This window comes from Methyloparacoccus sp. NF-16, assembly GCF_056880625.1.
In genome coordinates, this window is sequence record NZ_CP174130.1 from 54,910 (window position 1) to 169,788 (window position 114,879).

General features: G+C 66.5%; 97 protein-coding genes, 3 pseudogenes and 1 other annotated feature (2 of these 101 cut by a window edge). Of the genes and pseudogenes, 36 read left to right on the plus strand and 64 right to left on the minus strand.

Annotation, left to right across the window (positions count from 1 at the left end):
• Window positions 1-399, plus strand: the 3' portion of a protein-coding gene (locus ACH5N8_RS00285; RefSeq protein WP_483282046.1) for a (5-formylfuran-3-yl)methyl phosphate synthase. Its footprint begins 309 nt before the window's first position; the window shows 399 of its 708 coding nt (coding positions 310-708); the start codon falls outside the window, past its left edge; the stop codon is at window positions 397-399.
• A complete protein-coding gene (locus tag ACH5N8_RS00290; RefSeq protein WP_483282047.1) occupies window positions 384-1,403 on the plus strand; it encodes a quinone-dependent dihydroorotate dehydrogenase in 1,020 nt (339 codons plus the stop codon). Before ACH5N8_RS00285 ends, ACH5N8_RS00290 begins: the two co-directional genes overlap by 16 nt.
• 380 nt (window positions 1,404-1,783) lie before the next feature.
• Here ACH5N8_RS00290 and ACH5N8_RS00295 read toward each other — a convergent pair whose 3' ends face one another.
• Complete coding sequence (locus ACH5N8_RS00295; RefSeq protein WP_483282048.1) at window positions 1,784-2,281, minus strand: flavin reductase family protein; 498 nt, start codon at window positions 2,279-2,281, stop codon at window positions 1,784-1,786.
• A 72-nt stretch (window positions 2,282-2,353) separates the two neighbouring features.
• On the opposite strand from ACH5N8_RS00295, the gene moaC reads away from it, so the two are divergent.
• A complete protein-coding gene (gene moaC, locus ACH5N8_RS00300) occupies window positions 2,354-2,845 on the plus strand; it encodes a cyclic pyranopterin monophosphate synthase MoaC (RefSeq protein WP_483282049.1) in 492 nt (163 codons plus the stop codon).
• 49 nt (window positions 2,846-2,894) lie between these two features.
• Here the strand turns inward: moaC and ACH5N8_RS00305 are convergent, their stop codons facing one another.
• The 3 genes from ACH5N8_RS00305 to ACH5N8_RS00315 are packed head-to-tail and all read right to left on the minus strand — an operon-like array spanning window position 2,895 to window position 5,140.
• On the minus strand, window positions 2,895-3,398 hold the full coding sequence (locus ACH5N8_RS00305) for a dihydrofolate reductase (RefSeq protein ID WP_483282050.1): 504 nt from the start codon (window positions 3,396-3,398) through the stop codon (window positions 2,895-2,897).
• A 5-nt stretch (window positions 3,399-3,403) separates the two neighbouring features.
• Window positions 3,404-4,567, minus strand: coding sequence for an alkene reductase (locus ACH5N8_RS00310; RefSeq protein ID WP_483282051.1), 1,164 nt, complete (start codon window positions 4,565-4,567; stop codon window positions 3,404-3,406).
• A gap of 33 nt (window positions 4,568-4,600) precedes the next feature.
• Entirely contained in the window at window positions 4,601-5,140 is a 540-nt protein-coding gene (locus ACH5N8_RS00315) for a DUF2058 domain-containing protein (protein ID WP_483282052.1), read from the minus strand.
• A 281-nt stretch (window positions 5,141-5,421) separates the two neighbouring features.
• Between ACH5N8_RS00315 and lgt the strand changes: the two genes are divergently transcribed.
• The 4 genes from lgt (at window position 5,422) to pbpC (ending at window position 15,168) form a co-directional block, all read left to right on the plus strand.
• The gene (gene lgt / locus ACH5N8_RS00320; protein WP_460027180.1) at window positions 5,422-6,216 is read left to right on the plus strand and encodes a prolipoprotein diacylglyceryl transferase; all 795 of its coding nucleotides are present in this window, start codon (window positions 5,422-5,424) and stop codon (window positions 6,214-6,216) included.
• Window position 6,217: 1 nt separating this feature from the next.
• Complete coding sequence (locus ACH5N8_RS00325) at window positions 6,218-7,114, plus strand: thymidylate synthase (RefSeq protein ID WP_483282053.1); 897 nt, start codon at window positions 6,218-6,220, stop codon at window positions 7,112-7,114.
• A 114-nt stretch (window positions 7,115-7,228) separates the two neighbouring features.
• Window positions 7,229-13,030, plus strand: coding sequence for an alpha-2-macroglobulin family protein (locus tag ACH5N8_RS00330; RefSeq protein WP_483282054.1), 5,802 nt, complete (start codon window positions 7,229-7,231; stop codon window positions 13,028-13,030).
• Window positions 13,027-15,168, plus strand: coding sequence for a penicillin-binding protein 1C (gene pbpC, locus ACH5N8_RS00335; protein ID WP_483282055.1), 2,142 nt, complete (start codon window positions 13,027-13,029; stop codon window positions 15,166-15,168). The genes ACH5N8_RS00330 and pbpC overlap by 4 nt, the downstream gene beginning before the upstream one ends.
• Window positions 15,169-15,195: 27 nt before the next feature.
• On the opposite strand, the gene ACH5N8_RS00340 is transcribed toward pbpC, so the two are convergent.
• The 4 genes from ACH5N8_RS00340 to ACH5N8_RS00355 all read right to left on the minus strand — a co-directional run bounded on the left by ACH5N8_RS00340 (window position 15,196) and on the right by ACH5N8_RS00355 (window position 17,019).
• A complete protein-coding gene (locus ACH5N8_RS00340) occupies window positions 15,196-15,423 on the minus strand; it encodes a hypothetical protein (protein WP_460027184.1) in 228 nt (75 codons plus the stop codon).
• Between the two features lie 60 nt (window positions 15,424-15,483).
• Entirely contained in the window at window positions 15,484-16,017 is a 534-nt protein-coding gene (locus ACH5N8_RS00345; protein WP_483282056.1) for a hypothetical protein, read from the minus strand.
• Window positions 16,018-16,117: 100 nt separating this feature from the next.
• Window positions 16,118-16,486: a hypothetical protein gene (locus ACH5N8_RS00350; protein ID WP_483282057.1), complete on the minus strand. Its 369-nt coding sequence runs from the start codon at window positions 16,484-16,486 to the stop codon at window positions 16,118-16,120.
• A gap of 59 nt (window positions 16,487-16,545) precedes the next feature.
• Window positions 16,546-17,019 carry a hypothetical protein gene (locus ACH5N8_RS00355; RefSeq protein WP_483282058.1) on the minus strand — a complete coding sequence of 158 codons (474 nt, stop codon included), beginning with the start codon at window positions 17,017-17,019 and terminating at the stop codon, window positions 16,546-16,548.
• Between the two features lie 217 nt (window positions 17,020-17,236).
• Here ACH5N8_RS00355 and ACH5N8_RS00360 point away from each other — a divergent pair, with 217 nt between their 5' ends.
• Window positions 17,237-17,695, plus strand: a complete 459-nt coding sequence (locus ACH5N8_RS00360; protein WP_460027188.1) for a BLUF domain-containing protein — start codon at window positions 17,237-17,239, stop codon at window positions 17,693-17,695.
• Between the two features lie 71 nt (window positions 17,696-17,766).
• Window positions 17,767-17,955 carry a hypothetical protein gene (locus tag ACH5N8_RS00365; RefSeq protein ID WP_483282059.1) on the plus strand — a complete coding sequence of 63 codons (189 nt, stop codon included), beginning with the start codon at window positions 17,767-17,769 and terminating at the stop codon, window positions 17,953-17,955.
• Window positions 17,956-18,051: 96 nt separating this feature from the next.
• On the opposite strand, the gene ACH5N8_RS00370 is transcribed toward ACH5N8_RS00365, so the two are convergent.
• From ACH5N8_RS00370 to cysT, 4 genes are all read right to left on the minus strand, one after another.
• Window positions 18,052-18,558, minus strand: a complete 507-nt coding sequence (locus tag ACH5N8_RS00370) for a hypothetical protein (RefSeq protein ID WP_483282060.1) — start codon at window positions 18,556-18,558, stop codon at window positions 18,052-18,054.
• Between the two features lie 187 nt (window positions 18,559-18,745).
• Window positions 18,746-19,819 carry a sulfate/molybdate ABC transporter ATP-binding protein gene (locus tag ACH5N8_RS00375; RefSeq protein ID WP_483282061.1) on the minus strand — a complete coding sequence of 358 codons (1,074 nt, stop codon included), beginning with the start codon at window positions 19,817-19,819 and terminating at the stop codon, window positions 18,746-18,748.
• A gap of 7 nt (window positions 19,820-19,826) precedes the next feature.
• Complete coding sequence (cysW, locus tag ACH5N8_RS00380) at window positions 19,827-20,714, minus strand: sulfate ABC transporter permease subunit CysW (RefSeq protein WP_483282062.1); 888 nt, start codon at window positions 20,712-20,714, stop codon at window positions 19,827-19,829.
• 44 nt (window positions 20,715-20,758) lie between these two features.
• Window positions 20,759-21,589, minus strand: coding sequence for a sulfate ABC transporter permease subunit CysT (cysT, locus tag ACH5N8_RS00385; protein ID WP_483282063.1), 831 nt, complete (start codon window positions 21,587-21,589; stop codon window positions 20,759-20,761).
• A 275-nt stretch (window positions 21,590-21,864) separates the two neighbouring features.
• On the opposite strand from cysT, the gene ACH5N8_RS00390 reads away from it, so the two are divergent.
• The 4 genes from ACH5N8_RS00390 to cysB all read left to right on the plus strand — a co-directional run bounded on the left by ACH5N8_RS00390 (window position 21,865) and on the right by cysB (window position 26,630).
• Window positions 21,865-23,592 (plus strand): porin, encoded by a 1,728-nt coding sequence (locus ACH5N8_RS00390; RefSeq protein WP_483282064.1) that lies wholly within the window; start codon window positions 21,865-21,867, stop codon window positions 23,590-23,592.
• A 118-nt stretch (window positions 23,593-23,710) separates the two neighbouring features.
• A complete protein-coding gene (locus ACH5N8_RS00395; protein WP_483282065.1) occupies window positions 23,711-24,736 on the plus strand; it encodes a sulfate ABC transporter substrate-binding protein in 1,026 nt (341 codons plus the stop codon).
• Window positions 24,737-24,751: 15 nt separating this feature from the next.
• Window positions 24,752-25,603, plus strand: a complete 852-nt coding sequence (locus ACH5N8_RS00400) for an EAL domain-containing protein (RefSeq protein WP_483282066.1) — start codon at window positions 24,752-24,754, stop codon at window positions 25,601-25,603.
• Between the two features lie 52 nt (window positions 25,604-25,655).
• Window positions 25,656-26,630: an HTH-type transcriptional regulator CysB gene (cysB, locus tag ACH5N8_RS00405; RefSeq protein ID WP_460027197.1), complete on the plus strand. Its 975-nt coding sequence runs from the start codon at window positions 25,656-25,658 to the stop codon at window positions 26,628-26,630.
• 39 nt (window positions 26,631-26,669) lie between these two features.
• On the opposite strand, the gene ACH5N8_RS00410 is transcribed toward cysB, so the two are convergent.
• From ACH5N8_RS00410 to ACH5N8_RS00430, 5 genes are all read right to left on the minus strand, one after another.
• On the minus strand, window positions 26,670-27,614 hold the full coding sequence (locus ACH5N8_RS00410) for a sulfite exporter TauE/SafE family protein (RefSeq protein WP_483282067.1): 945 nt from the start codon (window positions 27,612-27,614) through the stop codon (window positions 26,670-26,672).
• A 37-nt stretch (window positions 27,615-27,651) separates the two neighbouring features.
• A complete protein-coding gene (locus tag ACH5N8_RS00415) occupies window positions 27,652-28,359 on the minus strand; it encodes an MBL fold metallo-hydrolase (protein WP_483282068.1) in 708 nt (235 codons plus the stop codon).
• Window positions 28,360-28,423: 64 nt separating this feature from the next.
• A complete protein-coding gene (locus ACH5N8_RS00420) occupies window positions 28,424-28,702 on the minus strand; it encodes a hypothetical protein (RefSeq protein WP_483282069.1) in 279 nt (92 codons plus the stop codon).
• 68 nt (window positions 28,703-28,770) lie between these two features.
• Window positions 28,771-29,358, minus strand: coding sequence for a hypothetical protein (locus ACH5N8_RS00425; RefSeq protein ID WP_460027201.1), 588 nt, complete (start codon window positions 29,356-29,358; stop codon window positions 28,771-28,773).
• Between the two features lie 119 nt (window positions 29,359-29,477).
• Window positions 29,478-30,365 carry a phosphate ABC transporter ATP-binding protein gene (locus tag ACH5N8_RS00430; RefSeq protein ID WP_483282070.1) on the minus strand — a complete coding sequence of 296 codons (888 nt, stop codon included), beginning with the start codon at window positions 30,363-30,365 and terminating at the stop codon, window positions 29,478-29,480.
• Between the two features lie 172 nt (window positions 30,366-30,537).
• Between ACH5N8_RS00430 and ACH5N8_RS00435 the strand changes: the two genes are divergently transcribed.
• Complete coding sequence (locus ACH5N8_RS00435; protein WP_483282071.1) at window positions 30,538-30,675, plus strand: hypothetical protein; 138 nt, start codon at window positions 30,538-30,540, stop codon at window positions 30,673-30,675.
• A gap of 134 nt (window positions 30,676-30,809) precedes the next feature.
• On the opposite strand, the gene ACH5N8_RS00440 is transcribed toward ACH5N8_RS00435, so the two are convergent.
• The 6 genes from ACH5N8_RS00440 to phoB all read right to left on the minus strand — a co-directional run bounded on the left by ACH5N8_RS00440 (window position 30,810) and on the right by phoB (window position 39,201).
• Window positions 30,810-31,871, minus strand: a complete 1,062-nt coding sequence (locus ACH5N8_RS00440; protein ID WP_483282072.1) for a PstS family phosphate ABC transporter substrate-binding protein — start codon at window positions 31,869-31,871, stop codon at window positions 30,810-30,812.
• A 51-nt stretch (window positions 31,872-31,922) separates the two neighbouring features.
• The gene (locus tag ACH5N8_RS00445; protein ID WP_483282073.1) at window positions 31,923-33,008 is read right to left on the minus strand and encodes a substrate-binding domain-containing protein; all 1,086 of its coding nucleotides are present in this window, start codon (window positions 33,006-33,008) and stop codon (window positions 31,923-31,925) included.
• A 98-nt stretch (window positions 33,009-33,106) separates the two neighbouring features.
• On the minus strand, window positions 33,107-34,696 hold the full coding sequence (locus ACH5N8_RS00450; protein WP_483282074.1) for an OprO/OprP family phosphate-selective porin: 1,590 nt from the start codon (window positions 34,694-34,696) through the stop codon (window positions 33,107-33,109).
• Window positions 34,697-34,909: 213 nt separating this feature from the next.
• Window positions 34,910-37,117, minus strand: coding sequence for a cation:dicarboxylate symporter family transporter (locus ACH5N8_RS00455; RefSeq protein WP_483282075.1), 2,208 nt, complete (start codon window positions 37,115-37,117; stop codon window positions 34,910-34,912).
• An 8-nt stretch (window positions 37,118-37,125) separates the two neighbouring features.
• Window positions 37,126-38,412, minus strand: a complete 1,287-nt coding sequence (locus ACH5N8_RS00460; protein WP_483282076.1) for an esterase-like activity of phytase family protein — start codon at window positions 38,410-38,412, stop codon at window positions 37,126-37,128.
• A 102-nt stretch (window positions 38,413-38,514) separates the two neighbouring features.
• Window positions 38,515-39,201 (minus strand): phosphate regulon transcriptional regulator PhoB, encoded by a 687-nt coding sequence (gene phoB, locus ACH5N8_RS00465; RefSeq protein WP_460027209.1) that lies wholly within the window; start codon window positions 39,199-39,201, stop codon window positions 38,515-38,517.
• A 379-nt stretch (window positions 39,202-39,580) separates the two neighbouring features.
• On the opposite strand from phoB, the gene ACH5N8_RS00470 reads away from it, so the two are divergent.
• Together ACH5N8_RS00470 and ACH5N8_RS00475 are read left to right on the plus strand one after the other, a co-directional pair.
• Complete coding sequence (locus ACH5N8_RS00470; protein ID WP_483282077.1) at window positions 39,581-40,030, plus strand: type I restriction endonuclease; 450 nt, start codon at window positions 39,581-39,583, stop codon at window positions 40,028-40,030.
• Between the two features lie 4 nt (window positions 40,031-40,034).
• A pseudogene (locus ACH5N8_RS00475) lies at window positions 40,035-40,169 on the plus strand (IS5/IS1182 family transposase); the annotation flags it as partial.
• Window positions 40,170-40,349: 180 nt separating this feature from the next.
• Here ACH5N8_RS00475 and ACH5N8_RS00480 read toward each other — a convergent pair.
• Window positions 40,350-40,649: pseudogene (locus ACH5N8_RS00480) on the minus strand (IS3 family transposase); the annotation flags it as partial.
• Between the two features lie 16 nt (window positions 40,650-40,665).
• Window positions 40,666-41,748 carry an IS110 family RNA-guided transposase gene (locus ACH5N8_RS00485; protein ID WP_483281294.1) on the minus strand — a complete coding sequence of 361 codons (1,083 nt, stop codon included), beginning with the start codon at window positions 41,746-41,748 and terminating at the stop codon, window positions 40,666-40,668.
• 217 nt (window positions 41,749-41,965) lie between these two features.
• Between ACH5N8_RS00485 and ACH5N8_RS00490 the strand changes: the two genes are divergently transcribed.
• From ACH5N8_RS00490 to ACH5N8_RS00510, 5 genes are all read left to right on the plus strand, one after another.
• Window positions 41,966-42,649: an N-6 DNA methylase gene (locus tag ACH5N8_RS00490; RefSeq protein ID WP_483282078.1), complete on the plus strand. Its 684-nt coding sequence runs from the start codon at window positions 41,966-41,968 to the stop codon at window positions 42,647-42,649.
• Between the two features lie 173 nt (window positions 42,650-42,822).
• A complete protein-coding gene (locus tag ACH5N8_RS00495) occupies window positions 42,823-44,115 on the plus strand; it encodes an InlB B-repeat-containing protein (RefSeq protein ID WP_483282079.1) in 1,293 nt (430 codons plus the stop codon).
• 94 nt (window positions 44,116-44,209) lie between these two features.
• Complete coding sequence (locus tag ACH5N8_RS00500) at window positions 44,210-45,715, plus strand: hypothetical protein (RefSeq protein ID WP_483282080.1); 1,506 nt, start codon at window positions 44,210-44,212, stop codon at window positions 45,713-45,715.
• 158 nt (window positions 45,716-45,873) lie between these two features.
• Window positions 45,874-47,529, plus strand: coding sequence for a ShlB/FhaC/HecB family hemolysin secretion/activation protein (locus tag ACH5N8_RS00505; protein WP_483282081.1), 1,656 nt, complete (start codon window positions 45,874-45,876; stop codon window positions 47,527-47,529).
• A complete protein-coding gene (locus ACH5N8_RS00510; protein ID WP_483282082.1) occupies window positions 47,519-57,634 on the plus strand; it encodes a filamentous haemagglutinin family protein in 10,116 nt (3,371 codons plus the stop codon). The genes ACH5N8_RS00505 and ACH5N8_RS00510 overlap by 11 nt, the downstream gene beginning before the upstream one ends.
• A 129-nt stretch (window positions 57,635-57,763) precedes the next feature.
• Here the strand turns inward: ACH5N8_RS00510 and ACH5N8_RS00515 are convergent, their stop codons facing one another.
• Complete coding sequence (locus tag ACH5N8_RS00515) at window positions 57,764-59,311, minus strand: PKD domain-containing protein (RefSeq protein ID WP_483282083.1); 1,548 nt, start codon at window positions 59,309-59,311, stop codon at window positions 57,764-57,766.
• 12 nt (window positions 59,312-59,323) lie between these two features.
• On the minus strand, window positions 59,324-60,868 hold the full coding sequence (locus ACH5N8_RS00520; protein WP_483282084.1) for a hypothetical protein: 1,545 nt from the start codon (window positions 60,866-60,868) through the stop codon (window positions 59,324-59,326).
• A 359-nt stretch (window positions 60,869-61,227) separates the two neighbouring features.
• Between ACH5N8_RS00520 and modA the strand changes: the two genes are divergently transcribed.
• The 4 genes from modA to cynS all read left to right on the plus strand — a co-directional run bounded on the left by modA (window position 61,228) and on the right by cynS (window position 64,851).
• Complete coding sequence (gene modA / locus ACH5N8_RS00525; RefSeq protein ID WP_483282085.1) at window positions 61,228-61,986, plus strand: molybdate ABC transporter substrate-binding protein; 759 nt, start codon at window positions 61,228-61,230, stop codon at window positions 61,984-61,986.
• 81 nt (window positions 61,987-62,067) lie between these two features.
• Window positions 62,068-63,006: a LysR family transcriptional regulator gene (locus ACH5N8_RS00530; protein ID WP_483282086.1), complete on the plus strand. Its 939-nt coding sequence runs from the start codon at window positions 62,068-62,070 to the stop codon at window positions 63,004-63,006.
• Between the two features lie 113 nt (window positions 63,007-63,119).
• Complete coding sequence (locus tag ACH5N8_RS00535; RefSeq protein ID WP_483282087.1) at window positions 63,120-64,331, plus strand: NAD-dependent formate dehydrogenase; 1,212 nt, start codon at window positions 63,120-63,122, stop codon at window positions 64,329-64,331.
• A gap of 76 nt (window positions 64,332-64,407) precedes the next feature.
• A complete protein-coding gene (gene cynS, locus ACH5N8_RS00540) occupies window positions 64,408-64,851 on the plus strand; it encodes a cyanase (protein WP_483282088.1) in 444 nt (147 codons plus the stop codon).
• Window positions 64,852-64,888: 37 nt separating this feature from the next.
• Here the strand turns inward: cynS and ACH5N8_RS00545 are convergent, their stop codons facing one another.
• The 16 genes and pseudogenes from ACH5N8_RS00545 to ACH5N8_RS00620 form a co-directional block, all read right to left on the minus strand.
• Window positions 64,889-66,418, minus strand: coding sequence for a cryptochrome/photolyase family protein (locus tag ACH5N8_RS00545; protein WP_483282089.1), 1,530 nt, complete (start codon window positions 66,416-66,418; stop codon window positions 64,889-64,891).
• A complete protein-coding gene (locus tag ACH5N8_RS00550; RefSeq protein ID WP_483282090.1) occupies window positions 66,415-66,582 on the minus strand; it encodes a DUF2256 domain-containing protein in 168 nt (55 codons plus the stop codon). The genes ACH5N8_RS00545 and ACH5N8_RS00550 overlap by 4 nt, the downstream gene beginning before the upstream one ends.
• 70 nt (window positions 66,583-66,652) lie before the next feature.
• A complete protein-coding gene (locus ACH5N8_RS00555; protein WP_483282091.1) occupies window positions 66,653-66,913 on the minus strand; it encodes a hypothetical protein in 261 nt (86 codons plus the stop codon).
• A gap of 22 nt (window positions 66,914-66,935) precedes the next feature.
• Window positions 66,936-67,634: a protein-methionine-sulfoxide reductase heme-binding subunit MsrQ gene (locus ACH5N8_RS00560; RefSeq protein WP_460027290.1), complete on the minus strand. Its 699-nt coding sequence runs from the start codon at window positions 67,632-67,634 to the stop codon at window positions 66,936-66,938.
• Entirely contained in the window at window positions 67,634-68,536 is a 903-nt protein-coding gene (locus tag ACH5N8_RS00565; RefSeq protein ID WP_483282092.1) for a sterol desaturase family protein, read from the minus strand. Before ACH5N8_RS00565 ends, ACH5N8_RS00560 begins: the two co-directional genes overlap by 1 nt.
• 118 nt (window positions 68,537-68,654) lie before the next feature.
• A complete protein-coding gene (locus tag ACH5N8_RS00570; protein ID WP_460027288.1) occupies window positions 68,655-69,209 on the minus strand; it encodes a glutathione peroxidase in 555 nt (184 codons plus the stop codon).
• Between the two features lie 70 nt (window positions 69,210-69,279).
• Window positions 69,280-69,456: a hypothetical protein gene (locus ACH5N8_RS00575; RefSeq protein WP_483282093.1), complete on the minus strand. Its 177-nt coding sequence runs from the start codon at window positions 69,454-69,456 to the stop codon at window positions 69,280-69,282.
• Between the two features lie 211 nt (window positions 69,457-69,667).
• Complete coding sequence (locus ACH5N8_RS00580) at window positions 69,668-72,418, minus strand: DEAD/DEAH box helicase (RefSeq protein ID WP_483282094.1); 2,751 nt, start codon at window positions 72,416-72,418, stop codon at window positions 69,668-69,670.
• Window positions 72,415-72,855 carry an ATP-binding protein gene (locus tag ACH5N8_RS00585; protein ID WP_483282095.1) on the minus strand — a complete coding sequence of 147 codons (441 nt, stop codon included), beginning with the start codon at window positions 72,853-72,855 and terminating at the stop codon, window positions 72,415-72,417. The genes ACH5N8_RS00580 and ACH5N8_RS00585 overlap by 4 nt, the downstream gene beginning before the upstream one ends.
• Window positions 72,849-73,658, minus strand: coding sequence for an AlbA family DNA-binding domain-containing protein (locus tag ACH5N8_RS00590; protein WP_483282096.1), 810 nt, complete (start codon window positions 73,656-73,658; stop codon window positions 72,849-72,851). The genes ACH5N8_RS00585 and ACH5N8_RS00590 overlap by 7 nt, the downstream gene beginning before the upstream one ends.
• On the minus strand, window positions 73,655-75,079 hold the full coding sequence (locus ACH5N8_RS00595; protein WP_483283158.1) for a site-specific DNA-methyltransferase: 1,425 nt from the start codon (window positions 75,077-75,079) through the stop codon (window positions 73,655-73,657). The genes ACH5N8_RS00590 and ACH5N8_RS00595 overlap by 4 nt, the downstream gene beginning before the upstream one ends.
• A protein-coding gene (locus tag ACH5N8_RS00600; RefSeq protein ID WP_483281862.1) for an IS3 family transposase occupies window positions 75,064-76,295 on the minus strand; the annotation gives its coding sequence in 2 pieces (ribosomal slippage) (window positions 75,064-76,004 and window positions 76,004-76,295; 1,233 coding nt in all). Before ACH5N8_RS00600 ends, ACH5N8_RS00595 begins: the two co-directional genes overlap by 16 nt.
• Window positions 75,901-76,017, minus strand: a sequence feature (AL1L pseudoknot). (Overlaps the previous gene by 117 nt.)
• 58 nt (window positions 76,296-76,353) lie before the next feature.
• Window positions 76,354-76,686: pseudogene (locus ACH5N8_RS00605) on the minus strand (site-specific DNA-methyltransferase); the annotation flags it as partial.
• A 13-nt stretch (window positions 76,687-76,699) separates the two neighbouring features.
• On the minus strand, window positions 76,700-78,415 hold the full coding sequence (locus ACH5N8_RS00610; protein ID WP_483282097.1) for a DUF262 domain-containing protein: 1,716 nt from the start codon (window positions 78,413-78,415) through the stop codon (window positions 76,700-76,702).
• A 90-nt stretch (window positions 78,416-78,505) separates the two neighbouring features.
• Complete coding sequence (locus tag ACH5N8_RS00615; protein ID WP_483282098.1) at window positions 78,506-78,913, minus strand: hypothetical protein; 408 nt, start codon at window positions 78,911-78,913, stop codon at window positions 78,506-78,508.
• Window positions 78,910-79,449 carry a hypothetical protein gene (locus ACH5N8_RS00620; RefSeq protein ID WP_483282099.1) on the minus strand — a complete coding sequence of 180 codons (540 nt, stop codon included), beginning with the start codon at window positions 79,447-79,449 and terminating at the stop codon, window positions 78,910-78,912. Before ACH5N8_RS00620 ends, ACH5N8_RS00615 begins: the two co-directional genes overlap by 4 nt.
• Window positions 79,450-80,054: 605 nt before the next feature.
• Between ACH5N8_RS00620 and ACH5N8_RS00625 the strand changes: the two genes are divergently transcribed.
• The 5 genes from ACH5N8_RS00625 (at window position 80,055) to ACH5N8_RS00645 (ending at window position 85,665) form a co-directional block, all read left to right on the plus strand.
• On the plus strand, window positions 80,055-81,872 hold the full coding sequence (locus ACH5N8_RS00625; protein WP_483282100.1) for a DUF2341 domain-containing protein: 1,818 nt from the start codon (window positions 80,055-80,057) through the stop codon (window positions 81,870-81,872).
• Window positions 81,873-81,875: 3 nt separating this feature from the next.
• Window positions 81,876-82,280: an ExbD/TolR family protein gene (locus ACH5N8_RS00630; RefSeq protein ID WP_460027281.1), complete on the plus strand. Its 405-nt coding sequence runs from the start codon at window positions 81,876-81,878 to the stop codon at window positions 82,278-82,280.
• A 75-nt stretch (window positions 82,281-82,355) separates the two neighbouring features.
• Window positions 82,356-83,024 carry a TonB family protein gene (locus ACH5N8_RS00635; RefSeq protein WP_483282101.1) on the plus strand — a complete coding sequence of 223 codons (669 nt, stop codon included), beginning with the start codon at window positions 82,356-82,358 and terminating at the stop codon, window positions 83,022-83,024.
• Between the two features lie 49 nt (window positions 83,025-83,073).
• Window positions 83,074-84,894, plus strand: a complete 1,821-nt coding sequence (locus tag ACH5N8_RS00640) for a putative porin (RefSeq protein ID WP_483282102.1) — start codon at window positions 83,074-83,076, stop codon at window positions 84,892-84,894.
• Window positions 84,895-84,906: 12 nt separating this feature from the next.
• Entirely contained in the window at window positions 84,907-85,665 is a 759-nt protein-coding gene (locus ACH5N8_RS00645; RefSeq protein ID WP_483282103.1) for a hypothetical protein, read from the plus strand.
• Between the two features lie 316 nt (window positions 85,666-85,981).
• On the opposite strand, the gene ACH5N8_RS00650 is transcribed toward ACH5N8_RS00645, so the two are convergent.
• Together ACH5N8_RS00650 and ACH5N8_RS00655 are read right to left on the minus strand one after the other, a co-directional pair.
• The gene (locus tag ACH5N8_RS00650) at window positions 85,982-88,231 is read right to left on the minus strand and encodes an esterase-like activity of phytase family protein (RefSeq protein WP_483282104.1); all 2,250 of its coding nucleotides are present in this window, start codon (window positions 88,229-88,231) and stop codon (window positions 85,982-85,984) included.
• 159 nt (window positions 88,232-88,390) lie between these two features.
• A complete protein-coding gene (locus ACH5N8_RS00655) occupies window positions 88,391-90,400 on the minus strand; it encodes a PhoX family protein (RefSeq protein ID WP_483282105.1) in 2,010 nt (669 codons plus the stop codon).
• 285 nt (window positions 90,401-90,685) lie between these two features.
• On the opposite strand from ACH5N8_RS00655, the gene tatA reads away from it, so the two are divergent.
• The gene (gene tatA, locus ACH5N8_RS00660; RefSeq protein WP_460027275.1) at window positions 90,686-90,895 is read left to right on the plus strand and encodes a twin-arginine translocase TatA/TatE family subunit; all 210 of its coding nucleotides are present in this window, start codon (window positions 90,686-90,688) and stop codon (window positions 90,893-90,895) included.
• A 108-nt stretch (window positions 90,896-91,003) separates the two neighbouring features.
• The gene (gene tatC / locus ACH5N8_RS00665) at window positions 91,004-91,804 is read left to right on the plus strand and encodes a twin-arginine translocase subunit TatC (protein WP_460027274.1); all 801 of its coding nucleotides are present in this window, start codon (window positions 91,004-91,006) and stop codon (window positions 91,802-91,804) included.
• A gap of 117 nt (window positions 91,805-91,921) precedes the next feature.
• Here tatC and ACH5N8_RS00670 read toward each other — a convergent pair whose 3' ends face one another.
• From ACH5N8_RS00670 to ACH5N8_RS00680, 3 genes are read right to left on the minus strand one after another with little or no spacing between them, the layout of a single operon-like run.
• Window positions 91,922-93,352, minus strand: coding sequence for a TolC family protein (locus ACH5N8_RS00670; RefSeq protein WP_483282106.1), 1,431 nt, complete (start codon window positions 93,350-93,352; stop codon window positions 91,922-91,924).
• Window positions 93,345-96,527, minus strand: a complete 3,183-nt coding sequence (locus ACH5N8_RS00675) for an efflux RND transporter permease subunit (protein WP_483282107.1) — start codon at window positions 96,525-96,527, stop codon at window positions 93,345-93,347. Before ACH5N8_RS00675 ends, ACH5N8_RS00670 begins: the two co-directional genes overlap by 8 nt.
• 21 nt (window positions 96,528-96,548) lie before the next feature.
• Entirely contained in the window at window positions 96,549-97,646 is a 1,098-nt protein-coding gene (locus tag ACH5N8_RS00680; protein WP_483282108.1) for an efflux RND transporter periplasmic adaptor subunit, read from the minus strand.
• 307 nt (window positions 97,647-97,953) lie between these two features.
• Here ACH5N8_RS00680 and ACH5N8_RS00685 point away from each other — a divergent pair, with 307 nt between their 5' ends.
• The 4 genes from ACH5N8_RS00685 to ACH5N8_RS00700 all read left to right on the plus strand — a co-directional run bounded on the left by ACH5N8_RS00685 (window position 97,954) and on the right by ACH5N8_RS00700 (window position 100,547).
• The gene (locus ACH5N8_RS00685; protein ID WP_483282109.1) at window positions 97,954-98,286 is read left to right on the plus strand and encodes a hypothetical protein; all 333 of its coding nucleotides are present in this window, start codon (window positions 97,954-97,956) and stop codon (window positions 98,284-98,286) included.
• 47 nt (window positions 98,287-98,333) lie between these two features.
• Window positions 98,334-98,606: a hypothetical protein gene (locus tag ACH5N8_RS00690; RefSeq protein ID WP_483282110.1), complete on the plus strand. Its 273-nt coding sequence runs from the start codon at window positions 98,334-98,336 to the stop codon at window positions 98,604-98,606.
• A 206-nt stretch (window positions 98,607-98,812) separates the two neighbouring features.
• Complete coding sequence (locus ACH5N8_RS00695; protein ID WP_483282111.1) at window positions 98,813-99,205, plus strand: hypothetical protein; 393 nt, start codon at window positions 98,813-98,815, stop codon at window positions 99,203-99,205.
• 115 nt (window positions 99,206-99,320) lie between these two features.
• Window positions 99,321-100,547, plus strand: coding sequence for a PP2C family protein-serine/threonine phosphatase (locus ACH5N8_RS00700; protein ID WP_483282112.1), 1,227 nt, complete (start codon window positions 99,321-99,323; stop codon window positions 100,545-100,547).
• Window positions 100,548-100,597: 50 nt separating this feature from the next.
• Here the strand turns inward: ACH5N8_RS00700 and cax are convergent, their stop codons facing one another.
• The 16 genes from cax to ACH5N8_RS00780 form a co-directional block, all read right to left on the minus strand.
• Window positions 100,598-101,695: a calcium/proton exchanger gene (gene cax, locus ACH5N8_RS00705; RefSeq protein WP_483282113.1), complete on the minus strand. Its 1,098-nt coding sequence runs from the start codon at window positions 101,693-101,695 to the stop codon at window positions 100,598-100,600.
• 100 nt (window positions 101,696-101,795) lie between these two features.
• Window positions 101,796-102,977: a methionine adenosyltransferase gene (metK, locus tag ACH5N8_RS00710; protein WP_460028151.1), complete on the minus strand. Its 1,182-nt coding sequence runs from the start codon at window positions 102,975-102,977 to the stop codon at window positions 101,796-101,798.
• Entirely contained in the window at window positions 102,974-106,039 is a 3,066-nt protein-coding gene (locus ACH5N8_RS00715) for a cation-translocating P-type ATPase (protein ID WP_483282114.1), read from the minus strand. The genes metK and ACH5N8_RS00715 overlap by 4 nt, the downstream gene beginning before the upstream one ends.
• Window positions 106,040-106,117: 78 nt before the next feature.
• Window positions 106,118-106,516, minus strand: a complete 399-nt coding sequence (locus ACH5N8_RS00720; protein ID WP_483282115.1) for an HMA2 domain-containing protein — start codon at window positions 106,514-106,516, stop codon at window positions 106,118-106,120.
• A 30-nt stretch (window positions 106,517-106,546) separates the two neighbouring features.
• On the minus strand, window positions 106,547-107,023 hold the full coding sequence (locus ACH5N8_RS00725; protein WP_483282116.1) for an HMA2 domain-containing protein: 477 nt from the start codon (window positions 107,021-107,023) through the stop codon (window positions 106,547-106,549).
• A gap of 5 nt (window positions 107,024-107,028) precedes the next feature.
• Complete coding sequence (locus tag ACH5N8_RS00730) at window positions 107,029-107,367, minus strand: DUF5132 domain-containing protein (RefSeq protein ID WP_460028147.1); 339 nt, start codon at window positions 107,365-107,367, stop codon at window positions 107,029-107,031.
• A 72-nt stretch (window positions 107,368-107,439) separates the two neighbouring features.
• Complete coding sequence (locus ACH5N8_RS00735; RefSeq protein ID WP_483282117.1) at window positions 107,440-108,270, minus strand: EcsC family protein; 831 nt, start codon at window positions 108,268-108,270, stop codon at window positions 107,440-107,442.
• Between the two features lie 156 nt (window positions 108,271-108,426).
• Window positions 108,427-108,804 carry a diacylglycerol kinase gene (locus ACH5N8_RS00740; RefSeq protein WP_483282118.1) on the minus strand — a complete coding sequence of 126 codons (378 nt, stop codon included), beginning with the start codon at window positions 108,802-108,804 and terminating at the stop codon, window positions 108,427-108,429.
• An 89-nt stretch (window positions 108,805-108,893) separates the two neighbouring features.
• On the minus strand, window positions 108,894-109,934 hold the full coding sequence (locus ACH5N8_RS00745) for an MJ1255/VC2487 family glycosyltransferase (protein WP_483282119.1): 1,041 nt from the start codon (window positions 109,932-109,934) through the stop codon (window positions 108,894-108,896).
• A gap of 1 nt (window position 109,935) precedes the next feature.
• Entirely contained in the window at window positions 109,936-110,457 is a 522-nt protein-coding gene (locus tag ACH5N8_RS00750) for a phosphatase PAP2 family protein (RefSeq protein ID WP_483282120.1), read from the minus strand.
• A 123-nt stretch (window positions 110,458-110,580) separates the two neighbouring features.
• On the minus strand, window positions 110,581-111,609 hold the full coding sequence (locus tag ACH5N8_RS00755; protein ID WP_483282121.1) for a glycosyltransferase family 4 protein: 1,029 nt from the start codon (window positions 111,607-111,609) through the stop codon (window positions 110,581-110,583).
• On the minus strand, window positions 111,566-112,375 hold the full coding sequence (locus ACH5N8_RS00760; protein ID WP_483282122.1) for a UDP-2,3-diacylglucosamine diphosphatase: 810 nt from the start codon (window positions 112,373-112,375) through the stop codon (window positions 111,566-111,568). Before ACH5N8_RS00760 ends, ACH5N8_RS00755 begins: the two co-directional genes overlap by 44 nt.
• Window positions 112,376-112,409: 34 nt before the next feature.
• Window positions 112,410-113,231, minus strand: coding sequence for a lysophospholipid acyltransferase family protein (locus tag ACH5N8_RS00765; RefSeq protein ID WP_483282123.1), 822 nt, complete (start codon window positions 113,229-113,231; stop codon window positions 112,410-112,412).
• Complete coding sequence (locus ACH5N8_RS00770) at window positions 113,206-113,997, minus strand: GNAT family N-acetyltransferase (protein ID WP_483282124.1); 792 nt, start codon at window positions 113,995-113,997, stop codon at window positions 113,206-113,208. Before ACH5N8_RS00770 ends, ACH5N8_RS00765 begins: the two co-directional genes overlap by 26 nt.
• A 128-nt stretch (window positions 113,998-114,125) precedes the next feature.
• A complete protein-coding gene (locus ACH5N8_RS00775) occupies window positions 114,126-114,431 on the minus strand; it encodes a hypothetical protein (protein ID WP_483282125.1) in 306 nt (101 codons plus the stop codon).
• Window positions 114,432-114,508: 77 nt separating this feature from the next.
• Window positions 114,509-114,879, minus strand: the 3' end of a protein-coding gene (locus ACH5N8_RS00780) for a hypothetical protein (protein ID WP_483282126.1). It continues 868 nt past the right edge of the window; the window shows 371 of its 1,239 coding nt (coding positions 869-1,239); its start codon lies off the right edge, out of view; it ends in the stop codon at window positions 114,509-114,511.

Below are 114,879 nucleotides of genomic sequence, written 5' to 3' on the forward strand. Positions count from 1 at the left end.
CTGTCCGGCATCCGGCTGATCGGGGTTTTTTTTGCCGACCAGCCGCTGGAACGGCACTGGCTTGACCGTCTGGCGGATGCCGGCTTCACCGGCGCCATGCTGGACACGGCGGACAAGCAGCGCGGTTCGCTGACCCGACTGCGCGACCTGGATTTCCTGCGGGATTTCGTCGACGCCAGCCGGTCCCTAGGGCTTCTCTGTGGTCTGGCCGGTTCCCTGCGGGCGGAGGATATCGAGACCCTGCTTCCCCTGGGGGCTGATTATCTCGGCTTCCGCGGTGCCCTCTGCGGCGGCCGGCGTACCGATGCGCTGGACGCGGCGGCTTTCTCCGCGTTGCGGGACCGCCTGCGGCCCGCCTTTCGAGTACCGTTCGAGGATTTGCCATGCTCTATCGACTGATCCGCCCGGCCCTGTTCCGGCTGGACCCGGAAACCGCCCACGATGTGACTCTCAGGACCCTGGGCGCACTGGATCGGCTGGGGGCGGTGAATCCCCTGCGGTTTGCCGCCGCCGGCTCGCCCCGCACGGTGATGGGTCTGCGTTTTCCCAACCCCGTCGGTCTGGCGGCCGGACTGGACAAGAATGGCGACTGCATCGACGGTCTGGCGGCGCTGGGTTTCGGTTTCATCGAGATCGGCACGGTCACGCCCCGGCCCCAGCCGGGCAATCCCAGGCCACGGCTGTTCCGGTTGCCGGCGGCGGAGGCCATCATCAACCGCATGGGCTTCAACAACGCTGGCGTGGATCGTCTGTTGGCGCGGGTGTCGGCGGCCCGTTACCGGGGCATCCTCGGCATCAACATCGGCAAGAACAAGGACACGCCGGTGGAGAACGCCCTCGACGACTACCGGATCGGTCTGCGCAAGGTTTACCCGGCGGCCAGCTATGTGACCGTCAACATTTCCTCGCCCAATACGCCAGGGTTGCGCAGTCTTCAGTCGGGTGCTCACCTGGATCAGCTGTTGCAGGGCCTGATGGCGGAACGCGGGCGTCTGGCGGGCGAGCACGGGAGAATCGTGCCCTTGGCCGTCAAGATCGCGCCGGATCTGGATGACGCGGAAATCGACGCCATCGCCGAAACCTTGCTGCGGCACGGGGTGGATGCCGTCATCGCCACCAACACCACCTCGTCGCGGCTCGGCGTCGAATCCCTGCCGCATGGCGGGGAGAGTGGCGGGCTCAGCGGCCGACCGGTCTTCGCGGCGTCGACGGCCGTGGTCGGCAAGCTGGCCTACCGCCTGGATGGCAGGGTGCCGATCATCGCCTGTGGCGGCATCCTGGGTCTGGAGGACGCACGCCGGAAGCTGGATGCTGGCGCGACGCTGGTGCAGGTTTACTCCGGCCTCATCTACCGCGGTCCGGCCTTGGTCCGCGAACTGGTGCGGGGCTTGTCCCAGATCTGAAAATCAGGATTTTCTTATCTTCCTCATAAGAAGATTTTTGTTTCTTAAAGCGTAACAAACAAGGTAATACATTTGTCATTGTTTTCGTTTAGAGTACAACCCGTACTTCAAGCAACCAAGAGGACAAGCAAATGGAAATCTTCGTACTGGCCAGCATACTCATCGCCGCGGTGGCGACGGTCGATCTTCCGGATCAACGCGTTGCCAACAAGGTCCGTAACGATGACTGATAACCCACCCGCTCATTTACGGACACAGAGCGTCCTTTTCTGAATGGCCCCGCTTGCGGGGCCTTTTTTTGCCCGCCTCACGGGCCATCCTGAGCGGCCTTCGAACCCTCGCATCAGCCTCGGCGACGGTTTTTTCCTGCCGGCGTCCTGCTATTCGAAATCGTCCGGGAAGATGGCGGCGGCGCCATCCAGATTGCCGGTATCACGATAGATCAGCGGCTCCATCGATGGATCGCGCAGCTCGCCCCACAGTACCCGACCCAGCGTCAGCACATGGTCTCCGGCCGGTAGCTCGGCCGTCACCGAACATTCGAACAGCGCCAGGGCATCATTCAGCAGCGGGGCGCCGCTTCTGCCCGAATGCCAAGCGTGGCCGGCCAGCTTGTCCATTCGGCCCGGCGTGCCGAAGTGCGCGGCAAGTGCCAGTTGGGACTTGCCCAGCACGTTCACGGTGAAATGCCCGCCCGCCTTGAGCAGCGCGTAGGAGGCATGATCGGGGTTGATGCTCAGCGCCAGCAGCAACGGCTGGAACGAGACCGGCATCACCCAGGCGGCGGTAAAGGCATTCGGTCTGACTGCGTCGGCAACGCCGATCACGTACACGCCGGTGGTGATGCGCTGGAAGAGCTGGGCCATGGCCTGACTCATGTGGAACTCCGGACGGGGTCTGCGGGGCCCCTATAATAAGGCCGGTCACATATCGCTACAGGGCTTTTCCGCATGAAGCAGTTCACCCATTTCGATGAATCCGGCGCGGCACACATGGTGGATGTCGGGGCCAAGGCCGTCACTCAGCGCGAGGCCGTGGCCGAGGGGGTCATCCGGATGGAACCGGATACCTTGGCCATGATCATGGCCGGGACGCACAGGAAGGGCGACGTGCTCGGTATCGCCCGCATCGCCGGCATCATGGCCAGCAAGAAAACCGCCGACCTGATCCCGCTCTGTCATCCGCTCGCGCTGACGCATGTCGGCCTGCGCTTGGAGCCCGAGCCTGGCCACCATCAGGTGCGCGTCACCGCCACGGTCAGGACCAGCGGCCAGACCGGCGTCGAGATGGAGGCGCTCACCGCCGTGCAGGTGGCCCTGCTGACCATTTACGACATGTGCAAGGCCATGGATCGCAGCATGACCATGCAGGACATCCGTCTGCTGGAAAAATCGGGCGGGAAATCGGGCGAGTGGCGCAGATTCGACTGGTCCCCCGTTTAGGCCGTCCACGGGGGCCGTTTGTTACCGGCGGTGCGGGCTGACGGCCCCGCTAGGTTCCGCCGATTCGCGGTTTCCGCTGGTAATCCACGAAGCTGTAGCACAGGCCGCTCTGCTCGTCCCGATCCACATCCTCGCGGGCGATCTCGCACCATGCCGACCAGTCAATCTCGGGAAAGAAGGTATCGCCGTCGAAGGACTGGTGGATGAGCGTCAGGTAAAGCCGTTCGGCCCGGGGCAGGCAGGCGTGGTAGAGCGCCGCGCCGCCGATCACCATCAGCTCCGGGGCATCGGCGGCCGCCGCCAGCGCCTGTTCCAGACGGTGAAAGACCTCGCAGCCCTCGGCCCGATAGCCGGTGTCGGCACTCAGCACCAGGTTTCGCCGCCCTGGCAATGGCCGGCCGATCGACTCATGTGTGCGGCGCCCCATCAGGATCGGCTTGCCCAAGGTGATACGGCGGAACCGCTGGAGATCGGCGGAAAGGTGCCAGGGCATGCAATTATCGATACCGATGACGCGGTTCTCGCCCATGGCGACGATCAGAGCGATCTTCATGCCGCTCAGGCGCCTTCCAGCACGCTGAAATCGGGCAGGCCCTCCTCGCCATTCAGCTGCTTGAGCGTCGGGTAGTCGACGTAGCCGTGCACGCCGCCGCCATAGAAGGTCGCCTCGTCCGGCGCGTTCAGTTCCGCCTGGGCGCGGAAACGCTCCGGCAGATCGGGGTTGGCGAGGAACGGACGGCCGAAGGCGACGAGGTCGGCCTGGCCTGCTTGCAGGGTGGCTTCGGCCCGCGCACGCGTGTAGCCGCCACAGACCACCAAGGTGCCCCTGTAGCGCGTGCGGATCAGGCTCATCAGGGCGACGCCACGCGGATCGGCGCTGTCGCCGGCCTCATGGCCGCCATGGCTGGGATCGACCACGTGCAGGTACGCCAGGTCACGCCGGTTGAGCTGTTCGGCGACATGGCCGAACAGGCTTTCCGGATCCTCGTCGCCCATGTCGTTGAAGGTACCCAGCGGCGACAGGCGCACGCCGACCCGGCCGGAGCCGCAGGCCTGGATCACGGCGTCGACCACTTCCAGCAGCAGGCGGGCCCGGTTCGCGGCCGGGCCGCCATAGGCATCGTCACGCCGGTTGGTGCTGGAATTCAGGAACTGGTCGAGCAGGTAGCCGTTGGCGGCATGTATCTCGACGCCATCCAGTCCGGCCAAAAGCGCGTTCCTGGCCGCCTGCGCATACTGCCGGACGATCTCGGGCAGCTCTCCCGTTTCCAGGGCGCGGGGCGTGACGAAAGGCACGAATTCCGGCTCGCCCAGGACATTGGTGATGAAGGCCCTGCCGCTGGGCGCGATGGCTGATGGCGCCACCGGCAGCGCGCCCTTGGGTTGCAGGGCCGGGTGGGAGATGCGGCCGACATGCCAGAGCTGCATGAAGATCAGGCCGTCGGCGTCGTGCACGGCCTCGGCGACCAGGCGCCAGCCCTCGATCTGCTCCGGCGTGTGGATGCCCGGTGTCCAGGCATAGCCCTGGCCCTGTGGGGAAATCTGCGTGGCTTCGGTAACGATCAGGCCCGCCCCGGCCCGCTGGGCATAGTAGAAGGCATTGAGGCGCGTGGGGATGTTGCCGGGCTGTTTGCTGCGGGAGCGGGTCAGCGGCGCCATCACCATGCGGTTCTTGAGCGTGTAGGGACCGATCTCGTAACGGGAGAACAGGGATAGGGGCATGCAATCCTCGGGTGATGCGAAAGGTGGGGATGCTTACCAGACCAGGTCGTCCGGAATCTGGTAGGCCGCGTAGGGGTCATCGGCGGCGGGCTGATGATCCCGGGCGGTTGGCTCGTTGAGCAGGACGAGTGCTGCCGGATCGCGCTGACGGATTTTCTCCGCTGTTTCACGTGGAACCATTTCATAGCCTGCATCGAGCCTGACGATGGCCAGCAGGCCATTGGCCAGCTGATCGCGGGTGCGGCTGTCCAGCAGCAGCCTCTTGACCTTGCCGCTGTCGTTGAAATGGAACGGCAGCTCACCCTCGATGCGGGCCAGTCGGTGGGCTTCGATCAGCTGTCTGGCCTGGGCTGCCAGGGCCCGGCGTTCGCTCTCTTCGCGCCGCTGCTGGTTGAGCTGGCGGTCCCGCTCCTGTTTCTCCGTCTGGCGTTGCTGCAGGCTCTGCTGTTGTTCGCTGGCGACGGGCTTGCCGTGCGGCGCGCGCTGTTCCTTGTGTTTCTCGCGCTGGGCTTTCTTGACCTGTTTTTCGTTGACCAGTCCCGACTTGAGGAGCTGATCGCGTAATCCTGCCATGTGGGGTTCTCCTTGTGGTCGGCGCCGCTGCGGTTGCCGGGGCGCCGTGGATGAGGGCATTGTGCGTAAGGCGGCAAGACTAGGCAACCTTTGGAAGGGGATCGTGGCGCCAGGGCAGGCGGCCAGCCATGCTATAGTTTCCGGCCGCCGGAATGGGCGGGCCGGTCACATTATCTTCTTCTCCGGAACCGACAATAGCGCCCGCGCCGGGTTGTGTGCCGCGTGGCCCGATCCGCTGTCCGCCACCTCGATACCCGCGATTCTTCCCCAGGATTTCAGCTATGTTGCCCTATCCGAATATAGACCCTGTGGCCGTCAGCATCGGGCCGTTGAAGGTTCATTGGTATGGCCTGATGTACATCATCGGCATTGGTGCCGCCTGGCTCATGGCCCGCCAGCGCGCCCGTCAGCCCGGCTTCCCCTGGAGTGCCAAGCAGATCGAGGACCTGATCTTCTACTGCGCGATCGGGCTGATGCTGGGTGGGCGGCTCGGCTACATCCTGTTCTACAATTTTTCGGCCTTTCTCCATGACCCCATGATGATCGCCCGGGTCTGGGAGGGCGGCATGTCCTTTCACGGCGGGATGCTGGGTGCCTTCGCCGGCATGTGGGTCTTTGCGCGGCAGGTGGGTTGCCGTTTCGCCGATGTGACCGACTTCATCGGCCCCTATGTGCCGCTGGGTCTGTTCACCGGCCGCATCGGCAATTTCATTAACGGCGAACTCTGGGGCAAACCCGCCGATGTGCCCTGGGCTATGGTGTTTCCCACCGGCGGACCGGAGCCGCGCCATCCTTCACAGCTCTATGAAGCCTTCCTCGAGGGGGTGCTGCTGTTCGTCATCCTGCAATGGTACCGCCGTCGCCAGCCACCGCGGACCGCCGTCAGTGGCATGTTTCTGCTCCTGTACGGCGTCTTCCGTTTCCTGGTCGAATTCGTGCGCCTGCCGGATGCCCACATCGGCTATCTCGCCTTCGGCTGGCTGACCATGGGCATGGTGCTGAGCCTGCCGATGATCCTCGTCGGCCTACTGGTCCTGGCGCACGCCTACTGGCGCCGGGAACCGATCGCTACCTGAGATGGCGCATCCCGAGCGGCAATATCTCGACCTGCTGGAGACCCTGCTGACGCAGGGCGACCTCCGCCAGGATCGTACCGGCGTCGGCACGCGGGCCCTGTTCGGCCAGACCCTGCGCTTCGATCTGGCGGAGGGATTCCCGGTATTCACCACCAAGCGCATCTTCTGGAAGACGGCGTTCAAGGAAATGTTGTGGATGCTGGGCGGGGGGCGCAACATTCGCGAACTGCTGGCGCAGAACGTGCGCATCTGGACCGACTGGCCGCTGAAGCGCTACCGTGAGGCCACGGGCGAGGCTATCCGTCAGGAGGCATTCGAGCGGCGCATCCTCGATGACGCCGGATTCGCCCAGGTCTGGGGCGATCTCGGCCCCGTTTACGGTTGGCAGTGGCGGCGCTGGCGCGCCGCCGATGGTCGCGAGATCGACCAGATTGCCGAGCTGGTGGATGGCCTGAAGCGCGACCCGACCTCCCGCCGGCTGCTGTTCGAGGGCTGGAATGTCGGCGAACTGGCCGCCATGGCTCTGCCACCCTGCCACAAGACCTACCAGTTCTTCGTCTCCAGCGCGACTGGCCGGCTTTCCGCCGCGCTGATGCAGCGTTCGGCCGACGCCTACCTGGGCCTCGGCTGGAACATCGCCAACCTTGCGCTGCTGACACATCTTCTGGCCGAGCAGTGCGGCTACCTGCCGGGCGACATCGTCTGGTTCGGCTGTGACGTGCATCTGTATCTCAACCACCAGGAGCAGGCCCGCACGCAGATCGCCCGGGCGCCGCGGCCCTGGCCCCGGCTCGTCATCCGCCGCCGGCCGCCCAGCCTGTTCGACTACACCATCGACGATTTCGAGCTCGTCGGCTACGACCCGCACCCGCACATCGCCGCCGACGTGGCGGTCTGAGCCTGCCGGCATGGCCGGATGCCGGCAGCGTGGCTCCTGACCGCGGGCCTTTCAGCGGCCGGAACGCTCCTCCATACTACGCGCTCCCTTCATTTCAACCGCGAGGGATGCGCCATGCGCCGTCTGCTTCTCCTCTGGCCGCTGTTGCTGGCCGTATCGCTGGCTCACGCCGGATCCCCGGCGGATACCGGTGTCCGGATCGAATCCTTCACGCCGCAGGGCACGGTCAAGGGCATCCGCCAGGTCGTCGCCCGCTTCTCCGCACCGATGGTGGCGCTGGGCGACCCGCACTTGCCGGCGCCCTTCGCGCGCGATTGCGCCGAAGGCGGGGCCGGTCGCTGGGCCGATCCACGCACCTGGGTGCTGGATTTCGACCGCGACCTGCCCGGCGGCATTGCCTGCCGGCTGACGCTGGGCTCCGGACTCAAGGCGCTGGACGGCCGGCCGCTGCTCGGCGAGCGGGAATTCCGTTTCGATACCGGCGGTCCGGCGGTGAAGGGCAGTCTGCCGGAGGAGGGCAGCGAGCGGGTCGACGAGGAACAGGCCTTCCTGCTGGCCGTCGACGCGCCGGTCGATGCGGCCTCGATCGCGGCGCATGCCTGGTGCGAAGTCACGGGCCTGGGCGAGCGTATCGGCGTCGACCTGCTGGACGCGGCGGCCCGCGAGGCTGTGCTGCGGCAGCGACGCGAACTGGGGTATGACTATTACAGCCTGCTGTCGCCGGATGATCCCGAGGCGGCCATGCAGTGGGACGAAACGGCATTGCGGCGGGCCGAAGCCGGCCTTCTGGCCCTGCGCTGTCGCCGGACCCTACCGCCCGACACCGACATCCGGCTGGTGTGGGGGCGGGACATCCGCTCGGCCACGGGGCTTGCGACGCGCGAGGACCGGGTGCTGGCGTTCAAGACCCGGCCGGCCTTCAGCGCCCGGCTGCGCTGTCAGCGCGTCAATCCGCAAGCGGCCTGCCTGCCCATGCTGCCACTGGAGCTGCGTTTTACCGCCGAGGTACCGGCCGCACCGCTGAAGGTGGTGCGCCTGCTCGATGCATCGGGCAAGGCCTATCCTGCCGATCCCATCGATCCGGCCGTCCAGCCGCGGGTGCGCGAGCTGACCTTCCGGGGTCCGTTCCCGGAGCGGGCACGACTGACGCTCCAGCTGCCGGCCGACCTGCGCGATGATGCCGGTCGCGCGCTCGAGAACGCCGCCAGCTTTCCCCTGGTCGTGTCCCTGGATGAATACCCGCCGCTGGCCAAGTTTTCCGGCGCTTTCGGCATCCTGGAAGCCCATGAGGGTGGCGTGCTACCGGTGACGTTGCGCAACCTGGAGCCGCAAGTCGCCGGTCAGCAGCAGGCCGTGGCGGGCGTACCCGGCCAGCTCCAGCGACTCGGCGAGACCGATGCCGATATCGTCCGCTGGCTGGAGCGGGTCAAGCAGGCCGGTGAATCCCGCGGCGAATGGGCGCCGTCGGGGCCGGGCGATGCGGAGACCTGGCGCGAGCAGACGGGTTCCGTCTCCGTGTTTGCCGGGAACGACCGGCCCACGGCATTCGCCCTGCCCAAGCCGCTGGGCGAGAAGGCCTTCGAGGTGGTCGGCATTCCGCTGGGCCGGCCGGGCTTCTATGTCGTCGAACTGGCCAGTCCCAGGCTTGGCGCCTCATTGCTGGGTGACTCGCGCACCCGCTATGTCGCCACCGCCGCGCTGGTGACCAACCTTGGCGTCCACTTCAAGTGGGGGCGCGAGGGCTCACTGGTCTGGGTGACCAGCCTGGATCGGGCCGAACCGGTGGCCGATGCCGAACTGCGGGTCAGTGACTATTGCTCGGGCAGGACGCTGTGGCAGGGGCGTACCGGGCAGGATGGCACGGCGCGGGTCGAAGCCGGCGTGCTCGGCAGACCGCACGCCGGCCAATCCTGCGGGGAGGGCAGCCCCAGCCCGCTGTTCGTCAGTGCGCGGCTGGGCGACGATCTCGGCTTTACCGCTTCGTCGTGGAACCGGGGCATCCAGCCCTGCGACTTCAACCTGACCGTGGGCGATTACCTCGGGCCGGAGATCGTCCACACCATCCTCGACCGGCCGCTGTTCCGCGCCGGCGAAACCGTATCCATGAAGCATGTGCTGCGGCGTCACACGCTGTCGGGGTTCGACCTGCCCGCCGGTTTCCGGCCGGTGTTCGTCGAAATCACCCACGCCGGCAGCGATCAGCAGGTTCGCCTGCCGGTTGCCATGGACGCGCAGGGAGTTGCCGAATCCAGCTGGGCGATTCCGCGCGATGCCCGCCTCGGCCTGTACCAGGTCGCGTTGACCAGCGCCGATCAGGGCCAGCGCTTCGAGTCCGGCGCGTTCCACGTGGAACAATTCCGCCTGCCGACCATGAAAGCGGTGATCCAGCCGCCGGCCGGGGAGCAGGTCAATCCCGGCGAGATTCCACTGGACCTGTATCTCGCCTATCTCAGCGGCGGTGGCGCCGCGCAGGCGCCGGTCAAGCTGCATACCCTGGCCGAGCCGCGGGGCATCGAATTCAAGGGCTACGAGGATTACACCTTCGGCGGCGAGACCATACGCGAGGGCATCAGCCGTGCAACGGACGATGCCGAAGTCCCGGAAGCCGGTCCGACGCGCCGGCCGGCGGAAGTGCTGCCGCTGGTGCTGGACGCCCAGGGCGCCGCGCGCACCCGCATCAAGGCGCCGTTTCTCAACGGCCGGGCCCAGGATCTGCTGGTCGAGATGGACTACCAGGATGCCAATGGCGAGGTCGAGGCGGTGACCCGGCGCATCCCGCTGTGGCCGGCAACCGTCAATCTGGGGGTCCGCACCGATGGCTGGATCGCCAGCCCCGACGGCGTGCGGCTGCGCACACTGGCGTTGGACCTGAAGGGGCAGCCGGTTGCCGGCCAGCCGGTCGAGGTGACGCTGTTCGCGCGCAAGACCTATTCGTGGCGCAAGCGGCTGATCGGCGGGTTCTATGCCTATGACAATCGCGTCGAGGTAACGCGCCTGGAAAGCCGCTGCGAGGGCCGGACCGACACCCAGGGTTTGCTGCTGTGCGAACTCAGGCCCGGTGTCGCCGGGGAAGTGCTGCTGCAGGCGCGGACCCGCGACCGGCAGGGCAACGAGGTAAGCAGCGCTACCAGTCTCTGGATTGCCGGCGAGGACGATACCTGGTTCGAGGGCGGTTCCACGGACCGCATCGACCTGATCCCTGAGCGTCAGGAATACCAGCCCGGCGAGACGGCCCGCTTCCAGGTGCGGATGCCGTTTCGCCAGGCGACCGCCCTGGTGACGGTCGAGCGCGAGGGGGTGGCCGAACATTTCGTCACCGCGCTCAACGGCAAGTCGCCAACGGTCGAGGTGCCCATGCTCGGTCAGCATGCACCGAATGCCTATGTGTCGGTACTGGCCGTGCGTGGCCGGGTGACCGCGCAGGATGCCTGGTGGTCCCGGCTGGCCGAGCACTTGCATCTGCCCGGCGTGCCGGAGACCGCGCCGCCGCCGAGCGCCCTGGTCGATCTCGGCAAGCCGGCTTACCGGCTGGGGAACGCCGAGGTCCGGGTGGGCTGGCAGGCGCACCGCCTGGACGTCCGCGTGGAGCCGGCGGCCCAGGTCTACCGGCCGCGCGAAACGGCCCGCGTGCGGGTCCATGTTGGATCTGCTGACGGCGCGCCCCTGCCGGCCGACACCGAGCTGGCCCTGGCGGCGGTGGACGAGGCCCTGCTCGAGCTCAAGCCCAATCCCTCCTGGCGCCTGCTGGACGGCATGATGGCGACGCGGCCCATCGAGGTCTATACCGCCACGGCGCAGATGCAGGTGGTCGGCAAGCGCCACTATGGCCGCAAGGCGGTCCCGCATGGTGGCGGTGGCGGCCGACAGGCAGCGCGCGAGCTGTTCGACACCCTGCTGCTGTGGCGCGGGCGTCTGCCGCTGAACGGGCGCGACGCCATCGATGTCGACATCCCGCTGAACGACTCGCTGAGCGCCTTCCGCGTGGTGGCGGTGGCGCAGGGTGGACTGGGCCGCTTCGGTACCGGCAGTGGCACGTTCCGCACCAGCCAGCCGCTGATGCTGGACTCGGGCTTGCCGCCGGTGGTGCGCGAGGGCGATCGCCTGAGCGCCATCTTCACCGTGAGGAATGCCGGCGAACAGCCGATGAGCACGCAGATCCAGGCCCGGGTGAGCGCCACGCCGGCCGGCGCGGCGGTGCTGCCCGTGCCCGCGCCGCTGGCCATCGACATCCCGCCGGGTGGTGCCCGCGAGGCGGTCTTCGCGCTGAGCGTGCCGGCCGGTGTCTCGCGACTGGACTGGTCCGTCAGTGCCACCGATCGCGGCGGGCAGGGCAGCGACCTGCTCAAGGTCGGGCAGGCGGTACTGCCGGCCATGCCGATGCGCACGCTGCAGGCGACCCTGGAACAGCTCGCTGGCGAGCGCCGCCTGCCGGTGCAGCAGCCCGCGGGCGCCATGCCCGGGCGTGGTGGTATCCGCGTCGCGCTGAGCCCTCGTTTGGGCGACGCCCTGGCAGGGGTAACGGACTACATGCGCCACTATCCCTATTCGTGCCTGGAGCAGAAGGTCTCGGTGGCCGTCGCCCTGCGCGACCGGGCGCGCTGGGGCGAGGTGCTGAACCAGTTGTCCGTTTCCCTCGATCCCGACGGCCTGCTGCGGTACTTTCCCAGCGACCGCTTGATGGGCAGCGACAGCCTCACCAGTTACGTGCTGGCGATCGCCGACGAGGCCGGCTGGCCGCTGCCGGAGCGGCCGCGCGAGCGCATGCTGGAGGGGCTGAAGAAGTTCGTCGGCGGCCGGCTGGTCCGCGCTTCCGCCATCGGCGTGCCCGACCTCACGCTGCGCAAGCTGTCGGCCATCGAGGCCCTGGCCCGCCACGGAGAGGCCTCGCCGGAACTGCTCGACTCCCTGACGCTGGACCCGAACGACTGGCCGACCTCCGCCCTGCTCGACTGGCTGGGCATTCTGCAGCGGGTCGAGGCGATTCCCGGGCGCGCGACCCGCCAGGCCGAGGCCGAGCAGATCCTGCGCACCCGCCTGACCTATCACGGCACCACCCTGGGTTTCTCCACCGAAGATCGCGACCGGCTGGGCTGGCTGATGCGCTCGCCCGACCAGAACGCCGTGCGCCTGCTGCTCATGGCACTCGACCAGCCTGGCTGGCAGCCGGAACTGCCGAGGCTGGTGCGCGGCGCGCTGGGCCGCCAGCGGGACGGGCGCTGGAACATGACCACGGCCAATGCCTGGGGCGTGCTGGCCATGGAAAGGTTCGGCGCGAAATTCGAACTGGCACCGGTGACCGGGCAGACCGAGGCCCGTCTGGGCGATGAACTGCGGCGCTGGGACTGGAGCGGCGCTGCGGGTGGCGGCAGTCTGGCCTGGCCGTTGCCGGAGCAGCCGACCGTCCTGCGGCTGCATCAGCAGGGAACTGGCAAACCCTGGGCGGTGGTGCAGGTGCAGGCGGCCCTGCCGCTGACAGAGCCGCTGCGTTCGGGCTTCGGCGTCAGGCGCAGCCTGCGCGCGCTGGAACAGAAAAGGCCCGGCGTCTGGACGCGCGGCGATACCCTGCGGGTGACGCTGGAACTAGAGGCGCAATCCGACAGCACCTGGGTGGTGGTCGACGATCCGGTACCGGCCGGGGCCACGATACTCGGCCGGGGTCTGGGCGGTGAATCGACGCAGCTGACCCGGGACGAGCGCAGCGAGGGCCAGGTCTGGCCGGTCTGGGAGGAGCGCCGTCAGGATGCCTATCGCGCCTACTATCCGTTCGTGCCGAAGGGGCGCTGGACGGTGGAGTACACCGTGCGGCTGAACAATCCCGGCACCTTTGTCCTGCCACCCACGCATGTCGAAGCGCTGTACGCGCCGGAGATGTTCGCCGATGCGCCCAACGCGCCGCTGGCAGTGCTGCCACCGTGAGGCGCCGGTGGCGCGCCATCGCCGGCCTGATCCTGGGGCTGCTGGTGCTGCCCGGCGCGACGCTCTGGCTGGCCAGCCAGAGCGTCGCGCCGCCGTCCTTCGCCGAGGTGCGGGCCGCCTGGGTTCCCTCGGAGGCCTGGCTGCTGGATCGGCACGGCGAGTCGCTGCAGAGCCGGCGCCGGGACAGCAGCGTGCGGCGACTCGCCTGGACGCCCCTGGCCGAGCTGTCGCCGGCCCTGATCCGGGCCATCCTGCTGGCCGAGGACCGGCGCTTCCCGCGCCATGGCGGACTGGACCTCCGGGCGCTGCTGGGTGCGCTGGGCGGCTATTTCCGCGAAGGCCGCCGGCGTGGCGCCAGCACCCTGACCATGCAGCTGGCCGGTCTCCTGGAGCCCTCGCTCGGCCGTCCGGGCGCCGGTCGCGATCTTGGCCAGAAGCTGCGGCAGGCGGCTTACGCCCTGGCGCTGGAGCGGCACTGGCGCAAGGCGGACATTCTCGAGGCCTATCTCAACCGGGTCGGTTTTCGCGGCGAACTGCAGGGCATCGCCGCCAGCGCCCGGGCGCTGTTCGGCAAGCATCCCTCGGGATTGGACGAGAGCGAATCGATCCTGCTCGCGGCGCTGTTGCCGGCACCCAACGCCGATCCTGTCCGGCTCGGCAGGCGGGCCTGCGCCATTGCCCGCGAGGGCGGGTTCCTCAGCGGATGCGCCCGTTTGCAGGCGCTGGCGGCCGCGACGCTGGCGCATCCGCCGGCCGCCGGGCTGCGCGAAGTCGAGCTGGCGCCGGCGCTGGCCCGTCGCCTGCTGGCAAAACCCGGCGACCACGTCGTGACGACGCTGGATACCGCCATCCAGCGGCGGGTCCTGTCGGTGCTCGAACGCCAGCTCGCCGGGCTGACGGGCCGCAACGTGCGGGATGCCGCGGCGCTGGTGATGGACAATGCCAGCGGCGAGGTGCTGGCCTATGTCGGCTCGGCCGGGGCGGCGTCGACGGCGGCGGCGGTGGATGGTGCCGCCGCACGGCGGCAGGCCGGCTCGACGCTCAAGCCTTTCCTCTACGGGTTGGCGCTGGAGCGGCGCTACCTGACGCCGGCCTCGATCCTGGACGATTCGCCGGTCAACCTGGAAACCGCCAGCGGACTCTATATCCCGCAGAATTACGATCATGCCTTCAAGGGCCCGGTCAGCGTCCGCACCGCGCTGTCGGCCTCGCTGAACGTGCCGGCGGTGCGGACGCTGGTGCTGGTCGGCGTCGAGGCCTTCCGTGACCGGCTGGTCGCGCTGGGTTATGCCGGCCTGACCGAAAGTGGCGAGCACTATGGCTTCTCGCTGGCGCTGGGATCGGCGGACGTCAGCCTGCTGGAGCAGGTCAATGCCTACCGCACCCTGGCCAATCGCGGTATCTGGAGTCCGCCGCGCTTCCGCATGGGCGCGGCGGACGCGGGAGGCCGGCGCCGGGTGATGCAGGAAGCGGCAACCTTCCTGGTGGCCGACATCCTCGCCGACAATGCCAGCCGCGCCGTCACCTTCGGTCTCGACAGTCCGCTGGCGACGCGCTTCTGGAGCGCCGTCAAGACCGGCACCAGCAAGGACATGCGCGACAACTGGTGCATCGGTTTCGGCGCCCGCTATACGGTCGGTGTCTGGGTCGGCAATTTCGAGGGCGATGCCATGCGGGATGTTTCCGGCATCAGCGGTGCGGCGCCGGCCTGGGCGGCGATCATGGCCGGGCTGGAGGGCGAGGGGCCGGTGCGGTCAGCACCGGATGGCGTGGTGCGGGAGGCGGTGCGCTTCGAGCCCGCCGTGGAACCGGCCCGCCAGGAATGGTTCCTGGCCGGTACCCAGGCGGCGGTGATCCGCCACGGCGGCTTCGCGCGTGGCCGGGTCATCGAGTCACCCCCGGACGGCGTCATCGTTGCGCTGGACCCGGACATTCCGGCGGCGAATCAGCGTCTGCCGTTCAGGGCCAGTGGTGGCGAGGGAGCCGAGTTTGTTCTCGACGGCCGGGCGGTCGGCACCGCCGGCGGCGAGATCGCCTGGTTGCCGGCACCCGGCCTGCATCGCTTGCAGCTCAGGCGCCGGAGCGATGGGCGGGTGCTGGATACCGTCGATTTCTCGGTGCGTCCGCCGGCGCACTGATGCCGGCGTGTGGACCGGTCCACCGGCTCAGCTGGCCGGGGGGGTATCCGCCGGCAGCGTATGGAAGAGGGCGAACGGCTTCAGTTCGCCGGAATCGACCATGGCGTCCAGCTCCAGCACGACCTGCCGGTGGTCGCGATCGAGCACGTCGTAGACCTCGCGCAATTTCTCGCGGCGGCGTTTGATCTCGATGGCCATGACGGCCAGGACAACGGCCGACAGGGTGGTGGTCAGTAGGGTGGATATGCCGTCCATGTGGAGCGCTCCGGTCTCGGATGTGAGGGGGAAATGATGAGGGCGGGTCCGTTGGCCGGCTCACGCCCCGAGGGCTTCCTGGGCGCCGGCGCGGATGACTTCCAGCGTACCGGCGAAGCCGTCGCGATGCAGCTTTTCGCGAATGTCGCGCTCGATGTCGGCGCTGTGCCGGTGCGTGACGAGGAAGTGCAGGAATTCCTGCAGGGTGCTCAGCACCTGTTCCGGCTTGCGCAGCAGGCCCAGGTTCAGGTGGAAGCCGTGAAATTCCTCGCCGCCTGGCTGGCAGGATTGATGAAGGTCGCGGACCAGGATGATCGGGTCCTTGCCGACCAGCACGGGATTGTTGCGGATGATGCGCTGGGATTGCTGGCGCGTCAGCACGTAGAACGGGTCGCCCTGCTGGAACGACAGGATCATGCTGAAGTTGTCCCGCAACACCTGGGCCGCCGCCGACTTCCAGCCGGCATCGATGATGAAGATGCGGAAGCGCGCCGGCACAGCCGGCGGCCGGACGGCACTGGCTACTGATGGCGGTGCTGGCCGGGACGGGCGGCGCCGCGCGCGGGGCGGTTGCGTGTCGTCGGAGGCGGTCATGACGGTTTCTCCTGCCGGCTGGCGGCATTGCGGTTTCCGGGCGTGCCGCCAGTATGCCGGGTTTCCGCGAGGCCTTGCAGGGGCGCAGCGAAGATGCGGCTCACGGTGGCTGGCGCTCTTCCGGCATCCTGTCGGGTGTGGCTTGGCGGAAGCCCAGATAGCGCCCCGTCTGGCGCTCGAAGATCAGCGTGACCGGCCGTTCGTCGATCTTGAAGGTGTCGACGAAACCACCGATGCCGGGCACGAAACCCTTGCCGTCGATGCCGGACAGCGCCGAGCCGTAGCGATCGATGCGGTAACCGGCGTATTTGCGGTCCTCGGTCTGCCAGACGGCATAGGGCTTGCCGAATTGCCGCACCACGTCCTCGTAGGTGACCGGCCGGCGATCCAGGCTCTGCAGCTGCTCAAGGGTTGGCGCGACCGTACCGCCGGTCGCGGCGCAGCCGGCAAGCCCGACGCAGGCGATCATGGCCAGGGAGGCGCGCGCGATGCCGCTTGCCGTCCGGCCGCAGGCTAGGCCAGTCCGGCCTACTTGCACCCCACCACCTCGACATTGGTGGCGCCCAGCACGGTCACGCTCTTGTTGGACGGATCGCCGCCCAGCACCGTCATGCCGTTCGACGACGAGGCCAGATGCGCCTTGCAATGGGTCCGGATGGTCAGTCCGCCGAGCACGTTGACGTTCGAGATGAAGCAGTACCAGCCGTTCGGATTCAACAGCTGCATGGTCGAGCCGCCAAGGACGTTGACCCCGGTGTCCACCAGCACCAGCTCGGGTTTCCGGGTTGGCGTCAGGTCGTCGATGCTCTGGCCGATGCCGAACACCTTGACGGAGGACGACAGCGTCCGGTAGCGGGGGTGTTTGCCAAAGGGATGCTCACCCCAGGCGTTCAGGCAGCTGCCGATGTAGCCATCGTATTCACTGGCAGGGAACGCTGGCGCGGCCAGGCTGATCCCGGCAAGCAGCAGGGCGGTCTTGATCGATGTCAGGCTGGGTTTCATGGCGTTGCTCTTTTGTGTGACGGTCTGGAAAACGGGTGCTCCTGGCCGGCGACGGTCGGCCGATGTCCCGCATTCTAATGGCCTTCCGTGTCCGGCGGGTGAATCGCGCATCGACCGCATTGTGCCCGGGCCGGGCTGCGGGAACGCGCAATCAGGCCTAAGATGGGGGCTTGGCCGGCATCAATCCGCGCCACCCCTTGCCCACCAGGAGAGCCCCATGCTTACCATCGCCTATGTCAGTGCCGCCGTGGAGCCGTTCTCCCAGGACGACTTGCTGGCCTTGCTGGCGCAGAGCCGCCGGGACAACGCCGCGCATGGCGTCACCGGTTGCCTTCTGTACAAGCAGGGCGAATTCATGCAGTTCCTGGAAGGCGAGGAAGCCGAGGTGCGGCAGCTGTTCGAGAACATCAAGCGGGATCGGCGTCACCATTGCATCTTCCAGTTCCTGGACCGCCAGACGCAAACGGCAGCCTTCGGGGATTGGTCGATGGGCTTCTTCGACCTGTCCGGGGCATCCGACAAGGTTCCGGGTTACAACGACTTCATGAATCGCATGTACACCCTGAACGAGCCGGCCGCGGCCGACAATGCCTACATCCGGGTATTGCAGAGGTTTCGCGATGGCGTGCCCCTGGACCCGGCCCAGTTCCCGGATCGGACGGACGAGTTGAATTGAGGCCCCGGCGCTTCCATATCCGAGGGTCCGGCCGTCCGGCCGGAATCCGTAACGAGACCATGGAGGAAACGATGTCTGCCCCAGGACGCCCCGAGTGGGTTTACCGTGTACAGCGCCAGGGTCTGACCCCTGCCGTGCTGGAGAAATATCTGACCGCCGGCTGGCCGATCCAGGCGATCGCCGAGGATCGGCACCTGGATGTCGAGGATGTGATCGCGGCGATGAAGCGCTGGGACATGGAAGTCAGCGACGCCGCCTGAGCCTGTCCACGGCCCAGGTGTCCCTGCCTTGCCGCCCCGCCGGGTTCCGCCTGAGGCCGTGCTGGCTACAGGCACCCACCGGCGGGGCGTCGGGTGTCAATGCCAGCCGCCGTACTGCTTGGTGGGATCGCCTTTGAAGCCGGCCGAGCCGCCGCTGCCGCCGGTACTCTTGCGCTGCGAGATGGCCGCGCCGGCCGCCTTGGCGAGGTTGGCCTCGCTCAGGCCGCCGAGCTTGAGGGCGGTATTGACCACCAGGGTCGTGACCGAGCTGATGTCCTGCTCGCTGACGAGATCGCTGGTGACGGCGGCCTTCAGGGGTTCCGCGGCGCCATCGATGCGGGCGCTCAGCACCACCGGAAACGCGGTGCCCGGGGGCAGCGCGAGACGGTAATGCGCATCGCCGCTGAGTTCGGTACTGGCGACGACCTTGCCGTTCCGGTCGGCGGCTTCGATGCGGGCCTTGGTCACCGGGGTTTCGTCATCCAGCACCAGGCCGGTGATGCGGGTTTCCGCGGCGCTGGAGGTGGTCGTCGTGGAGGATGGTTCGCCGCAGCCGGTCAGGCCGAGCGTGGCGAGCAACAGGGTTGGGAGCAGTCTTTTCATGGTGCGGGACCGGGTGATTGGGGGAAGAGCCGCCATCCGCGGACGCGACCGGTTGCCCGGGAGGGCAGTAGTCCTCGCGAGGCTCCCGCGATGCCGGATGACGGGCCGCAGGATTATCGCCCACCCGGGTGCGATGTCCATCGCCCGCCGCCGCCGGACGTCCGTTCCTGGCGGGGATTCCCCGCGTTCAGTGCCGGGTGGTTTCCCGCTCCCCGAATACCCGCAACCGGCAAGGTTTCAGGAACACGGCTTCGCCCCGCCTGAGTTCCAGGTGCCGCAGCCGATCCCGGGCCAGTTCCACCTCGACGATGCCCTGGCCGTCGCGGCGCTCCAGCTCGACCCGGACGGTCGCGCCCAGCGGCCGGATATCCTGCACTGTGGCCGCGATGCCATCCGCATCCGGTGCCTCGCGCAGGATGTCGATTTCGTGCGGCCGCGCATAGAAGGCGGCCCGCTCCAGTTGTGGCGGGCCGCCGTCCAGCCGGATGCGCGCCTCGCCCAGGCTGGCGTGGCCGTCATGGACGCGGCCGTGGAACAGGTTCACATCGCCCAGGAACTCGTAGACGAACGGTGTCGCGGGATGGTCGTAGACCGCCTCCGGGGTGCCGATTTGCTCGATCCGGCCGGCATTCAGTACCACCACCCGGTCGGCCACCTCCAGCGCTTCCTCCTGATCGTGGGTCACGAACACGCTGGTGACATGCAACTCGTCGTGCAGCCGCCGCAGCCAGCGCCGCAGGTCCTTGCGCACCTTGGCATCGAGCGCGCCGAACGGCTCGTCCAGCAGCAGCACCTTGGGTTCCACCGCCAGCGCCCGGGCCAGGGCGATGCGCTGGCGCTGGCCGCCGGACAGCTGCGGCGGGTAGCGGTCCGCCAGCCAGTCCAGCTGTACCAGCTGCAGGAGCCGGTGCACCCGCTCGCGGATCTCGGCCTCGGCCGGGCGGCTGGCCCTGGGGCGCACGCGCAGGCCGAAGGCGATGTTCTCGAACACCGTCATGTGCCGGAACAGCGCATAGTGCTGGAACACGAAGCCCACCTGCCGCTCGCGCACATGGCGGTCGGTGGCGTCCTCGCCGTGGAACAGCACCTGTCCGGCATCCGGCGTTTCCAGCCCGGCGATGATGCGCAGCAGCGTGGTCTTGCCGCAGCCGGAGGGACCCAGCAGGGCCACCAGCTCGCCACCCTCGATCTCCAGGTGGATGTCGCGCAGCGCCCGGAACGGGCCGAAGGATTTCTGGATGTTGTGCAGCGTGATGCTCATGACGGATTCAGGCGTGTGGGTCAAGGTCAGAGGCATCCTGCCGCAGATGCCAGGCCAGAAAATGCTTGGCGGCCAGGGTCACCAGCGCCAGGCAGGCCAGCAGCGAGGCCACGGCGAAGGCAGCCGCGGCGTTGTATTCGTTGTAGAGGATCTCGACGTGCAGCGGCAGCGTGTTGGTCAGCCCGCGGATGTGGCCCGAGACCACCGACACCGCGCCGAATTCGCCCATGGCCCGGGCGTTGCACAGCACCACCCCATAGAGAAGCCCCCAGCGGATGTTCGGCAGGGTGACATGGCGGAAGGTCTGCCAGCCGGAAGCGCCCAGCACCAGCGCCGCCTCCTCTTCTTCCGTCCCCTGCGCCTGCATCAGCGGGATCAGCTCCCGTGCGACGAAGGGGAAGGTAACGAAGATCGTCGCCAGCACGATGCCGGGCACGGCGAAGATCAGTTTGATGTCGTGGGTCTGCAGCCAGGGGCCGAACCAGCCCTGGGCGCCGAACAGCAGGACATAGACGAGGCCGGACACCACCGGTGATACCGAGAACGGCAGATCGATCAGGGTGATCAGCAGGCTTTTGCCGGGAAACTCGAACTTGGCGATGCACCAGGCCGCCGCCACCCCGAAGACCAGATTCAGCGGCACCGCGATCAGCGCGGTGATCAGCGTCAGCCGCGCTGCCAGAAGGGCATTCTCCTCGGTCAGTGCCGACCAGAAGACCGCCAGGCCCTTGCTGAATGCCTGGCTGAACACTACTGCCAGCGGCAGGAACAGGAACCCCAGCAGGAAGGCCAGCGCCAGCGCGATCAGTGTCCAGCGCACCCAGGCAGGTTCGCCGCGGGCCGGGTTGTCGGCCCGGGCGGGACGGTTGACGGCAGCAATGGCGATGGTCGACATGGAGGTTTCCTCGCGGCAAGGGGCGTCAGGAACGGCGCGTCGGCTCAGATCCGGCGCAGGTGGGCCCAGCGTTGCAGGGCATTGATGGTCAGTAACAGGCCGAAGGACACCACCAGCATCGACACTGCCAGTGCCGTGGCTCCGGCATAGTCGTACTGCTCCAGCTTGGTGATGATCAGCAGCGGCGTGATTTCCGACACCATCGGGATGTTGCCGGCGATGAAGATGACCGAGCCGTATTCGCCGACCGCGCGGGCAAAGGCGAGTGCGAAACCGGTCAGCAGCGCCGGCGCCAGCGTCGGCAGGATGACGCGAACGAAGGTCTGCCAGCGGTTGGCGCCGAGGCTGGCCGCGGCCTCCTCCAGCTCCGCCTGGAAATCCTCCAGCACCGGTTGCACCGTCCTGACCACGAACGGCAGGCCGATGAAGGTCAGCGCGACGACGATCCCGAGTGGGGTGTAGGCGATCTTGATGCCGTGCGGCGCCGCCAGCTGGCCGATCCAGCCTTTGCTGGCGTAGAGGGTCGCCAGCGCGATGCCGGCCACCGCGGTGGGCAGGGCGAACGGCAGGTCGACCAGGGCGTCGACCAGACGCTTGCCGGCGAATTCGTAGCGCACCAGCACCCAGGCCACCAGCAGACCGAAGACCGCGTTGATCGCGGCGCCCGCCAGCGCGGCCCCGAACGTCAGGCGATAGGAGGCCAGCACCCGCGGCTGGGTGATCGCCTCCCAGAAGCCGCCCCAGCCCAGCGTGGCGGCCTTGAAGAAGGTGGCCGACAGCGGGATCAGCACGATCAGGCTCAGGTACAGCAGCGTGAAGCCCAGGGTCAGGGTAAATCCCGGCAATACACCCCGTCTTCTTGCCCCGATGGTCATGGCGCGCGTCCTCGTGGTCGTCGAATGGGCCACCACTGTAGCCATCGGCGAGGCGCGGCGGAAAGACCGTGTGGTTATTTGCTTATGCCGGAACCGGGCCCGCGGGGCGGCCCGAATCCGGATGAGGCTTTTATTCCGGAAAGAAATATCTATCGATCCAAATATTCTTTTTCATTCGTCCTCTCGCTGGCTAGGCTTTTCCCACGAGCCGCCCGCCGGGTCCCGGAGACCGGGGCGGCATGGCATTTCACGGGGAATCAAGGGGCTGAGCCAACATGAAAAAACAGCGATGGGCACATTGGATCGCCGCAGGAGCCGGGTCTTTCACGCTCGGTCTCGCCCAGTCGGCACAGGCGCTGACCGACAGCGAACGCTTCGAACGGCTGGAAAAGCACATCGAGCGGCTGGAGCATCGTCTCGAACAGTCCGAGGCGGAGAATACCCGGCTGCGCAGACAAGCCCCGCCGGCCGGTGCGCATGAGCACAAGGCACGCTATCTCGCCGCGGAGCCTGCCGCCAGCGGCGAAACCGCGCTGGTCAAGGACCGGCAACTCCAGCAGCTCGACCAGAAGGTCAAGCTGCTGGAGCGGAAATACGAGGTCGACAAGGAAGAGGCCGACAAGAAATGGGGCAAGCTGCCCAAGGTGGTCGAGCTGGGCAGCCAGGGGCTCAAGGTGGTGTCCTCGGACGAGAACTTCATCATGTACCTCAGGGCCCTGATCCAGGCCGACGCCAGTTTCTACTTCGACGACAACCGCTGGCTGCCCAGCGACACCAACGGCTCCAACCTGCCGAACAACTTCTACATGCGGCGCATCCGTCCCATCATCGAGGGCACGGTCTGGAAGTACATCGACTACCGCATCATGCCGGACTTCGCGCCGGGACCGTCCGGCACCACCACGCCCAAGATTTTCGACGCCCTGGTGGACTTGCGCTACTTCCGCGAGGCCAGCCTGGCTGCCGGCATCATGAAGGCCCCGGTCAGCCTGGAGCGCTTGCAGAGCGCCACCAACCTGAGCTTCGTGGAGCGTGCGTTCCCGACCCAGCTGGCGCCCAACCGCGAGATGGGCTTCCTGCTGCACGGCGAGTTCGACCGGCCCGACTACCCCAGCGACTTCAACGCCACCGGCCGCAACATGACGGTGACCGGCAACTTCCCGATGTACATGTACCCCGATTTCTTCAGCTATCAGGTCGGTGTCTACAACGGCAGCAGCAACAACGGCAGCCTGTATTCGGACAACAACGACTCCAAGGACTTCCAGGGCCGCATTTTCTCGCACCCCTTCATCCACAGCGGCATCGAGCCGCTGGAAGGGCTGGGCATCGGCATGGCGGGTACCTATGGCGATCCCAACGACGTCGCCCTGTCCAGCTTCCAGAGCCCCGGCTTGCAGAACATCTTCACCTACAACGCAGCGACCAAGGCGGATGGCACGGCCTACCGGCTCTATCCGCAGGGTTACTGGATCTGGGGGCCGTTCAAGCTGGTGGGCGAGTACGCGCTGGCCAATCAGGACATCGCCAACCAGGTGATCAAGGATTTCCGCAGCGACAACAAGTATTCGATGAACCAGAACATCGAGGCCTGGAACGTGACACTCGATTACGCCCTGACCGGCGACCAGAACGTGTTCCTCAACCAGGGCATCAAGCCACGGCACAGCTTCAATCCCTTCGAGGGGGAGTGGGGTTCGTGGGTGCTGGCCGCGCGCTGGTCGCCGATCGACTTCGACAACGCGACATTCCAGAACGTCGGCACGGCGAAGAGTCCGATCTACCCGTTCGCCGATCCGCGCAGCTCGGTCTCGGCCGCGACGACCTGGGCGCTGGGCGCCAACTGGTGGCTCAACCCGAACGTCAAGCTGATGTTCGACTACTCGCAGACCAGCTTCGACGGCGGCGCGACCACCTACGACGCCAAGGGCAGGACCACCGGCGCGATCGTCGACCGGGAGACCGAAAAGGTTTTCCAGACCCGTGTCCAGCTGGGCTTCTGAGGCGTGCCCGCCAGCGGTTTTCCCTCGTCTCCGGCGGCAAAGGAGAGCTACCGGCCCCGGCCGGGGGAATCCCGACGGGCCGCCCGACCATTCCTGACCGATCGATCAAGAGAGCATCATGAACAGATTACCCCTGATTGTCCTGCCTGGCCTGGTGGCCTTCGTCCTCACCCTGCCCTGGCTGGCGCATCCGGCCTGGGCCGACCACGTCGAGCTGCTCAACGTCTCCTACGACCCGACCCGCGAGTTCTACGAGGAATACAACCGGGCCTTTGCCAGGTACTGGAAGGCCAAAACCGGCGACGACGTCACCGTCAAGCAATCGCACGGCGGCGGCGGCAAGCAGGCCCGGGCGGTGATTGACGGCCTGGATGCCGATGTCGTCACCCTGGCGCTGCACTATGACGTGCATCAGCTGCACGAGAAGGGCAAGCTGATACCCGAGCGCTGGCACGAGCGGCTGCCGCACAACAGTGCGCCCTACACCTCGACCATGGTGTTCCTGGTGCGCAAGGGCAATCCGCTGGCGATCCACGACTGGGACGATCTCGCCAAGCCCGGCGTGGTGGTGGTCACCCCCAACCCCAAGACCTCCGGCGGCGCCCGCTGGAACTTCCTCGCTGCCTGGGGCTACGGCCTGAAAAAGCTCGGCAGCGAGCCGGCCGCCCGCGATCTGGTGACCCGCATCTATCGGAATGCCCCGGTGCTCGACAGCGGCGCGCGGGGTTCCACCATCACCTTCGCCGAGCGGGAAATCGGCGACGTGCTGATCACCTGGGAGAACGAAGCCTACCTGGCCCTGAAGGAATACGGCGCCGACACGTTCGAGATCGTTGCTCCCTCCATCAGCATCCTGGCCGAACCGCCGGTGACCATCGTCGATACTGTCACGGCGCGGCATGGCACCAAGGCCGTGGCCACCGCTTACCTGGAATACCTCTACAGCCCGGAAGGCCAGGCGATCGCCGCAAAGCATCACTACCGGCCCCGGGACAAGGCGATCCAGGCCAAATATGCCGAAAATTTCGCCAGCGGTATCCAGCTGTTCACCCTCGATGAGGTGTTTGGCAGCTGGAGCGCCGCGCAGAAGAAGTTCTTCGCCGATGGCGGCCTCTTCGACCAGATTTACGGCGCGGCCCGCTGACCGCAGGAGACCGACATGCCCCTGGAGCATCTGATCCACAACCTCAACCGGCAACTGGTCGTCGATCACGGCCTCGACCTTCCGCCCCTGCGCTTCGACGGGCAGCGGGTCCACGGACGCTTCGGCGACCTGAGCTTCACCAGCGATTTCAAGCCGATCCGGCTGGGCCATGATCCCGCCGTCGTCAGCGGGCACGATGCCGGCCCGCTGCGATTCACGCTGGCCACGGTCGGTGCCGCGACGGAGCGGTTCCTGAACGGGGCAATGCCCGACATCGTCAGTCTCGACCGGCTCAGCCGCACGGTGCACATGCTGAACTACCTGGTTCTGGACCGCCCGGCCGGCAGCCTGTTCCTGCATGTGCATCCGCACCATGTGCTCGCGGTCAAGCGTGATCATGGCGCCTATTTCGAGGACATCATCCACCAGTGCGGCCTGCCGCTGCGCCGCATCGTCATCGGGCTGAGCCTGGGCGCCGCCTATCAGAGCCAGCTGCCGCTGCTGATGGAACGCTTCCGCGGCTATCGCGAGCGCGGCTATGCGACCGCCCTGAAGTTTGCCGACGAGGTCGGCGAGACGTTCGTCGAGCGCTTCCGTCGCGAGCTGCTGCACCGCTTCGCCCCCGACCATGTGCGCTTCAGCGCCCGTTTCTTTGCCGACGCCTATGCCGGCGCGGGCGGGCAGCGGCGGCTGGCGGCCCTGCTCGCCGCCGTGCGCGGTGCCGACGGACAGATCCTGATCGACGACATCCGTACCGTCGGCGAGGCGCAGCGACTGGCGGCGCTGCGGCCGGAGTACGTGCAGGGCGAGTGGTACGAGCGCGAGGCGGAGCCGGCCGCCGGACCGCGTCGCGCGGCAGCCGGCTAGGGCCACAGATGGGACTATCATGCCCCCCTGATCCCATGCCGGCAGGTCGACCATGAAGCTTCAGCAACTCCGCTACATCTGGGAAGTGGCCCGCAACAATCTCAATGTGTCTGCGACCGCCGAATCCCTGTATACCTCGCAGCCGGGCATCAGCAAGCAGATCCGCCTGCTGGAGGAGGAGCTCGGCCTCGAGATCTTCTCCCGCAGCGGCAAGCAGTTCGTTGCCCTGACGCCCGCCGGCAAGGCGATCGTGGCGGTGGCCGGCGATATCCTCGCGCGGGTCCAGGACATCCGCCAGATCGCCGAGGAAAACCTGGACCAGGGGGCCGGCCGCTTTGCCATCGCCACCACGCATACCCAGGCGCGCTACGCGCTGCCGCCGGTGATCCGCGCCTTCATGGAGCGCTATCCGCGGATCGAGCTGCACATCCACCAAGGCACGCCGGCGCAGATTGCCGAGCTGGCCTCGCGCGGACTGGTCGACGTCGCCATCGCGACCGAGGCCAGCGAGCTGTTCGACAACCTGGTCAAGCTGCCCTGCTACCAGTGGAACCGCAGCGTGCTGGTGCCCAGGGAGCATCCCCTGACCCGGCTGGAAACGCTGACCCTGGAAGACCTGGCCCACTATCCGATCGTCACCTACACCTTCGGCTTCACCGGCCGCTCGCAGCTGGACCAGGCCTTCAATCAGGCCGGTTTGCAGCCCCAGCTGGCGCTGACGGCGGTCGATGCCGACGTCATCAAGACCTACGTGCGACTGGGACTTGGCGTCGGCATCGTGGCGCACATGGCCTACGATCCGGTCGTTGACGCGGATCTGGTGGCCATCGAGGCCAAGCACCTGTTCGAGCCGAGCACGACCAAGATCGTCCTGCGCCGCGACATGTACCTGCGCACCTTCCTCTACGATTTCATGCAGCTGTTTGCACCCCATCTCACCCGTGACGTAGTGGATCGGGCCATGGCCATCCGGGATCCCCAGGAGTGGGAGAAACTGTTCGGCAGCATGGCGCTGCCGGTGTACTGAGGACGAATGGCGCGGAGCGGCGGTGCCGGGCCAGCAGCCTCAGCGGCCCGGGAGCGCCTTGCCGTTCCCGGGCCTGGCGGCGGCAGGGTCGAGGAAGACAGCCCGGTGATGCAGCATGCCGCGGAACCAGTACAGGACCATCACGACGATGGCGGTGAGCGCGCCACGGAAGAATTCCTGATGTTCGCGCACCAGGGCCAGCACCTCGTCCAGTGCCTGCCAGGAGAGTTCCCGGTACAGCAGGTAGACGGCCACGCCGATGACGAACAGGCCGAAGCCGCGGCGCAGGCCCCGGTTGCTGACGCGGGTCGACAGCAGGCTGCCGATCAGGCTGCCGACCATCGCGGCCACGGTGATGGTGGCGGCGAACGGCAGGTCGATGTGCACATGGCTGCTGTAGCCGGCCAGGGCGGCGGCCGAGTTCATGACGATGATCACCAGCGAGGTGCCGATGGCGGCGCGCATCGGCAGACCGCCGAGGATGTTGAGGGCCGGCACGATGACGAAGCCGCCGCCGACGCCGACCAGACCCGTGATCAAGCCGACCAGGAAGCCGTCGAACAGCACTGCCGGCAGGTTCAGGCGCGTCGGACAGATCGAGCCATCCGCCGCCGGCGCGCTGCGCTCGCGGCGTCCGGCCAGCAGGCTGATCGCGGTGCCGAGCATGACCAGGGCAAACATCAGCAGCAGGACGTTGCCCGGCACGAAGGCCGCCAGCCGCCCACCCAGGTAGGCGCCGAGCATGCCGGACAGGCCGAACACCCAGCCGTTCTTCCAGCAGACCCGTTGACCGCGGGCGTGGCTGATGACGGCGATGAGGCTGGTGAGGCCGACCACGATCAGCGAGGTGGCGATGGCCGTCTTGGTTGCCAAGCCCGCCACGTAGACCAGCACCGGCACCATCAGGATCGAGCCGCCGCCGCCAAGCAGTCCCAGCAGCAGGCCGACCATCAGGGTGATGCCCAGCAGGGCGAGCAGACTCATGCGCGGTCGAGCGGCGGCATGCTGGCCGTGGACCGGTTCAACCCTGCCGGACTTGGCTTCCGCCCAGCCCGCAGGCCTGGTTGGCCGGCAGGGCCGCGTCGATGTGCTTCGGGTAGGGCAGGTTCAGCTGGCGCATGATGGCGATGAATTCGTCACGCGTCCTGCCGCCACCGAGGCGGGCATTCTGCTGCATTTCCTGGCGGATGGTCGAGACGGTATGGCCCTGGTAGTCATGGCCGGGGTACACCAGCATGTCCGGCGGCAGGGTGAAGAGCTGCCGGCTGATGCTGTCGTACAGCTGCCCGGCATCCCCCTGCTGGAAATCCGTCCGGCCGCAGCCGCCGATGAGCAGGGCGTCGCCGGTGAAGACGCGGTCGGCCATCACGTAGCTGACGCAGCCGGAGGTGTGTCCCGGCGTGTGCCGGACCTCCAGTTCGAGATCGCCGGTTTCCAGCACCACGCCGTTGGTCACCATCAGGTCGGCGCACGGCGCGCCGGCATCCCGGTGCACCACGGCCTTGCTGCCGACGCGCTCGCGCAGCAGGCCGGCGCCGGTGATGTGATCGGCATGCACGTGGGTTTCCAGGGTGTAGACCAGCCGCAGTTGCAGCGTGTCCAGCAGCGCCAGGTAGTGTTCCACCTCGCTGGCGACGGTGTCGATCAGGATGGCCCGGCGCGTGCGTGGGCAGCCGAGCAGGTAGGTGTAGGTGGAGGTTTCGGGCTCGAAAAGCTGACGAAAGATCATGGCCGGCTCCGCATCATTCATTAGCGAAGCCTAATAATAAACGATTTCGCGTTTTTGTGCCGGGTCAGCCGCTGTCGGGATGGCGAGGGGCGCCGCCCTGGCCGTGGTGGTTCTCGTCTGCCGCGTGGTGACCCGCGCGCGGGGGTTTGGCCGGGTAGATTTCGAAGCGGCCCTCCCTGAGCAGGTCGATGAACTCGGTCCAGGGCATCAGTTGCAGCGGTTCGAATTCGTGGACCCAGCCATCGCGGGACTGGTACAGCTCGACCATGCCGGTCTCCTTGTCGTAGCCGACGATGTGAAACTTGGCGCGCGTCTTGGTATCTCTGGCGGTGTGTTTGCTCATGCGGAACTGTCCTTCGGTGGGAAAAATCCGTCCGGCTGCCGGCCGGGCGGGTGAAGGCTGCCATGCACTCACGGCCATGGGCCGCCGAGTACGCGCTTTTCGTTGCCGCGCAGGGTGATCTTCTTGACCACGCTGCCATCTTCCTCGTCGATATCCTCGGGTGCGAATCCGAACTGGTAGGACTCCTCGTCCTTGCCCAGCCACTGCACCTTGGCAACGATCAGGAAATCGCCATTGGCGACCCGGTCGAAGGCGAAGTTGCCCTTGTCGTCGCACTCGGTCTTGCGGGTGGCGGCCAGGAAGGCTTCCTGGCCCTCGAAGCGCATGGCGTTGCCCCGGTTGGCGAGCCGGTAGCCGATATCGGTCACCGGCTTGCCATAGTAGCGCAGTGCCCACTCGCGGGCGTAGTCGGTATACGGGATCAGCATGACCTCGCGTCCCGCGCAGGAGACGAAGGTGTCGGGAAAGCCCAGCGCCCGGCCGCGATCGGGTTCGTAGAGGATGGTGCCGGCGATCCGGTTGGTGCCCGGTTGCAGCAGGTTGGCAGCCTCCTGGGCGTCGAAGTTCACCGGCAGGCGGACCAGCTCCGGCGCGCAGGCGGCCAACATCAGGCAGGCCATCGCCGCCGTGACGGAACGTGAGGCAGGATTGTTCATGGGAGCATTCGGGCTGTTGGCGCGGCGCGCCGATTTTGGCAGAAAAATACCTGCGAAAGATACCGTGTCCATGTTACGGCCGTGTGACCGGATCCCCTGCGCGGCGCGGGGACGGGTCGTCAGAGGTCGAGCAGCCGTCCGGTCAGATAGGCCTCGGTGAGGGTCCGGCGAGGCTGGGTGAACAATTCGCGGGTCGGGCCAATCTCGATCAGCCGGCCCTGGTGCAGAAAGCCCATCCGCTGCGAAACCCTGGCTGCCAGGTTCACCGACTGGGTGGCGAGGATCAGGGTCCGGTGTTCAGCCAGTTCGCCGATCAGGTTCTCGAAGCGTCCGGCCTCCAGCGAGTCCATCCCGGCCGTCGGTTCGTCCAGCAGCAGCACCTCCGGTTGCAGGGCCAGGGCGCGCGCCAGACACAGGCGCTGTTGCTGCCCGCGACTCAGGCTCAGTGCCGGCGCGCCCAGCTTGTTGCGCAGCGAGTTCCAGAGATCGACCTGGCGCAGGGCGGTCTCCACGATCTGTTCCTGTTCCAGGATGCCGCAGGCGCGGCCATGGAGGCAGGCCGCATAGGCAATGTTCTCCTGGATGCTGTGCGGAAACGGGTTGGGCCGGGACGACACCATGCCGATGCGCGTGCGCAGGACGGTCAGGTCGATGTCCCTGCCGTAGAGGTTGCGTCCGCGAAACAGGATTTCGCCGCCGACCCTGAAGCCGGCGACGCCGTCGTTCATGCGGTTGAAACAGCGTAGCAGGGTGCTCTTGCCGGCGCCGGCCAGGCCGGTGACGGCCAGTATTTCCCGCGCGCCGATCGCGAGATCGATGTCCACCAGCGCCGGCGTCTGGCGGAAACCCGCCTGCAGGCCGCGGCAGCGCAGCAGTGCCGTATCGGCCGCGGGGGGCGGGCGCCTGGCCGGCGGCGCGTCCCCCGACCTGCCAAAGGCCGCGCTTGGCGCTGGTTCGGTCACCTGTGCGTCGAACCCGGTCAACGATTGGCGCAGCAGAAGTCTCATGCGTCGGGCCGTGGCGAAAATGACAACGGTAGTCGCCGTCTGCGACAGAAAGATGACGATTTGGTGTCGGTTAGGTGTCCTTGCGGCCAGCCGCAATCCGTCCGCCGTTGCCATGAGCCTGTCACAAACCCATGGAAGAATTCAGCGCGAATCAGACATTTGGGAGGTGACCATGAGTTTTCTGGGCGGTGATGAACTCACCGATTATTACCTGCAGTCGGGCTGCGCGATCGAGGAGCCCTGGGACGACTGGGACGAGGACGAGGGACTGGAGCTGAGCGGCCGGGACGAGCTCGAAGCCGGCGAATAGCCGAGCAACCGCGATGGCGGGGAAAACCGGGGGCGTGCGGTCGCGAGACCGGGAGCAGGGCGGACGAAAGGAAAGGCCAGACGGCCCTGGCGTCGGTGGAGTGCCGACCTCAGGGCCGCGGCAACGGGCGGTTCTTACTTGACCGCCGCCATCGGTTTCAGCGCCTTGGCGGCTTCCGCCACCGCCTTGCGCTGGTCGTCTGGCAGCGCGATCAGGCCCTTGTCGGTCAGGTAGCCTTCGGGGCCTATGGCCTTCTCGCTGGTGTATTCGGCCAGGAATTCCGGAATGCCCGGGATCACGCCGGCATGCGCCTTCTTGACATAGATGAACAGCGGTCGCGAGACCGGATACTTGCCCTCGGCGATGGCGTCATAGGTCGGCGCTTGGCCATCGATGGGGGCGGCCTTGAGCTTGTCCTCGTTGAGGCTCAGGTAGCTGTAGCCGAACACGCCCGCGGCGTCGGGATTGGCTTCCAGCTTCTGCACGATCAGGTTGTCGTTCTCGCCCGCCTCGATATAGGCGCCGTCCTCGCGCACGGTCATGCAGGTGCTCTTGAACCAGGCCTCGTCCTTCTCCTTCTTGGCCTTGATCCAGGGAATCTGCTGGCAGCCGCCCTCCAGCGCCAGCTCGGCGAAGGCGTCGCGGGTGCCCGAGGTCGGCGGCGGACCCAGCACCTCGATCTTGGTGGCCGGCAGGGCCGGGTTGACCTCGTTCCAGGTCTTGTAGGGATTGGCCACCAGCACGCCGCCGTCGGGCTGCTTGGGATCGGGTACCTGCTTGGCCAGCGCCAGGAACAGATCCTTGCGGGTCAGGGCCAGGTCGGTCCCGGCCTTTTTCGACTGCGCCACGACGATGCCGTCGAAGCCGATCTCGACCTCGACGATCTCCTTGACGCCAGCCTTCTGGCAGGCCTCGTACTCCGATTTCTTGATGGCGCGGGAGGCGTTGGCGATGTCCGGATACTTGGGACCGACGCCGCCGCAGAACAGCTTGAAGCCGCCGCCGGTACCGGTGGACTCGACCTTGGGCGTCTTGAACTTGCCCGACTTGCCGAACTGCTCGGCCACCGAGGCGGTGAACGGGTAGACGGTGGACGAGCCGGCGGCGCTGATGGAATCGCGCGAGGCAGCCTGCGCGGTCAGGCTGACGGTCATGGCGAGGCCCGGCAGGCAGGCGAATATGGCGTTGCGTTTCATGAAAATCCTCGGATGGTTGTGAAATTTGGATGTCAGGTTAAACCGGCGGGCTTACATTTTCATTAACTCCAGTTGTCGGGCGGTGGCGGCCGATGCCCGGCGCTGATCCTGCGGCAGCGGCACCAGGCCCTTTTCCAGCAGATAACCCTGATCGCCCCAGGCGCTCTCGCGGGTGAATTCCTCGATGTACTCGACGATGCCGGGGATGTGGCCGATTTGCGCCTTCTTGACGTAGAAGTACAGTGGCCGCGAGATCGGATAGCGGCCGTCGGCGATGCTGCCGGCCGCGGGCGTCACCTGCTCGATCGGACTGGCGCTCAGCTCGGCGCGGTGGGCATCCAGGAAGCTGTAGCCGAACAGGCCCAGCGCGCCGGGCCGGGTCTTGAGCAGTTCGAGAATCCGCGCGTAATTCTCGCCGATCTCCTCGTAGACGCCATCCTCGCGGAAGCTGCGACACAGGCGCCTGAACTCGGATTCGCTGCGCGGCTTCCAGTCCTTGAGCCAGTCGAAGCTGCTGCACCCCGGCTCCATCACCAGCTCGCCGAAGGCATCGCGGGTGCCGGAAGCGGCCGCCGGGCCATAGATTTCGATCGGCACGTCGGGCAGCGCCGGATCGATCTGGGCCCAGCGCCGGTAGGGATTGTCGACCAGCTTCCCGCAGGCCGGACAGGCGGGATCGGGCACCTGCCTGGCCAGGGCCAGGTAGAGCATCCTGCGGGTGAGCATGGGCGGCCGGTCCTGGCCGGCCCGCGCCAGCACGATGCCGTCGAAGCCGATCCGGATCTCGACGATCGCTTTCACGCCGGCCTGCTCGCAGGCGCGATACTCGGCTGGCTTGATCCGCCGCGAGGCGTTGACGATGTCGGGGTAATTGTCGCCCACCCCGCCGCAGAAGCGCTTGATGCCCATGCCGGTGCCGGTGGTGTCGACGATCGGGCGGACAAACCGGCCGGTTTCGCTCAGCCGCTCGGCGACGGCGGAGGCGAAGGGGGACACCGTGGTGGAACCGACGATGTGGATCGCCTCGCGGGCACCGTTGACCTCCGCAGCGGAGACCCGGCCCGCGAGGCCTGCTGCCAGCGCCAGTACCAGCGCCAGCGCGAGTCGGGACGGCCTGGCGGACGGGTTCGATCTCATGGTCATCATCTCGGGAATGGGGCAGACCGGCCGCCGTCAGGGCAGGGGAGCATCGGGACGGCGGCGGCTACAGCCTCAAGGTCTCTTATTGCCGTCGATCAGTAATGCAGGTCGATACGGGCCTGGACGTAATCCCAGTCGCCGGTGGTATTGCCGGGGATGTCCAGGACGGTCCGGTTGACGCCGGCGCGGCCGACATTCAGCGAGTAGACGTGGGTCCAGTCCAGCATGAAGCGGGCCCAGTTGTTGAAATACCAGTTGCCGCCAAAGGTCGACGCGACCTGGCTGCCACCGCCATAGGTCGCCGAGTCGGCGATCTGGTTCATGTCGACCCACATGAAGCGGCCTTTCAGCTCGAAGGCGCCCCAGCCATCGTGGAAGTCGAGGTTATGCTCGGGCTTGATGCGCCCCAGCACACCCTGATCGGCCCGGTAGCCGCTGCCGCGCGATTCGCCGGTCAGGCTGTAGGCCACGTCGACGTGCGCACCCTGGAAGAAGCCGTTGCCGGCGGGCAGCTGATGCGTGCTCTCGACATCGTTGGCGTTGAGCCAGGTGGCGTTGTACTCGGTTTCGAACGATAGCGGTCCGTAGATGCCGACCATTTCGCCGTCGACGAACTCGCTGTTCTGCACGTCCGGCATGTTGCCGGTATCCAGGTAGGCGAACTGGCTGATGGCGGTGGGGGCGATCGCATAGCGCACCGTGCGCTGGCCGCTGGGCGGTGCGCGGAAGGCACCGGAGGCACCGATGTGCAGCAGCTCGTCCGACTTGTTGTACCAGGGCGCCAGCGTGGCGCGCAGGGCGCCGCCCCAGCCCTCGTCGTCCACCGTGGTGGTGCCGGAAGTCTGGCGGGTGGCGGTGTCGCCGTAGACGCCGGTGGAGAAACCCCACCAGTCGCCGCCGAGGTCGTAGCGCAGGCCGATCGCGCGGTTGACCGAGCGGTTGGTGAATTCGTACTCGGTCGAGCGTTCCATGAACACCATGTCATTGGAGCTCATCATCTGCTGGAAGCTGTAGGGCTGTTTGCTCTGGCCGACGACGAAGTTGCCCCAGTCGAAGCCCTTGTACTGGACGAAGGCATCGCGGATGCCGACCGTGCCGTTGCCGCCGCCGTTGGCGATTTCAGGCTGCATCTTGAAGTGCCAGTCCTTGTAGAACTGTCCCGCGAACTCCATGCGGAAGCGGCGGATTTCGGTGCCGTCGGTGAGCCGGTTGTTCTGTACCGGGCCGTCGGTGGCGGGGTTGTAGCGGCCGTCGTCGTTGCGGTCGCTGTAGGTCACGATGTCGCCGCCCGAGAACATGTCGGCGTCGGTATGCAGACGGCCGTTCATGCTGAACTTGAAGTTGCCGTCGTTGGTTTCGAAACGGATGCCCTTGTCGTCGATCTGGGTCTTGGCCTCGTTCGGTTTCTTGGGTTTGTTGGCCACGCTGTCGATGCGCTGGTTGAGCTTGTCCTCGACCTGCTTGACCTCGCTGGCAGTGGCCAGCTTCTGGCCCTCGGCCGCCGCCGGCGACTTGGTCTCGTCGATCTGCTGGAAGCTGCCGAGCTTGACGCGACCCGCACCGGGGCTGGTGAAGACCTGGCTGGTCTTGGTGTCCACGTAGAGATTAAGGGCCATGGCGGAGGCATCCACGATGCCGGCGCCAAACACCACAAGGACGGCAAGGCTGAGCCTTCTGACATTCATTGCTTTGCACCCGTTTTAGAAAAATCAATAGGTTGGCCGTTCCATGCGCGGCCCAAGGTGCGACAAGCTAATGCCTGAATATTACTTTTTCGTGACGATTTGGCGGATGACGGGTTTCTTTTTCATGAAAGCCCGGTGACGGATGGATAACTGTTTGATTACGCGAGGATTACAAAGACGATGGCTGGAACGGGCCGGCGACCTCGCCAGGGCTCACTCGATCCAGTGCAGAACGTCCCGGGCGATGCTCCAGCGCTTGTTGCCCGGACCTTCCATCTTGCCGAGCATCCAGTGCTGGAACAGCTTGTCGATGGTGCCGTCCAGCTTCTTGAGCGTCACCCAGGTGGCCAGAGCCTGATCGAGGCCCGGGTCGAAGCCGGCGATGGCGATCGACACCGGAGCGCTGTCGCGCCGCTGCAGCGGGTTGACCACGCTGTAGTTGGGATAGATCAGCGTCCATGCCGCGCCGCTTTCCGCCTGGGTGATCAGCGCGTCCAGATGCAGCGCGGGATCGTCGAAGAACAGGCGGATCGAATCCAGCGGCACGATCTCGGCATTGGGGAAATGCTCGCGCGCCCGATCCTCGAAGAAGCTGCCGTTGCTGACGCCGAGCCGCAGCCTGCCGAGCCGGTTGATGCGCGCTTCGCTGGCGAACTCGTGGCTGCGGTAGTCCTCCACCACCACGCCCATGTTGACGATCAGGTAGGGTTCCGACATCAGCATCGCCTCGGCGCGCGGCAGGGTCACCGTGAGGCCGGAGACGGCGATGTCGAAATGATCGGCCCGCAGCTGGTCGGCCAGATCCTCGATGCGGTAGGGAATGAATTCCACGCCGACCTGCAGATCCAGCGCCAGCCTGTTCACCAGGTCGACGTCGAAGCCGACCAGCTCGCCGCGACCGTTGAGATAGCTGTAGGGCACATAGTCCGGTCGGTAGCCGACGCGGATCGTCCCGCGCCGCTTGATGCGGCTCAGCCGGCTCTCCCCGGTCCGCAGCGGGATCGGGTTGGGCGCGGCGCCGGGCTCGACGTAGGAATACACCTGATTCTCCAGCAGGGTCATGCGCGCCAGCGCCGACGCCTTGCCGAATTCCGGGCTGGCCAGCAGGCCCAGCGCCAGCCGGATCAGGGCGATGACGATGATCATCAGCAGCAGCATGAAGGCTCCGCCCCACAGCAGCCGCTTCCAGTTGACCCGCAGCAGTCCGGTCATGGTGGCCGTCGCCAGGATCGTGAACACCAGGTAATGCATGCTGCTGAGCACATCTCCCACCCGCGCCGCCAGCACCCCGGCGGCCAGGAACAGCTGGAACATGTCCTGCGGGATGTGGAAGCTGTTGAGCAGGAAGGGAATGGACAGGAACACCTTGCCGAACAGCAGGAACAGGCTGGAGCCCAGCATGAACAGCTGATCGCCCAGATCCAGCGGGTTGCCCACGAACCAGGCGGCAAAGGGGATGAAGACCAGATCGATGACGTTGCCGCTGTTCGGGAAGGGGTAGGCCAGCGGCAGGATGAATTCCGGAAAGCCCTCGTGGGCGCGGTCGTGCGGCAGGCGCTGCTGGAACATCGCCTTGACGCCGTCGATCAGCAGCGGGATCACCGGCAGCACGCTGCCCGTGACCAGCGCCGTGATCAGCGCGTCCTTGCCGGCGCGCAGCACCTGGCCGTAGGAGAACGGCGTCAGGCTGGCCACCAGCAGCGGCAGGGTGCCGAAGGTGAGCAGCAGCACGCCGCCGGCGAAGGTCAGGTAATAGGCTTGCAGGCGGCCGAACTCCTCGACCGACATGGTGCCGGCGGCATGGGCGGCGATGCCGAAGACGCCGATCGGGGTCAGTCGCACCACCAGGCCGTTGACGCGGTGCAGGGTCTTGGCGATCAGCCCGACGTGATCGAGCAGGCTCTTCTTCTCCTCGAAGCCGATGATGGCCACACCGAAGAGGATGCAGAACACCACCACCGCCGGCACCGAGTTGTCGGCCAGCGACTTGAACGGGTTCGAGGGGATGAAGATGCTCAGGAAATCGGGTTTGGGCGGCGGGTCGACCAGCGCGGCGCTGAAGAACTGGCCGACCGGCAGCTCCGGCAGCGCCTGGCTCATCCCCAGCACCGTCAGCGCCGCGAGTGCCCACAGTCCGACGAAGATCAGCAGGCCCGCCCGCGCCAGCAGGCCGAAATCCCGCAGGCTGAGGCTGCCGATGTTGCCGATCAGGGAAAAGACGATGTAGGGCAGCACCGTCATCTGCATCAGGCCGACATAGATGTCGCCCATCACCTTAAGGCTCTCGGCGTACTCGCCGAGGAACAGGCCGGTGAGGATGCCGCCACTCAGGCCGAGGAAGATCCAGGCGGTGAAGCTCGGCCCGCGGCGCGCCAGATCGCGTCGGGCGCGCCGCGGCAACCGCCGGAGCCGGGCTTTCAAGACGGCGGTCAGTTGTGGCGTGGACGGTCCGCGTGCCCGCCGGCCGGCGTCGGCCGGTGCAGCCGGTGGCCGAGCGGCGCCGCCACCCGCTGCGGCTGGTAGCCCGGCAGGTCGCCGGGATCAATGGCGAAGGCGAAGAAGCGGGTCGCCTCGCGGCTGGAGAAATCGTTGTCGCTGCCGATGATCAGCAGCTGGCGGCCGTCCTCCAGCGGCGGGCCGAAGGTCATGCCCTCGAACTTTTCCGGCACCTCGCGGATGCCCTGCGCCAGCAGATCCAGGAACAGGGTCTTGCGCACCGGCGTCCAGCCCGGCTGGCCCCCGCCGCCGGACGCCAGCGACTGCACCGCATGCACGTCGCTGGCGCCGGCGAGGCTGATCCTGAACACCTTCTTGAAGCGCGCCGCCTCGCCCGAGCGGGTATCCCGCTCCAGCACCAGATACTCGTCGGCGTTGATGGCCAGTATCTCCGAGACGCCATTGGCGGCATCTTCCAGCGGGTAGACGAACTCGCGCACGCCGCCGGTCTCGAGGTCGAGCTCCAGCATGCGGTTGTTGAGCCCCGTCGCCTTGCCGTCTGCGCGCTGCTCGGCATCCTGCAGCAGGGGGTCCTGGATGATGGCCAGCAGCCGCTTGCCGTCGGGGGTGATGGCCAGGCCTTCGAAGCCGCGATTGCTTTGCCGGCCGAACAGGTTGTGCCGCATTTCCTCGCGCCCGTCGGCGCTGGGGCTGTCGATCTGGAACTTGTTGGGCACCTTCAGGGTTTTCAGCCGCTTGCCGCTGCGGATATCGAACAGGTCGATGAACGGGCCGTACTCGTCGGAGACGAACGCCGTGCGCCCGTCCGCCGCCAGGCGGATGGCTTCGGCATCCAGGCGCAGGCTGTCGGGCGAGTTCAGCGGGTCGAAGGCCCTGGCATCGCCGGTCATGGCATGGCCGGCGGTATCCGTCAGCAGGTGCGTTTCAAGCACCCGCGGATCCAGGCTGTAGCGGCCCTGGCCCTGGGGCGAGAGTTGCAGTTCCAGTCGGTAGAGGCGGCCCTGGAAGCTGGTTTCCCCGGCGCCGGGACCGCGGTCCGGCACCGCGTAGTAGATCGGGCCCTGCCCGCTCCAGGTAATGGCGCCGCCCAGGCCGCCGACACGGGCCTTCGGGGTGCGGCCATCCTCCAGCAGCCCGGTCGCCCCGGATTGATCGAGGGCATCGGCGGGGATCGCGCCCTCGCCGATCAGGGTGACGGCGGACTGGGCCGCCAGGGAAACATGAAACAGCAGCAGCAGACGACAGGCGAAGCGGGGCACGCGGCGGATCCGGATAGTGAATCAAGGGGCCGCCATTATGGTCCGCTTGTGATCCCGGGGCCAGCCGGGCGGGGAGATACGGTCCGGCGCCGTGACGGAGACTCAGGTCTTTTCCGAGAAGCGATAGCCGAAGCCGCGTACCGTCTGGATGACGTTGTCGCGATCGTGGTCGGCCAGGGTCTTCCTGAGCCGGCGGATGTGGACGTCGACCGTGCGCTCCTCGATGAACACGCTGCGGCCCCAGACGTTGTCGAGCAGCTGGCTGCGGCTGTAGACCTTTTCCGGGTGGGTGATGAAGAACTCCAGCAGCCGGTACTCCATCGGGCTGAGGTTGACGTCCTTGCCGCCGATCTGCACCCGGTGCTCGTCCAGGATCAGCTCGATGCCGGCGGAACCGATGCGGCCGGTGGTGGAAAAGTTGACCCGCCGCCGCATGACGGCCTTGATGCGGGCCACCAGCTCGCGGGGCGAGAACGGCTTGGTCACGTAGTCGTCGACGCCGATGTCCAGCGCCTTGACCTTGTCCTCCTCCTCGCCGCGCGCCGTCAGCATGATGATCGGGATGCCGGCGTACAGCTCGTCGCGCTTCAGCCGCTTCACCCACTCGGTGCCGCTCATGTCCGGCAGCATCCAGTCCAGCAGGATCATGTCCGGCGTGCTCTGGGCGATCAGCGTCTGCGCTTCGGTGATCTCCGTTGCGGTCAACACGTGGATGTTGGCGCCCTCCAGGAGATCCCTGAGCATCTTCAGGATGGGTTTGTCGTCTTCAACCACCAATATCGTGACCACCAAAAAACTCCCCCGGGAATGTGATGTTTGCACGAACAATTTACGAAGTTTTTGTGACAAGGGGGTTACGGATGCGATTTTCGCCCGGCCGGCCTCCCGGCTCCGGCGGCCAGCCTGCCCTCCCCCCGGTGTCGCTGGGCAGTCGCCGGCCGCGCTGGTAGAGTTCGGAAGACGGCATGCGAAGCACAGCCTGCACGCCGGGGGTTATGCGACGACCCCGGAGCCGCGGATAACGGTCGCTCCGTCGGCCCGCTGCCTGGGCATGATGCAGGGCACCGTCTAGCGCTGGCGTGAATGCCGGAGGTTGCCCACGCTGGCCGTCGCCCGCCGCGAGCCGGGCCACCAAAGCACCTTCCCGCAAGCGCCCTGAACTGGACCCATGACAGCCGCAGAAAACCTCATCGAGCGCGATCTGATCGCCACGCTGGAAGATCTCAAATACACCTGCCGCCCGGACATCCGCGATCGCGCATCGCTGGAAGCCAATTTCCGCGAGAAATTCGAGGCGCTCAACCGCGTCAGGCTCACCGACAGCGAATTCCAGCGCCTGCTCGACGGCGTGATTACCTCAGACGTCTGCAACACCGCCCAGACGCTGCGCAGCATCAACGCCTTCGAGCGCGACGACGGCACGCCGCTCAACTACACCCTGGTGAACATCAAGGATTGGTGCAAGAACGACTTCGATGTCATCAACCAGCTGCGCATCAACACCGACAACAGCCACCACCGCTACGACGTGATGCTGCTCATCAACGGCGTGCCGGTGGTGCAGATCGAGCTGAAGACCTTAGAGCGTGTTTACGATCTTTCCGTAGCTCGACAATAGGCAGGTGAATAGCAAGACATACGCCAGCGATATCAGCCGAGAAAAGTTTGCCGGGATTGAGCCGTTGCTGCGCAGCGTGCGGCGCAGCACCAAGCCCATGACGGTGGATCTGTACGAGGTATTTTGCGCGGTGCTGTATGAGGTGTCCTGACAATATCGGACACACTCGCCTCAGTGGGTCGCGGCCGATTCCCTGAAGTTCTTTGCGAACACGGCCGGCGACAGATAGCCAAGGCGCGAGTGGCGCCGCTGGCGGTTATGGAAGATCTCGATGTATTCGCGGATTGAACGGCCCCGGGTATCGAGGAGGCCAGTTGGTTTAAGTTGAGGCCGATGTGGCGGCCTCACTGGCGAGTTGCCGCCAGTAGTTTGCCTCAGCTTCTGCCGGAGGGATGCCCCCAATCGGCTTGAGCAGTCGGATGTGGTTGAACCAATGCACCCATTGCAGGGTGGCCAGTTCCACGGATTCCCTGGTTTTCCAGGGGCCCCGGCGGTGAATCCATTCGGCCTTGTACAGCCCGTTGATGGTCTAGGAGTCGCCCTTGCTGCCGACCGAGGGTCGGATGCCGGCTTCGGACAGGCGTTCCGTGTACCGAATGGACAGGTATTGCGACCCCCTGACGCCCTTCTAAGTGTCAAGGGGTAATTTGAACCTGGTTGATGTCGCGATTACGTTTCCGAATCAGGCCGAAGACCTCGCGGGCGATGTACCGCTTCAGGCAACGAAGGGCTTCGAGCTTAGAATGTCCCTCGGCAATCCGCTTTGCCACGTAGGCCTGGGTGCGCGGATCGGTCCGCAACCGGCCGATAGCGATGATGTGCAGCGCGCTGTTGGCTGCTCGATCACCGCCGCGGTTTAGGCGATGCCGGGTAACTTTACCGGAGGAGGCCGGCACGGGACTGGCGCCGCAGAGCGCGGCGAAGCTGGCTTCCGACTTCAAGCGCTCGGGGTTATCGCCGGCCGTCAGTAGCAACTGTGCGGCCGATTCATAACCGATGGAGTTTCGCGCAATCAGGTCGGGCGCCAATTCCTGGACCAAGCCTGCAATCATGATATCCAGGTCGGCAATTTCGTCATGGAGTTCCAGATAGCGCCGCGCCAAGGATTTCAGGGTGATCCGGTAAGCCGAGGCCACCTGACGATAATCGGTCAGATCAGGACGCCAGGCGGCCAAGGTCCGGATGAGTTGCATGCGGGTCAGGGTTCTGAGGGACTCACGCAACTCATCGGGAGCTGCCACGATGGTGGTCTGGATCATCTGGAGGGCGACGCGGCGGGCGGCTACTGCGGTCTTACGACACACCTTCAGGACCCGTAGGGACTCAATCATGCCGTCCCGGCGCTTGGGCGTCACCGTGCGCGTGCCCGCGAAGGCAGCATGGGCGGCGTTTTGCGCATCGATGACATCATCCTTGCCTCGTTTACGACGATCCGTTTTGTCAGGCGTGGTCACCTCCAGCACCGTGACGCCGGATGTCTGCAGGAACCGCAGCAAGCCGGCGCCATAGGTCCCCGTGCACTCCACGCCGACGCGGATGACCTCGCCAAAAGATCGCATCCAGGCGAGCATCTGTCGGTAACCTTGGCGAGTGCTGGCAAAGCACTCGGTGCCCAATACGTGATCGTGCTCATCGACCACGGCGGCCATGTGCAGGTCTTTATGCGTGTCGACGCCGCCAACCACGCGGCGATTGATGGGATGCTGATGCTCAGACATGAGAACTCTCCGGTTCTGGACCCTGGGGAATGGCGTTACCTGAACCAAATGTCTGGACAAGACAGTAAAGCGACAGGACGTCAGGCCCTTCTCGAGTCACAGGCACCGGCGAGGTCTTGCCTCACCGCAAAGCGTTTCCAGGTGGCCGACAGGTCCGGGGAAAGACACGGAGTTCAGTCGATCGGAGTGGGGGGCAAGCCGCCTGGAACACATCGCAGTGCCCTATCATCCCTGGCTGGTCGATCGTTGTGAGAATCAGGCCGCCCAGGAACCACGGGCGAAGACATTCTTACTGTCCCTGCTCAAGGACCAGCTTGATGGCCCCGGCCCGCAACTCAGGGGAATAATTTTGGTTCTGCATCACGTTCCTCGTTCAGTACAGACTCTACCAAGCGGGCGTGTCCGTTTTCGTCAGGCTACCTCACTGTTCCGTGGCGGCGCCGAGGCGCGCATCCGTACCAAGCTGCTCAAGGACGGCCACATCGACACGGTGATCGGCCTGCCGGCCAACCTGTTCTTCTCCACCGGCATCCCGGTCTGCATCCTGGTGCTGAAGAAGTGCAAGAAGCCGGACGACGTGCTGTTCATCAACGCCGCCGAGCATTTCGAGAAAGGCAAGCGGCAGAATCAGCTGCTGCCCGAGCACATCGACAAGATCATCGACACCTACCGGTTCCGCCAGGAAGAAGCCCGTTATTCGCGGCGGGTCGGCATGGCGGAAATCGAGAAGAATGATTTCAACCTGAACATTTCGCGCTATGTCAGCACGGCGGTCGCGGAGCAGGCGATCGACCTGGGCGCGGTCCATGCCGAACTGGTGTCGCTGGACCGGAACATCGCGGCGGCAACCCGCGAGCACAATGCGTTCCTGAAGGAATTGGGCCTGCCGTCGTTACCGTGATGGCCGCGGCCGTCATGCAACCTTAACCGTTCTGCAATGATTCGATGATCTCGTTGTAACAATCCCTCCGTAGTCTACCGGCCAGTTCAATGGGGCCATGGCTCCACGGTCCGATTTGGCGATGCGCCAGCGCGGCCGACACCTCTCTCATCCACTCGAGAACTGGTCAGACTATGAAAAAGTTGCAAGCCTTCATGGTGGCGGCGCTGGTGGCGGGCAGCCATCCGGCGGGCGCCCTCATCAACAATTCCAAGTATGGCGAGCCGGGCGAGCTGTTCATCTCGGTCTGGGATGAAGCCAACGCCCGCTCCTATTACAAGGACCTCGGCATCTCGATGACGGACTTCCTGGCCGGCAAGGGCTGCTTCCAGGGCGATCTGTCCGCCGATCCCAATTTCGCCAACTTCGGCAACGCGGCGAACCTCGTCTTCAACATCGCCGCGGTCAATGCCCTGGTCCGCGACGGCGCCGGCAACATGGTGAATGCCGACCGCTGGGGCTATCTTGCCACCTCTTCGGCCGGCGAGACGATCTTCAATGCCTCCTTCAGCGCCATCGACAACACCAAGCAGAAGATCCAGGGCTACATCGATCGCCTGAACGTCGCGCCTTTCACCAACGCGCCGGGCGAAGCCGCCGAGCACAAGTCCGGCATCTTCCAGGCCAGCGGCCTCGGCTATCACGGCGGCAGCTTCTGGGGCGCCTCGATGGGTCGTTCCGTCGGCGGCAACACCGAGGGCAAGCCCGGCACCGCGCTGGATTTCTACTTCGTCAACAATGCCAACGGCCTGGATGGCGGCAAGCTGGTCACCAAGCTGGGCGCCTGGAACCTGGCCGGCGGCAAGCTGAGCTACAGCGGCACCGGCACGACCCAGGCTTGCAGCGGCGGGGGCGGCAATCCCGGCGGCGTCCGCCTGACCGTCGCCAAGACCGGCACCGGCAGCGGCACCGTCATCAGCTCGCCTGCCGGCATCAACTGCGGGACGTCCTGCGCCGCCGACTTCGCCAGCGGCGCCCAGGTCACGCTGACCGCGACCGCTGCCGCAGGCTCCAGCTTCGGCAGCTGGTCCGGCGGTGCCTGCGCGGGCTCCACCGCGCCCAGCTGCACGGTGACGATGAGTGCCGCGACCACGCTGCAGGCCAGCTTCACCACCGGTGGCGGTAACGGCCAGCCGCGCCTGAACCTCTCGGCAGCGTCCGCCTGGAAGGTCAGGCAGACGCAGGCGATCACCTGGGCCGCGAGCCAGATTTCGCCGAAATCCAAGGTGACCATCGCCTACTCCAAGAACGGCGGCGCCAAGTTCGCCAACCTCAAGGTCCTGCCGGTGACGCGCGGCGGCTTCAACTGGAGGCCGGCCAAGAGCCACGTCAGCAACCAGGGCGTGATCCGCGCCTGCGCGCCGCCTGACCCGAAGAAGAAAAAGATCCTGCAGTGCGAGACCGTGCGCATCGTGGTCCAGCCCTGACGCCCGACAGCGCCACTCCGGCGGGCGGACCGCCCGCCGGACGTCGAATACCCAACCCTACCGCTAGGTTCAATCAAGAGATCGGAGACTGATCATGAAATCCAAGCAGCTCATCACCGCCATCGCCGCAGGCTTGGCGTTCAATTCCGGCATCGCCCTGGCGCTGCCGCCGGGCGCGCCTGACATCGAAATCATCCTTTCCGGCGCCACGGCGCAGGACAACAACATCGGCGCCCTGTTCGCGGAGCTCTGCGTGGCCGGGTCGCTGGACGAATACCGCGACGGCACCAGCGGTTCCGCCGGCGGCAATCACCGCGCCTACTTCTGCAACCTGGACACCGGCAAGGTCACCGGCCTGTCGACCACCAACCCGAAGGTGCTGTTCCACAAGACCAGCACCTCCAAGGCCACCGGCACGGCCATCGGCGGTTCCGGCATCGGCGTCAATCCGGTGCTGAAGAAGCAGCCGGTGGATGTCATGTCCATCAACAATGGCAACTGCACCGCGCCGGCCAACGGCGAGAAGTACTGGCGCTGCCGCATCAGCCAGACCGGCGACGTCACGCCGCAGGTGCCGGACGCCGGTGTTTCCGACGTCAACCCCGAGCTGTTCATCGGCGCCAACACCCCGGCCGGTGTCGCGCCGGTCGATGCCGGCGAGGTCGCCAAGCTGCTGCAGGTCGTTTCCGGCGGTTCGCTGGTGTTCAACACGCCGGTTACGCTGGAGCTGCGCAACGCCCTGCAGCGCGCCCAGATCGAGGAAGGCATCCTGGCCGCCGATTGTCTCGGCAAGGAGACCGAGGTCTGCATGCCCGGCATGAGCAAGCAGCTGATCGCCAGCCTGCTGACCGGCCAGGTCGGCAAATGGGACAGCGTCATGGTCGGCAAGCCCGGCAGCCTGAAGCCGCTGACCGATTTCGCCAGCGGTGCGATCACCGACAGCAAGGTGCACATCTGCCGCCGCACCAACGGCTCGGGCACCCAGGCCACCATCAACGCCAAGATCCTCAACGCGCCCTGCACCGCCGGCGCGCTGGATCCGGTCGAGACCAGCAACGATCTCGCCGGCCCCATCGTCAAGCTGAACGCGGGTTCGGGCGACGTCGAGCGCTGCCTCGTCGACTTCAACGCCGGTTCCAACACCAGCGGCCAGAATGCCGGCGCCACCAAGGCCTTCGCCATCGGCGTGCAGTCCACCGAGAGGAACCCCAGCAACGCGCTGGCTTACCGCTTCATCAAGATCGACGGCGTCGCGCCGACCCTGCAGAACGCCGCCGCCGGCCGCTACGGGGTTGCCGCCGAGGTCACCTACCAGTGGCTGAAGTCGGGCGGTCCCACCGGCGACAAGGCGAAGATCATCAGCCGGGTTGCCACCGATGCCGGCAAGCCGTCCATCATCGCTGCCAACAACAAGAGCTTCGCCTTCACCTGGGGTCAGGGCGGCTATCTGGCCGTATCGACCGCAGGCTGGGAGGTTTCCCCCACAGGCGAACTGGACCTGAACAACCCGGTTACGCCCTATACGCATGCTCCCAACGGTCTTTCGCTGGATAACTGCCGGGTTCCGGTAGTGGACAGCGGAAAGCGCAACCGTTTATAAGTCTACTACCTATCGATAGGCTCCCGCCTGCCAGGCCAGGCGGGAGGCAGAAGCCGGTGGCATCCTCGCCACCGGCTTTCATGCGCTGGACCCGCGCCGGGTCCCGGGTTCGCAAGACAGGGCCTCGGGCCAGAACCGCTACGCTGAAACCATCGGCCATGCCAAACAGCTTGTTTCCTGCGCCCCCGCGGCGCTGTTCACGTTCCTGCCGCTGCCGCACGGCGCTGGTTTCCGCGCTGGCGCTCGGCCTTGGCTGGGGCGCCTCCGTGCGGGGCGACGAGGCGGAGCCGAAACCCCGCTTCGATGTCTGGGAGTACCGGATCGAAGGCAATACCACCCTCGACAACTCGATCATCGAGCGCACGGTGTACGGCTATCTGGGCGAGAGCCGGACCCTCGACGACGTGGAACAGGCCCGCCTGGCGCTGGAAAAGGCCTACCACGAATCCGGCTATGCTGCCGCGCTGGTCAGCATTCCCGAGCAGGATGTCAACGAGGGCGTCGTCGTGTTGCAGGTGGCGGAGGGCACGGTGGACCAGCTGAAAGTGACCGGCTCCACCTATTTCTCGCCCAACAGCATCAGGCAGAGGGTGCCCTCGCTGGCCGAGGGCAAGCCGCTCAACATGCCGCTGGCGCAGGCCGAGCTGACCCGGCTGGCGGCCGAGAATCCGGACCGCCAGGTCACCCCGGTCATGCGCGCCGGGGCCACGCCCGGCACCATGGAGGTCGAGCTGGAGGTCAAGGACGAACTGCCCCTGCACGGCTCGGTGGAGCTGAATGCCCGCAACAGCATCAACACCACCCGCCTGCGCCTGCCGGTCATGCTGCGCTACGACAACCTCTGGCAGCTCAATCACAGCGCCTCGCTGCAATACCAGGTGGCGCCGGAGGACCCGTCGAACGTGCAGGTCTGGTCCGGCACCTACGTGCTGCCGATCGAGGCCATCGACTCGCGGCTGGCGCTGTACGGCATCGGCCTGGACTCGCAGAGCGACGTCACCACGGCCGGCTCCCTCAACGTGGTCGGCAACGGCAACATCTTCGGCGCCCGCTTGGTGAAGCCCCTGCCGAGCACGGCGGAGTACCTCCAGTCGGTGGGCTTCGGCTGGGACTACAAGGACTTCGGCCAGAGCATCAATCCCCGGGACCAGACCGGCACCCCGGCCGACAGCAGCCCGGTGACTTACTCGCCGTTCCAGGTCAACTACAGCGGCACCCTGGCCAGCCAGGCCGGCACGCTGACGCAGTTCAACACCGAGCTGAACTTCAACTTCGCCGGCATGGGCAGCAGTTACCAGCAGTTCGAGAAGAAGCGGCCGGGGGCGACGCCGAACTATCTCTACCTGGCCGGCGAGGTCAAGCATCGCCAGCCGCTGCCGGCGGACATGGCGGTGCAGGTGCGCGCCAGCGGCCAGATCGCCGACAGCCCGCTGATCAACAACGAGCAGATGGGGGCGGGCGGCATGCTGACCGTGCGCGGCTATCACGAGGTGGAGCGACTCGGCGACAACGGCGTGATCGGCTCGCTGGAATTCTGGTCGCCGGATGTCGGCGCCATCGACATGGACGGGCTGGAGCAGCTCAACGACCTGCGCCTCCTGGCCTTCACCGACGTCTCCCAGCTGTGGCTGAACGGCCCGCTGTCACCCGGCACGCCCAACCAGTACGAACTCTGGAGCACCGGCGCCGGCTTTCGCATGCGCGCCTTCAAGAACCTCAACGGCGAGTTCTACTGGGAATATCCCTTCATCGGTACCGAGTTCGTGAAACCCGGCCAGCAACGCATCGATTTCAGGGTGGCTTATGAATTCTGACGCACCGCGCGGCCGAGGCGCCGCATCCGCCATTCCGGTTTCCGCTCCCGGTGTCCGCCTGCGACCGCTCGCGGCGTCCGTCCAGCGCGTGCTGGCCGCCGGCCTGTCGCTGGGCATGGGCAACGTCATGGCCGGCGAGCTGCCGGTGCCCCGGGCGGCCCTGGTCAGCATGGGGCGAGCCGATCAGGTGGTGACCGGCAACCGGATGATCGTCAACCAGTACACCGACCGGGCGGTGCTGAACTGGGAGAGCTTCAACATCGGCAAGGACAGCGCCGTGCAGTTCAAGCAGCCCTCGGCCGCGTCCGTCGCCCTGAACCGCATCTACCAGTCCGATCCCAGCCAGATCCTGGGCAACCTCAGCGCCAACGGGCAGGTATATCTGCTCAACCCCAACGGCATCGTCTTCGGCAAGGATTCGACCGTCAACGTCAACACGCTGGTCGCCACCAGCCTCAACATCACCGACGATACCTTCGAGCGCGGTTTCACCAAGGTGCTGAACCAGGATGGCCGCGCGGCGCTGACCGGCACCGGCCAGGTCTATCGCCGGGATGCCCAGGGCAACTTCGTCCTCGACGACAAGGGCAACAGGGTCAAGATCGGCATCGCGTTCGAGCAGGGCGCACAGGTGAACGCCGGCAAGTCCGGCCGCATCATCGCCGCCGCGCCCTCGGTGGTGAACCGCGGCAAGCTGTCGGCGCCGGATGGCCAGATCCTCATGGTCGCGGCGACCGACAAGGTCTACCTGCAGGAGACCAGCGGCGATCCCTCGCTACGCGGTCTGGTGGTCGAGGTCGCCACCGGCGGCGATGTCACCAATGTCGGCAAGCTGGTGGCCCAGCGCGGCAACGTCACCCTGCTGGGCTTTGCCGTCAACCAGAAGGGCCAGGTATCGGCCTCCACGGCCGTGCAGGCCAACGGCTCGGTGCGGCTGCTGGCGCGCGAAGGCGCCGTGTCCCGCCGCGAGGGCGACAAATGGCTGTTGCAGCCGGGCGCCACCACGCGCCGCGAAGCCGCCGACGACGGCCTCGGAACCCGCGCCCGGGTCGTGCTGGCCGAAGGCAGCCTGACCGAGGCCACGCCCGATCTCAAGGACACCGCGACCGCCGTCGACGGCCAGGCCCAGGAAGCCTCGCGGGTCGAGATCATGGGCAAGCAGGTGCGCATCGAGAAGGACGCGGTGATCCGCGCGCGCGCCGGCAAGGTCTCGATCACCGCCACCGAAAATCCCGCCAGTCCGGCCCTGCCCAACGTCAAGAACGACAGCAAGGTGATGATCGCGCCCGGGGCCACTATCGACGTCTCCGGCATCAAGAATGTCAGCCTGCCGATGGCGCGCAACGTCGTCGAGGTCGAGCTGCGCAGCAACGAGCTGCGCGATGCCCCGCTGCAGAAGAGCGGGCCGCTGTATGGCAAGAAGATCAAGGTCGATATCCGCAAGGGCACGCCGCTGGCCGACATCGCCGGCGCGCTGGACCGCATCGCCCGCACGGTCGCCGAGCGCAGCACCGGCGGCGGCGCCCTGTCCATCGTCTCGGAAGGCGACGCGGTGCTGGCCGCGGGGTCGAAGGTCGATCTCAGCGGCGGCTCGGTACGCTACCGTTCCGGCTTCGTCCAGACCAGCCTGCTGATCGGCCCGGACGGCCGCTCGCTGGTCGACATCGGCAGCGCCAGCCCGGATGTCAGATACCTGGGGCTGGCCGAACCGCTCAAGCACACCTACGTCGGCTCCAACCTGTCCTTCACCCGCGACCGCGTCGGCCCGGTTTCCGCCGGCACATTCGAGTCCGGCTATGTCGAGGGCAAGTCGGCCGGCACGCTGGACATCCGCGCCGCCGCCCTGGCGCTGGATGGCGAGATGCAGGCGATCGCCGTCAACGGCGCACGCCAGCGCGCACCCGAGCTGCAGGCGCATGGCGGCACCCTGTCCATCGACCTGGCCCGCACCACCGCCGACAACCAGGCGGTGCGGCTCGGCAAGAAGACCGGCTCCGGGACGCCGGACGAGGACGGCAGCCTGCCGACCGATCCCGCCAATCCCGGCCAGCCGCTGGAGCTGGTGCTGGATGGCAGCGGCCTGAAGCGTACCGGCCTGCAGGCGATCCGCATCAACACCAATGGCAGGATCAGCGTCGACCAGGGGCACCGGGTCGAACTGGCCGAGGCCGGCGCCCTGACCCTCAAGGGCGGCGAAATCGCCGTGGACGGGCAGATACGCTCGCTGGCCGGCACGGTGAACCTGGAGACCCGGGTCATCGGCGGCAGCCGCGCCAGCGGTGCGATCAGTCTCGGCGAGCGCGCCTCGATCGACACCAGCGGCGGCTGGAACAACGACCGGCCGGCCACCTCCAGCGGCGTCAATCGCTACGATGGCCGGCCGCTGCGCATCGACGGCGGCAGCGTCGCGGTCAGGGCGGAAGGCGACGTGACGGTGGCGGCCGGCAGCCGCATCGATGTCAGCGGCGGCGCCAACCGCCGGACCGACGGCAGGATCAAGGCCGGCAACGCCGGCAGCATCGCCCTGGAAGCGGCGGCGGTCGGCGGCTCCGACCTCGCGCTGGCCGGCAACCTGATGGGCTATGCCGTGGTCGGCGGTCGCGGCGGATCGCTGTCGCTGACCTCCGACCAGGCGGTGCTGGGCGTCGACGACACCCTGTTCGTCGACGGCGGGCCGGTGCCCCTGTTCCTGGGCAACGCCTTCTTCGGTCGCGGCGGCTTCGCCGCGTACACGGTGGCGTCCAACAAGTCCGGCGTCAGCGTCGGCAGCGGCGCCGACATCGCCGTCACCGTGCAGAACCGGATCCTGGACCCCGGCGCCGTGAGCAAGGTCACCGGCGAGAACCTGGCCGACTTCAGCCAGATCGCCACGCTGCCGGTGCAATCCCGCCCGGCGGGCTCGCTGTCGCTGGTGCTGTCGCAGACGGTCGGTTTCGGCGGCAAGGACGCGGCGGTCAGCATCGGCGATGGCGCCACCTTGCGCACCGATGCCGGCGGCAGGATCGGCATCCGCTCGGACGGCAGCATCCGGGTGAACGGGACGCTGTCGGCGCGCGCCGGCGACATCGACCTGCAGACCGTACCGCCGGCCCTGACCGATCCGGGTTTCCTCGCCAATCAGGGCATCTGGCTGGGCTATGGCGCCAGGCTCGACGCCAGCGGCGCCAGCCTCACCTACCAGGACGCCCAGGGCCGCTACCAGGGCGAGGTGCTGCAGGGCGGCAGGATTCGCCTGCACGCCGACCGTGGTTTCATCGTCGCCGATGCCGGGTCGACGCTGGATGTCGCCGGCACCTCGGACTGGCTGGATATCCCCGGCCGGGTCGTCAACCAGTCGCGGGTGACGGAGCGCCGGCAGGTGGCGTCCGACGCCGGCAGCATCGACCTGCAGGCCGCCGAGGGCATGCAGCTGTTCGGCGACTTCCGGGCCAGCGGCGGCAGCCGCAACGCGGCCGGCGGCGAATTGACGCTGGCGCTCAATCCCTTCACCCGCAACGAACCCGACCAGGCCGGCAGCGGCCAGCCGTTCCCGCGCGTACCCAGCGTCATCGCCATCACCCAGAGCCCGAGCTTCGAACAATTGCCGCCGCAGCAGGGCGGCAACATTCCCCAGAACCAGTTCGGCCAGGCACGGGTCTCGGCCGACCAGGTTGATGCCGGCGGCTTCTCGACGGTCACCTTCCGCTCGCCCGACCGCATCGACATCATCGGTGACCTGAGCCTCGCGGCCCAGCGCAGCCTGAACCTGGATGCGCCGGCGCTGGCCTTCCGGCCGGCCGATGGCGCCTCGGCGGGGCAGGTGTCCCTGAGCGCCCCGCAGGTGTCGCTGGGCTCCACCCAGACCCGGCCCGGCAGCCTCAACCCCAGCCAGGGCGGCGGCAATCTGTGGGTCGACGCCGGCCTGATCGACCTGACCGGCGCCATGGCTCTGCAGGGGTTCGACAGCGCCTATCTCAACAGCCGCGGCGACCTGCGCCTGACCGGTGTCCGCACCAGCCAGCAGCAGCGCGACTTCCTCGGCGAGTTCACCAGCGCCGGCGACCTGACCCTGGCGGCGCGGCAGATCTATCCGACCACGCTCAGCGACTTCAAGGTGTCCATCCGGAACAATCCGCTCGGTACCCTCAGCGTGACGCAGAACGGCAAGGCCGGCGAAACGCCGCTGTCGGTGGCCGGCAAGCTGACGCTGGCGGCGCCGAACATCGTCCAGGGCGGGACCCTGCGGGCGCCGATCGGCGAAATCCGGCTGGATGCCGGCAACAAGCTGCAACTCGCGGCCGGCAGCATCACCTCCAATTCGGCCGGCGGCAAGGTGCTGCCCTTCGGCCGCAGCCAGGGCGGGCTGGACTGGGTCTACCCGCTGGGGCAGCAGAACCTGATTTTCGCCACCCCGCCCGAGAAGCGGCTGTCGCTGAAGGGCGACGTCATCGACATCGCCATGGGCTCGGTGATCGACACCGCCGGCGGCGGCGATCTCTACGCCTTCGAGCATGTGCCGGGGCCGGGCGGCTCCTTCGATGTGCTCGATCCGTCCAGCCAGGGCTACCGGGGCTCCTTTGCCATCCTGCCGGACTACACCGGCAACGCCGCGCCGGTCGATCCCCTGGAGTTGCCCACCAGCGGTCTCAAGATCGGCGACAGCCTGTACCTGTCCGGCGGCGGCGGCCTGAAGGCCGGCCAGTACATCCTGCTGCCGGCCCACTACGCCCTGCTGCCCGGCGCCTATCTGGTGACGCCGGCGGCCGGAACCCAGGATCTCCTGCCCGGCATGCGGCAGCAGGACAGCAACGGCGCCACCATCGTCGCCGGCTACCGGACGGTGGCCGGCACCGATATCCGTGCGCCGCGCTGGAGCGGCTGGGCGGTGGAGACAGGCGCCGCCGTCCGCGCCCGGGCCGAGTATGCCGATTACCGCGCCAACCGCTTCTACGCCGACAAGGCCAGGGAGCTGGGGCACGCCACGCCCTACCTGCCGCAGGATGCGGGCGCCATCCAGATCGCCGCCGGCAGCGGCCTGAACCTGGATGGCGCCATCGATGCCGCCGCTGCCAGGGGTGGCCGCGGCGGGCGGCTGGATATCGCCGCCGACAACATCGCCGTCGTCGCCCAGTCGCAGGCCGCCCAGACGGCCGGCGGCGCGGTGCAGCTGATCGCCGAGCAGCTCAACGCCCTCAATGTCGCCAGCATCTCGCTGGGCGGGCTCCGCAGCAGCCGCGACGATGGCGTCGATCTCACGGTGAGTGCCAACAGCATCCAGCTGGGGCGTGACGCGCAGCTGTTCGGGCAGGAATACATCCTCTCCGCCCGGCAGGACATCTCGTTGGCGCAGGGCGCCGGCATCACCGCGGCCGGTGGCGGGAGCGACGCCGGCGGCGACCGGCCGGTCTACCGTGTGCAGGGCGATGCCGCCTTCCTGCGGGTATCGGGGGATCGGCAGGTGGATTTGCGGCGCGAGGGCGCCGAGGGCCGTTCCGGTTCCATCCAGATTGAGGCCGGCGCCACCGTCGCGTCCACGGGCGCCCTGATGCTGGACGCCTCGGCCGACAATCGCATCGACGGCACCCTGGCCACCGACGGCGGCTCGGTCGCGCTGGGCGCGCGCCGCATCAGCCTGGGCGAGGTGGATGCCAGCGCCAGCGGCCTGATCCTCGACCAGGCCCGGCTCGACGGGCTCAAGGCCGACGAGCTGGTCCTGAGCAGCGGCAGCGACATCAGCCTGTTCGGCGCTGCCGCCGTCAAGGCCAACCGGCTGACCCTGCGTACGGCCGCTCTGCTCGGCTTCGACAATGCCGGCCGGGAAGCCAGCCTGAGCGCGGCGGATACCCTGCGCATCGACAACCAGGCGGGCGCGGTCGCCAGCCGCAGCGGCAACGGCAGCGGCAACCTGCGGCTGAGCGCCAGGAACCTCACCCTCGGCGAGGGCCGCTATGCCATCGGCGGCTTCGCCAACGTCGACCTCGCGGCCAGCGAAGCCATTGCCGGCGACCGCGCCGGCAGCCTCGGGGTGGCCGCCGATCTGAGCCTGCGGGCGCCGCTGGTCACCGGCGGCAAGGGCGCCAATACCGCCATCGACGCCAGCGGCCATGCCGTCACCATCGCCGGCAACGGCACCGCGCAGGCACCGGCCAACCCGGCGCTGGGCGCGCGGCTGGCCATCACCGCCGACAGCATCCGCCATGCCGGCAACATCGGCCTGGCCTCCGGCGGGGTCAAGCTGGACGCGCTGCGTGGCGACCTGGTGCTGACCGGCGATGCCCGCATCGATGTCGCCGGGCGCAGCGCCCGGTTCGGCAATACCGTCATCGACACCGACGGCGGCACCATCGAGCTGGCCGCCGAGGCCGGCAACATCGCCGTGGCGTCGGGCGCCCGGCTGGCTCTGGGCGGCTACCGTGGCGGTACCCTGAGCGTCGCCGTGCCGGCGGGCAATCTCTCGCTGGACGGCGCACTGGCCGCCGCCGGCAAGCAGGCCGGCGGACGCTTCCTGCTGGATGTCGGCAATGCCGCGTCGGTAGGCGATCTCGGTGCCCTCGGTGCCGGCCTGAAGTCGGCCGGCTTCACCGACGAGCTGGCGTTCCGCGCCCGTGACGGGGACTGGCGCCTGGCCGCCGGCGACAGCCTGGCGGCGCGGTTGGTGGCCATCGCGGCCGACCGCGGCGGCATCCGCATCGATGGCGACATTGCTGCCGCCGGAGCCGGCGCCACGGTGCGCCTGACAGCGGCCGACCAGCTGGCGCTGGGCGGGCGGGCGGGCCTCTCGGCGCGCGGCACGGTCGACCGGGGCGGCCGGGTCTGGCTCGGCGCGGTGGATCAGGATGGCGATGGCCAGTCCGGCATCGAGCTGGCCGGCGGGGCCCGCGTCGATGTCCGCGACCAGGCCGGCGGCAGCAATGGCGAAGTCCGGCTGCGGGCCGACCGCGCCGGCGACGATGTGGCTGTCAGCGGCAATCTGCGGGCGGCCATCACCGGCTCGCGCGACACCACGGTCGAGGCGGTGCGGCTGCACGAACGGGAAGGCACCGTCACCGCCGAGGACATCGCCGGCTGGAAGGCCGAGACCGCTGACTACATGACCCATGCGGAAACGATCGAGGCGCGCCTCGGCCTGCCGGGCGGCCTGCTGGCGGGGCTGGAGATCCGCAGCCGTGGTGATCTTGCCCTCGATGCCGCCGGCTGGGATCTGGCCGACTGGCGCTATGGCGGCCGGGCCGGGGTGCTGAGCCTGAATGCCGGCGGCAATCTGGCCATTCGCGGCGAGCTGAGCGACGGCTTCCGCGATGCGGACAACGGCATCGATCTCACCGGCATCCTCGGTCCGGATGCCGTGATGCCGGTGCACGACCAGTTGCAGACCGGCGCCTCCTGGAGCTACCGGCTGGCGGCCGGCGGCGACGTGGTCGTGGGCCGGAACGCCCTGATCAGGACCGGCACGGGCGACATCGACATCGCCGCCGGCCGCGACCTGGTGCTGAGCGACGCCAGCGCGGCCATCTACACGGCCGGGCGCACCACCCAGAACAACCGCTACGGCAGCTTCAACAACGGTTTCGTGGCCTACAACTTCTTCGGCGAATACCCGGTCGAGGGTGGCGACATCCGCATCCAGGCCGGCCGCGACGTGGTCGGCGCACTGACCGGGCAGTTCTTCGACGGCTGGTTCGCGCGGGTCGGCAACTGGAGCCAGGATGCCAACCACGAGGGCGAGACGCCGACCGCCTGGTCGATCGGCATCGGCGGCCCGGTGGGCACCACGCGGCCGCTGTCCAGCTTCAACCAGAATGTCGGCGCGCTGGGGGGCGGCGACGTGGTCGTCGAGGCCGGTCGCGACGTCCGCGATCTTTCCGTGGTCCTGCCCTCCACCGGCAAGCAGATCGGCGAGGCCGAGAACACGGGCCGCGGCTCGGAGGCGAACTTCAGGGCCAATGTGGTCGAGGTCCAGGGTGGCGGCCATCTCAAGGTCGCGGCCGGCGGCGATGTGGTCGGCGGCACCTTCTACAGCGGCCGCGGCGACGCGGAGATCGCCGCGGCCGGCGCGATCCGCGCGTCCGCGGCCAACAACGGCATCGGCACGGTGCTCGCCCTGGGCGACTCGCGCTTCGCGCTGAAGGCGGGCGATGGCATCGAGCTCGGCGCCGCCATCAATCCGACCGTGCTGCACGACGCCCGCAGCCGCAACTACTTCTTCACCTACGGCGCCGACAGCGGCATCGAACTGCAGGCGCTGTCCGGTGACGTGACCCTGCAGAACGACATTGCCGGGCTGATCGACGCGGTCAACGCGCGGCGGCCAGCGGCCAGCCAGATCAAGTTCCCGGGCGTGTCGCAGGAGGCGCTGACGGTCTACCCGGCCAGCCTGAACGTCGCCGCCCTGCAGGGCGATATCGTCTTCGGCCAGTCCTTCGTCACCTATCCCTCGGCGAAGGCGGACTTCAGCCTGCTGGCCGGCGGCGACATCACCACCGGCCGCAACGGCAACAACGTCAACATCACCCAGTCGGATGCCGACCCGACCCTGCTGCCCAGCGTGGCCAGCCCGGCCACCAGCTGGGAGGATGCCTTCCAGCGCCTGCAGCCGTTCGGCGACGCCAACCTGATCCATGCCCGCACGCCGATCCATCGCGGCGATACGGTTCCGGCCACCCTCTGGGCCGGCGGCAGCATCCGCTCCAGCGATCCGCTGCTGTTCTCGCTGGCGGAAGCGGCCAACGTGCAGGCCGGCAAGGATCTGCTGGACGTCAGCTTCCAGATCCAGCATGCGGATTACGCGCTGTCCAGCATCGCCGCCGGGCGCGACATCCAGTTCACCTCGCCGCGCAACGCCCAGGGCAACCTGGTCAACCTGACGCGCGAGATCCGCCTTGCGGGGCCGGGCCAGCTGTGGGTCACGGCCGGCCGTACCATCGATCTGGGCGCGTCCGAGGGCATCTACACCATCGGCAACACCAACAACAGCGCCCTGGCCGAGCGCGGGGCGTCGGTCTCCATCCTGGCGGGCCTGGGACAGCAAGGCGCCCGCTACGACGACTTCGCCCGCCAGTACGATCCGCTCAGCCCCAAGTACGCGGCGGACCTGACCCGCTACATGCAGACCCGCCTGGGCGAGGCCGATCTCGACGCCGCCGCGGCGGCCACGGCCTACCGCGACCTGCCGGAGGCGGACCGGCGCGAGTTCCTGCTGGCGGTGCTGTTCCGCGAGATCCGCGACGCCTCGGCGGCGGCCGCGCGCAGCGGCAAGGCCGCGGACTACGCGCCGGGTTACGCGGCGATCGAGGCGATGTTCCCGGGCGCCGGCAAGCCGGGCTCGGCCTACGCCGGCGATCTCAAGCTGTTCTTCAGCAAGGTGCACACGATCGACGGCGGCGACATCAACCTGGTGGTGCCGGGCGGGCTGGTCAACGCCGGTCTCGCCGTGGCCTTCGCCGGTTCCAAGCCGGCCAGCCAGCTGGGCATCGTCGCCCAGCGCGAGGGCGCCGTGAACGGTCTGGTGAACGGTGACTTCCAGGTCAACCAGTCACGTGTGTTCGCCATGGATGGCGGCGACATCACGCTGTGGTCGTCGAACGGCAACATCGATGCCGGTCGCGGCGCCAAGGCGGCCATCGCCGCGCCGCCGCCCATCGTCACCTTCGACGAGCAGGGCAACCTCAAGATCGAGTTCCCGCCGGTGGTGTCGGGTTCCGGCATCCGTACCGCCGCCAGCACCGTCGGCCGTCCCGGCGACGTCTTCCTGGCGGCGCCCAAGGGCATTGTCGATGCCGGCGAGGCGGGCATCGGCGGCTCCAACATCACCATCGCCGCCACGGCGGTGATCGGCGCCAGCAACATCGACGTCGGCGGCAGCGCGACCGGCGTGCCCAGCGCCAACGTCGCCGTGCCCGTGGCTCCGGCCGGCGCGGCGGCGGCCGCCTCCTCGGCCACCAACACAGCCACCGCCACCGCCGAGGACGCGGTCAACAACGACGTCAATCAGGCCAACGAGAAGAACGATCTGGCGCAGCGGATGGCCGAGAACGCGGCCCGCCTCAACCCGCTGCAGGTCGATATCCTCGGCTTCGGCGAATGCGGCGTGGCCGACATCAAGGAAGGCAAGCCCGGCTGCGGGTGAGGCCGGCCGCGGCCGCTGGTGCGCGCGCCCGGCACGCTCAGGCTGGGGAACCAGGCGGGTGGCTGCCCCGCAAGGGCAGGGTGTCCGGCCACGCCGGGATGACCGGCGTGGCCGGATACCGGTGACGGGCTAGGGCCTGCGCACCACGATGCGGGCGTCGTCGCAGGCCCAGGCCGATGTGTTTCTGGGCTTGACGCAGGCGCGCAGCACACCGGTTTCGCTCGCCTGCGCCTGCTTCGGCTTCCAGCGGAAACCACCCTTGCCGGCGGCGACGCTGCCCAGGGTCTTGAAGTTCACCCCGTCCCGCGAATACTGCAAGCGCACCGCGCGTTTCGGCGCCACGTCCCGGGTTGTCCAGGCGATGCGTTGCGCAACGCCGACGACCCACTCGCCAGGCGCCCGTAGCGTCAGGATGCCTGGCCCGGCGATCGCGACGTCGACCCAGCCCTGACCGCTCAGTTCGCCGTCCGAGACCGTCAGGCCGAAGCGGTAATCGCCCTGCAGATCCGGCGTGAACGATGCCTGCGCGCTCTCAGCCCCGGCCAAGGTCGTGGCCGGGCCGCCGGATGGGGTCCACTGGAAGCGCAGCGGAGCCGGCGCGTTGTCGGGGTCGTAGCTCCGGCTGCCGTCCAGCGTCACCCGCTGGCCGACCCGCCCGCTCAGGCGGGTTTCCAGCTGCACGACCGGCGCCTGATTGGCGGCGGACTCGACCGCGATGTCCAGCGTGGCGGAGGCGTTCGCCTCCCCGTCGCCGACGGTCAGGCGGAAGCGGTAGCGGCCCGGTTGCGCGGGGGTGAAGCCGGCCTTGGGACTTTGCGGGTTTTCCAGCGTGGCCAGCGGGCCGGACAGCCGGATCCAGGCATGGCGCAGGGGCTCGGGGCCCTGGTCCTGGTCGCGGCTGCCGCTGCCGTCCAGGATGACCGTCTCGCCGACGCGGGCGGCGCCGGGACCGGCGATGTCAACCTGGGGTGGCAGGTTGCCGCTGGCCGTGCGATCGAAGCTCAGCTTGCCGTCCCGGGTCAGCAGCCAGCTGCCGAGCTGCTCGACGCGGCCACCGGCAACATCGCCGGTGTTGTTGTTGACGCGGTAAAAGGCAACCGGCTGTCCGGGGTGGCCTACCGTGCTTCCGCCAACCAGCCCGCCGAGGCTGGCCCCCCAGTTGTCGCCGTCGAAATAGCCCGCCTCGCCGGCATGAAAGGTGCCGGCGGTATCCGTCAGCTGGCTGGCATAGATCTGCATGCGCTGGCGGACGGCATCGATCGACACGAAGTCCCCGGCAAGGTCGGCGCGCGAGCCGGTGTGGGTCAGGAGATAGCCCCAGGACGACAGGTTGGCGCCGTCGGCCGACAGCCGGTGAAAGGCGGCGATGTTGAACAGCAGGCCATCCTTGCCGAGCAAGTCGGCAAACCGGCTGTCGCCGGCCAGGTCGAGCGTCAGCGCGGGGTTGTCCAGGAACTGCCGGTAGGTGACCTGCAGGTCGCGGTAATAGCTGGTCTGGGTGAGGGGGTCGAGGACGGACAGGAACAGGGACGAGGGACCGCCGTCGCTGCCGTCATGATTCAGCGCCCAGGCCGGGTTCGCGACGGCGAGGACACAGCCGAGCGCCATCGACCGGAGGCGGAAGGGCCGTCGCCTGCCGGACACGGCCCGTGCGGGTGGGCGTCGGATCTGGTTCATGGAACTGCCCTCCTAGAAATTGCTGACATGGCCCGCGCGCGTCTGCGGCAGGATGCAGTTGTCCAGCCCCCCATCCGGGGCATGGGTGTAGGCCGTGACGGGGTAGTTGGCGTTGAAGGGGGCGGCAGGCGTATAGCCCTGGCCGCTGGTGGCGATGAAGCTGCCCTGTCCCCAGCGATGGGCGATGGTGCTGTTGAGCTGGGCAAACAGCGTCGGCGTGGTGGCCTCGGTCGCCAGCTTGCGGATCAGGGTCAGCGTGTCGCCGGTCGGTTGCGGGTCCTGTTTGCGCCAGACGTAGGCGGCCTCGGTGAAATATGCATAGCGGCCGGCGGCGACTTCTTCCAGCGTCGGGGCGGCACCGTCGATGCGGATGTAGCGGTAGTTCAGCTGCAGGTTCGTGTTGCGCTCCGTCGTCAGCATGCCGACCGCCCAGGCCCTGTTGACCGCCGGGTTGAAGGTGCCCAGGTTGGTGCCGTCGTTGAAGTCGGCCAGACAGATTTCCTCCGCCGTGACCTGTGGCGGCGAGACGACGACCGGTCCGGACACCGGATTGCTGATGTCCACCGGCAGGCTGCCGGTCGCCGCGCAGGGTGTGTTGAGGAAATAGGCATTCACGGCCGCCTGGGTGCTGGCGCCCAGGTTGCGCCGGCAGATGTGCACCAGATCGGAGGTCAGCGAGGCCTTGTTGAAATCGGTCAGCGGTTTCGCGCTCGGGCTGCTGGCGCCGCTGGCCGTGACATCCACCTGCACGTCGCTCCAGCGGGCGATGCGTCCGGCAAACAGGCTGGCGAGCAGGCTCTTGCTCAGGGAGGGCATGCAGTCGATGCCCTCGCGGCGCTCATTGTCGGTCAGGCAGGCCGGGTCCAGGCGACCCTGGGCCACCTGCGCTTCCTGCAGCGCATCGCGCAGACCCAGGGTGACCGGGGTGTTCTGCAGTACGCCACCGGCATTCATCACCTGCAACTGGTCCGCAATGGCCGCCGGCGTGGGCTGGTTGAAGCGGACACCATCGATGGTCGGGTTGTAGTTCGGGCCGCGAAACGCCTGGGGATCGGTGTCCAGCACGCCGAGGTCGGGGGTGGCCGGAAACACGTCGCCTGGCCGGTCGGTACGGCAGCTCCAGGTGGCGCCCGCGGCGGTCCGGGTGCACTGCGGCGTGCCGTCCTGGCGATGGTCGATACCCATGAAGTTCACGCCCTTGCCGGTTTCCAGCAGCGGATAGACGCCGGTGATGGCGCCGCTGCGATTGCGCTTGAGGATCAGCAGCCGGGGGTTGGTCAACGTCAGGCCGGGCACTTTCGTCGCGTCGATCTGGCAGAAGAAGGCCCGCCAGTAGGTTCCCTTGCCCACCGGATCGGCATCGCGGAACTGGTCCAGCGTGCCCGGCTGACAGATCATGCCCAGCACCTTGACCAGGTTGTTGTCCTGGATGGTCGAACCGGCGACATGCAGGGTGATGTCCGCCGGCGTGCCGGGCGTGAGTGCCAGGCCGGCCGGCGCATGGAGTGTGGCGGCAATGGCCAGTGCCGGGAGTCGGTGGCCAGCGGGTATGCGCATCGTGGTACCTCTGAAACGTAGGGGGCGGTAGCGGAATACAGATCGATATAAACGCTACGCCATATCGTGTTTCAAGGTCAAACCGAGAGTCGCGGGCGGTTATCTGGCAATGAGGCCAGTCCGGGTCTTGCCCCAAATTTACTCGCCTTTCTCAGGCGCCCGTCGCCATTTCTGGCCGGCGGCTGGCAGCGGCACGCGGCCCGGCGATGGCCGATGCCGGAGGATTGTCATGTCCATATAAGATGATGTACATAATGCTGCTTTGCCGCCGTGCTGGCGTGCGGCAAGGCGGGGGTGCCGCCAGCCGGCACACCCGCCACGCCTCGTTTCTCCCCCACCCCTGAACAGGAGCTGAACCCATGAGTAGACCGGCAATTTGGCGGCTGGCGCTGATGCTGATGATCGGCATGGCCGCGCCAGGGACCCGCGCCGACGAGGTGCTGGTGGCCGTGGCCGCCAACTTCACCGCCCCCATGCAGGCGATTGCCAGGGCCTTCGAGGCGGATACCGGCCACAAGGCAGTGCTGACCTTTGGCGCCACCGGGACGTTCTATGCCCAGATACGCCATGGCGCGCCGTTCGAAATCCTCCTGTCCGCGGATGCCGGGACGCCGGCCCGGCTGATCGCCGAAGGGAATGCCGTGGCCGGCAGCCGGTTCACCTATGCCATTGGCAAGCTGGTCCTGTGGAGCGCCAGGCCCGGCGTCGTCGACGAGCAGGGCAAGGTGCTCCGCACGGGCACGTTCAGGCACCTGGCCATCGCCAACCCGAGACTTGCCCCGTATGGCGCGGCGGCCATCCAGGTTCTCGACAGGCTCGGCCTCGGCCAGGCGCTGGCGCCCAGGCTGGTGCAGGGGGAAAACATCGCCCAGACCTTCCAGTTCGTGCAAAGCGGCAATGCCGAGCTGGGCTTTGTCGCCCTCTCGCAGGTGTTCAAGGACGGCAGGATCGGCCCCGGTTCCGGCTGGATCGTCGACCCGGCGCTCTACCCGCCGATCAGGCAGGATGCCGTCGTGCTCGGCAAGGGCGAGGGTAAGATCGCCGCCCGGGCGCTGATGGATTACCTCAGGCGCGACAAGTCCCGCGCCATCATCGGCGCCTACGGCTACGGATTCTGAAGGCGCGGGCATGCGCGGACGGCGGCGCTCGGGTTGGCGTCGGGATGCGTCGCCGATCCGTCCACTCCCCTGAGCGGTCCTATGTTCATCCGTCAGGTTCACTACCTGCTCGCCCTGGCGAAACTTGGCCATTTCGGCCGCGCGGCGGAGGCCTGCCATGTTTCCCAGCCGGCCCTGTCGACGGCCATCCAACATCTGGAGGAGGAGCTGGGCGTGACCCTGGTCCGGCGTGGTCAGCGCTTCCAGGGATTCACCCCGGAAGGCGAGCGCCTCCTGCAATGGGCCCGGCGGCTGGCCCGCGACTGGGAGGGCATGCGCCAGGAGGCCGCACTGTGCGCTCAGCAACTCACCGGCACCCTGCGCCTCGGTGCGATCCCGACCACCCTGGCGGTGACGCCCCAGCTCACCGAGCCCTGCCAGGCGCAATGTCCGGGTGTCACCATCCAGTTGCTATCACTGTGCGCCGAGGATCTGATTCGCCAGCTCGACCGGTTCGAGCTGGATCTCGGCCTGACCTACCTCGAGGACCCCCGGCTCAAGGGTTTCCGCACCCAGCCGCTGTACCGGGAGCGGTATGTGCTGCTGGCCCGCCATCCCGATCCGGCCCTGGCCGCTGGCGAAGCCGGCTGGGTGGACATTGCCGGCTTGCCGCTCTGCCTGCTGACGCCCAACATGCAGAGTCGTCACCTCATCGACGCGGCCTTCCGCGAGGCCGGCGTGACCCCACGGGTCATGCTGGAAACCGATGCCGTGTTTGCCCTCTATGCCCATGTCCGCTGCGCCGGACTTTACAGCGTGGTACCTCACAGTCTCCTGAGCCTGTTCGAAATGCGCCAGGAGGTCACGGCCATTCCCCTGAAGCCCGAGCTGTCCCGTCCCGTCGGTCTCATCTCGCGGATTCAGGACCAACTGCCGGCGGTGCCGGCAGCTGTCTGGAACATCGCGGCCGGGCTGAATCTGCAGGCGCGGCTGGATGCCCTGATAAACGCCATGGATCAGCCAATGCCCACAAACGATTAGCCGCGCCACTGCACAAGCCCGACAATGCCGACCACCTGGCCAGGTACTCGCCGGGTTCGGCCGGGACACCGGTGGACCCACCCGTTACGCAACCATTCCTAAAGGTGGAGAACATGGCAAAAATCGTATGTGTGCTGTACGACGATCCCGTCGATGGTTACCCGACAACCTATGCGCGGGACGACTGTCCGCAGCCGGAGCGTTATCCGGACGGTCAGACCCTGCCGACCCCCAGGGCAATCGATTTCAGGCCGGGCACCCTGCTGGGCAGCGTGTCCGGTGAGCTGGGCCTGCGCCAATACCTGGAAGCCAACGGCCACCAGCTGGTCGTCACCTCCAGCAAGGACGGTGACGGCAGCGTGCTCGACCGCGAGCTGCATGACGCCGAAATCGTCATCTCGCAGCCGTTCTGGCCGGCCTACATGACCGCCGAACGCATCGCCAACGCCAAGAACCTGAAGCTGATCGTCACCGCCGGCATCGGCTCCGACCATACCGATTTGCAGGCGGCGATGGAGCGCGGCATCACGGTTGCCGAGGTCACCTACTGCAACAGCAACAGCGTCGCCGAGCACGTCGTCATGTCGATCCTGGCGCTGGTGCGCAACTTCATCCCGTCCCACCACTGGGTGCTCAAGGGCAGCTGGAACATCGCCGATTGCGTTGCGCGCGCCTATGACCTGGAAGCCATGAGCGTCGGCACGGTGGCGGCGGGGCGGATCGGCCTGCGCGTGCTGCGCCTGCTGAAGCCCTTCGACGTCAAGCTGCATTACCTGGACAGGCACCGCCTGCCGGAAGCGGTGGAACAGGAGTTGAACCTGACCTACCACAGCAGCCTGGAAAGCCTGGCCAGTGTCTGCGACGTGGTGACGCTGAACTGCCCGTTGCACCCGGAAACCGAGCACATGATCAACGATCAGACGCTGAAGCACTTCAAGCGCGGCGCTTACCTGATCAACACCGCGCGCGGCAAGCTGTGCGACCGCGACGCCATCGTCCGCGCCCTGGAAAGCGGCCAACTGGCCGGCTACGCCGGCGATGTCTGGTTCCCGCAGCCGGCGCCAAATGACCATCCCTGGCGGACCATGCCGAACCATGGCATGACCCCGCACATTTCCGGCACCAGCCTGTCGGCACAAACGCGCTATGCGGCCGGTACCCGCGAGATTCTGGAGTGCCACTTCGAAGGCCGGCCGATTCGTGACGAGTACCTGATTGTCCAGGGTGGGCAGCTGGCCGGGGTGGGCGCACATTCCTACAGCAAGGGCAACGCCACGGGGGGATCGGCAGAAGCCGCCAGGTTCAGGAAGACGACGGCGGGCTGAGACCGCGCATCAGGCGGGAGGCCGGCCAGCGGTTGCCGATCCTCTCGCCCCTAATCCTTATTCCAGGAGCATCAACATGAACCGAAATGACGTTACCGAAAGGATCATCGCCGCCAAGATCGCCCGTGGCCTGAAGTGGGCCGATGTCGCCGCGCAAGTCGGACAGAGCAAGGAATGGGTCACGGCCGCCTGCCTGGGACAGATGACGCTCACCCGGGAGCAGGCAGGCGTGGTGGGAACGCTGTTCGACCTGACCGAAGAGGAGCAGCGCTGGTTGACGGTGCCGCCCTGCCGGGGGGCGTCGCTATCGGCGGTGCCCAGTGATCCTCTGGTCTATCGGTTCCATGAGCTGGTCAGCGTATATGGCGCCACCATCAAGGCACTGATTCACGAAGAGTTCGGCGACGGGATCATGAGCGCCATCGATTTCAGGATGGACATCCGGCGCGAGCCGGACCCGAACGGCGACCGGGTGAACATCTCCCTGTCCGGCAAGTTCCTGCCCTACCGGAGTTACTGAAGGCGACTCCGGCGCGTCTCGCCTGGATGGGCCGCGCTCACAGCGCATCCAGGCGGTTCAGCAGCTGTTCCGCGCGAATGCCCAGCGCCCGGCGGTCTTCCGCGCGCATCTGCCCCAGTTGCCGGTAGACCAGCCCCAGCCGGGGATTGCCCGCCAGCCGGTCGGCATGCCGGGCGAAGAAATCCCAGTAGAGGGCGTTGAACGGGCAGGCGCGCTCATCTGTCCGCGCCTTGCGGTCGTAGTGGCAGCCCTTGCAGTAATCGCTCATCCGGTGGATGTAGGCGGCGCTGGAGACGTAGGGCTTGGTGGCCAGCAGCCCGCCATCGGCGTACTGGCTCATGCCGAGCGTGTTGGGCAGCTCCACCCATTCGAAGGCGTCGATGTAGACGCCCAGATACCAGCGGTGCACGGCCATGGGGTCGAGGCCGGCCAGCAGCGCGAAGTTGCCGATGACCATCAGGCGCTGGATATGGTGGGCGTAGGCCTGCGCCAGCGATTGGCCGATGGCGTGGGCCAGGCAGCGCATGCGCGTCTCGCCGGTCCAGAACCAGGCGGGCAGCGGCCGGGTGTGGCCGAAGACATTGCTGTGCTCGTAGCCCGGCATGCGCGCCCAGTAGACGCCGCGGACATACTCGCGCCAGCCCAGTATCTGGCGGATGAAGCCCTCCGCCGCCGCCAGCGGCACCCTGCCCTCGCGGCAGGCCTGCTCGGCCCGCGTCAACACCTCGCGCGGGTTCAGCAGCTTGACGTTCAGGGCGAAGGACAGCAGCGAATGGAACAGCCGCCAGGCGCGGGCGCTCATCGCGTCCTGGTAATCGCCGAAATGCGGGAGCCCGGCGTCGATGAACGCCTCCAGCTGCGTCAGGGCTTCCCGGCGGTCGAGCGGCCAGGCCAGCTGTCCCTCGGCCGGCTCGCCGAAACTGCGGACACCGGCGGCGACGATCGTTCGCCAGAGTGCGCCGTGATCGTGCCGGGCGCGGGTGTCCTCCGGCTCGGCGGGTTGGCCGGGCCAGGCCTTGCGGTTCTCGGCATCGTAATTCCAGCGGCCGCCCAGTGGCTGGCCGCTGGCCGTCAGCAGCACGCCGTGGCGCTGGCGCTGGTGCCGGTAGAAATGCTCCATCAGCCACTGCCGGCGCCCCTCGAACAGGCAGGCCGCGGTGTCGCGGGCGGAGAGGAAGTGCCCGCTGTCGACCATGCGGCCGGGGATGGCAAGCCCCTCCACGTGACGCCGCAGCTGTTCGTCCAGTCGCCATTCGTCGGGGGCCTGATATTCGAAGCGGGCGGCCCGGTGGCGGACGATCAGCCAGTCGAGGTTGCGGGTCAGGGACTGGGTGTTGCGCGGATCGTCGATGGCCAAGTAATGGACCCGGTGGCCGCGGTCCCGGAGTTCCCGGGCGAATGCACGCATGGCGGCGAAGATGGCGAGGATCTTCTGGGCATGGTGCAGGACGTAGTCGGTTTCCTGGCGGATTTCCATCAGGACATGCACCACGTCGGCGCGGGGTGCGCGATACCAGCCATGGCCGGCGTCGAGCTGGTCCCCCAGTATCAGCCGCAGCGTGGTCATGACGTCCCGGTTGCGGCCGGCACCTTGCCGCGGCCCTTGGCGCGCCGGCAGCGTTCCGAGCAGTAGCGCACCTCGGCCCACACCCGCGCCCATCGCTTGCGCCAGGCGAAGGGGCGGCCGCAGGTGGCGCAGAGGCGGCTGGGCAGATCGGCTTTCCTGCGCATGGGGGGCGTGGCCGGAAGCGTGACGGCTGGCCGGCTCACCACGGCCCGGCCAGCATCGGCTCCGGTGGCCTCAATGCCGGTGGCCCTTGAAGAATCGCCGCGCGCGTCGCTCCTTATTGAGGCTGCACAGGGTCGCGACGTAGGCCGCCCGGGGATACTCTCCCGGCGGCGCCGGCGTCTGCACCAGGCCATCGGCGACGCGCTCCAGCTCCTCGTCCGCCGCCCGGTCGGCGCCTCTGGCCAGCGCCCAGAGGCGATTGACCAGCGATCGTTCCGCCCCTGCCGTCAGGCAATGGAGTCTGGCGAACAGGTGCCGGGTGAAGCTATTCATGGTGACCTCCGGGGACGCATGCTCACGGGAATGACGATGGGCTTTGGCTGCCGTGACGGCGTCGCCTGCTCAATCGCAGGATGAACAGGCCGCAGAGAACCAGGATGTAAAGGCCCGGTTCGGTGATGTCGCGCTTGACCAGCCAGAGGAAATGCAGGGTCGCGGCGATGCCCGCCAGATAGATCAGGCGGTGCAGGGGTTTCCAGTGCTTTCCCAGTCGCCGGATCATGGTCCGGGTGGAGGTCGCCGCCAGGGCCGCCAGTATGGCGTAGGCCAGCAGCCCCGCGGTCAGGTAGGGCCGCCTGAGCACGTCCAGGACGATCTCGGCCAGCGCGAAGCTGTGGTCGAAAGCCAGGTAGACCAGCACATGCAGGCTGCCGTAGAAGAACGCGAACAGGCCCAGCAGCCGCCGGATCTGCAACGGCCACAGCCACCCCAGGTGCCGGCGGGCGGGGGTCGCCGCCAGGCACAGCATGAGACAGTTCAAGGTCCAGATGCCGGTGCTGCGCGTCAGGGTCGCCACCGGATCCACGCCCAGCGCATCCAGGGCGAAACGCGCCAGCAGCCACAGGGCTGGCAGGGAGGCCGCCACGAAGGCGGCACGCTGCAACCGCAGCTTGGCCGCCTCCGCGCGCGTCAGTTCCGCCCTCAGCGGGCGGCCAGCGGCAAGGCCGGCGGGGTCGGCGCCCATCGCGGGTCGCTCCGGCGAGGTCGAGGCCATCAGCCGCGCTCGCCCTTGTCGTGCTGGCGCGCATAGACCGGCCGCAGCAGGTAGTTGCCCCGCATCAGGGCGCCCTGCAGCCAGTCCAGCGCCTCGCCGGGCCGCCGCCACAGGCGGGACCACTGTCCGAGGAGTTCGCGGACGCTGATGACGCCGGCATCCGCCAGCCCGATCGCCGTGGGCTCCTGATCCCTGAGCGTGCCGAACAGCCGATCCCACCAGGAGAACACCGCGCCATAGTTGCTGTCATGCTCGGCCCGGAGCACCGAGTGATGGACCCGGTGCAGGCGTGGGACGATGAAGATCCAGCCCCAGCGGCGTTCATGCGGGAACATGACGTTGGTGTGGTGGAACAGGACGAAGATGGCCATCACCGTCTGCATCACCAGCACCACCCCGGCGCCGACCCCGATGATGGCGATGAACAGGATGCGCACCAGCGCCTCCAGGCACAGTTCCACCCCGTGGAAGCGCAGGCCGGTGGTGACGTTCAGCGTCGGGTCGCTGTGGTGGACCCGGTGGAACCGCCATAGTCCGTCCACCTGGTGCGTCAGCCAGTGCCAGCCGTACATGGCCAGGTCCATGAGCAGGAAGGACAGCACGTACTTGGGCCAGGCATCGGGCAGCCGGTTCAGGACGCCATGGCCGGAGAACCGCTCGGCCACCAGATACAGGGCCGGTATCGACAGCACCGACAGGGTGATGTCGTTGAACAGGAACAGGGTCAGGTTGGTGAGATAGGAGTCCTTGACCAGCCTCAGGCCCGGCCGGAGGTAGGGCATGCGGGCCTCCACCCCGGCACAGAGCAGGAGCATCAGGATCACGGCCAGCGCCAGCCAGTCATCGGCCACCGGCAGCCAGGCTTCCGTTTCGGCAGCATTCGCTGATGACGCAATCGTCATGGTCTGTCATCCCCATCTTGACACGGCTGGACCGTCAGACCGGCGTGGCAGCGCAAGGTTTAACAAGCTTACTCATGCGCTGCCACAGGGTCGCCGGCGACGCCGGCAGGCGCGATGTTCACTCCGCCAGCGCCGCTTCGATGGCGCCGCGCAGCAGCAGGTCATCCGGTGCCACCTGTGCCGGGAACACCGTCACGACCTTGCCCTTCCGGTCGATCAGGTATTTCTGGAAATTCCATTGCGGCGCCTTGCCCGAGGCCTGCTCCAGCGCCTTGAAGAAGCCGTTGGCCCTGGCGCCGGATACGGCGCTGCTGGCAAACAGCGGAAAGGTGACGCCGTAATCGCCGATGGCGACGCGGGCGGTATCCGCCGGGTTGTCGTGTTCCTGATTGAAGTCGCCGGACGGGAAGCCCAGCACGACCAGGCCGCGCGCGCGATAGGTCTGGTAGAGGGTTTCCAGGCCCTTGAGCTGCGGCGTGTAGCCGCACTGGCTGGCCGTGTTGACGGCCAGGATCACCTTGCCGCGATAGGCGGAGCAGAAATCGACCGGCGCGCCGCCCTGCAAGGGCTCGGCCGAATAGGACAGCAGCGCGGGACATGGATCGGTCGCCGCCCAGGTTTGCCAGGCGCCGCCCAGCATCAGCAGCAGCGCGGCTTGACGTTGTCTTTTCATGGGTCCTCCGGTTGTCGTTGCCCGCCCGGGTAGACCGGCGAGACCGCGAAAAGTCCCCGCCCGCGCAGTCCTACATCCGCGGCAGGAGAAAGCGGGCGATGGCTCCGCCGGTCACCAGGACCAGGCCGGCCGGGAACATCACGAAGGGTGAATGGACCCAGCCGCCGCCGTTTTTCCAGCCGATGATGGCGTAGCCGATCAGCATCAGCATGCCGAGGCCCATCATGAGGTTTGCTACCGTTTTCATGGCGATCTGTCCGAGGTGTGTGACGGCAACCTGAAGGGTCCGCGCCGGCCTGCCCGCGGCCCGATCGGGCCGATCCGCGGGGCACGGTCGCATCCGGCGCATGGCGTTGCCCGTTGCCATGACCGCTTGCCCCGCTCCCGGATGATGGGGGCCGTCCCGAAGACACCCCGAGCCGGCCGCTGGTTCCGGTATCTCCGCTGTCGCCTGGCGGTCAATCCTTCACTTCAAGGCGGAGCAGGTCCGTCAGCCGCATGGCCTCCTGGATTTCGTCGTGAGGGACCAGCAGATACTTCCACGGCTTGCTGCCGACACTCGCCGTGAATGCCGACGCGTGCTTGCACCATTGCACGGCTGCCGCGGCCTTGGCCTGCACTTCCTGGCGGTTGATGTCGCCGCGCGCCTTGGTCTCCACCATGAGGATGGCCGTGTCCGTCTCGGCCACGAAATCCGGGATGTATTCCGGCTGTTCGGCACCCAGCCTGTAGCAGATGCGGAATTGACCTTTCGCGGGCTTGAACCACTTCAGGGCATCGCGTTCCAGGAGGATGGCGAAGCGCCGTTCGGTATCCGAGTCGAACTTCTGCAGCGGATACAGGCAGCGGGCGAAGCCGCCGAACAGCATCTGCCTGATCTTGCCCAGCTCGGTCACCGTTTCACGATAGTTGTGCGCCGTCTGTCCTTCGACCGCCGTGTAGTGGCACGGCTTCAGTTCTGTGAAGCCGCGACTGATCTGTACCTCGTACTCGGTGGCCGCTTCCCAGAAGTGAGCCATCATCTCGGCCCGGATCAGGCGGGCCAGCTCCGCGCCATAGGTGTCGAACACTTCGTGCAGTTCGTTTTCCGAGTAGTTCTGCGCCTGGTAGTGGGCTACCGCCTGACCGGCCAGGTCGTAGAGCAGCTCCGACTGGGTGAAGTAGTCGATGTCGTCGAAGTCGATCAGCTTCTTGACGATGTAGTCTTCGAAGCGCTGCTCCCTGATGCCCGCCTCCCGGCTCATCGTGAACTGATGATTGGTGCGTAGCACCTGGCCTACGATCTCGCGCTGACCCGGCTGGAAATTGGGCAGCGAACCCAGCTTGAACGGATGGAAGCTGGTGGTGACGTCGCCCGTCGGCACCACGGCAATTTGCGGAATGTCTATGGTGTGCTGGACGACGATCTCGGTGGTCCTGGACACCACAGCCAGCAGGTCGAGCGCAGGCACCCCATCGTCCGTCCCGGCCAGCAAGTCACCTTGGACAGGCCTCAGCCGCTCGGCCACTTCCGCCAGGATGGCCGAATGCACCTCCGGGCTGAGCAGCGCATGGCTGGTCGGCACGAGGTCTCGCCTGAGTTCGTATTTGCCGATCACGTCCATCACCGCACGCGCCGCTTGGCGCTCGCGCTCCGTAGTGAATACTGGCGCAGGTGCTGCACGTTCGGGTGTTGTTACGGTACTGACTGGATGGGTCGTGATGGTCGGCGCTCCGAAGAGGCCAAGGCGCGTCATCGCGACCGAGCCGACTCGTACGCTCATCTTCTTGTCGTCGGCGCTCGGTGCTTCCAGGATCACTTGTTTCAGGCGAATCGGCGAGTCGCCGCGGTTGGCCTCGTCGATGATCTCCTGGAACCTGTCGTGCGCCACGATGTTCAGCCGATCCACCGCCGCGACGCCCGTGCGCTGGCCGTAGGGCAGGCGCAGTCCGCGGCCGATGGACTGCTCGATCAGGGTGCGGGCATTGGCGGCGCGCAGTGGCACGATGGTGTAGAGGTTGGTCACGTCCCAGCCCTCCTTGAGCATGTTGACGTGGATGACAATCTCGGTCGGCTCATCCACGCGCTCCACGGCGAGAAGGCGGGTGATCATCGCTTCCTCTTCCGCGCCGGTGCGGCTGGAATCGACCTGAATCACCTTGCCCGCGTACCGGCCCGCGTAGAAGGCCGCGGATTCGATCAGTGCCTTGAGCTGCGCCGCGTGCGTGGTATCGCGCGCAATCACCAGCATGAAGGGCTTGACCACCGGCACACCGTTCTCGCGGGCGTAGGTGAGCAACTCCACCTTGGTGGTTTCGTGCAGCCGTACACCGTCCTCCAGCTTGATCTTCTCAACCTCTTCCGGCGCGTGCGCCGATGCCGAGAAGTTGCGCTGGGTCACCACGGCAGGCTCCTTGACGAAGCCGTCCTCCATCGCCCGCGCCAGCGGATAGTCCATCACCACGTTCTTGAACGGTACCGGCCCCTTGCCGGACTCCACGAACGGGGTGGCCGTCACCTCTAGGCCAAACAGCGGCTTGAGCTCGTTGATGGCCCGCATGCCGGCCTGCGCGCGGTAGCGATGCGACTCGTCCATCAACAGCACCAGGTCCGGCAGGTTGGCCAAGTGGTTGAAGTAGCTGTCGCCCAGCACCTCGCGCATGCGCTTGATACGTGGCTCCCTGCCGCCGCGCACCTCGGAGTTGATCTTGGCGATGTTGAAGATGTTGATGCGCACGTCGTGGGCGAAGCCCATCGACTGCTCATCCACCGCCGCGCCGGTCTGGTCGTAGTTGTCGCCGGTGATGATCAAGGGCGGCTGCTGGGCGAACTCGGCAATGCCCTTGAACACATACTTCGGCGTATTGCGCGTGAAGTCCGTGATGAGCTTGTTGTAGATCGTCAGGTTGGGCGCCAGCACGAAGAAGTTGTTGATGCCGTGCGCCAGATGCAGGTAGGCGATGAAGGCGCCCATCAGGCGCGTCTTGCCCACACCCGTGGCCAGCGCGAAGCACAGCGATGGAAATTCGCGCTCGAAGTCCTCCAAGGTAGGGAGTTCAGCCTTGAGCGTTGCAAGAATTGCCGGGAGATTGCGCCCTTCGATGGCGCCCTCATGGTCCAGCAGTTCGGGCGCGGCTTGCAGCATACGCCCCAACCTGGCGAGGGATTCAGCTTGCGGCGGTCGCAGCGAGAGCCGGCCGCTGATGGCGTTCAGTACACGGGCATTCATGCAGCGCCCTCCGACATGGCCTGGGCGTAGATGGTCAGGCACAGCTCCAGATCGTCGATGACCTCATACAAGGGTTTCTTTCCGGAAAATTTCTCGCTTTCCCGCAGGATCATTTCAACGCCGAAGCCACCGCGGTCCATCAGGAAGCGTTTGCCCAGCGCCGGATCGTCGACCGGGTAGTAACGTGCGAGCAAACTGGCCAGGATCTCGTTGCGAGGCACGGACAGGCGCGTCATGGATGCCAGGGACAAGGTGCTCGGCAAGGCGCCGGGAGAATGAATTTCCAGGCGATCGGAAAACATGAACAGCCGAATCCGTCGGCCGTGCAGCGAGTAGTCTCGGTGCGCCACGGCGTTGACAATCGCCTCGAAGACCGCATCCAGGTGGTATTGGGGATAGTCGATGCGCCCCAGGCGCTTTCGTGCCGCCGTCACCATGTTGCGACGGACGAAATGCAGGGCATCGAAAATCTGCCGATCCAGCGGGCCGGTAATTTCCAGCCCATCGATCTGATCGTCGGGATTGTTCTGCGGCCCGAGTGCGCAACGGCAATGATTTCGGCATTGCGCAGCCAGCGTGCCGGATTCAGCGTGCCGAGCAGCACGCCAGCCACAGTCGGCACAAACCGCCCATCACGCAGATGCAAGAGGTGCAAGCGTTCGAGTTGGGCGGCGGCGTCGCCTTCTTCTGGTTTGACGAAGCGCCGCAGCAGCAAGGCGTCGAGATCGTCGAAGGTGCAATCGGGAACCTCCTGCTCCTCGAAGCGGATCAAGCGCGCCTGACTGCGTTGCTGGAACAGGCGCGCCAGCGCATCCGGCGGCAGTTCCCGCTTGGCGTGTCCCACGCGACGGAAGTAGCCGTTGGCACTTTGATGCACCCACAGGCTCTTGGGCACCTCCACCACGATGACCGGGCGCCGCTGGCCAGCGTGATCGGGCAGTGCCAGATGGCGCGTCACCACGTCGAGCGGCGGTTTGATGCGGTCGGTGCAAATGGCCGCCAGCCACGCCTCCAGCCGGTCGAGTTGTTCGGGCGGAACGCCCACCACTTCCCGGCGCTTGTCGTCGACACCCAGAATCAACAGGCCGCCGGCGGCGTTGCCCATCGCTGCCAGTTCATCCGACAGCCCGTCGGGGTGCGGGTCGGAGACTTTGCCGTCCGGACGCAGAACCACTCTTTTCAGTTCCAAGGTGGAGTCTTCGCCCAAGCGAATGCGCTCCAGCAGGTGTTCGATGTTCATGCCTCCTCCTCGAACAGGCCGCCCTGTCCGGCGTGAGCGAGCGCCGCTGTCCTGGCCCTGGTCTTCTTGAGGTTCCCGTCCATGGCGGCGGGCTCGGCCTGTTCACGCTGCGCCAGCGGCAGATTGGCGACGTTCAGGCTGTAGTCGTCGTGGCCCCATTCGCAGCGGGCCAGCACCATCTTCGGGATCTTCTTCAGCGTCAGGTTGGGCCAGCGCTCGGCGGCCTGCGTCGCCGTCACCCCCCGGAAGGCCGAACAGCACACCAACAGGCTGCGCGCCGTGCCCACCTCGTCGGCCAGCGCCTGCAACTGTTCGGCGGACAGGTTCTGCGTGGTCACAAAAATGAAATCCCGCTCGCTGGAGTGGCCGTGCTGCCACCAGTGCGTTTCTGACGGCGCGTAGTTGAAGCCTTCCAGCTTGGCCAGCGCTTCGGCCAGTTGCGCAGCGTTGTACTCCGGATTGATGACCGGGTTGCCCCAGCGGTCGTTGACGATCAGCGTGGGGGCGAGGCGGTAGTAGCGGAAGCCGCCGCCGCCCTGCCAGCTGACGGCCTTGCTGATGCCGCCCGCGTCCTCGCCGTCGATGACCTTCTTCAGGCGCGGGATGATGTGCGTGTGGCAGTGCTCGCCCAGCTCCACCATGATCCAGCGGCGGCCCATCTTGTGGGCGACGGCGCCGGTCGTGCCGGAGCCGGCGAAGGAATCGAGGACGAGGTCGCCTGGGCTCGTGGCGATCTCAATTATTCGTTTCATCAGTCGCTCAGGTTTAGGCGTATCGAACGCATCAACCTTCCCAAACAACGAATGAATCTCCTTCTTTGACTCGTCGGTGTGCCCAACCTCATCATGCGGCCACCATGTCCAAGGAACGTACCCCTCGACCTCCGAGAGATAGCGGATTACATTTGGCTGGGAATCCCCGTTCTTTCCAAAATAGATGCGACCTTCGTCGCGCAGGCGCTCAAACGTGGCTTTACTCAAGCCCCAGCATCGACCTTTAGGTGGAACGAAAACTGCACCTGAAGGTGAGACGATCTCATAGAACTGCTCTTTCGTGGCGTGCCCCTCTTGAGCCGTCATTGGAATTGGACGCCAAGGGCCCTTCGGATCGTTATTTGGGTTTCGGTAGACCTTCGTTTGCTCGGGTGTTGGCGGCACCTTGTTTCGGATCGCCTTAAACGTCACAGGATCAACTGCATAGGTAAGAACGTACTCATGAACATCGCCGATCGCTTCTCGGTTCTCGCGTGAATAGCGCTTCTGCCAGACATTGGATGCTATAAAACACCGTCTCCCAAATACCTCGTCCAATAGAACACGAAGATATGGAGCTTCGTAGTCGTCAATAGAGACCCAAAGCGAACCATCTGTCTGAACGGCCCCGGGTATCGAGGAGGCCAGTTGGTTTAAGTTGAGGCCGATGTGGCGGCCTCACTGGCGAGTTGCCGCCAGTAGTTTGCCTCAGCTTCTGCCGGAGGGATGCCCCCAATCGGCTTGAGCAGTCGGATGTGGTTGAACCAATGCACCCATTGCAGGGTGGCCAGTTCCACGGATTCCCTGGTTTTCCAGGGGCCCCGGCGGTGAATCCATTCGGCTTTGTACAGCCCGTTGATGGTCTCGGCCAGCGCGTTGTCGTAGGAGTCGCCCTTGCTCCCGACCGAGGGTCGGATGCCGGCTTCGGACAGGCGTTCCGTGTACCGAATGGACAGGTATTGCGACCCCCTGTCCGAATGGTGCACCAGGGCATTGGCAGCGGGCTGACGCTCGTACAGGGCCTGCTCCAGCGCATCAAGCACGAAGTCCGTCTGCATGGTGCGGCTGACGCGCCAGCCCACGATGCGCCGGGCAAACACGTCGACGACGAAGGCCACGTACAGCCAGCCCTGCCACGTGCTGACGTAGGTGAAGTCCGACACCCACAGTTGATTGGGACGCTCGGCCTTGAACACCCGATTGACCCGGTCCAGCGGGCACGGCGCTGCTGCATCTGGCGTGGTCGTGCGAACGCTCTTGCCTCGACGCGCGCCCTGCAGCCCCAGGCGCCTCATCAGCCGCTCGACCGTGCAACGCGCCACCCGGATGCCTTCGCGGTTCATCTGCAGCCAGACCTTGTCGGCACCGTAGACCTGCCAGTTGGCGTGCCACACGCGCTGGATGTCAGCCGCAAGGGCCTGGTCACGCTGGGCGCGGGCGCTGCGCAGTTCAGGCCGGCGCCGGCGGGCCGCGTGGCGCCAATAACACGACGGGGCCATCTGCAACACCTGGCAGATGGACTCGACCCCGAACATGTTGCGGTGCTGGTCGATGAAGCGCTTCAGCTCTTCAAACGGCGGTCGAGCTCCGCCTGGGCGAAAAACGCGCCGGCGGCCTTGAGGATGTCGTTGGCGCGGCGCAGCTCCTTGTTCTCACGCTCCAGTTGCTTGAGGCGTTCGCGCTCGCTGCTGCTCAGGCCATCACGCTGGCCGGCATCGACTTCCTCGCGCTTGACCCAGTCCAGCAGCGTCTGCGGCACGCAGCCAATCTTGGGCGCAATCGATTCCACGGCTGCCCACAGCGACGGGTAGTCGCCCCGGTGCTCTTGCACCATGCGCACAGCGCGCTCGCGCACCTCGGGTGAGAACTTTGTTGACTTGTTCATGGCTCCATCTTCTCAAGTGTTGGAGCCTCCTCAAAACCCGGGGCCGTTCAGTCGGGTGTAGCAAACGCTTGATTATCTCCAGCCGGTCCCGCATCAAGCCAAGCCAGATGGAATGTTCAAGACCATCTTCATAGTGAGTAAACGCACTACCCGTGTTGTACGGCGGATCGATGTAGATGCACTTCACCTTCCCGGTGAACTCTTGCTCCAGCGCCTTGAGCGCGAGCAGGTTGTCGCCGAAGATCAGCCGGTTGTCGAAGATGTCGTTGTCCGACACGCGATGCCTGGCGTGATAGGACTTCTCCGGGTCTTCGAGCAGGATGCGCGGCTCCAGCTTCGGCCGCTTCTCCTTGCCGATCCAGGTGAGTTCCAGTTTTTGTTTGTTGCTCATCAATACGTCCTGATCAACTCAATTGGGCAATGCGCCAGATGGCGGTGGCCTGGTCGGCCATCCAGTTCTGCCGTACCGCAATTCGTTCGGGTGTCCATTCGGCGTTGTCCACGGCGACTTTCTGCGTCAGAACAAATCCGCTTTGCTGATAGTCAGGCCGTTTGGCGGCGTAGTCGGCATTGCTGGCGTCGCGGTTGGCACCCGTCTGCATCAGGGTCATGTTGCCCAGCCGATACAGCAGGCCATCCATCTCTTCGTTGCTGAATCCGCCCCAGCCATCGGGGGCGTGCTGCGGCAGGATATGTTCGATGTTGAAAGCGTCGCTGGTGAAGCTGTGGTCGTTGCCGGAGAGCTGCCGCTCCAGCGCGCACAGGATGAGGCGCACCACACGGTTATTGCGCGAATCGGTGGTGCGGATGATTTTTTCGGCGAATGCCGCGCGAAACGCCCGGTCTTCAACATAGATGCTCCGCATCGCTGACAACGTATCGGATAGCTCCCGCAGCTCCCCCTTGGCAATGCGCTCGGCGACGGTGTTGTAGGTGCGCTCCTGCTCGGCTGTGCCGAAGGCGCCGATGACGTTGTAGCGCATCGAAATGACCACAGTCGCCCGCAGCAAGCCGGAGAAATTGCTGGCGTCGAAGCTGCGCCGTGCGGCCAGCAGCAATGGGTAGGGTTGACGTACCCGGAAGGTTTTGAGTACGCCGGCGTTGTGCTTGTCCTCGGGCGGCCAGTCCGAGACTTCCGGCGAGGTCAATGCCAGGTAGGTGTCGAGGTCTTCTTCCATGCCGCGCAGCAGACCGAAAACGGCTTCGCGATCCATGATCTTCGAGCGGATGGTCTTGAACAGATCGGCTTGCCGGGCAAAATTGCGCCGGCTGTTCCAGTGAGCGCGCAGGAAGTCGGGAAAGTTTTCCGATTGCAGCCGTCCGACGAGCGACTCCCAGCGTTCTTCCAGACTGTGCAATTCGTGGTCGGACTCGCCGCCGCGATCGAGTACGGAAAATAGGTAATTCTTCAGCAGGTCGGTGGCGGACAGACGCACGCCACGCGCATTCAGAGTCTCGAAAACCTTGTAAGCGTTCAGCTCGTCCGTGACCGTGATGACGGTGAAGAACAGCTTGTCGCTGATGTCCTCGACAAGTTGCGCCAGGCGCGCTCCTTCGTTGCCAGTGCGTGCCTTGAGGTAGGTCGCAATCTGCTTGTCGAACCACTCGAACGCCTTGCGCAAGGAATGCTCGGAGGCACGCAGGTTGCGTCTGGGCAAGTGCCCGAGCGGCAAGAGGTAGTCGCGGTAGTAGGCGTTGTTGTTGCGGTTCAGGGCGAGTTTTGGCCGGGCGATCAGGGTCACCGGATCGAGATAGCCGATATAGGTTTGCCGGATTTGGTTGATACGCTGGGTGTTGGCATCCCCCTCGTTGCCGGCTTCGATCTGGCGCTGGAGATTCTTCAGGACAGCCAGCACGATCAGGCTGAGCGTAGTCAGGCGCTGTTGGCCATCGATGACATCGAAAGTCTTGTCATCCGCGGACTGCAGGACGAGATAGCCCATGTAATGAGAAGACTCTCCATCTGGGTTGAAGGTGGCAAGAATGTCCGCCCACAGGTCTTCCCACTCGTCACTGGTCCAGCTGTAGTCGCGCTGGAAGCGCGGGATGCGGTAGGTCAAGCCATTGCCGATAAGTTTGCGAAAGGTGTTGTTTTCGGTCCTGAAGTTGGTTGCGGCCATGTGCGGTACCTTCCTATAGCAGTTCCCATTCGATGGTAAACAACGTGCGCTCCTCGACCTGCTCTTGGAGTTGCACTTCAAACTGACTGATCAAGTCGTTGTGCTGCGCTTGCCTTCCAGCTCGCGCTGCTTCTTCTGCCATGACAGTTTTTCTTCCAGCGCCGGCGAGGTCGCGGTGGTGCGGCGCACACCCTTGATCTCCTGCTCCGGACCCAGCTTCAGGTCGTCCGCCCAGGCATCCAGCTTCTGGACTTCCTGCTCGAAGTAGCCGAGGTTGCACTGGTTGACGTCGCGCAGGAGTGCGGTCTTGCGGGCTTCCACGTCGGCCGGCAAGGGGTCATCAGGGGCGTTGAACAGGCTCGCTGCTTGCGTGGTCGCGGGCAGGCGCAGCAGTTTTTCCGGGTCTTCTTCCGCGAGTGCGACGCCGTCGGTCGTGCATGCGGCAATCAGCAGATGCTGCTCCTGATTGCCGGGTGTCTCGACCGAGATCAGCTTCACGGTGAGCCATCCGGCCTCGCCGCGCCAGGCTTCAAGCGTGCTGATCTTTGCACCGTGAGCGTTGTGGTCGAAGACGAGACGCGCCCTGTCGAGTGCCCGAGCCTTGGCCTGCTCGATTCCCCATCGCGCCAGCAGATGATGGATGCGGTAGAGGTGCGCGTCGCCGGAGCGGCGGGGTAATTCGTGGCGTCCCAGCTCGATGCCCGCGAGGCCGCTGTGCTCGCTTCCAGCGCACCCGCAATCGCGTGCGTGCCGGAAGCGATCACCTTCCGTCGCCGTTCGGCCCAGCGCTCCGAGATGACCAAGCCGGCTTCGATGGTCTTGCCCGGACCCACCTCGTCGGCGAGGATCACGCCACGCGAGAGAAGGTTGCGGCAAGCGAAGCGCGCGGCCTCGACCTGATGGGGATTCCGATCGACTTGCGAATCGACCAGGGTCGAAGTCAGCGACTCCACGGAGTCGCCCGCGGCACGCCGGGCGAGCAGCCAGGCAAAGTACTGGCTCCGATGCGACGTCGGAAGCTGCAGTATTGTCAACGGCGACCCTCCTTTTGTTCTTCCCCGCGCGTGATTCGGCGGCCGGCTGGCCCAGGCTCGCTGCGCCGCCAGGTTTCTCCTGGCGGATGCTGGATTTTACGTGCCGGGACTGGCCGATTTTCCGGCATTGCGGCGTCATCGACCAGCGATCGGGCTCATGGGTATCCCGGTCCTGGCGACCGCAGCCGGCGTTTGTCGCCACCCCTCATCCTGGCGAAGACCAGTGCCGGCCCCCGTCGGCGATGACGGCCGGATCGTCGTCCGTACTGATATAAGGCTCTATTAATAGCGATGGCTGGTGGCCGCTTCCCCGCCCTGTCGGCGCGCGCCATGTCCCGGTATCCCGCTTCTCGGACCGAACTCCTTTTCCTGATAACAAGGCGCTGACTGCCCGCGCTGCTTGCGGGGCAGAGGGCATCGGCTGGTCGCCAGGGTCCTGGCAGCCGATCCTGGGCTACCCATGGCGGGATCGGCTGGTTCAATATATGTCATGGTATATAGCGATGGTGGCAAGCTGTCATCGACTCGTAACCTGCGCTTCACCCTCCTGTAACAGGGCGGTCACATAATGCCCGGCCTTAACCCTTACCGATCAGTCTCCGAACATGAGCCGACGCTTTTACTGCCTGGTTTTTCTGCTGGCGCTGCTGCCCCCGAGTCTTGCCCTGGCCTGGTGGAACGACGAGTGGAAGTCGCGCAAGGAGATCTCCGTCGATGCCAGCATCACCGGCGCGGACATCAAGGAGACGCTGGTCGATTTTCCGGTACTGGTGCGTCTGCACGCGGGCAACTTCAGCTATTTCAGCGAGCTGGCGGAGGGTGGCAAGGACATCCGCTTCATGGCCGACGACAAGACGCCGCTCAAGTTTCAGGTCGAGAAGTACGACGCCGTCAACGAGATGGCCCTGATCTGGGTGCGGGCACCGAAAGTCCAGGGCGGCGCCACCACCGACAAGTTCATGATGTATTACGGCAACGAGGATGCCGCGCCGCCCGACAGTGGCCAGGGCGTCTACGACGACGGCATGGCGCTGGTCTATCACTTCGACGAGACCCAGCCCGTGCCGCAGGACGCGACCGCCAACAACAACCACGCGGCCAGTTCCACGGCGGCGAACGAGACCGGCGGCTGGATCGGTGCCGCCGCCCGGTTCGCCGGCAACGGCGTCATCACCGTCAATCCGACGCCAGCGCTGGCCATCGATCCTGCCAAGGGCTGGACTTTCAGCGCCTGGCTGAAGGCGGAGCCGCCCCAGGCCGAGGCGCACGTGATGAAGGCGGTGGACACGCAGTCGGCGATCGAGCTGATGGTGCGCCCGGTCGGTCTGGTGGCGCGCTACACCACCGCCGCCGGCGGTTCGGTCGAGACGCCACCGGCGCCGCTGGCGGCACCGGCCCAGTGGCGGCATGTCGCCGTGGTGCTGCGGGCCGACAAGCTGGAACTGTTCGTGGATGGCGCCAACGTCTCCGAGGTGCCGGTCGCGGCGGCGCCCATGAACCCGACCCTGACGCTGGGCGGGCTGGCCGGGGGCAGCTTCCTCACCGGCCTGCTGGACGAGGTGCAGGTTGCCACCGTCGCCCGCTCGGTCGACTGGCTGAAGATCGCCGCCCGCAGCCAGAGTCCCGATTACACCGTCGTCACCATGGGCGGCGACGAGGGGCAGGATGCCGGTGGCGACAGCTCCTTCGGCGTCATCATCCAGAACGTCACCATCGATGGCTGGGTGGTCATCGGCCTGACCGGCATCATGTTCGTGATGGCGGTGGTGGTCATGGCCATCAAGGTGGTGGTGTTGCGCCGGGTGCGCAAGGACAACCAGGCTTTCCTGGACGCCTACGCGCGGCTGTCGGTGGACGCCGATCTCGCCGCGCTGGACCAGGAGGAGACCGAGGAGGACAGGGAGCTCGGCGAATCCGATTTCCTCCAGGCCATCGCCGGCAGCCATGACCACTACCAGAGCTCGCCGCTCTACCACCTCTACCACACCGGCATCCGCGAGATGAACAAGCGGCTCGGCAAGGGCAGCAGGCCGCTGTCGCCGGAGGCGCTGAACGTCATCCAGACGGCGCTGGACGCGATCCTGGTGCGGGAAACCCAGCGGCTCAACAGCAAGATGGTGCTGCTCTCCATCGCCATCGCCGGTGGCCCCTACCTGGGCCTGCTCGGCACGGTCGTCGGCGTCATGATCACCTTCGCGGTCATCGCCGCCACCGGCGACGTCAACATCAATGCGATCGCGCCCGGCATCGCCGCGGCCCTGCTTGCCACCGTGGCCGGCCTCGCCGTCGCCATCCCGGCGCTGTTTGCCTACAACTACCTGACGGTGCAGATCAAGGACGTGATCGCCGACATGCGCGTGTTCGCCGACGAGTTCCTGGCCATGATCGCCGAGCGGGCCGCCGACCGCTGCCGCGCGGAGTAAGCCATGAAGGTCGATTCCGAAGAAAAGATCTACGACGACATCAACATCACCCCGATGCTGGATGTCGCCTATGTGCTGCTGCTGATCTTCATCATCATGACGACGGCGACGGTGCAGGGCATCACCGTCAACCTGCCCAAGGCCAGCAGCAGTCCCAGCCTGGCCAAGCCCAAGACCAAGGCGGTCTCGATCACCCAGGACGGCACCCTGTACCTGGACACCTACCCGGTCACCCTGGCGGAGCTGGAAACCCGCCTGGCGCAGTACAAGGCGGCGACGCCGGACCTGCCGGTCGTCATCAAGGCCGATGCCAGCATCCAGTACCAGAAGGTGGTCGAGGTGCTGGACGTGGTGACGCGCCTGGAAATCGGGCAGCTGGGCCTGGTGACGCAGAAGCTCGTCAAGTAGCGCTGCCATGAGAGTCCTTGCCGCCGCCACTGCCGACATGGCCGGACCCGCACCGGGCACCGGGGAGCGTGGCGCATGAAACACCGGTTTCTGCTCAAGAACCTGCCCTGGATCGCCGGCCTGGTGCTGGTGCTGATCGTGGCGGTGCTCGCCTATGTGTTCCGGGACCTGTTCGAGAGGCCGGCGCAGACGAAGAAACAGGTGCAGCAGATCACCGTGGTGCAGCCGCCCAGTCCGCCGCCACCGCCGCCGCCCAAGCCGGACATCAAGCCGCCGGAGGTGAAGGAGGAAAAGCTGCCGGAACCGGAGCCCGAACCCGAGCCGGAAACGCCCGAGCCGGAGCCGGAACCCGCCGACGCGCCACCGGGCGATCAGCTTGGCGTGGATGCCGACGGCGGTGCCGGCGGCGACGGTTTCGGGCTGGTCGGCCGGAAGGGCGGTGCCGGCCTGGTCGGTGGCGGGGGCGGCAACGCCATCATCTGGTACGGCCAGCACGTCCAGCGCGAGCTGACCAGCGAGCTGGATCGCAGCCTGCGCGACCGCGCCCGCGCCAACAGGTACTCGGCCGTGGTGCATGTCTGGATCAGCCCCAACGGCGAGATCACCCGGGTGGAGCTGGCCAATTCCAGCGGCACGGCGGAGATCGACGAGGCCCTGAGACAGGCCATCGCCCAGATTCATGGCCGGCTCAAGCCGCCGCCCGAGCGCATGCCGCAGCCGCTGAAGATTCGCATCCGCACCTGACGCGCCCATCCGGCGCGCGCCAGGTTTTCCCCATCGTTCGAGTGATTCCATGAGCAAGCACATCCCGGCCCGACGGGCCGCATCACCGATGACCCGCCGCTCCGCGCTGGGTCTCTGCATCACCCTGGCGCTGGGCGGTTCGACGGAGGCCGGCGCCTCGACCGAGAAGGAGGAATTGCTCAAGCTGCGCAACACCACCCTGAACCTGATCGACATGCTGGTCGAGCAGGGCGTGCTGGACAAGAACAAGGCGGCGGTGATGGTGAAACGCGCCGAGCAGAAGGCCGCCGACGAGGCCAGGACCGAAACCCGCCGGGAAGAACCCGCGGAAGGCCGGACCGCGGCCGCCGGCGCGGGCTCCGCCGTCGCCATGCGCAACCTGCCGGACGAGCCGTCCACCCGCGCGCCTGGCAAGGGGCCCGTGCGCGTGACCTACGTGCCGGACTTCGTCAAGGACGAGATCCGTGCCGATGTCCGCAAGCAGCTCAAGGACGAGGTGGTGAAGGAGGTCAAGGCCGAGGCCAGGAACGAGAAGTGGGGCATCCCGGCTGCCTTGCCGGAGTGGGTCAGCAGGATCAAGCCCTATGGCGATATCCGCCTGCGCTTCGAGGATCAGCTGTTCGGCGCCAACAACGTGCCGAACGCCTATTTCAACTGGCCCCTGATCAATGCCAGCGGCGGCCTGGCCAATACGCCCAATCCGTTCCTGAACACGACCCAGGACCGCGAACGCTTCCGGGCGCGCGTCCGCTTCGGTTTCGAGACCCAGCTGGTCGAAGGCGCCAAAGCCAACGTGCGGCTTTCGACCAGCAACGACCGCAGCCCCATCACCACCAACCAGACCATGGGCCAGACCGGCGAGCAATGGGAGGTCGCGCTGGATCGCGCCTTCCTCCAGTACGACTATCTGGACGACGAGGGTCACGACTGGTTCAGCCTGTGGGGCGGGCGCACGCCGAACCCCTGGTTCAGCACCGACAACATGTTCGACCAGGATCTCAACTTCGAGGGTTTCTCGGGCACCTTCCGCTTCCCCTTCAGCGACATGAACGATCCTGAGCTGCGCGGCTACAACGCGCCCAACACGGCGGGCCGGCTGTGGTTCCAGAACCTGAACCAGGGCTTCACCAAGCCGAACGAGGTCTACCTGACCGGCGGTTTCTTCCCGCTGCAGGAGACGCCCTTCAACGCCGACTGGAAGTGGATGGCGGCCGGACAGACCGGCTTCGACTGGCTGTTCTACACCGACTCACGCCTCAAGACCGGCGTGTCCTATTACAGCTTCCACAACACCCAGGCGCGCCTGAATCCGCCGGGCAGCACCGTCAACGACTGGACGGCGCCGCAGTTCTTCACTTTCGGCAACAGCCTGGCGCAGATCAGCAACGACCTGGAGCCGCTCGACGCGCCGCGCCTGGTGGGCCTGGCCTCGCGCTTCGATGTCCTCGACATCATCGCCCAGTACGACTACACCGGTTTCGCGCCCAACCATATCCTGCTGACCGGCAACTATTCGAACAACCTGGGCTTCGACCGCGAGCAGATCTACAACAGCCTGGGCCGGGATATCGAGCCGCAGACCGATGCCTGGCAGGTGCGCCTGGACGTCGGCCGTCCCGACATGCTGCGGCTGGGCGACTGGAATGCCTGGGTGGCCTACAAGTATCTGGAGCGCGACGCGGTGTTCGATGCCTGGACCGATTCCAACTTCCACCTGTCCGGGACCAACGCCAAGGGCTATGTCATTGGCGTCAACTATGGCCTGGCCAACAACATCTGGGCCAACCTGCGCTGGCTGTCCAGCTCCGTCATCACCGGTCCCACCTATGACGTCGATGTCCTGCTGGCGGACATCAACGCCCGTTTCTGACCTGACTCAAGCATGAAGCGCAATCCGATTCCCGGTCCGGCCGGGGCCGCCATCGTGGCGGGCGTCCGCCGTCCGCCCTTCGCTCGCGGCTGGGTGGCGATGGCCGTGCTGGCGGTGCTGCTCGGGCCGGCCGAGGCCGCCAAGAAAGGCGATCCCGATATTGTCCAGACCCTCAACAAGGCCCAGGGCATGCTCCGCCAGCTGAGTCAGGAAAAGGCCGAGCTGGAAGCCCGGCAGGCCGAGACGGCCAAGGCGCTGGAGGACGCCCAGCAGGCGCTGGACGCCAAGCTCAAGGAGAACCAGCAGCTGCAGGCCGATCTCAAGCAGAAGACCGACCTGCTGACGGCCTTGCAGCACAACAACGAAATCCTGAAGAAGAACAACGAGGTGCTCAAGACCAATCACGAGAACCTCAAGAAACACTGCGCCGAGCAGATGGACAAGGCCCGCGAGCAGATACAGCAGCTCGGCGGCGATGTGCGCAACCACCAGCACGACAACGCCCTGCTGGTGAACGCGGTCAAGGAGCGCGGCCGCTGGATCGAGCAGTGCACCCAGCGCAACCAGCAGCTGATCCGGGTCAACCGGGAGATCCTCGACAATTTCAACAACCAGAGCTTCTGGGAAAACCTCAAGGAAGCCGAGCCGCTGACCGGCATCGGCTCGGTCGCCCGGGAAAACCGGATCGAGGAATATCGCTACCGCCTCAACGATCTGCGCGTGACGCCCTGGCAGGACAGCGAGACCGGCGGCGGCCAGCAGCAGCCCTAGCGCATAGCTGCATCGCCGCAGCGGGCGGGCCGGCAATATCGCCGGTCGACAGGCTGGGCGCCGGGCATGCCGGCCATGCGCATGTCCGGCACATGGGCGGACCGGCGTTGTCGCGGATGGGGAATCCGTCCTCATCCCGACGCCGTCGAGTGCCACTGGCTCGCGCCGGAATACCCGCACCTTCGATCAATTCACCAGCATCTGGAGCGGTAGCCGGACAGGGTTGTCGCCGTCATCTGAATTTTTCGGGTACCCGATGGCAAACCGCCTGGCCGTTACCGGCCGGGCGGTTCGTCAGCCAGGCTTGTCGGGTGTCTCAGAAACCGAAGACCCGCCGCCGGGAACCCAGATCGCGGAACTGGGTTTCGCCGGTGGAGTCGTCGACGCCGTCGTTGTCGGTGACCATGTATACCCGGCCGCCGGCGCTGAGGGCCAGCCCTTCGGGCTTGTCCTGTACCCAGCCCCTGGGCGCCTGCAACACCGGCAGCAGATCGAGGGCGGCCTGTTTCGTGAGGGTGGGCAGGCTGCCGCCACGCGCCACCGGCTCGATGCCGGCCACCGAGAAGGTGTAGAGCTTCTTGATGGCAGCATTGTCGCCACGCTGGTTGTCGCGCTCGATTACGGCAAAGCGGTCGCTACCCAGGTAGGTGAGCTCGGAGAGTCCCACCCAGCCGCCGGCGGGCGATGCGGCGGGGTCCAGCGGGTAGCGGTAGAAGGCCCAGCTCTTGCTGGCCGGCGTGTAGCGGCCGATCTTGACGTAGCCTTTGTCGTCGTCCTTCCATTCGCGCTGGAAGGCGACGTAAACCTGCTCGTCCTTGTCCGAGCCGACCACGGCCACGCCCTCGTAGCCGTTGGTGGTTTTCTTGGCGTCCAGACTGTCGGGCAAGGTAATTTCCTCCTCGACCACGCCGGCCGCATTGGCCCGGATCAGCAGGTTCCTGCGGCTGTTGTTGCCTTCCGAGGCCAGCCAGAAGCCGCCGTCGGCCCGTTGCGCCAGACCTTCGATATCGTAGTCGCACGTGTTGCAGTTGGTCAGCGTCACGGCCGAGACGATGCGTGCCGGCCGGCTGCTGATGTCGAGGGTGTAGAGCTTGGGTTCCTTGTAATAGGCGTCGTGCGCGCTGTAGAGCCGGTTGGGATTGTTCCTGTCGCCCGCCAGCGCGGACAGCGCACTCCAGGGAATCGGCGTACCGCTGGCATCGTCCTCCGAGACCAGCGTCGGATAGCTGGCCGGGCCCCACTGCAAGCGGAAGATGTTGATGCTGGCGCGCAGGCCGATCTCCCGATCATCCAGTTCCGAGGCGGCGATGAAGAGGTTCCGTTCGGGAATCGCCTTGAGGCCCTCGGGACTGGCCGTCGTCGGCAGCAACTGGACGAATCTGGGCTCTCCCGTCGGGCTCGTCCTGTAAACGGCGACGAAATTGCCGCGCTCCGAGCCCACGAACAGGAAGCCGTCCAGGCCATATCGGGCAAATGTGATGCCTTCCGGCTCGCTGCCCTTGTTTTCCGACCGGCTTTCCGGATAGTGGCCATGGCGAACGGCGATGTGCTCGTAGCGGTTGCCGGCATCCTGCACCAGGCCGCTCATCATGTTGAACACGGACCATCCGCGGCTGCCGCCCCGCCAGTCGCCCTCGTTGGCCGTCGCCACGTGCATGTCGTCGATCCAGGTGACGGCGTCGGCCTCGCGGGCAACCCCCTTGAGCGAACCGGTCAGACGGATCACGTCGTCCTCGACCGTATCGATCCGGTCCAGATCGACCGTGCCCATGGGATAGTGATTGAGAATCCTGCCGTCGCGCAGGTTGACGAACACCAGGTGGTTGTTTTCCTGCAGGGTGACGGCGGCGATGTTGCGGCGGTTGATGTCGACATATTCGGGTTCGGCATCCTCCGGCGCGACGCCGGCGAGCCCGCTCAGCGCCACCTTGCGGGTGGTCCAGCTGCCGGGCTGGCCCTTGAGGTCGACGACCATCAGGTGTCCGCTGGGTAGCTGGGGCAGGTCGCCGTCGTTCACATCCTCGTCACGCTCGTTTTCGACCGCCACGGCGGCATAGCGTCCATCCGGGCTGATGGCGACGGCATCGGGCTGGCCCTGCATGTCCAGTTCGGCGAGGATGGCGCGGGTCTTGAGGTCGACGACAACCAGCTTGCCGGAGGGCGAGGCAAAGCTGGGCGAGGTATTGACCCCCACCAGCGCATGACGCCGGGTGATGGCCACCGAAGTCGGTTCGCCACCCACCGGCATGACGCCGTCCACTCGCGGATCGGCGGGATTGGCGATGTTGACGAAGCCGATGCGTTCGCCGGGGCTGTCGGTGTAGATCAGCGTGCGGCCATCCTGGCTGACGTCCAGGATCTCGGCGGCGTTCACCTGGCTGGCATCGGTGTTCCGGTAAACCGGCAGGGTGGCGATGCGCTCGAACTGGCGGCCATTGACAACCGGTGCGAATGGCGGTGGCAGCGTGCCGGGGCGATCGAACAGACCGGCCTGGGCAACGCTGGCCTGGATGCCGGCCAGTGCCATCGCCAGGGCGGCGGCAAGCGTCGTTTTGCGGGAAGACATGGGCGTGTTCCTGTGGTGTGTTGAGAGACGGTTGCGGCGTGTGGCGCCGGCGGTCGGTGCCCGCGCCCGGAGTGGCCGGGCGTGCCGATGGTGTCCGCGAGGGAAGCGCGGGGCTGGCTGCCCCGCGTTCGCCGATGGGTCGGAGGGCGAGGGTTGCCGTCAGGTGCCGATCACGCCGCCGTCTTCCTTGCGGATGACGATGGTGGCGGCGCGCGGACGGCCCTTGGGACCATAGCCCTGGGAGAAGGGCCAGGAGCTGATCTTTTCCGGCGTGGCCGGATCGTTCTTCTCGCTGTCCGGCTCGCCCGGATGCTGGATGTTGATGAACATCGAGGTGCCGTCCGGCGTTTCGGTGATGCCGGTGATCTCGCAGCCCTTGACGCCGGTCAGGAAGCGCCGGATTTCCCGCGTTTCCAGGTCGGCGCACAGCATCTGGTTGTTGCCGATGTTGGCGTACTCGTTCTTGCCGACGACGCTGGTGGAGATGTCGGTCTGGATCCACAGGCGGCCGTCGCGGTCGACCCAGAGGCCATCGGGGCTGCCGAAGGCGTCGCCGTTGATGTTGCCCCGGTACTCCGGTTTGGTCTGGGTCGGGTCGCCGCAGAGGACGAAGACATCCCAGGTGAAGGTCGCCGATGCCGGGTCGCCGTTGCGCTCGCGCCAGCGGACGATGTGGCCGAAACGGTTGTCCGGGCGGGGATTGGCCTCGTCGATGGGCGGCCTGGCGGAGCCGGCGCTGGTCGTGCCGTCCGGCTGGTTCGCCGACTCGGGGGTGCTGCCGCGGCGGTTGTTGTTGGTGCAGGTGACGAAGACATCCTTGGTGTTTTCGTCGACGGCGATCCATTCCGGGCGGTCCATCATGGTGGCGCCGACCCGGTCGGCCGCCTGGCGGGTCTTGATCAGCACCTCGGCCTGGTCGGCAAAGCCATTTTCCGGGGTCAGGCCATTCTGGCCCCAGACCAGCGGAATCCATTCGCCGATGCCGGCCATGTCGCTGGGCACATGACCGGCCTTGAACCTGGCGACATACAGGGTGCCCTCGTCGAGCAGGTTCGCGTTCACCCGGCGGTTGTTCGGCCGGAACCGGTTGGCGGAGACAAACTTGTAGATGTACTCGTTGCGCTCGTCGTCGCCCAGGTAGACCACGACGCGCATGTCCTTCGCCAGCGTTACCGTGGCACCCTCATGCTTGAAGCGGCCCAGCGCCGTGCGCTTCCTCGGCACGCTGCGCCTGTCATAGGGATCGATCTCGACCACCCAGCCGAACCGGTTGGGCTCGTTCGGGTGCAGGTCGGCGCGGAAGCGCTCGTCGTGCTCGTGCCAGCGGTAGCCGAAGCCGCCCTTGGTGATGCCGTAGCGGTTCTGATGGCTGGTGGGGGTGCCATTTTCCAGGGAGAAGTAACCGTTCCAGTTTTCCTCGCAGGTCAGGTAGGTGCCCCAGGGGGTGTAGCCGTTGGCGCAGTTGTTGAGGGTGCCCAGGGCTGCCCGGCCGGATGCGTCGGCCGCGGTCTGCATCAGCGGGTGACCGGCGGCCGGGCCGCTGATGCGGATCGGCGTGTAGGCGGTCAGGCGGCGCGCGTAGCGGGAAGGACGCACCACCTCCCAGGCGGAGCCAGTGGATTTGACCTCAACCAGCGACACGCCATGCGCCGCCTGGCTTTTTCTGACCTTATCCGCCGTCCACGGCGTCATGCCGCCGACATGCAGCAGGCCATCGTCGGTGTATTCGTGGTTCACCGCCAGGATGCCGCGGCTGGAGCTGGCCTTGCGGCCGGGCATCGGGTACGGCAGCGGGAAGAAGTGCATGCCGTCGTGATGCATGCCGGCCTGCTGTTCCTGCTCCTCGGCGGTGTTGCTGGCATCCGGCCTGAATTCGGGGCCGTTCGAAATGGGGTCGCCCCAGGCGTAGAGGACCTGCACGGCATGGTTCCTGGGAACCTTGACCACGTCCTCGCTGGAGACGGGGATGCCGTCAAAGCCGATGGCCGGGCTGTCGAAAGCCTCGCTTCTGGGCGTCCAGCTCAGGCCCGGCAGGCCAAGGAACGAGGCCACCGCCAGGGCCGAACCGCCCTTGAGGAGTTCGCGGCGACGCGGGTCGATTTCGACCAGGCTGTCGAAGTGGGGGTTGTCGGACGTGTTGCAGATGCTGTCGACATCGTGCTCGGCCATGGGTATCTCCGTGCTTCAGGGTTGCGGGGGGTCGGTGCCGGCCGCTGGAGCTGTGTGACCGGCCGGGAATCCCGGAAGATAGAGGCCGCATGTGACTGTGTGGTGACTGCCGCTTGACGAGTCGGTGAAGATTTGGCGACGGCGGGACGGATGCTGCGGGAGGGGCCGTTTGCCCCGGCGATTTGTCATAATTGCCCGCTAGTCTGTAGGGTCACCCTGGCGGTTGCCGGCGGAGCCCGGCAGCCGGGGCGTTTTCTTTCATCCTGATATTTTTGCGAGGCCATCATGGGCATTGGAATCTGGGAGTTGCTCATCATTTTCGCCATCGTGCTGGTCCTGTTCGGCACCAAGCGATTGCGCAACATCGGCGGCGATCTGGGCGGGGCGATTCGCAGCTTCCGCTCCGCCATGAGCGGGACCGAAGCCGAGGATGGCGACAAGCCCCATCGCGCCGATGCCGAGGCGGCGGACAAGCCCCCGCAGGACAAGGGTTAGCCGGCATGGTCCTGGCGGGTTTGACCGGGGTGCCGTCGCCGGCGACCGGGATGACGTGTGACGGTCGCGTGTGCCGGGGTCGCGTTGCCCTGCCGGCGGGAGGCGGGCATGGCTGACAGGGAGGGCAGGACCGACAACCGGGACGAGGAACAGCCGTTCATCGCCCATCTGATCGAACTGCGCGATCGCATCCTCCGGTCCGTGATTGGCGTGGGGCTGGCGTTCGCCGCGCTCGCCTATTACGCCAACGACATCTATGCGCTGCTGGCCGAGCCCCTGCTCAGGCACATGCCGGCCGGCACGCAGATGGTGGCCATCGACGTGGCGTCGCCCTTCTTCACGCCGTTCAAGCTGACGCTGGTGGTGGCGCTGGTGCTGGCCGTGCCCTGGGTGCTCTATCAGGCCTGGGCCTTTGTCGCCCCCGGCCTGTATCGGCGGGAGCGGCGGCTGGTGCTGCCGCTGCTGATCGCCAGCACCGTGCTGTTCTATGCCGGCATCGCCTTCGCCTATTTCGTGGTGTTTCCGCTCATGTTCGGCTTCTTTGCCGCGACGACACCCGCCGGTGTCACCATGATGACGGACATTTCCCGCTATCTGGACTTCATCCTGACCATTTTCGTCGCCTTCGGCATCGCCTTCGAGGTGCCGATCGCCACCATCCTGCTGGTCTGGAGCGGTATCGTCAGCCGTGCCTCGCTGGCGGCCAACCGGCCCTATGTGATCGTCGGCGCCTTCGTCATCGGCGCCATCCTGACACCTCCGGACGTGATTTCGCAGACCTTGCTGTCGCTGCCGATGTGGTTCCTGTTCGAGGCCGGACTGTGGCTGTCGCGCTTTTTCGGTCCCGGTGACCCCCGGCGGGAGGACGACGAGATCCCGCAGCTGGAGCCGCCGGACCCGCCGTCCTGATGCCGGGCCTTGCCCGGCGGGGCGAGGCCATGACCCACCTTCCGGCGCGTGGCGGCCGGGTTCCGCCGCGCCCCCATGACGGGGATGCCCCCGCCCGGGAGGGCCCGTTCCGCGCGGCTAGAGCCAGCCCCCGCCAAGCGCCTTGTAAAGGTCCACCATCGCATCGACCTGCTTCTGTTTGGTCTCGATGAGATCCTTCCTGGCTTCCAGGGCATCCCGCTGGGTCAAGAGCACATCGAGATAGTCCGCGCGGGCGGACCTGAACAGTTGGTTGGCGACATCTATCGACTTGACGAGCGAGTCCACCTGTTGCCTCTTGAGCGCGTAGTTCCTCTCAAGGTTGTCGATGTTGGCAAGCTGATTTGCCACCTCGGCACAGGCGTTCAGTATCTTCTGCTCGTATTCGGAGGCGGCCTGAATCTGCCTGGCATTCGCGTTCTTGTATTCGGCGATGATGGCATTTTTGTTCACCAGCGGGGCCACCAGTTCTCCGGCGACCATGGCCGCCAGCGACTCGGGGGTATTGACCAGGTATTTCAGCAGGAAGGCATCGAAGCCTATGCCGGCCTTGATGCCGAAGCTGGGGTAGAAATTGGCCCTGGCCACATCGATATTCAGGTCGGCTGCCGCAAGCCCGAATTCGGCTTGCCGGATGTCCGGACGATTTTGCAGCAGCTGCGAGGGGATGCCGGCGCGGAGGATTTTCGGCTGCATGTCCATGAAGCTGGTGGAGGCCCGCCGGATGGGCTGGGGTGTCCTTCCCAGGAGGACGTTGAGCCGATTCTCGACCACGGTGATCTGCTGCATGATGTCGAATCGCTTGCTCTGGTTCTTCGCCACCTCGGCCTCGTAGCGCTTGACCGCGAGGCTATTGGTTCTGGCGAAGATCTGCAGCTGCTTCACCACCTCCAGGCCGTTCTGCTGGATCGCGATGTTCTGGTCCAGATTCTCCAGCTGATTGTCCAGGGCCACCAGCTCATAGTAGGCATGGGCGACTTCCCCGACCAGATTGGTCAGCAGGAAGTTTCTGCCTTCCTGGCTCGCCATGTACTCCAGCACGGCCACTTGCGCCGCATTCCTGAGCTTTTTCCAGATATCGATTTCCCAGGTCGAGAAGAGCCCGAACTGGTAATTGCCGAAAAAGGTGGGGAAGCGCTGGCCATCCGGCAGCCTGAGAAAATCCTCGATAGCTCCCCTGAAGGTGTACTTCCCGACCTTTTCGCCTTCCGCCCCGGCGCCCATGTTGACGGATGGCAGATAGGCACCCCGCCGTGCCTGAATCTCGTTTTCCGCGATGCTGATGCGTTGCAGCATCATGTTCACTTCCTTGTTGTTGGCCACGGCAATATCGATCAGGCTTGACAGGTGCTGATCCGCGAAGAAATCCCGCCACTTCACGGTGGCTGAACTGGATTTCCCCGCAAGGCCTGGCTTGAAACTGTCCGGCAGACGAACCTCGGCTGTCCTTGCCGTCAATTCCGGAATCCCGCAGGCCGGCAAGGCCAGGCCTGCAAGGATCAGTGCCAGCAGCCGGACAGCGCTAGCCATGATGATGCTCGTCGCCCGGACCATATTGATAGGTCTCGGTGAAGGGGCTGACATCCTCGTCGCGGATCAGCCGCTTGCCTTCCGCCATGCTCGCGAACAGGTAATAAAGCCCCGGTATGAGGAGGACACCGAACAGGGTGCCGAAAACCATCCCGCCCAGGGCGGAGGTACCGATGGTGCGGTTGCCGACCGCGCCCGCACCGCTGGCCAGCGCCAGGGGAACCAGACCGGCGATGAAGGCAAAGGAGGTCATCAGGATCGGCCGGAAGCGCGCCTTGGCCCCCTCGATGGCCGCATCCCTGACGGACATGCCCTGCGCTTGCTTCTGCACCGCGTATTCGACGATCAAGACCGCGTTCTTGCCCAGCAGGCCGATCAGCATCACCAGGCCGATCTGGGAATAGACATCGTTGGCAAGACCGGTTTGTTGCAGCAGGAAGAGTGACCCGAAGATACCGGCCGGCAGGGACAGCAGGACGGCCAGTGGCAGGAGAAAGCTTTCGTACTGCGCCGCCAGCACCAGGTACACGAACACCAGGACCACCCCGAAGATCATCAGCGCCTCGTTGCCGCGGGCGGCCTCGTCGAATGACAGGCCTTCCCAGGCAATGTCATAGCCGCGCGGCAAGGTTTGCGCGGCGACTGCCTGGATGGCATGGATGGCCTCGCCGGTGGTGTGGCCGGGGGCAGGTTCGGCGCGAATGGCCGCCGAGTTGTAGAGGTTGTAGCGCGTCAGCTCGTTGGGGCCCTGTTTCTTCTTCATGGTCATGAAGGCGGAATACGGCACCATCTTGCCGTCCTCGTTCTTCACGTAGTAGTTCAGCACATCCTCCGGAAAGCGCCTGAATTCCGGCAGCGCCTGGGTATAGACCTTGAAGAAGTTGTTGAATCGGATGAAGCCCTGCTCGTAGGTGCTGCCGATCATGATGTCCAGGTTGTCCATCGCCTTGTCGATGGAAACGCCCTTCTGCATGGCCAGCCGGTTGTCGATGACCAGCTCATACTGGGGATAATTGGCCGCATAAAAGGTAAACAGGCCCGTCAGTTCCTGGCGCTTGCGCAGCGCTGCCATGAAGTCCTGGTTGATCCTGTCGAACTCGTCGTAACCGGTATCCGACGTCTTGTCCAGCAGACGCAGGGCCAGTCCGGACGCCGCGCCGTAGCCCGGAACCGCCGGCGGCTGAAAGAATTCGATGATGGCGCCGAAGTCGTGGGTTCTTTCTTCCAGTTCGTGGATGATGTCCTGCACCGAGGACTTGCGCTCGGTCCAGTCCTTCAGGTTGATGATGCAGGTGCCGGCATTGGAGCCACGGCCTTCGGTGAGGATTTCGTAGCCGGCCAGCGAGGAAACCGATTGCACGCCTTCGACCTGGCGGGCCACGCTTTCCAGTTCCCGTGCGACCTTGTTGGTGACTTCTATCGTGGAGCCGGGCGGCGTCTGGATGATGGCATAGAGCATTCCCTGGTCCTCGCCGGGAATGAAGCCGGATGGCAAGGTTTGACTGACGAGCAGGATGCCGAGGGAAAAGCCAGCCAGGGCCAGAAAGGTCACGATGCGTCGGGCTACCACGAGGTGCAGCAGGTTGAGGTAACGTCCTGTGGCCCTCTCGAAGACATGGTTGAAGCTGTCGATGAGGCGACGGATGGGCGTCCTCTTTCTGGGTTGCGCGTGAGGACTCTGGAGAATCATCGCGCACAGGACCGGGGCAAGCGACAGGGCCACGATCGCCGAGATGACGATGGACGAGGCCATGGCAATCGAGAACTGGCGGTAAAAGACGCCGACCGGTCCGCCCATGAAGGCAATGGGAATGAACACCGAGGTCATGACCATGGTGATGGCGACGATCGCGCCGCCGATTTCACCCAGAACCCGTTGTGATGCCGCGTAGGGCGATAGCTGCTCGGTTTCCATTTTGGCGTGCACCGCTTCGACCACCACAATCGCGTCATCGACCACAATCCCGATCGCCAGGACCAGGGCAAACAGGGTGATCAGGTTGATCGAAAGCCCGAAGGCCGACATCACGGCAAACGAGCCGATCAGGGAGACCGGCACCGCCAGGATGGGAATCAGGGTGGAGCGCCAGTCGCCGAGGAACAGGAACACCACCAGGGTCACCAGCACGAATGCCTCGACCAGGGTGTGCAGCACCTTGTCGATGGAGGCCTCCACAAACCGGGAGACATCGTAGGAGATTTCGTAATCCATGCCGTCGGGGAACGAGGTTTTCAATTCCCGCATTTTTTCCTTCACGTCGGCAATGACCTTGCTCGCATTGCTGCCGTAGTTCTGCTTCAGGACGATGGAGGCGGAGGGGTAGGAATCCTTATCGGAATAGATGTTGTAGAACTCGCTGTTCAGATCGACCTTGGCGATATCCTTGAGATGCAGGAACTCGCCTTCCGCATTGGCGCGGATGATGATGTCCTCATACTGCTCGGGCTTGTTGTAGCGGCCCTGATAGACCAGCACATATTCCCTGGACTGTGCGGCCATCCCCGTGCTCTGCCCGATCCGGCCAGGCCGGCCGATGATGCTTTGCCTGGCGATGGCATCCATCACCTCCTCGGTCGAAACGTTATAGGCCCGCATCCGGTCCGGGTTCAGCCAGATCCGCATCGCATACTGGCGACTGCCCAGGATTCTTGCCTGGGCGATGCCGAAGACGCGCTGGATTTCCGGAATGACGTTGACGTTGGCGTAGTTGAACAGGAATTTCTGATCCGCGTGCTTATCCTTGCTGTACAGGTTGATGTACATGAGCATGCTGGGCTGGACCCGCTCGACGATGACGCCCTCCAGCTGCACCAGCGCCGGCAGGCGGCTCATGACCTGATCCAGGCGGGTCTTCACGTTGACCATCGCGATATTGGGGTCGACGCTCAGGTCGAACAGCACCTGAAGGGTGGATTCCCCCGCGCTGGTCGCATCCGAAACCATGTATTTCATGCCGGGAACGCCGTTGATGGCGCGCTCGATCGTGATCAGGGATGACTGCACCAGGACATCGGCGCTGGCGCCCGGGAACGACAGGGAGATGGTGACGCGGGGTGGCGCGATATCCGGAAACTGGGAAATGGGCAAGGAACGGATCGCCAGCAAGCCCAGGAACAGGAACAGCAGCGACAGCACGATCGCCATGACCGGACGTTTGATGAAGATAGTGAACATGGCTTGCTCCGTGCCGGAGGTTCATTCGGCGTACAACTCGAGTTCCGAGCGGATCTTTGCCGGTGCCAGCAGGTCGATTTCCACCGGTTCGCCGGCATGTACCTTGCGCAGTCCTTCCAGCAGGATCCTGTCATCGTCCTTCAGGCCATCCCTGACGATGAACAGATGCGGCACCGAGGCATCGATGTGGATGAGCCGCTGCTCCAGCCGGCCTTCTGGCGTGACGATGAAAACGTAGGTCTTGTCCAGGATCTCGAAGGTGGCCTTTTGCGGGATCAGCATGGCATTCGGGTACGGCCTGGCCATCAGGATCGTGCCGGTCTGTCCATGGCGCAGCAGTTTGTCCGGATTCAGGAAGGTGGCACGAAATTCGATGTTGCCGGCCGTATTGTCAAAGTCCGCCTCGATGGTTTCGATGAGGCCGGCCTGATTGAACAACTCACCGTTGGCCATCCGTAGCCGCACCTTCGTCGGTTCGTTGCCGTGCCTGTGGGCGATGTAATCCAGATACTCCGCCTCCGGGACATTGAAATAAACCCATAGCCGGCTGATGTCCGACAATGTGGTCAGCAGTGCGCCTTCGTCCAGCAGGCTGCCGTTCCTGGCATACAGGCGATCCATGATGCCGTCGAAGGGCGCATTGATGTCCGTGAAGCTCAGGTGGGTTTCCTCCAGCTTGACCTCCGCCAGCGCCTTGTCCAGTTTTGCCTTGGCGAGCGCCAGCTCGTTGGGCGACACGATGTTCTGATCCGCCAGGCCTTTGGTATTCAGGTATTCGATGTTCATGTTGTTGGCCTCGGCCTTGGCCTTCATGAGTTCGGCCTGATAGATGTTCGGCATGATCTTGAACATCGGCTGACCCTGGCGCACCGCCTGTCCTTCATCCACAAAGATATGCTGGAGATACCCCCGCTCCAGGGCCCGTATCTCGATGTGCCGGATGGCGCGAATCTGGCAGACATATTCCCGGATGACGGTCGTGTCCTCGCGTAGCGGAGTCGTCGCCGCCAGTTTGGGCGGCTGCTCGTGCCGCTCGAGTTTGTCTCGATGGCAACCCGCCAGCAGGATGCCGATCACGCTGGAAACCAGGAGTGCTCTGACGAAGGTGTTACGGTTCATGGGGCAACATGAGGGCGGGGGCCTGCGCAAAACCAGGCTTGCAGCCGTGGCTGCGGCGAGGGTGGTGGATTGGCCCGTCTGAAGCGCTGTGGCGCGCCACGCCCATCGGGGAATGGCGGGTCATCATGGCCAGGGTTGCCGCGGGTGCGTGGCTACCGGAAAGGCCGTCGGGGGGGGCCGGGATTCTGCATCGGGTTTCATATGCCCGATGGGCCTTGGCTGTCAGGGTCAGGCTGCGAGAATGACGACGGTTCTGTGGCATGGGGTCAGCGGGGTCATCGCGTTGGCGTGCCCGCGGGTAAGCAGCATGCGTGCCGAATTCGACAACTTATTGAAAAACATGGGTATGGCTTGTGCGTCCGGTCGCATGGCCAGCGCCGGGCTGGTTGAGAACCACCGGATTGGGCCGGTTAACGGCAGCGCGGCCGTCGAGAGCATCCCGATGCGCGGCGACCCGGCGCCCCGGGGTTCGCGTGCAGGCATCGATAGCCGATGTATGGTGAAACCGGGACGCAAGTTGCGGTCTGCTGGCCGGGTCTGGCCGTGGCGTGCGGATGGCTTCCCGGGGCTGCCGGGCGTTATTGACGAGGGGGAAACAGACCTGCCCTCATCGGCGTGTCCGGATTGCGGGCTGCTGTAACCTGCCAACCGTTAGTCTGGTCTCCCCCCATTGACGGAGTCCGCACCATGAATCACATCACCGAACGCGGGATTCTCCAGGCCATGCTGTACCAGTCGAGCGAAATCCAGATGCCGCGGGTATTGAGGATTCATCGACGGCTGGAAACGGGCGACAGGCTGAATGACGACGATCTGACGTTCCTGTACGAGGTTTGCCGGTCGGTGGAGCGCATGCGGGTGCTGGTGCTCCGCCACCCGGATTACGAGGATTACTGCACCCGCTCGGTCTATCTGCTGCGGGAAATCTCCTCCCTGGCGCTTGCCAATGAACGGGCTTGATCCGGCGCGAGGGAAACCTCGGGCCCATGTGACCAAACGGTGAAAAGCGATCGTTCGCGTGCGTCGAAATGCCGCGGCTCCCGGGTGCGACAGCCGCCGCGCACTTTGCTAGCTTTCAACTGTCAGTCAGACGACAGGCGGCGGAACCGGATCGTGACAGGTGATTCCGCCATCGACGGGAATCCAGACCCTCTTGGAGGTGACGCATGAGCAGAAACAGAAACAGCAAGGCCGCGGAACCGGAAGCCATCCCCGACAGCACTGCCGATGCAGCGGCGACGCCCGAACTGGCCGCCGTCGAGGTGGAAGCGGAGCGAGGTCTCAATGTCGTCGTGCAGTCGGTCAAGGCCGGCGCCGAGGCGGCGGAACAGGCCGCCAACCGTTTCGGGGCAGGCTTCCGCAAGGTGGCCTACCGGGGCGTCTACTACGTATCCTTCGGCGCCACTTTCGGCGCCCTGGTGGCCGCCAGGCTGGTGCCGCAGGGCAGCTGGGTGGGCGATGCCATCGCCGATGGCGCGTCTGCCGCCAGGCAGGCGTTCCGCGAGCAGGCGGCGCGACGGGTCGAAGAGGACATGACGCAGGCGCCCACCCCGGCCTGAGCGCGGCCCTGTCCATCACGCCGGCAGTGCGGACATGTCCGCACTGCCCTTTCCATCCGCTCCGTTGCCGCGACCAGGCCAGGCTCTCCACCCGGTCGATGGGCCGGCATCCGCCATGACGACACTCGTCGATCTGATCGAGCACCGCAGCGCGGTGGCCGCCGACGCCACGCTGGGCGAGGCGTTTCATGCCTTCAGCCAGCACACGCATGCATTCATGGCGGTCGTCGATGGCAACCGCCTGGCGGGGCTGTGCGCCCGCAACGACCTGGGCATGCTGCTCGGGTCGCAGTACGGATTTTCCCTGTTCGCGCACAAGCCGCTGACGGCGCACCTGCGGCCCGGTCCGCTGCTGCTGCTGGCGGATACCGACCTGCACACCGCTTTCGGACAGGTCTTCGCCCGCGATGGCGAAACCTTCTACGACGACGTGCTGGTGATTGGCTGGGGTGGGGCGTTGCTTGGCCTCGTGCCCACGCAGACCTTGGTCAGGCTGCAAAACCGTTTCCACCGGGAGAGCATCCGCCTGTTGCAGGAGAAAGGCGCGGAGCTGGCGTTGAAGAATCAGCAGATCAAGGCCGATCTGCGCCTGTCGCGCGAACTCCAGCAGGCCCTGCTGCCGGCCCGTTACCCCTGCTTTCCTCCGCAGGCCGCGCCGGAGCACAGCCTGTTCCGTTTTCAGCATGTCTATCGCAGCGTCGGCATCGTCGGCGGGGATTTCTGCCATGTCCAGCCGGTGGCCGAGCGGGTCGCCGGCATCTGCATCGCCGATGTGATGGGGCATGGGGTCAGGGCGGCGCTGGTCACCTCGATGCTGCGGGCCCTGCTGGAGGAACTGGGCCCCCTGGCCGGTTCTCCCAGCCGGCTGCTGACCCAGCTCAATCGCGAGCTGGCCAGCATCCTTGGCGGCGCAAGCCATGACGTGGTCTACGCCACCGCGCTCTACCTGACCGTCGACGCGGATGCGGGAACGGCCGTGCTGGCGACCGCGGGACATCCGCCGCCCATCCGCATTTGCCGCCAGACGGGCCAGGTCGAGAGGCTCCGGGATGACCATGCCGGGACGTTGCTGGGCTTCTTCGACGACTTTGCCTGCGGCGAAACGCGCGCGCCCTTCCTGCCCGGCGATACCCTGGTGTTGTTCGCCGATGGCATTGTCGACGTGGAAAGCGCGGCCGGCGAGGCCTTCGGGGTCGAGCGCCTATGCGCGGCGCTGGCCGCTGGCATGCAGCGTTCCACCCCGGAGCTGCTGGAGCAGCTGCTGCGGAATGCCGCCGACTTCGCCGACGGCAAGGCTTTCACCGACGATGTCTGCCTGATCGCCGTGGACCGGACCTGTTAGCCCGGCCCGCCGGGCTAACAGGTCCGGTCCCGTGCACTCGGGGTTGTCTGTCAGGCCGGCAGGTGCACGAAGAAGAAGGCGATCCCGAAGATCACGTAGCAGAACAGCAGCAGCGCGCCTTCCAGCCAGTAGGTTGCCCCGTCCTGGAACACGAACAGGGCGATGAGGATGCCGGTCAGCACCGCCACCACCTCGAACGGGTCGTAGAGATAGATGAGCGGCTGGTCCGTCATGAAGCTGGTCAGCACCAGCAGCGGCGCGACGAACATGGCGATCTGCATGCTGGCCCCGACAGCGATTTCCAGGCTGATGTTGATCCGGTTCTTGCGGGCCATGAGGATCGCCGAGGCATTCTCGGCGACGTTGCCGACCAGGGGCACGATGATGACGCCGATGAAGGCCTGGGGGAGGCCGAGCCTCTGCGCGGTACCTTCGACCGTCTCGACCAGCAGCTCGCTTTGCAGTGCGACCAGAGCCGCGCAGACGGCCAGTACCGCCAGCGCCGTTCGCAGGCTCCATTGCGGTGGCTCGCCATTGCCATTGCCGTTGCCGTTGCCGTTGCCGTTGCCGTTGCCGTCGTACTGGACGAACAGGTTGCGGTGCGTCACGAAGGAGAAGGTCAGGCCCAGCACATAGATCAGCAGCAGCAGCGCGGACATGGCCAGGCTGAGCACCGTCAGCCCCTGCTCGACATTGGCCTGGCCCTCCCGGGTCATCTTGAAGGCCAGGGGTACCACCAGGCTGACGGCGGCGAAGCACAGCAGGGAGAAATGGCTGCGGGCGATGTTGCGATCGAAGCTCTGGAACTTGTGGAGCATGCCCCCGGCCAGAATGCTCAGCCCCAGCACCAGCATGATGTTGCCAATGATCGAGCCCACCATGCTGGCCAGCACCAGGCCGTACAGGCCCGTCTTGACCGCGAAGAAACCGATGAAGAGCTCGGGTATGTTGCCCATGGTCGCATTGACCAGGCCGCCGACCTTGGGGCCGGCATAGGCCGCGATCTGCTCGGTCGCCTGGCCGATGATGATGGCCAGGGGGACGATGGCAAGGCAGGCGGTGGCGAAAATCCAGGGATCGTCGGCCTCCAGCCAGCGCAGGATCAGGGAGCCCGGTACGAACAGCAGCAGCAGCTTGATGGGGTTCACGGGCATCCCTGTCGGCCAGGCCGGCGTGCAAAATCAATCGGCTATCGTAGCGGCGGCAGGTAACAGCTTGATGGCTGGCCAGGGCTCGCCGTGCCGGCGCTCAGCGCAGGCTGTCCGCCCTGTCGGTCCGTTCCCAGGGCAGGTCGGCATGCCCCATGTGCCCGCGGATCGGCAACTGCTGGTAGAAGCCGGGCCTGTGCCGGGCCGGCAGGTGGCGGAGATCGAAGTCGCGGATGATGGCTCCCAGGCGGAAGTCGAACGCTTCCCGCAGCCGCGTGCCGATGTCGGCGTCGGCAATGGTGCCGGAACCGAAGCTCTGTACCCGCACGCTGATCGGGCCCGCATGGCCGATGGCATAGCTCAGCTGTACCTCGCACTCCTCGGCCAGCCCCGCCGCCACCACGTTCTTGGCGGCATAGCGGGCCATGTAGGCGCCGACCCGATCCACCCGCGAGGGATCCTTGCCGCTCAGGGCCGATCCGCTGTGGCGGGCGTAGGCGCCATAGGTGTCGGCGGCGGTCTTGCGGCCGGTCATGCCGGAGTGCGAGCCCGGCCCGCTCTTCGGAAACGCGCCGCGCGGATTGACGAAGATCTCGCTGGCCGCGTCCGGCTGGATCGGATCGTCGGCGAACAGCGGCTGGATGACGTCGGCCAGCAGATGGGCGCGCAGCTCGGCCCCATCGACCGGCCTGCCGGCCACGCTGCCGGCGACGATGGTGATGCTGGCGACCCGGGCCGGGCGGTTGTCGTGGTACTCGATGCCGACCTGCACGGTGCAGTCCGGCGACAGATAGCCGAGCCGGCGTTGCTGGCGCGCCCGCGTCAGGCCGTTCGCCAGCCGGTTGGCCATGCTGATCGGCAACGGCATCAGTTCCGGCGTCTGCCGGCAGGCATAGCCGAATACGGACACCTGGCTGTGGACGGTCAGCCGGTCCAGCTCGGCCGGGCTGAGATCCCGCTCGTCGGCCTGTGCCCGCTGTTCCTGGGGCATGGCGATGAGGCTGGTCAATACCGAACAGTTGGCGGCGTCGAAATCCTGCTCCCGGTAGCCGACCTCGCCCATCACCGCGCGGGCCACCTGCGGGATGTCGATGTTGGCCTGGGTCGCGAAGCGGGCGGCCAGGAACAGCACGTTCTTCGACAGCGCGCATTCGGCGACGATGCGCGAGTAGGGATCCTTCTGCAGAAAGCGGTCGACCACCGCGTCGCTGATGCTGTCGCAGAGCCGGTCGGGATGGCCATCGGTGACGGATTCGGAGGTGAAGAGAAAGCGACTGGTCATGGCGTCTCCGGAGTCCGGGCGGGGCGCAGGCCCTTGGCGGCCTCGTTGATGAGGAAAGGGGCAGCGCTGCCGGCCAGGATCAGCAGCCAGTCGGCCGGCCCGAGGGGCGACAGTCGCAGGAGCCGGCGCAGGGGCGGCAGGAAGACCGCCATTACCTGTACCGCCAGCGAGCCGCCGATGGCCAGGCTCAGATAGGGATTGCCGGGGCGCCGGTGGTCCAGCACGGTCGTGGTCTCCGAGCGGCAGCTGATCGAGTGCAGAAACTGGGCCAGCGTCAGGGTCATGAACAGGTTGGTGCTCGCCTGCGGTCCCATGCCGTAGCGGGTCAGGCTGAGGCCGAAGACGCCGAGGCCGCCGGCCGTGATGGCCGCCGACTCGCGCAGCAGCCGCAGGCTATCGGCGCGGCTGATGATCGGCTGGCGCGGATCGCGGGGCGGCTGTTTCAGCACATCGCGCTCCGGTGGTTCCAGGGCCAGCGCCAGGGCGGGAAAGACGTCGGTGACCAGGTTGATCCACAGCAGCTGCATGGGATTCAGCGCCTCGCCGAAACCCAGCGTGGTGGTCGCCAGCATCAGCTCGATCTCGCTGAGGTTGGTCGACAGCAGGAACCGCAGGCTCTTGCGGATGTTGCTGTAGATGGTCCGGCCCTGCTCCACCGCGGTGATCATGGTCTCCAGGTTGTCGTCCTGCAGCACCACGTCGGCGACCGAGCGCGCCACCTCGGCGCCCTGCCTGCCCATGGCCACGCCCACGTCGGCCGCCTTCAGCGCCGGGCCGTCGTTGATGCCGTCGCCGGTCATGGCGATGACGCGCCCGCCTTTCTGCAGGGCCTGCACGATGCGCAGCTTGTGGGCGGGGCTGACGCGGGCGAAGATGGTGGTGTCCTCGACGATGCCGGCCAGCAGCTCCGGCTCCAGGCTGTCGAGCCTGACGGCATCGAGGATCTCCAGCGGCCGGCGGTGGTTCAGGCCCAGGCGGCGGCCGACGGAGTAGGCGGTGGCGCTCTGGTCGCCGGTGATCATGACGGTCTCGATGCCGGCCGCGTGGAATTGCGCCATCAGCGCCGGCGTGCCCGGCCGGATGATGTCCTCCATGCCGATCAGCCCCAGCCAGACCAGGCCATCCGGCGTTTCCGCCGTCCCGCTGCCGCCATGGCCATGGGCGACGCCGAGCACGCGCAGAGCCTCGCCGGCCAGGTCCTCGTTGCGCGCCAGGATGGCCTGGCGGAGCCTGCGGGTCAGCGGCCGTCGCTCGCCGCCGCACTGCCATTCGCGGCACAGGGCCAGGACCTCGGCCGGGCTGCCCTTGACCGCCACCCAGTCGCCCCCGGATGCATCCGGGTGCCGGCTGAGCATGTAGGGCCGCTGCTCGGCCCGGTGCTGCAGGGCGCCGAGCGGGCGGCGCCGGCGCAGCGCCGGCACGTCGATGCCGCCCTGCAGGGCGGCTTCCACCAGCGCGCATTCGGTCGGCGAGCCGTCCAGGAGCGGACGGTCGGCCCCGGGGGCGATGACCACCTCGCTGCAGAGCGCGACCACCTCCAGCAGCTGCCGCACGTCGGCATGCCCGGCGACGGCAACGGCTTGGCCCTCGGCGTCGAGATACCGGCCCTCGGCCAGCGACAGCTGGAGCCGCTCGGTTTGCAGGGTGACGACCTTCATCTGGTTGAGGGTCAGGGTGCCGGTCTTGTCCAGGCACAGCACCTGTACCGAGCCCAGGCTTTCCACCGCCGGCAGTTGCCGGATCAGCACCTTGCGGCGCTGCATCTCGCGGATGCCGAGCGCCAGCGTCGTGGTGGCGACCGCCGGCAGTCCCTCGGGCACGGCGGCCACCGCCAGGGAGACGGCACTGTTGAGCATCGCCAGCCAGCCCTGGCCGCGCAGCACACCGATGGCGAACACCAGCACGCAGATGCCGGCGCTGAATGCCGCCAGCTGCACGCCCATGCGATCCAGCTGGCGTTGCAGCGGCGTTTCCGGCGGGGCGACCTCGCCGACCAGCGTCTGGATAGCGCCGATCTCGCTGGCCTTGCCGGAGGCGGTGACCACTGCCAGCCCGCTGCCGCCGGTGACGACCGTGCCCATGTGCACCATGTTGACGCGCTCGCCGAGCGGGGTTTCCGCGGCGCACAGCGTGGTGGCCGTCTTGGCGACCGGATGGCTTTCACCGGTCAGCGCCGACTCGTCCAGCGTCAGGTGGCTGGCTGCCAGCAGCCGGGCATCGGCGGGAATGTAGGCGCCGGGCGTCAGCACCAGCACATCGCCCGGCACCACCGCCTCCAGCGGCACCTCGACACGCTGGCCGTCGCGAACGGTCAGGGCGTGGCTGGGCAGGAGATTGCCGAGCGCGTTGATGGTCTTTTCGGCCGAACTTTCGGTGAGGTAGCCGATCAGGGCGTTGAGCAGCACCACCCCGCCGATGACCACGGCGTCGGCGAACCCGCCGGTGGCGATGGACACGGCCGCCGAGACGCCGAGCATGGCCACGGGGATGTTCAGGAACTGCCCGGCCAGCATCTTCAGGGTCGAGCGGCGCGTGTGATCGTCCAGCCGGTTCGGCCCGTACACGGCCAGGCGCTGCCGCGCTTCGGCGTCCGCCAGACCGGTTTCGGCGCTGTGCCAGTGGCTCAGGGCCGCCGCGGCGGACTCGGCGTGCCAGGGACGGCGCTCGGTTGCCGCCATCGCGGGTGGCGCGGCCGGGATGCGGTCCGCACCGTGGCTGTGCCGCCGCCCGGGCCGGCGGGTGGCGGGCGGACGGCGGTGGCGGGTGGTATCGCGGCTGGCCGGGGCCTGAGCCGGGCGTTCGGCGGCTGGCACCGGGATGGGACCGACGATGCTCTCCAGATCGTGCAGCAGCCGCTGGATGTCCGCCTGCCGCGGATCGAACAGGATCAGCAGCGAACCGGTCAGCGGGTTGCCGCGCGCGGCGGCGACATAGCCGATCTTCAGCACCGCGTGTTCCAGTCGCTGCCGGTTGGCATCCTGCCGGTACAGGGCCGGCAGTCTCAGCCGCAGGCGCCCGGGCGAGACAGGCTGGACGACCGCGGTGGCAATGTTTCGGCGCATGCCGTCCTCGTCGGATGGGAAGGGGGGCCGGAGCTGCCGCGGCGGCGTCGGGCCGGTTCAGGGCGCGTGATGGCGTGCTCAGGCACCCAGCATCAGCGCCAGCGCGACACCGGCGATGATGTTGCCGCCGATGCTCACCAGCAGTTCGCGGGTGAAGAACGCCGCCGGCCGCATCTTGCCCAGACGCGGATTCTTGTGCTTGAGCGAGATTTCCACCTGGCCGGCAACGATGGCGTGGACCGCCGCGCGCACCAGCTCGATGACCTCGGTTTCGCTGTGCAAGGCCGGGTGATACTTGATCAGCAGCGAGCCGGTGACGACATTGGCCTCGGCATGGTAGATGCCGCGGCTGTCGCGGCCGCGCAGCAGGGTCTGTTTCAGCAGTTCGGCATAGGTCTGCCGGTAGCGCAGCATGGGAATGGACAGCCGCAACCGGTTGGGAACCTTGTTGTGTACCAGGCGGATCGAGTCAGGCATGGCGCGCTACCGGTCGTGGGTGGATATCCTTCATTTCGGGTTCCGGCCATCCATGTCGCGGAGGATTTCCACGGCTCGCCACAGCAGGGGGATGGCCGGCTGCATGATGTTGCCGCGCCACAGCTGCTTGACGCCCAAGGCCAGGAACAGCAGGAAGAACACCGAGTGGGCATCCAGATGGCCGCGACTGCCGGTACTGATCCACTGGTTGACCTCGTGCATCCGCGCGGAGAACTGTTCACCCACGGTCTTCAGGGGCGGTGGGTGGTGGTCGAGCCGGAACACACGGTGCTTGCGGGCGTAGGTGGCCAGACGGTCGAGATTGCCATGTTCCGCGAAGGCGATCAGGGCGCTGGCGGCGCGGCTGTTGCCGTGCACCTCGGCAACCCCGGGGCACCGGCGCAGAAAGTCTTCCAGCTGGGAGAAGAACAGCCCGTCGCCGCGACGCGCTGGCAGCTTGATGCGGGCGCGCCCGGGAATGGCGTGCACGACATGGGCCTGCAACATGGCCGCTACCCGGCAGATGTCCCGCTGACGGCGTCCTCCGCCGCTTCCGCCGCCTCCTCGGCCTCGGCGAACCCGGCGGCTTCGAGACCACCCTTTTCGGCCACCAGCTCGGCGCGTACTTCGGCCACCAGATCCTCGAGTTCCTCGCCGGCCTCGGCGATGGCCTCCCGGCCGCGCTCGATCAGCAGCAGGCCGGACTTGATCGCCGCCCGCGCCAGGGGACGCCCGACCGAGGCCAGTGCCGGCAGCGCCGCCAGGCCCAGCGCCGCCACACCCAGGCCCAGGGCCACGCCCCTGGCGGTTTCGTTCTTCAGGAGCTCATCGAGTTGGGAGCGTATTGCCATGGCGTCGGACCTCGCATTGCGGCAGGGGGTGAACGTCGCGTCCGGGCAAGCGGCGCGGCGGGGTTCGGGGGATCAGTCGGCCGGCAGGGTCGGCAGGCCTTTCTGCCGCCGCTTGAGCCGGGCATAGTGGGCCTGGACCACGGCGGGGCTGTAGGTTCGTTCTAGTCGGCGCAGGGTGAAATGTCCATGGGCCATGGTCTGGAAGTGCTCGATGAACAGCCTGTTGATCATGGCCCCGCCGGCCGCCCCGACCAGGGGCACCAGCTGCGCCGCCGTCTTTTCCGACAGCATCAGCCCGAAGCGCTGGGCCAGCGTCTGTACCAGCTGCACCAGCGCCGGCGGTTTGCCCAGCCCCGCCTGACCGACCTGGGCCAGGTAGCGGCTGGCCTCCGCCACCGGTACCTCCAGCGCCAGGCGCAGTCCGTAGTAGCCGGTGTCCGCGGCATCGTCCAGGTCGCTGCGGCCGCCCAGGGCGAAGACCTCCAGACAGGCCAGCCGGGTTTCCAGGCTGGTCATGTCCTCGCCCTCGCGACGGGCGATGTCGGCGATCGAGCTCAGCATCACCGCCGTGGTCAGCGGCAGCTCCATCAGCAGGGCCGGCCCGCCGAAAAAGCCGCCCGCGGCCCCGGCCGCCATGCCCAGCCAGCGGTGGCCCCGGTCTCCCGGCAGCCGCCGCGCCACCGGCCGGGTGCCCTGCTGGAGGACCAGCCCCAGCGCGCTGTCCACACAATGTTCGGCGGCGCGATGCAGGCGCCGGCGCCAGCGCTCGGGCAAGAGGTTGATCCCCAGCTCGATCGGCGTGCCGACGATGCTGTTCAGGCGGGCCGCGAAACTGGGATTCTCCAGGGCTTTGAAGGCGCGTTGCAGGGCTTGGTAATCGGCTTCGGTCAGGGAGCGGGTCATGGCTGGAAGCGACGGGAGCGGAGGGCGGTTTCCACTCTAACCCGCTGCCGGCGTAAACGCTAGAAACCTACCCGTGCACCATGACAGCTTGATGACGGTCGGCGGCAGCCCATGCATGGCGCGGGTTTGCGGCGGTTTGTCCGGGTCCCGTCGAGCCTAGGCGGCCGCCAGCCGCGGCCAGAGAATCAGCCCCCAGACCAGGCCGGCGAGCGCCAGCGATGACAGCACGGCGGCGGAGCCGACATCCTTGGCGCGTCCGGAAAGCTCGTGGCGTTCGAAGCTGATGCGGTCGACGACGATCTCGATGCCGGTGTTCAGGAGCTCCACGATCATGACCAGGATCAGGCTGCCGACCAGCAGCGCCTTTTCCACCCCGGTCTCGCCCAGCCATAGTCCCAGCGGGCCGGCGACCACGAACAGGTAGACCTCCTGGCGGAAGGCCTCCTCATGCCGCCAGGTCGCCCTGAAGCCGCGCAGGGAGTGGAAGAAGGCCGCGTGGATGCGGGCGAGACCGGTGAGATTCTGACCTGCCATGATGTCTGTCGATGAAGGGTGAAGGGGGACGAACGGGCGCCTGCGTAGGATAGCCGCCCGCCAGGGTTGCGGCATGGCGAACGGGGGGGTTAGGCCACTTTCCGCGCGCGCTGCCAGATCGCTTCGATCCAGCTCTGGTCGATGTTCAGGTCGCCGCGCAGCAGCCATTCGGCCACCGCCCCGGCGACGTCCGGGTAGCGCACCATGTGGGCCTGGTCGGTCGCCAGCCAGCTGGCGAGGGTCGCCGGGTCCAGCTCGCGCATCACCTCGCCGAGCCGCAGCTGTTCCAGCGCCAGTGCGTTGGAGAGCTGCTCCATCTGCCGGTGCAAGGGCTTCACCAGCAACTTCTTGCCGTGATGCAGGGTTTCGCTGGGCAGTTCGAAGCCGGCATTGCAGATGACACCGGCACAGTCGGCGAAATCCTCCTGAAAGCCGCGCCGGGAGAGTCCCTTGATCTGGATATGGGCCGTTCTGCCCGAGGTCGGCACCGGGCCGCCCGGGTTGTAGACATGGAATTCGTACGCGGTGAACGGCCTGAGCAGCCGGATCACGTCGTCGATGTCCTCGAACGGCAGGTAGACGATGATCTTGGCGGGGTTCTGCGGTGCTGGCGGGGCGCCGGCCTCGATGATCGGCGGCAGGATGGGACCGTTGAAATGGTGCCAGTGCACCCCCAGCCCGACCGAGGCCGGAGCGAAATACTTCAGCACCTGGGTGCCCATGAGGTCGGCGCCGGCCTTGGGAATGTCCAGCCCGAAGGCGTACTGGTGGCCGATGCCGACGGTCGGGATGCCCCGCAGCCTGGCCGCCCAGGCGGTGACGGGTTCGAAGTCGGTGATCACCCGGTCGTAGCCGCGCAGGTCCAGCGAGCGGATATCGTCGACGAAGCGGACCAGGTTGTTGCGCAGGGCGGTGCGCAGATAGTGCACATGGCCGTGCCGGGTCTGGAAGGTGAGGCCGGCCCGCCACAGATAGTCGCCGAACACCTCCATCTCGAAGAAGTCCTCGCGGGGCCGGCCGCTGAACAGCCAGGTGACTTCCGCGCCGGCCGCCCGCAGCTTCGGGGCGATGGCCCGGGCGCGGGTGATGTGGCCATTGCCGGTTCCTTGAACGCCGTAGAAGATTTTCACGTTAAAGCAGGATCTCCAGACTCAGCAGGGCCAGGCTGCTGCCCATGAGGGCGCCAACCAGGGTGTCGGTGGGGAAGTGGACGCCGAGCACGACGCGGGCCATGCCGACCAGCACGGACCACGAAAACAGCAGCGGCATCCACTCGGGATAGAAGTGGCTGACCAGGGTTGCCACCATGAAGGCGGCGGAGGTGTGTCCCGAGGGGAAGCTGAAGCGGTCCGAGGGGATGATGATGCTCGGGATGTTCAGCGCCGCCTGCGGGCGATTGCGCCGGCAGACGTTCTTCAGCACCAGGTACAGCGGGCGTTCGCAGGCAAACGCCAGCAGCAGGGCATGCAGCAGGCTGCGCTGCGGCTCCGTGCCGGCGCTGTAGAGCACCGTGGCCAGCAGCAGGTAGAGCGGGCCGTCGGCGGTCCTGGAAACGATGCGCGCCAGTCCCGCCAGGGTGTGGCGGGTCTTGCGCGCGGCAACCCACAGGAAGACGTGGACGTCGTACTGATGGATGGTCTGCATGATTTTCATGGCCTGGTTCTCGCGATGTCGGTCCGCCGGAGATGGCGGACCTGCCGGCACGTTAACGGGCTCGCGTGACGGGTCTGTGAAGGGACGATGAAGAACGCGTGACGCCGGGCGGCATGGAACCGCTCAGCGGGTGCCGGCGCGCTTGCCCGGCCCCGCGGAGATCGGCGCCAGATGGCTTTCGAACAGCCGTGCGCAGCGGTCCCAGGTATAGCCGAGGGCATACTGGCGGCAGTCGTGGCGGTCCAGCCGCAGGGCGGTCGTCACCGCCCGGCCCAGGTCCTCGTCGAGGCAGCCCACCCGGTTGCTGAGGATCACGTCGCGCGGACCCTGCACCGGATAGGCCGCCACCGGCACGCCGCAGGCCAGCGCCTCCAGCATCACCAGGCCGAAGGTATCGGTGCGGCTGGGAAACACGAACACGTCGGCCGAGGCGATGTGGCGCGCCAGTTCCTCGCCGTGCCGGTAGCCGAGGAAGACGGCGGCGGGATATTTCCGTTCCAGTGCCGGCCGCTGCGGGCCGTCGCCGACGACGAACTTGGTGCCGGGCACCTCCAGCGCCAGGAAATCCTCGATGCTTTTCTCCACCGCCACCCGGCCCACATAGAGAAGCTTCGGTCCGGCACCCGGCAGCAGGTCTTCCCGGCGCGGCCGGAACCGGTCGGTGTCGACCCCGCGCGACCACAGCACCGGCCTGGCAAAGCCGCGCTGGCGCAGCTGTTCGACCAGGCCCGGGGTCGCGGTCATGGCGCGTTCGCCGGCATTGTGGAACCAGGCCAGGAAACGGTAGCCCCAGGACAGCGGCAGGCCGGTGCGGACGTTCACGTACTCCGCGAACAGCGTATGGAACGAGGTCGTGAACGGCAGCCCGCGCCGCCGGCAATAGGCGCGCGCGGCCAGACCCAGCGGGCCCTCCGTGGCAATGTGGATGGCGTCCGGCCGCAGCTGGTCCAGCCGGCGCCGCAGGCCGTCGCCGCAGCCCAGTGCCAGACGGATTTCCGGGTAGGTCGGACATGGCCAGTTGCGGAACTGGTCGGGGGTGACGGTTTCGACCTCGTGCCCGAAGGTGCCCAGCCGTTCGGCAACCGTGCTCAGCGTCGTCACGACGCCGTTAATTTGCGGGCGCCAGGCGTCCGTGATCAGGGCAAGTTTCAAGGAGCGGATCCTCCAGTAAGCGGGCGCTGTCCTCGACCCAGCGGATGATGGAAATGGTGCCGTTGGCGGTTTCCGCCAGGGCAGTGCAGCTTTCGACCCAGTCGCCGGTGTTGCAGTAGCGGATGCCGCGGTCGTTGTCGTGGATGGCGGCATGGTGGATGTGGCCGCAGATGACGCCGTCGAGCCCCTGTTCCTCGGCGGCGTGCAGCAGCGCCCGCTCGAAGTCGAAGATGAAGTTCACGGCATTCTTGACCTTGTGCTTGATGTAGGCGGACATCGACCAGTAGGGGAAGCCGAGTATTCGGCGGCCGATGTTGAACCAGCGGTTGACCGCGATCAGGAAGTCATAGGCTTCGCTGCCCAGCATCGCCAGCCAGCGGCTGGTGCAGACCACGCCGTCGAATTCGTCCCCGTGCACCACCAGGAACCGGCGGCCGTCGGCGGTTTCGTGGACGGCCCGCTCCTGGAGCGCGATGCCGTTGAAGACCGTGCCGATGTAGCCGCGGAACACCTCGTCGTGGTTGCCCGGGATGTAGATCACCTCGGTGCCCGTCGTGGCCAGCGCCATCACCTTGCGCACGATGGCGTTGTGCAGCGCGGGCCAGTAGAAGCCATTCTTCAGCTTCCAGAAGTCGACGATGTCGCCGACCAGGTACAGCCGTTGGCAATCGATGTGGTCGAGAAAGTCCAGCAGGTACTCGGCCTTGCACCCTCGCGTGCCGAGGTGAACGTCGGAAATCCAGACGCTCCGGTAATTCAGCTTCATCTTCGTGCTCTCACCTTGCCTGTGTGACGTCACCTTAGGGGCGTTGCGTGAAGTCCCCGTGACAAATGCGTGACGATTGTGTGACGGCCTCGTGGAGCGGACGCGGGCGCCGCTCGCGCGGATACAGCCATTCGGCGATCTGCAGCCGGCTGGCGCGGGCCAGCTGATCGCGGCGCAGGCCGACCGGCAGGCTCGGGCAGTAATGTAGTTCCAGTTCGATGCAGGGCAGCGCCAGCATGCGCAGCAGGTGCGGCAGCAAGGCATCGTCGTCGACGAAGGGCGCGAGCCCGGCGGCCTCGCCCCGGTAGCGCAGGGCGACCGCCTGCACGTTGGCGCCGGCCAGCTGCGCCGGCAGGAACAGCTTGCCGTGGAAGCGCAGCACCTGTTCGCCGCGGGTGGTGGTGCCCTCGGGGAACAGCAGCAGGTGCGCGCCCCGGCGCAGCAGCCAGGTCATGGCCTCGCCGGTGGCGGTGGCCTGCTCGGCATCGCCCCGGCGGATGAACAGCGTGCCGATGCCGCGCGCGAGGTAACCCATGACCGGCCAGCGTGCGACCTCCTCCTTGGCGACGAACCGGAATGGCCGCTGCGCGCCGAGGGCGATGATGTCCAGCCAGGAGACATGGTTGGCGACCGTCAGCCCGGCGGCCGGGTCGGGCCGGCCGGTGATGCGCAGCCGCAGCCTGAGTATGCGGCACACGGCGCGGTTCCAGGCGAGGACGATGGCCTCGCACCAGTCCTCGGCGCGGCGCCGGGACAGGCGCCGCAGGCCGGGCATGACCAGCGCCACGGCTAGCAGCCCGAGCGCGAACATGCCGGCGATCAGGATGCCCCTATACCAGCGCCGGCAGGATCCCATGCTCCGTCTCCGTGCGCGTGCCCATGAAGCGTCGCTCGTAGCGGGCCTGCAACCGCGACAGGTCGAGCAGGATGAACACGTCCATGACGTTGAAGTCCTCGTCCCAGAACGGTTCGCCGCAGACCCAGCAGCCCAGCCGCAGATAGGCCTGCAGCAGGGGCGGGATGCCGCTTTCGTCGCGGATGCAGCGCCGCCCGGGCGGCACTGGCCGGCGCGGCGAGACCGCCAGATGCGCCGGCCCGAACTGCTCCGGCCGGATCTGCCGGTAGACGGCGTCGACCGCGAAGCCGCTGGGCCCTGGCGGGATGCTGGCGCAGCCCATCAGATAGTCGAAGCGATGCCGGTACACGTATTCGGCGAGGCCGTTCCACAGCATGCCGAGCACCACGCCGCCGCGCTGGGCCGGGTCCACGCAGGTGCGGCCGATTTCCAGGAAGCGGCCCGGTAGGCCCAGTACCCCGTCGAGGCGGAATTCGCCCTCCGAATAGAAGTGGCCAAGCCGCGCTGCCGCCGTGTCGCTCAGCAGCCGGGTACAGGCGACCACCGCGCCGGTGGCGAGATCGCGCACCAGCAGATGATCGCAGTGGTCGTCGATCTCGTCAGCGTCGAGGCCGTCGACCCGGCTGTGCAGCCGGGCGCCCATTTCCTCGCCGAACACGCGATAGCGCAGTGCCTGTGCCGCGCGGACATCGTCCGCTCGCGTGGCGATTTCCACGGCGTGCCGCCGCGGCCTGAAGGTGATGGGGTCGTCGGGATGGGTCCGCATGGAGCTTCCGTAGTGCCAGATTCAGCGGGGCACGATACGGAAGCTCCATGATCGGTTGATGGCAGGGCGATGAAGAAATGGTGACGGCGGGCGGCCCGCTGTCCGCCCGGGCCAGGCGGCTCCCGTCGCTAGCGGGCCGTCCGGTCGCCCAGCCGGAAGGTCAGGGTGTAGGTGTCGTCGTAGGAAGGATAGGTGCCGTAGGATCGCATGGGCCTGACCTCCTCGTTGAGGATGACGAGATCCTTGCCCGCCTGGCGGGCGAACTGGTTGGCCTGCTGCTTCACCTCGGTCTTGACGTCATGCATGTCGTAGCCCCAGCCGCCGGTCTGGCTGATGGTGTAGGTGCCGTCGTTGTTCTCGGTCACCGGGGGGGTGGGAACACAGGCGGCCAGCGCGGCGGGCAGCAGCAGGGACAGGATGGCGAGCTTGTTCATCAGGGGCAGTCTCCGGACATGGGGTTGGGTTGAGGGCGGGCGCTAGATCGCACGACGCTCGCAAATGATAACCCGTATCATTTCGCAATGGTCAGACTGGGCACGCCCGCCTTCGGCAATTCGGTGACGGTCATCTGGAACATCTGGTGCAGCAGGGTAAAGGCCTCGTGATTCCACGGATGGCCGGTCTCGGGCCGCAGCGCGTAGTGGAGGTCGCGGAAGGCCACCGACAGGTCGGCGTCGCCGGGGGCCGACTCGGTCTCGGTCACGTCCAGGGTACGGGCGGGGTTCTCCGCGACCGGCGGCGTGCGCGGATCCTTGTCGACCGGAAACTCCGGCTCGTCGGCGATGCCGCGGCCGATGAAATTGATGATGTTGGCCAGGCTGCGCAGCCGGAAGTTGCCGTGGATGGGGTATTCCCCGCCGACATGGCTGGGGCGGATGTCGA

Bases quoted from the DNA above. Each gene is read 5' to 3' on its own strand.
- ACH5N8_RS00290 (WP_483282047.1), top strand. From the start codon at position 384: ATGCTCTATCGACTGATCCGCCCGGCCCTGTTCCGGCTGGACCCGGAA.
- ACH5N8_RS00295 (WP_483282048.1), bottom strand. From the start codon at position 2,281: ATGAGTCAGGCCATGGCCCAGCTCTTCCAGCGCATCACCACCGGCGTG.
- moaC (WP_483282049.1), top strand. From the start codon at position 2,354: ATGAAGCAGTTCACCCATTTCGATGAATCCGGCGCGGCACACATGGTG.
- ACH5N8_RS00305 (WP_483282050.1), bottom strand. From the start codon at position 3,398: ATGAAGATCGCTCTGATCGTCGCCATGGGCGAGAACCGCGTCATCGGT.
- ACH5N8_RS00310 (WP_483282051.1), bottom strand. From the start codon at position 4,567: ATGCCCCTATCCCTGTTCTCCCGTTACGAGATCGGTCCCTACACGCTC.
- ACH5N8_RS00315 (WP_483282052.1), bottom strand. From the start codon at position 5,140: ATGGCAGGATTACGCGATCAGCTCCTCAAGTCGGGACTGGTCAACGAA.
- lgt (WP_460027180.1), top strand. From the start codon at position 5,422: ATGTTGCCCTATCCGAATATAGACCCTGTGGCCGTCAGCATCGGGCCG.
- ACH5N8_RS00325 (WP_483282053.1), top strand. From the start codon at position 6,218: ATGGCGCATCCCGAGCGGCAATATCTCGACCTGCTGGAGACCCTGCTG.
- ACH5N8_RS00330 (WP_483282054.1), top strand. From the start codon at position 7,229: ATGCGCCGTCTGCTTCTCCTCTGGCCGCTGTTGCTGGCCGTATCGCTG.
- ACH5N8_RS00340 (WP_460027184.1), bottom strand. From the start codon at position 15,423: ATGGACGGCATATCCACCCTACTGACCACCACCCTGTCGGCCGTTGTC.
- ACH5N8_RS00345 (WP_483282056.1), bottom strand. From the start codon at position 16,017: ATGACCGCCTCCGACGACACGCAACCGCCCCGCGCGCGGCGCCGCCCG.
- ACH5N8_RS00350 (WP_483282057.1), bottom strand. From the start codon at position 16,486: ATGATCGCCTGCGTCGGGCTTGCCGGCTGCGCCGCGACCGGCGGTACG.
- ACH5N8_RS00355 (WP_483282058.1), bottom strand. From the start codon at position 17,019: ATGAAACCCAGCCTGACATCGATCAAGACCGCCCTGCTGCTTGCCGGG.
- ACH5N8_RS00360 (WP_460027188.1), top strand. From the start codon at position 17,237: ATGCTTACCATCGCCTATGTCAGTGCCGCCGTGGAGCCGTTCTCCCAG.
- ACH5N8_RS00365 (WP_483282059.1), top strand. From the start codon at position 17,767: ATGTCTGCCCCAGGACGCCCCGAGTGGGTTTACCGTGTACAGCGCCAG.
- ACH5N8_RS00370 (WP_483282060.1), bottom strand. From the start codon at position 18,558: ATGAAAAGACTGCTCCCAACCCTGTTGCTCGCCACGCTCGGCCTGACC.
- ACH5N8_RS00375 (WP_483282061.1), bottom strand. From the start codon at position 19,819: ATGAGCATCACGCTGCACAACATCCAGAAATCCTTCGGCCCGTTCCGG.
- cysW (WP_483282062.1), bottom strand. From the start codon at position 20,714: ATGTCGACCATCGCCATTGCTGCCGTCAACCGTCCCGCCCGGGCCGAC.
- cysT (WP_483282063.1), bottom strand. From the start codon at position 21,589: ATGACCATCGGGGCAAGAAGACGGGGTGTATTGCCGGGATTTACCCTG.
- ACH5N8_RS00390 (WP_483282064.1), top strand. From the start codon at position 21,865: ATGAAAAAACAGCGATGGGCACATTGGATCGCCGCAGGAGCCGGGTCT.
- ACH5N8_RS00395 (WP_483282065.1), top strand. From the start codon at position 23,711: ATGAACAGATTACCCCTGATTGTCCTGCCTGGCCTGGTGGCCTTCGTC.
- ACH5N8_RS00400 (WP_483282066.1), top strand. From the start codon at position 24,752: ATGCCCCTGGAGCATCTGATCCACAACCTCAACCGGCAACTGGTCGTC.
- cysB (WP_460027197.1), top strand. From the start codon at position 25,656: ATGAAGCTTCAGCAACTCCGCTACATCTGGGAAGTGGCCCGCAACAAT.
- ACH5N8_RS00410 (WP_483282067.1), bottom strand. From the start codon at position 27,614: ATGAGTCTGCTCGCCCTGCTGGGCATCACCCTGATGGTCGGCCTGCTG.
- ACH5N8_RS00415 (WP_483282068.1), bottom strand. From the start codon at position 28,359: ATGATCTTTCGTCAGCTTTTCGAGCCCGAAACCTCCACCTACACCTAC.
- ACH5N8_RS00420 (WP_483282069.1), bottom strand. From the start codon at position 28,702: ATGAGCAAACACACCGCCAGAGATACCAAGACGCGCGCCAAGTTTCAC.
- ACH5N8_RS00425 (WP_460027201.1), bottom strand. From the start codon at position 29,358: ATGAACAATCCTGCCTCACGTTCCGTCACGGCGGCGATGGCCTGCCTG.
- ACH5N8_RS00430 (WP_483282070.1), bottom strand. From the start codon at position 30,365: ATGAGACTTCTGCTGCGCCAATCGTTGACCGGGTTCGACGCACAGGTG.
- ACH5N8_RS00435 (WP_483282071.1), top strand. From the start codon at position 30,538: ATGAGTTTTCTGGGCGGTGATGAACTCACCGATTATTACCTGCAGTCG.
- ACH5N8_RS00440 (WP_483282072.1), bottom strand. From the start codon at position 31,871: ATGAAACGCAACGCCATATTCGCCTGCCTGCCGGGCCTCGCCATGACC.
- ACH5N8_RS00445 (WP_483282073.1), bottom strand. From the start codon at position 33,008: ATGAGATCGAACCCGTCCGCCAGGCCGTCCCGACTCGCGCTGGCGCTG.
- ACH5N8_RS00450 (WP_483282074.1), bottom strand. From the start codon at position 34,696: ATGAATGTCAGAAGGCTCAGCCTTGCCGTCCTTGTGGTGTTTGGCGCC.
- ACH5N8_RS00470 (WP_483282077.1), top strand. From the start codon at position 39,581: ATGACAGCCGCAGAAAACCTCATCGAGCGCGATCTGATCGCCACGCTG.
- ACH5N8_RS00485 (WP_483281294.1), bottom strand. From the start codon at position 41,748: ATGTCTGAGCATCAGCATCCCATCAATCGCCGCGTGGTTGGCGGCGTC.
- ACH5N8_RS00495 (WP_483282079.1), top strand. From the start codon at position 42,823: ATGAAAAAGTTGCAAGCCTTCATGGTGGCGGCGCTGGTGGCGGGCAGC.
- ACH5N8_RS00500 (WP_483282080.1), top strand. From the start codon at position 44,210: ATGAAATCCAAGCAGCTCATCACCGCCATCGCCGCAGGCTTGGCGTTC.
- ACH5N8_RS00505 (WP_483282081.1), top strand. From the start codon at position 45,874: ATGCCAAACAGCTTGTTTCCTGCGCCCCCGCGGCGCTGTTCACGTTCC.
- ACH5N8_RS00510 (WP_483282082.1), top strand. From the start codon at position 47,519: ATGAATTCTGACGCACCGCGCGGCCGAGGCGCCGCATCCGCCATTCCG.
- ACH5N8_RS00515 (WP_483282083.1), bottom strand. From the start codon at position 59,311: ATGAACCAGATCCGACGCCCACCCGCACGGGCCGTGTCCGGCAGGCGA.
- ACH5N8_RS00520 (WP_483282084.1), bottom strand. From the start codon at position 60,868: ATGCGCATACCCGCTGGCCACCGACTCCCGGCACTGGCCATTGCCGCC.
- modA (WP_483282085.1), top strand. From the start codon at position 61,228: ATGAGTAGACCGGCAATTTGGCGGCTGGCGCTGATGCTGATGATCGGC.
- ACH5N8_RS00530 (WP_483282086.1), top strand. From the start codon at position 62,068: ATGTTCATCCGTCAGGTTCACTACCTGCTCGCCCTGGCGAAACTTGGC.
- ACH5N8_RS00535 (WP_483282087.1), top strand. From the start codon at position 63,120: ATGGCAAAAATCGTATGTGTGCTGTACGACGATCCCGTCGATGGTTAC.
- cynS (WP_483282088.1), top strand. From the start codon at position 64,408: ATGAACCGAAATGACGTTACCGAAAGGATCATCGCCGCCAAGATCGCC.
- ACH5N8_RS00545 (WP_483282089.1), bottom strand. From the start codon at position 66,418: ATGACCACGCTGCGGCTGATACTGGGGGACCAGCTCGACGCCGGCCAT.
- ACH5N8_RS00550 (WP_483282090.1), bottom strand. From the start codon at position 66,582: ATGCGCAGGAAAGCCGATCTGCCCAGCCGCCTCTGCGCCACCTGCGGC.
- ACH5N8_RS00555 (WP_483282091.1), bottom strand. From the start codon at position 66,913: ATGAATAGCTTCACCCGGCACCTGTTCGCCAGACTCCATTGCCTGACG.
- ACH5N8_RS00560 (WP_460027290.1), bottom strand. From the start codon at position 67,634: ATGGCCTCGACCTCGCCGGAGCGACCCGCGATGGGCGCCGACCCCGCC.
- ACH5N8_RS00565 (WP_483282092.1), bottom strand. From the start codon at position 68,536: ATGACGATTGCGTCATCAGCGAATGCTGCCGAAACGGAAGCCTGGCTG.
- ACH5N8_RS00570 (WP_460027288.1), bottom strand. From the start codon at position 69,209: ATGAAAAGACAACGTCAAGCCGCGCTGCTGCTGATGCTGGGCGGCGCC.
- ACH5N8_RS00575 (WP_483282093.1), bottom strand. From the start codon at position 69,456: ATGAAAACGGTAGCAAACCTCATGATGGGCCTCGGCATGCTGATGCTG.
- ACH5N8_RS00580 (WP_483282094.1), bottom strand. From the start codon at position 72,418: ATGAATGCCCGTGTACTGAACGCCATCAGCGGCCGGCTCTCGCTGCGA.
- ACH5N8_RS00585 (WP_483282095.1), bottom strand. From the start codon at position 72,855: ATGGTGACGGCGGCACGAAAGCGCCTGGGGCGCATCGACTATCCCCAA.
- ACH5N8_RS00590 (WP_483282096.1), bottom strand. From the start codon at position 73,658: ATGAACATCGAACACCTGCTGGAGCGCATTCGCTTGGGCGAAGACTCC.
- ACH5N8_RS00610 (WP_483282097.1), bottom strand. From the start codon at position 78,415: ATGGCCGCAACCAACTTCAGGACCGAAAACAACACCTTTCGCAAACTT.
- ACH5N8_RS00625 (WP_483282100.1), top strand. From the start codon at position 80,055: ATGAGCCGACGCTTTTACTGCCTGGTTTTTCTGCTGGCGCTGCTGCCC.
- ACH5N8_RS00630 (WP_460027281.1), top strand. From the start codon at position 81,876: ATGAAGGTCGATTCCGAAGAAAAGATCTACGACGACATCAACATCACC.
- ACH5N8_RS00635 (WP_483282101.1), top strand. From the start codon at position 82,356: ATGAAACACCGGTTTCTGCTCAAGAACCTGCCCTGGATCGCCGGCCTG.
- ACH5N8_RS00640 (WP_483282102.1), top strand. From the start codon at position 83,074: ATGAGCAAGCACATCCCGGCCCGACGGGCCGCATCACCGATGACCCGC.
- ACH5N8_RS00645 (WP_483282103.1), top strand. From the start codon at position 84,907: ATGAAGCGCAATCCGATTCCCGGTCCGGCCGGGGCCGCCATCGTGGCG.
- ACH5N8_RS00650 (WP_483282104.1), bottom strand. From the start codon at position 88,231: ATGTCTTCCCGCAAAACGACGCTTGCCGCCGCCCTGGCGATGGCACTG.
- ACH5N8_RS00655 (WP_483282105.1), bottom strand. From the start codon at position 90,400: ATGGCCGAGCACGATGTCGACAGCATCTGCAACACGTCCGACAACCCC.
- tatA (WP_460027275.1), top strand. From the start codon at position 90,686: ATGGGCATTGGAATCTGGGAGTTGCTCATCATTTTCGCCATCGTGCTG.
- tatC (WP_460027274.1), top strand. From the start codon at position 91,004: ATGGCTGACAGGGAGGGCAGGACCGACAACCGGGACGAGGAACAGCCG.
- ACH5N8_RS00670 (WP_483282106.1), bottom strand. From the start codon at position 93,352: ATGGCTAGCGCTGTCCGGCTGCTGGCACTGATCCTTGCAGGCCTGGCC.
- ACH5N8_RS00675 (WP_483282107.1), bottom strand. From the start codon at position 96,527: ATGTTCACTATCTTCATCAAACGTCCGGTCATGGCGATCGTGCTGTCG.
- ACH5N8_RS00680 (WP_483282108.1), bottom strand. From the start codon at position 97,646: ATGAACCGTAACACCTTCGTCAGAGCACTCCTGGTTTCCAGCGTGATC.
- ACH5N8_RS00685 (WP_483282109.1), top strand. From the start codon at position 97,954: ATGCGTGCCGAATTCGACAACTTATTGAAAAACATGGGTATGGCTTGT.
- ACH5N8_RS00690 (WP_483282110.1), top strand. From the start codon at position 98,334: ATGAATCACATCACCGAACGCGGGATTCTCCAGGCCATGCTGTACCAG.
- ACH5N8_RS00695 (WP_483282111.1), top strand. From the start codon at position 98,813: ATGAGCAGAAACAGAAACAGCAAGGCCGCGGAACCGGAAGCCATCCCC.
- ACH5N8_RS00700 (WP_483282112.1), top strand. From the start codon at position 99,321: ATGACGACACTCGTCGATCTGATCGAGCACCGCAGCGCGGTGGCCGCC.
- metK (WP_460028151.1), bottom strand. From the start codon at position 102,977: ATGACCAGTCGCTTTCTCTTCACCTCCGAATCCGTCACCGATGGCCAT.
- ACH5N8_RS00715 (WP_483282114.1), bottom strand. From the start codon at position 106,039: ATGCGCCGAAACATTGCCACCGCGGTCGTCCAGCCTGTCTCGCCCGGG.
- ACH5N8_RS00720 (WP_483282115.1), bottom strand. From the start codon at position 106,516: ATGCCTGACTCGATCCGCCTGGTACACAACAAGGTTCCCAACCGGTTG.
- ACH5N8_RS00725 (WP_483282116.1), bottom strand. From the start codon at position 107,023: ATGTTGCAGGCCCATGTCGTGCACGCCATTCCCGGGCGCGCCCGCATC.
- ACH5N8_RS00730 (WP_460028147.1), bottom strand. From the start codon at position 107,367: ATGGCAATACGCTCCCAACTCGATGAGCTCCTGAAGAACGAAACCGCC.
- ACH5N8_RS00735 (WP_483282117.1), bottom strand. From the start codon at position 108,270: ATGACCCGCTCCCTGACCGAAGCCGATTACCAAGCCCTGCAACGCGCC.
- ACH5N8_RS00740 (WP_483282118.1), bottom strand. From the start codon at position 108,804: ATGGCAGGTCAGAATCTCACCGGTCTCGCCCGCATCCACGCGGCCTTC.
- ACH5N8_RS00750 (WP_483282120.1), bottom strand. From the start codon at position 110,457: ATGAAAATCATGCAGACCATCCATCAGTACGACGTCCACGTCTTCCTG.
- ACH5N8_RS00760 (WP_483282122.1), bottom strand. From the start codon at position 112,375: ATGAAGCTGAATTACCGGAGCGTCTGGATTTCCGACGTTCACCTCGGC.
- ACH5N8_RS00765 (WP_483282123.1), bottom strand. From the start codon at position 113,231: ATGGGATCCTGCCGGCGCTGGTATAGGGGCATCCTGATCGCCGGCATG.
- ACH5N8_RS00770 (WP_483282124.1), bottom strand. From the start codon at position 113,997: ATGCGGACCCATCCCGACGACCCCATCACCTTCAGGCCGCGGCGGCAC.
- ACH5N8_RS00775 (WP_483282125.1), bottom strand. From the start codon at position 114,431: ATGAACAAGCTCGCCATCCTGTCCCTGCTGCTGCCCGCCGCGCTGGCC.